This window comes from uncultured Psychrobacter sp. (genome assembly GCF_947488565.1).
Lineage (GTDB): Bacteria > Pseudomonadota > Gammaproteobacteria > Pseudomonadales > Moraxellaceae > Psychrobacter > Psychrobacter saeujeotis.
The window spans coordinates 1-83,900 of the sequence record NZ_CANKZC010000007.1; the positions used below are offsets into that span (position 1 = coordinate 1).

General features: G+C 42.1%; 72 protein-coding genes. 43 read left to right on the forward strand and 29 right to left on the reverse strand.

Annotated features, from left to right (window positions below):
* Positions 1 to 437 precede the first annotated feature (437 nt).
* The 5 genes from Q0890_RS12855 (at position 438) to Q0890_RS12875 (ending at position 5,291) form a co-directional block, all read left to right on the forward strand.
* Entirely contained in the window at positions 438 to 1,496 is a 1,059-nt protein-coding gene (locus Q0890_RS12855) for a TRAP transporter substrate-binding protein (RefSeq protein WP_299221686.1), read from the forward strand.
* A 20-nt stretch (positions 1,497 to 1,516) separates the two neighbouring features.
* Positions 1,517 to 2,044 (forward strand): TRAP transporter small permease, encoded by a 528-nt coding sequence (locus Q0890_RS12860; RefSeq protein ID WP_299221688.1) that lies wholly within the window; start codon positions 1,517 to 1,519, stop codon positions 2,042 to 2,044.
* Entirely contained in the window at positions 2,041 to 3,330 is a 1,290-nt protein-coding gene (locus Q0890_RS12865) for a TRAP transporter large permease (RefSeq protein ID WP_299221691.1), read from the forward strand. The genes Q0890_RS12860 and Q0890_RS12865 overlap by 4 nt, the downstream gene beginning before the upstream one ends.
* A gap of 282 nt (positions 3,331 to 3,612) precedes the next feature.
* Positions 3,613 to 4,659 carry a 5'-nucleotidase gene (locus Q0890_RS12870; protein ID WP_299221694.1) on the forward strand — a complete coding sequence of 349 codons (1,047 nt, stop codon included), beginning with the start codon at positions 3,613 to 3,615 and terminating at the stop codon, positions 4,657 to 4,659.
* Positions 4,660 to 4,685: 26 nt separating this feature from the next.
* Complete coding sequence (locus Q0890_RS12875) at positions 4,686 to 5,291, forward strand: rhomboid family intramembrane serine protease (protein ID WP_299221696.1); 606 nt, start codon at positions 4,686 to 4,688, stop codon at positions 5,289 to 5,291.
* Here Q0890_RS12875 and Q0890_RS12880 read toward each other — a convergent pair.
* From Q0890_RS12880 to Q0890_RS12890, 3 genes are all read right to left on the reverse strand, one after another.
* Positions 5,288 to 5,833 (reverse strand): hypothetical protein, encoded by a 546-nt coding sequence (locus tag Q0890_RS12880; RefSeq protein ID WP_299221699.1) that lies wholly within the window; start codon positions 5,831 to 5,833, stop codon positions 5,288 to 5,290. The genes Q0890_RS12875 and Q0890_RS12880 overlap by 4 nt on opposite strands.
* A gap of 168 nt (positions 5,834 to 6,001) precedes the next feature.
* Positions 6,002 to 7,870, reverse strand: coding sequence for a sodium:solute symporter family protein (locus Q0890_RS12885; protein ID WP_299221701.1), 1,869 nt, complete (start codon positions 7,868 to 7,870; stop codon positions 6,002 to 6,004).
* A 3-nt stretch (positions 7,871 to 7,873) separates the two neighbouring features.
* Positions 7,874 to 8,134 carry a DUF4212 domain-containing protein gene (locus Q0890_RS12890; protein ID WP_299221704.1) on the reverse strand — a complete coding sequence of 87 codons (261 nt, stop codon included), beginning with the start codon at positions 8,132 to 8,134 and terminating at the stop codon, positions 7,874 to 7,876.
* Positions 8,135 to 9,315: 1,181 nt separating this feature from the next.
* Here Q0890_RS12890 and Q0890_RS12895 point away from each other — a divergent pair.
* A complete protein-coding gene (locus Q0890_RS12895) occupies positions 9,316 to 10,812 on the forward strand; it encodes a sodium:alanine symporter family protein (RefSeq protein WP_299221706.1) in 1,497 nt (498 codons plus the stop codon).
* Positions 10,813 to 10,926: 114 nt separating this feature from the next.
* Here the strand turns inward: Q0890_RS12895 and Q0890_RS12900 are convergent, their stop codons facing one another.
* A complete protein-coding gene (locus tag Q0890_RS12900; protein ID WP_299221866.1) occupies positions 10,927 to 12,564 on the reverse strand; it encodes an electron transfer flavoprotein-ubiquinone oxidoreductase in 1,638 nt (545 codons plus the stop codon).
* 659 nt (positions 12,565 to 13,223) lie between these two features.
* Here Q0890_RS12900 and Q0890_RS12905 point away from each other — a divergent pair.
* From Q0890_RS12905 to Q0890_RS12920, 4 genes are all read left to right on the forward strand, one after another.
* Entirely contained in the window at positions 13,224 to 13,928 is a 705-nt protein-coding gene (locus Q0890_RS12905) for a DUF1285 domain-containing protein (RefSeq protein ID WP_299221709.1), read from the forward strand.
* Positions 13,929 to 14,082: 154 nt separating this feature from the next.
* Positions 14,083 to 15,015 (forward strand): glutamate racemase, encoded by a 933-nt coding sequence (murI, locus tag Q0890_RS12910; protein WP_299221712.1) that lies wholly within the window; start codon positions 14,083 to 14,085, stop codon positions 15,013 to 15,015.
* 280 nt (positions 15,016 to 15,295) lie between these two features.
* Positions 15,296 to 16,243 (forward strand): DUF4062 domain-containing protein, encoded by a 948-nt coding sequence (locus Q0890_RS12915; RefSeq protein WP_299221715.1) that lies wholly within the window; start codon positions 15,296 to 15,298, stop codon positions 16,241 to 16,243.
* A 313-nt stretch (positions 16,244 to 16,556) separates the two neighbouring features.
* Positions 16,557 to 16,856: a hypothetical protein gene (locus Q0890_RS12920; protein ID WP_299221718.1), complete on the forward strand. Its 300-nt coding sequence runs from the start codon at positions 16,557 to 16,559 to the stop codon at positions 16,854 to 16,856.
* 120 nt (positions 16,857 to 16,976) lie between these two features.
* Here Q0890_RS12920 and Q0890_RS12925 read toward each other — a convergent pair whose 3' ends face one another.
* Positions 16,977 to 18,446, reverse strand: a complete 1,470-nt coding sequence (locus tag Q0890_RS12925; protein ID WP_299221721.1) for a lytic murein transglycosylase — start codon at positions 18,444 to 18,446, stop codon at positions 16,977 to 16,979.
* Between the two features lie 307 nt (positions 18,447 to 18,753).
* Here Q0890_RS12925 and Q0890_RS12930 point away from each other — a divergent pair, with 307 nt between their 5' ends.
* On the forward strand, positions 18,754 to 20,235 hold the full coding sequence (locus tag Q0890_RS12930) for an AAA family ATPase (protein WP_299221724.1): 1,482 nt from the start codon (positions 18,754 to 18,756) through the stop codon (positions 20,233 to 20,235).
* Complete coding sequence (locus tag Q0890_RS12935; protein ID WP_299221727.1) at positions 20,222 to 20,827, forward strand: retron system putative HNH endonuclease; 606 nt, start codon at positions 20,222 to 20,224, stop codon at positions 20,825 to 20,827. The genes Q0890_RS12930 and Q0890_RS12935 overlap by 14 nt, the downstream gene beginning before the upstream one ends.
* 55 nt (positions 20,828 to 20,882) lie before the next feature.
* On the opposite strand, the gene Q0890_RS12940 is transcribed toward Q0890_RS12935, so the two are convergent.
* The 3 genes from Q0890_RS12940 to msrA all read right to left on the reverse strand — a co-directional run bounded on the left by Q0890_RS12940 (position 20,883) and on the right by msrA (position 22,998).
* Positions 20,883 to 21,596, reverse strand: coding sequence for a DUF1499 domain-containing protein (locus Q0890_RS12940; protein WP_299221730.1), 714 nt, complete (start codon positions 21,594 to 21,596; stop codon positions 20,883 to 20,885).
* A 58-nt stretch (positions 21,597 to 21,654) separates the two neighbouring features.
* Positions 21,655 to 22,332 (reverse strand): thiopurine S-methyltransferase, encoded by a 678-nt coding sequence (gene tmpT / locus Q0890_RS12945; RefSeq protein WP_299221733.1) that lies wholly within the window; start codon positions 22,330 to 22,332, stop codon positions 21,655 to 21,657.
* 144 nt (positions 22,333 to 22,476) lie between these two features.
* A complete protein-coding gene (msrA, locus tag Q0890_RS12950; protein WP_299221735.1) occupies positions 22,477 to 22,998 on the reverse strand; it encodes a peptide-methionine (S)-S-oxide reductase MsrA in 522 nt (173 codons plus the stop codon).
* Between the two features lie 402 nt (positions 22,999 to 23,400).
* Here msrA and cmoA point away from each other — a divergent pair, with 402 nt between their 5' ends.
* Together cmoA and cmoB are read left to right on the forward strand one after the other, a co-directional pair.
* On the forward strand, positions 23,401 to 24,198 hold the full coding sequence (gene cmoA, locus Q0890_RS12955; protein WP_299221737.1) for a carboxy-S-adenosyl-L-methionine synthase CmoA: 798 nt from the start codon (positions 23,401 to 23,403) through the stop codon (positions 24,196 to 24,198).
* A 50-nt stretch (positions 24,199 to 24,248) separates the two neighbouring features.
* Complete coding sequence (gene cmoB, locus Q0890_RS12960) at positions 24,249 to 25,307, forward strand: tRNA 5-methoxyuridine(34)/uridine 5-oxyacetic acid(34) synthase CmoB (protein WP_299221740.1); 1,059 nt, start codon at positions 24,249 to 24,251, stop codon at positions 25,305 to 25,307.
* Between the two features lie 130 nt (positions 25,308 to 25,437).
* Here cmoB and Q0890_RS12965 read toward each other — a convergent pair whose 3' ends face one another.
* A complete protein-coding gene (locus Q0890_RS12965) occupies positions 25,438 to 25,656 on the reverse strand; it encodes a DUF2788 domain-containing protein (protein ID WP_058369544.1) in 219 nt (72 codons plus the stop codon).
* 572 nt (positions 25,657 to 26,228) lie between these two features.
* Here Q0890_RS12965 and argS point away from each other — a divergent pair.
* From argS to Q0890_RS12980, 3 genes are all read left to right on the forward strand, one after another.
* The gene (gene argS, locus Q0890_RS12970) at positions 26,229 to 28,058 is read left to right on the forward strand and encodes an arginine--tRNA ligase (RefSeq protein ID WP_299221742.1); all 1,830 of its coding nucleotides are present in this window, start codon (positions 26,229 to 26,231) and stop codon (positions 28,056 to 28,058) included.
* Positions 28,059 to 28,123: 65 nt separating this feature from the next.
* Positions 28,124 to 28,948: an SPOR domain-containing protein gene (locus Q0890_RS12975; protein ID WP_299221744.1), complete on the forward strand. Its 825-nt coding sequence runs from the start codon at positions 28,124 to 28,126 to the stop codon at positions 28,946 to 28,948.
* 143 nt (positions 28,949 to 29,091) lie between these two features.
* Positions 29,092 to 30,189, forward strand: a complete 1,098-nt coding sequence (locus Q0890_RS12980) for a PTS sugar transporter subunit IIC (protein WP_345832687.1) — start codon at positions 29,092 to 29,094, stop codon at positions 30,187 to 30,189.
* Positions 30,190 to 30,312: 123 nt separating this feature from the next.
* Here Q0890_RS12980 and Q0890_RS12985 read toward each other — a convergent pair whose 3' ends face one another.
* The 5 genes from Q0890_RS12985 to rdgB all read right to left on the reverse strand — a co-directional run bounded on the left by Q0890_RS12985 (position 30,313) and on the right by rdgB (position 36,718).
* Entirely contained in the window at positions 30,313 to 31,263 is a 951-nt protein-coding gene (locus Q0890_RS12985) for a c-type cytochrome (RefSeq protein WP_299221749.1), read from the reverse strand.
* 312 nt (positions 31,264 to 31,575) lie between these two features.
* Positions 31,576 to 32,847, reverse strand: a complete 1,272-nt coding sequence (gene clpX / locus Q0890_RS12990; RefSeq protein ID WP_299221752.1) for an ATP-dependent protease ATP-binding subunit ClpX — start codon at positions 32,845 to 32,847, stop codon at positions 31,576 to 31,578.
* Between the two features lie 195 nt (positions 32,848 to 33,042).
* On the reverse strand, positions 33,043 to 33,681 hold the full coding sequence (gene clpP, locus Q0890_RS12995) for an ATP-dependent Clp endopeptidase proteolytic subunit ClpP (protein WP_299221868.1): 639 nt from the start codon (positions 33,679 to 33,681) through the stop codon (positions 33,043 to 33,045).
* Between the two features lie 564 nt (positions 33,682 to 34,245).
* Entirely contained in the window at positions 34,246 to 35,589 is a 1,344-nt protein-coding gene (tig, locus tag Q0890_RS13000; RefSeq protein WP_299221755.1) for a trigger factor, read from the reverse strand.
* Positions 35,590 to 36,082: 493 nt separating this feature from the next.
* Complete coding sequence (rdgB, locus tag Q0890_RS13005; protein WP_299221758.1) at positions 36,083 to 36,718, reverse strand: RdgB/HAM1 family non-canonical purine NTP pyrophosphatase; 636 nt, start codon at positions 36,716 to 36,718, stop codon at positions 36,083 to 36,085.
* Between the two features lie 467 nt (positions 36,719 to 37,185).
* Between rdgB and Q0890_RS13010 the strand changes: the two genes are divergently transcribed.
* Positions 37,186 to 37,818 (forward strand): superoxide dismutase, encoded by a 633-nt coding sequence (locus Q0890_RS13010; RefSeq protein WP_299221761.1) that lies wholly within the window; start codon positions 37,186 to 37,188, stop codon positions 37,816 to 37,818.
* Positions 37,819 to 37,929: 111 nt separating this feature from the next.
* Here the strand turns inward: Q0890_RS13010 and Q0890_RS13015 are convergent, their stop codons facing one another.
* The 3 genes from Q0890_RS13015 to Q0890_RS13025 form a co-directional block, all read right to left on the reverse strand.
* A complete protein-coding gene (locus Q0890_RS13015) occupies positions 37,930 to 38,745 on the reverse strand; it encodes an HNH endonuclease (RefSeq protein WP_299221764.1) in 816 nt (271 codons plus the stop codon).
* A gap of 82 nt (positions 38,746 to 38,827) precedes the next feature.
* A complete protein-coding gene (locus tag Q0890_RS13020; RefSeq protein WP_299221767.1) occupies positions 38,828 to 39,640 on the reverse strand; it encodes a DUF72 domain-containing protein in 813 nt (270 codons plus the stop codon).
* A gap of 40 nt (positions 39,641 to 39,680) precedes the next feature.
* On the reverse strand, positions 39,681 to 40,727 hold the full coding sequence (locus Q0890_RS13025) for a polyprenyl synthetase family protein (protein WP_299221769.1): 1,047 nt from the start codon (positions 40,725 to 40,727) through the stop codon (positions 39,681 to 39,683).
* Positions 40,728 to 41,316: 589 nt separating this feature from the next.
* Between Q0890_RS13025 and fadB the strand changes: the two genes are divergently transcribed.
* The 4 genes from fadB (at position 41,317) to Q0890_RS13045 (ending at position 46,392) form a co-directional block, all read left to right on the forward strand.
* Positions 41,317 to 43,476, forward strand: a complete 2,160-nt coding sequence (fadB, locus tag Q0890_RS13030) for a fatty acid oxidation complex subunit alpha FadB (RefSeq protein WP_299221772.1) — start codon at positions 41,317 to 41,319, stop codon at positions 43,474 to 43,476.
* 206 nt (positions 43,477 to 43,682) lie between these two features.
* Positions 43,683 to 44,855 carry an acetyl-CoA C-acyltransferase FadA gene (gene fadA / locus Q0890_RS13035; protein ID WP_299221775.1) on the forward strand — a complete coding sequence of 391 codons (1,173 nt, stop codon included), beginning with the start codon at positions 43,683 to 43,685 and terminating at the stop codon, positions 44,853 to 44,855.
* A 251-nt stretch (positions 44,856 to 45,106) separates the two neighbouring features.
* Complete coding sequence (locus tag Q0890_RS13040) at positions 45,107 to 45,682, forward strand: isochorismatase family protein (RefSeq protein ID WP_299221778.1); 576 nt, start codon at positions 45,107 to 45,109, stop codon at positions 45,680 to 45,682.
* Between the two features lie 107 nt (positions 45,683 to 45,789).
* Positions 45,790 to 46,392, forward strand: a complete 603-nt coding sequence (locus tag Q0890_RS13045) for a DUF1287 domain-containing protein (RefSeq protein WP_299221781.1) — start codon at positions 45,790 to 45,792, stop codon at positions 46,390 to 46,392.
* 118 nt (positions 46,393 to 46,510) lie between these two features.
* Here Q0890_RS13045 and asd read toward each other — a convergent pair whose 3' ends face one another.
* Complete coding sequence (gene asd / locus Q0890_RS13050; protein WP_299221784.1) at positions 46,511 to 47,350, reverse strand: archaetidylserine decarboxylase; 840 nt, start codon at positions 47,348 to 47,350, stop codon at positions 46,511 to 46,513.
* A 117-nt stretch (positions 47,351 to 47,467) separates the two neighbouring features.
* Here asd and dtd point away from each other — a divergent pair, with 117 nt between their 5' ends.
* The 3 genes from dtd (at position 47,468) to phoR (ending at position 49,924) form a co-directional block, all read left to right on the forward strand.
* Positions 47,468 to 47,920 (forward strand): D-aminoacyl-tRNA deacylase, encoded by a 453-nt coding sequence (dtd, locus tag Q0890_RS13055; protein ID WP_299221787.1) that lies wholly within the window; start codon positions 47,468 to 47,470, stop codon positions 47,918 to 47,920.
* Between the two features lie 129 nt (positions 47,921 to 48,049).
* Positions 48,050 to 48,754: a phosphate regulon transcriptional regulator PhoB gene (gene phoB / locus Q0890_RS13060; protein WP_299221790.1), complete on the forward strand. Its 705-nt coding sequence runs from the start codon at positions 48,050 to 48,052 to the stop codon at positions 48,752 to 48,754.
* A 69-nt stretch (positions 48,755 to 48,823) separates the two neighbouring features.
* Complete coding sequence (phoR, locus tag Q0890_RS13065; protein WP_299221793.1) at positions 48,824 to 49,924, forward strand: phosphate regulon sensor histidine kinase PhoR; 1,101 nt, start codon at positions 48,824 to 48,826, stop codon at positions 49,922 to 49,924.
* Here the strand turns inward: phoR and Q0890_RS13070 are convergent.
* Positions 49,921 to 50,511, reverse strand: a complete 591-nt coding sequence (locus Q0890_RS13070; protein ID WP_299221795.1) for a M23 family metallopeptidase — start codon at positions 50,509 to 50,511, stop codon at positions 49,921 to 49,923. The genes phoR and Q0890_RS13070 overlap by 4 nt on opposite strands.
* Before the next feature lie 218 nt (positions 50,512 to 50,729).
* Here Q0890_RS13070 and Q0890_RS13075 point away from each other — a divergent pair, with 218 nt between their 5' ends.
* Complete coding sequence (locus Q0890_RS13075) at positions 50,730 to 51,458, forward strand: DUF3820 family protein (protein WP_299221798.1); 729 nt, start codon at positions 50,730 to 50,732, stop codon at positions 51,456 to 51,458.
* A 31-nt stretch (positions 51,459 to 51,489) separates the two neighbouring features.
* Here Q0890_RS13075 and Q0890_RS13080 read toward each other — a convergent pair whose 3' ends face one another.
* Positions 51,490 to 52,422, reverse strand: coding sequence for an alpha/beta fold hydrolase (locus Q0890_RS13080; RefSeq protein ID WP_299221801.1), 933 nt, complete (start codon positions 52,420 to 52,422; stop codon positions 51,490 to 51,492).
* A 478-nt stretch (positions 52,423 to 52,900) separates the two neighbouring features.
* Between Q0890_RS13080 and Q0890_RS13085 the strand changes: the two genes are divergently transcribed.
* On the forward strand, positions 52,901 to 53,593 hold the full coding sequence (locus Q0890_RS13085; protein WP_299221803.1) for a TIGR00730 family Rossman fold protein: 693 nt from the start codon (positions 52,901 to 52,903) through the stop codon (positions 53,591 to 53,593).
* A 140-nt stretch (positions 53,594 to 53,733) separates the two neighbouring features.
* On the opposite strand, the gene Q0890_RS13090 is transcribed toward Q0890_RS13085, so the two are convergent.
* Entirely contained in the window at positions 53,734 to 55,329 is a 1,596-nt protein-coding gene (locus tag Q0890_RS13090; RefSeq protein ID WP_299221806.1) for an FAD-dependent oxidoreductase, read from the reverse strand.
* A 584-nt stretch (positions 55,330 to 55,913) separates the two neighbouring features.
* On the opposite strand from Q0890_RS13090, the gene Q0890_RS13095 reads away from it, so the two are divergent.
* Positions 55,914 to 56,351, forward strand: a complete 438-nt coding sequence (locus Q0890_RS13095; protein ID WP_299221809.1) for a hypothetical protein — start codon at positions 55,914 to 55,916, stop codon at positions 56,349 to 56,351.
* Positions 56,352 to 56,720: 369 nt separating this feature from the next.
* Positions 56,721 to 56,999 (forward strand): type B 50S ribosomal protein L31, encoded by a 279-nt coding sequence (locus Q0890_RS13100; protein WP_058369928.1) that lies wholly within the window; start codon positions 56,721 to 56,723, stop codon positions 56,997 to 56,999.
* A gap of 112 nt (positions 57,000 to 57,111) precedes the next feature.
* Here the strand turns inward: Q0890_RS13100 and Q0890_RS13105 are convergent, their stop codons facing one another.
* From Q0890_RS13105 to Q0890_RS13120, 4 genes are all read right to left on the reverse strand, one after another.
* Positions 57,112 to 57,969, reverse strand: coding sequence for an SGNH/GDSL hydrolase family protein (locus tag Q0890_RS13105; protein ID WP_299221813.1), 858 nt, complete (start codon positions 57,967 to 57,969; stop codon positions 57,112 to 57,114).
* Complete coding sequence (locus tag Q0890_RS13110; protein WP_299221816.1) at positions 57,963 to 59,360, reverse strand: nicotinate phosphoribosyltransferase; 1,398 nt, start codon at positions 59,358 to 59,360, stop codon at positions 57,963 to 57,965. Before Q0890_RS13110 ends, Q0890_RS13105 begins: the two co-directional genes overlap by 7 nt.
* A gap of 199 nt (positions 59,361 to 59,559) precedes the next feature.
* Positions 59,560 to 60,612, reverse strand: a complete 1,053-nt coding sequence (locus tag Q0890_RS13115) for a bifunctional nicotinamide-nucleotide adenylyltransferase/Nudix hydroxylase (RefSeq protein ID WP_299221818.1) — start codon at positions 60,610 to 60,612, stop codon at positions 59,560 to 59,562.
* Positions 60,613 to 60,793: 181 nt separating this feature from the next.
* Positions 60,794 to 61,768, reverse strand: coding sequence for an alpha/beta fold hydrolase (locus tag Q0890_RS13120; RefSeq protein ID WP_299221821.1), 975 nt, complete (start codon positions 61,766 to 61,768; stop codon positions 60,794 to 60,796).
* A 544-nt stretch (positions 61,769 to 62,312) separates the two neighbouring features.
* Between Q0890_RS13120 and nfuA the strand changes: the two genes are divergently transcribed.
* Complete coding sequence (gene nfuA / locus Q0890_RS13125) at positions 62,313 to 62,996, forward strand: Fe-S biogenesis protein NfuA (protein ID WP_299221824.1); 684 nt, start codon at positions 62,313 to 62,315, stop codon at positions 62,994 to 62,996.
* 233 nt (positions 62,997 to 63,229) lie between these two features.
* Entirely contained in the window at positions 63,230 to 64,558 is a 1,329-nt protein-coding gene (locus Q0890_RS13130) for an aminotransferase class I/II-fold pyridoxal phosphate-dependent enzyme (protein ID WP_299221826.1), read from the forward strand.
* Positions 64,559 to 64,667: 109 nt separating this feature from the next.
* Here Q0890_RS13130 and Q0890_RS13135 read toward each other — a convergent pair whose 3' ends face one another.
* Positions 64,668 to 65,690, reverse strand: coding sequence for an adenosine kinase (locus tag Q0890_RS13135; RefSeq protein ID WP_299221829.1), 1,023 nt, complete (start codon positions 65,688 to 65,690; stop codon positions 64,668 to 64,670).
* A 52-nt stretch (positions 65,691 to 65,742) separates the two neighbouring features.
* Entirely contained in the window at positions 65,743 to 66,678 is a 936-nt protein-coding gene (rsmI, locus tag Q0890_RS13140) for a 16S rRNA (cytidine(1402)-2'-O)-methyltransferase (protein ID WP_299221831.1), read from the reverse strand.
* Positions 66,679 to 66,779: 101 nt separating this feature from the next.
* On the opposite strand from rsmI, the gene Q0890_RS13145 reads away from it, so the two are divergent.
* The 8 genes from Q0890_RS13145 to hisC all read left to right on the forward strand — a co-directional run bounded on the left by Q0890_RS13145 (position 66,780) and on the right by hisC (position 75,031).
* Positions 66,780 to 67,280: a YraN family protein gene (locus Q0890_RS13145; RefSeq protein WP_299221833.1), complete on the forward strand. Its 501-nt coding sequence runs from the start codon at positions 66,780 to 66,782 to the stop codon at positions 67,278 to 67,280.
* A 342-nt stretch (positions 67,281 to 67,622) separates the two neighbouring features.
* Positions 67,623 to 68,480: a BON domain-containing protein gene (locus Q0890_RS13150; RefSeq protein WP_299221835.1), complete on the forward strand. Its 858-nt coding sequence runs from the start codon at positions 67,623 to 67,625 to the stop codon at positions 68,478 to 68,480.
* A gap of 120 nt (positions 68,481 to 68,600) precedes the next feature.
* Entirely contained in the window at positions 68,601 to 69,590 is a 990-nt protein-coding gene (locus Q0890_RS13155) for an alpha/beta hydrolase (protein WP_299221838.1), read from the forward strand.
* Between the two features lie 154 nt (positions 69,591 to 69,744).
* On the forward strand, positions 69,745 to 69,996 hold the full coding sequence (locus tag Q0890_RS13160; RefSeq protein ID WP_299188909.1) for a BolA/IbaG family iron-sulfur metabolism protein: 252 nt from the start codon (positions 69,745 to 69,747) through the stop codon (positions 69,994 to 69,996).
* Between the two features lie 82 nt (positions 69,997 to 70,078).
* Positions 70,079 to 71,347, forward strand: coding sequence for a UDP-N-acetylglucosamine 1-carboxyvinyltransferase (murA, locus tag Q0890_RS13165; RefSeq protein ID WP_299221841.1), 1,269 nt, complete (start codon positions 70,079 to 70,081; stop codon positions 71,345 to 71,347).
* 99 nt (positions 71,348 to 71,446) lie between these two features.
* The gene (hisG, locus tag Q0890_RS13170; RefSeq protein ID WP_299221844.1) at positions 71,447 to 72,142 is read left to right on the forward strand and encodes an ATP phosphoribosyltransferase; all 696 of its coding nucleotides are present in this window, start codon (positions 71,447 to 71,449) and stop codon (positions 72,140 to 72,142) included.
* Between the two features lie 270 nt (positions 72,143 to 72,412).
* Positions 72,413 to 73,708, forward strand: coding sequence for a histidinol dehydrogenase (hisD, locus tag Q0890_RS13175; RefSeq protein WP_299221847.1), 1,296 nt, complete (start codon positions 72,413 to 72,415; stop codon positions 73,706 to 73,708).
* A gap of 174 nt (positions 73,709 to 73,882) precedes the next feature.
* The gene (gene hisC, locus Q0890_RS13180) at positions 73,883 to 75,031 is read left to right on the forward strand and encodes a histidinol-phosphate transaminase (protein ID WP_299221850.1); all 1,149 of its coding nucleotides are present in this window, start codon (positions 73,883 to 73,885) and stop codon (positions 75,029 to 75,031) included.
* Positions 75,032 to 75,117: 86 nt separating this feature from the next.
* Here hisC and Q0890_RS13185 read toward each other — a convergent pair whose 3' ends face one another.
* Both Q0890_RS13185 and Q0890_RS13190 read right to left on the reverse strand, forming a co-directional pair.
* Positions 75,118 to 76,827 (reverse strand): anthranilate synthase component I family protein, encoded by a 1,710-nt coding sequence (locus tag Q0890_RS13185; protein ID WP_299221853.1) that lies wholly within the window; start codon positions 76,825 to 76,827, stop codon positions 75,118 to 75,120.
* Positions 76,828 to 76,830: 3 nt separating this feature from the next.
* Entirely contained in the window at positions 76,831 to 78,081 is a 1,251-nt protein-coding gene (locus tag Q0890_RS13190) for a beta-ketoacyl synthase N-terminal-like domain-containing protein (RefSeq protein ID WP_299221856.1), read from the reverse strand.
* A gap of 477 nt (positions 78,082 to 78,558) precedes the next feature.
* On the opposite strand from Q0890_RS13190, the gene Q0890_RS13195 reads away from it, so the two are divergent.
* From Q0890_RS13195 to fusA, 4 genes are all read left to right on the forward strand, one after another.
* Entirely contained in the window at positions 78,559 to 79,689 is a 1,131-nt protein-coding gene (locus Q0890_RS13195) for an EcsC family protein (protein ID WP_299221858.1), read from the forward strand.
* A gap of 373 nt (positions 79,690 to 80,062) precedes the next feature.
* Complete coding sequence (gene rpsL, locus Q0890_RS13200) at positions 80,063 to 80,437, forward strand: 30S ribosomal protein S12 (RefSeq protein WP_025646352.1); 375 nt, start codon at positions 80,063 to 80,065, stop codon at positions 80,435 to 80,437.
* Between the two features lie 203 nt (positions 80,438 to 80,640).
* Positions 80,641 to 81,114: a 30S ribosomal protein S7 gene (gene rpsG, locus Q0890_RS13205; protein ID WP_058369539.1), complete on the forward strand. Its 474-nt coding sequence runs from the start codon at positions 80,641 to 80,643 to the stop codon at positions 81,112 to 81,114.
* Positions 81,115 to 81,479: 365 nt separating this feature from the next.
* Positions 81,480 to 83,606, forward strand: a complete 2,127-nt coding sequence (fusA, locus tag Q0890_RS13210) for an elongation factor G (RefSeq protein WP_299221863.1) — start codon at positions 81,480 to 81,482, stop codon at positions 83,604 to 83,606.
* Positions 83,607 to 83,900 lie beyond the last annotated feature (294 nt).

Here is an 83,900-nt window from a genome sequence, read left to right on the forward strand (position 1 = left end):
AGAAGTGAAACATCGTCGCGCCAATGGTAGTGTGGCTCCGGCCATGTGAGAGTAGGTCATCGTCAGCTCTCTATTCCAAAAGCCCCCTTCATTGATTTGAAGGGGGCTTTTTTTTGTCTGTCTTTTATCCAAAGTTTTTATGTGTAGTATTCAATAATCATTATTCAACCATAACTAAATTTTGTAATTACTAACGTCACTATATTTTATTAGATAATCAGTATATTGACTCAAAATGATTTGACTTATATCGTTATAGCTGATAATTTCAAATATAGTCTTTATCTATAAACCATAACAATTGCTTTACGATGTGATAAAAAGTATTGTTTATGTATAGATTTAAAATATAGCGCTAAATCTATTATATTTTAAGTTTGATATAATTATTTATTCGAAATTCTTTCTTTCCATATAATTATCAAAAGGAATTGATAATGAAGTTAGCTCCTCTTTTTTCAATAGGTGCCTTAGCAGCCATGAGTATCATAGGCTGTTCTAACCAAACATCTGAAAGTACTGATGCTTCATCAGCCTCTTCTAAAGAAACCACTGTTTTGCGCTTCTCGCATTTTTGGCCAGCTACTTCTTCTATTAGCAAGGAAGTATTTGAACCTTGGGCCAAACAGATTGAAACTGATTCTGATGGTCGATTAAAAGTCGAGCTCTACCCCTCAGCAGGTCTTGCTAAAGCTGATGTCACTTATGAGTCTGCTGCCAAGGGTACAATCGATATAGGTTCTCAAGCACATGGTTATACCAATGGTCGTTTTCCTTTAACTCAAATTACTGAGCTTCCTGGTTTGTCTAATTCGGCTACTCAGATGGGTTGTATGCTACAAACTTTATATGATGATGGTACGCTTGCTGGTGAATATGAAGATTCACACCTGTTATTCATGTATGGTGCTGGACCTGGTTCTCTACATACTACCGATAAGTTAATTCGTACACCTGAAGATATGAAAGGCATGCGTATTCGCAGACCTTCAGCAGTCGCTGGTGATATTATTGAAAGCGCAGGTGCTTCACCTGTTGGCTTACCCGCTAACGACATGTATACATCTTTACAGAGAGGTGTTGTGGACGGACTTAGTTTCCCATGGGAAGCAGTCACAGCTTTTAAGATTGATGAAATAACAAAGTATCATACTAACATTCCTTTTTATAGTTCAGCACTTATGGTTACTATGAATAAAGATAAGTATGAAAGTTTACCTGATGATTTAAAACAGGTACTTGACAATAACTCAGGTATGGCGCTTGCTAACAAAGTCGGTGAAGTTTTTGATAAGCATGATGAGATGGCCATACAAGCAGCTAAAGACAAAGGCGATGAAATCGTTGAAATACCCGATCCTCTAAATGACCCTGACTGGAAAGGTCCTCTACTAGACGGTACTAAGAAATATTTGGCCGACGTCAATGCTTTAGGTTTGGATGCCGATGGCGTATATGAGAAAGCCAAAGCTGCCAGCGCTGCCTGTAAAGTCTAACCTATTAAAGGCAATCTCCTATGGCATTTTTAGTCAACCTTAGCACTCTCATCTCAAGGCTGTGTCAGTTTATTGGTGGCATCAGCCTAATAATCATTGTCTTAACCACTATGCTTGATGTCATTGCCCGCTATGTTTTCAAGCTTACGGGCGGCGAGTTTGGTTTTACTGTTAAAGGTAGCGTCGAGATCGTCTCCTACTTCATGTTATTTGCGCTACTGGCCGCCTTTGCCGCTTTCGTCGAGCGCTCACAAATCATCGTCGACGTCTTCACCCAAAAGATGTCACAAGCCGTTAAAGGCTACATGATGGGCGTGTTCATGATAGGTTTTTTTGTCATCGGTCTCGTCTTTACTTGGGGACTGTATGAAAGTGCCATCGATGCCATCGAATTTGGCAAAGTCACCCAAGATTTGCGCATCTCCATGATGCCCATCTACGCCATCAGCGCCTTCTTAAGTCTACTGCTGGCCATACGCTCCCTAATTGAATCCATCAACATCTTTAAAACAGGCGAATTCTTTGATGCCGAGGAGACAGGCGCATGAGTCCAGAAATGATTGGCGCCATCGGCCTATTGGTCATGATTCTACTGGTTGTCATACGTGTCCCAGTTGCCCTTGCCATGCTTGGTGTTGGCCTGGTTGGCTTTGGTGCTGTTACCTCAGCTGGGGGCGCTTTGCAGATGCTCAAAGACATCCCCGTCGACGTCTTAGCAAAGTATGACTTTAGTGCCATACCTTTATTTATTTTAATGGGCGTCTTTGCCACTCACTCAGGGATGGCCGGCAAACTCTTTGAAGCCACCCGTACCATCTTCGGCGGTGTCAGAGGCAGTCTTGGTATCGCTGGTATCGGCTCCTCCGGCATCTTTGCCTCCATTTCAGGTTCTTCTTTAGCCACTGCCTCCACCATGACCAAAGTGGCTCTACCGCAAATGGAGAAGTACGGCTATCAGCCAGGTTTTGCTTGTGGCATCTTGGCTGCGGGCGGTACGCTTGGCATCATGATCCCGCCCAGTATCGCTTTACTGGTCTATGCCATCCTAACCCAGCAGTCCGTTGGCGACATGTTTATCGCAGGTTTCTTGCCTGGCATGCTTGGCATGCTTATGTACTCGATCACTGTTATGATCATGGTGCGCTGGAAACCGCACCTAGCTCGGCGCGGCGAGTCAACCTCATGGAAAGCCAAGCTACTCTCATTGACAGGATTGATACCGTTCACCTTTATCTTTATTGTGATCATCGCCGGTATCTTCTTTGGTCTGTTCACCCCAACAGAGGGGGCTGCGGTTGGGGCGTTTGTTTCTTGGGCATATGCAGCAGCCAAAGGCATGCGTATAGAGGGGCTCAAGCAGTCATTGATTGAAACCTTGGCGCTGTCTGCAGTGGTGTTCTTTATGCTACTTGGGGCAGAGGCGCTCGGCTACTTTGTCTCAGTCTCACGCCTGTCTTATTCGTTAGCGACATGGATTGGGGGTCTTGCGGTCAGTCCGATGATTGTTCTTATCTGTATTTTGTTCATGTACTTTTTACTTGGACTGTTTATGGATGCCCTTGCGATGCTGGTGATTACTATTCCGGTGGTGTTCCCAATTATCTTGGCGCTTGGGTTTGATCCAGTGTGGTTTGGGATTGTTGCCGTATTAACGGTGGAGCTTGGTCTCATTACGCCGCCCATGGGGATGAATATCTTTGTGATCAAGGCGATGGCCCCGCATATCAAGCTGTCCGATATGTTTCGTGGAGTGGCACCGTTTATTGTCTCAGACGTCATTCGCTTGGTTATTTTAGTCGCATTTCCAGCGATCTCTTTGGTGCTGCTTGGTTAAAGCAGATGAATCATAAGCTTTAGAATTAATCTTTTTAGGCCATATCGTTATTATAACGGTGTGGCTTTTTTGTGGATTTTGTATAAGACTGTTTATTCCAATGCTACCTTATTAGATTAAGATAGTAATGCTCAGACAAATGATTAATAGTATTTAACATTTTAATTTTACTAATCAAATGATATTGGCGTATCAGTTCTTAAGATTATAAGAACACTGAAGATGTAGTAAACTGGTTACCTAAAACGTTGAATGTATGAAATATTATAAGTAGAGATAGTCATGGCAGTTGATTTTAGTAATACCTTGATAGTTGCAATTTCTGCAACAGCGCTATTTGATTTATCAGAATCAGAAAACCATTTATTGCAATTGTTGCAACAAAGGCCTGATAATGCCGTCAAAGAATTTCGTGATTATATGGCAGTACGTGAGAATGATGATTTGAACATAGGTGCAGGTTATCCGCTCATTCAGGCTCTTCTTAATTTAAACAACTACAATCAGCCACCAATAGATTCAGATGTTGAAGCCCCTTTAGTAGAAGTTGTTATTGTCTCAAAAAGTAGCCCTGATACTGGTATTCAAGTACTTAATGCCATACGCGCTCATGGACTGAATATATCACGTTCAGCTTTTATTTCTGGCAGTCCGGTTGCACCTTATATTGCAGATTTTAAAGTAGACCTATTTTTGACTACCAATCGTGATGACGCGCAACAAGTTGCAGATGCTAATATCTGTGCTTGTGCGATACTTGATGCCACGCCTGTAGATACCTATGAGCTTGATACTGAGCAATTGCGTATAGCTTTTGATGGCGATGCTGTACTGTTTGACGATTCAGGAGAGTTGTTATATAAGCAACAAGGTTTGCAGGCTTTCCATGAACGTGAAGCATTGATGCGTGATTTGCCGATTGAGAAAGGTCCTTATGCTGAACTGTTAATTAAGCTTTCAAGCTTACAGGAACGTTTACCAGCACGGCTCGATCATTGTCCAATAAAGATTGCGCTAGTGACAGCTCGTAATGCACCCGCTGATTTACGCGCTATCAAGACGCTACGTGAGTGGGGCGTAGATGTTGATATGGCATTTTTCTTAGGAGGGCTTGAAAAAACAGCAGTGCTTAAGACCTTTGCACCGCATATCTTTTTCGATGACTCCATTCAGCATATTAACGCGGCTCGTCACTTTGTTCCTACTGCATTGGTGCCTTATCATTCAACGTCTTTACTATATGCCAATAGTTATTTAACTGCTAACAAAGATACTTCGCTATTACCCTTTACCTCTGCACAACCTGTTATTTCTTCTGTAGACCATTAATATAAAGTTAAAAGAGAGGATCAAAGATGAGTTGGCGACAAGTATTAGCATTGGTGATGGTTCGACTTAAGCAGGTTATTGGCTTATATGCTTTTGTACTTGTACCAATGTGGGGGATGTTTTTTTTAAATGAATTTGTATTATTTGGACTGTGGAATATTTTTGGTATTGTACCACGTGCATTAGACATAGGCAGTATGATCGGCATAGTGGCTTCATGGACAATGCATGGTAATTTTTCTCACTTACTCGGTAACACAGTAACCTTATTACAAATCTTATTTTTGTTCGGGTTTTTTGAAAACAACGCTTATCGCACCGTTTTCAAATTGGTTGTCGCCTCAGGAGTAGTTACCTGGGTTATTGGTTCGCCATTATCCATACATATCGGTGCTTCAGGGCTGTGTTTTGCCATGCTCGGCTATATGATAGGGGGAGCCTTATTCGCTAAGCGTTGGGGTTACTTACTGGCCTGTATTGTCATGGGAACAGGTTATTGGCTTATTATCAAGCAAGGACTGATGCCACAGTCTGGTATCTCTTTTGCCGCGCACTTTGGCGGTTTATGCGCCGGCTTGCTATTAGGAGCAAACTCGAAGCATCATTATACGAGTACGACCGTTCGTAGTTAGGCTTTAGTGGGGCAGATGCTGGTATATAGTAGCTCATCTTTTGTCAAGTCTCGCCACGCAGTTGTTTGTCTTACATGCTCATCAATTGTAAGCGTACTGCCTTTTTCTGGTAGTACGTAATCTGCACGTGCAGGAACACTACAGTCTATAACTTGTGGAATTTTTTGCACACTCCTACGTCTTTCAAATAAATACAAATTGACCAAATATATGTCTGAGTTGTCCAGCTGTACGCTTGCATTATCAACATCTGCTGCTATAAAGCGTAATATTTGTGGTTTAACATAAGACCATGGACGAAACCATTCTGTACTTTCAGCTGTTTTAACAACGGTTACGCCTTCAGGGAGCTTAGCGACTTGCTGATGATACCAATTATATTCTTGATGAATCTGAAAACTAAAGATACCAATAGCGGCAAATAGAGGGATTAGCCATTTTGGTGCGCGTTTACCAGCCAATTTACTGAGATGAGTTATGATAAGTGCTAATCCAGCCATACCAAAGGCAGCAGCTATGGTGGCAATAAACTCAAAAAGCATAAAATATTCCTTAACATAATAGCCATGTTCGATAAGAGGCATCTAACAAAGTAGAACATACCAACTCTTGTAAGATAATTATTAATTATGAGATAAAAAAATCACTCACAAGCAGTTACTGCCTGTGAGTGATATATAATAACAAAGCATATATCATTGTACGTAAGACTAGTGATCTATTGCACCACCAGCACCGCGCGGAGAACGTACGCTCTCAACCAATTCTTGGATATGCATCGGTGGAGGCGCAGTGGCGTAAGACACTATAAAGGCTACGATAAAGTTAAGTAGCGCCCCAATCGCACCAAATGATAATGGCGAGATACCAAACAACCAGTATTCAGCGGTATCAGGGAAGTTGGCAGTACCACTAATAAAGAACCAGCCTTTGAAGACAAATATATAAACCAAGGTCGTAAGTAGGCCGGTAAGCATGCCACAAATAGCGCCTAAGTTATTAATACGCTTAGAGAAAATACCCATCATTAGCGCTGGGAACAGTGATGCACCTGCAATACCAAAAGCCAATGCAACGACCTGTGCGGCAAATCCAGGTGGATTTAGTCCGAGCCAAGTAGCCACAACAATAGCGACTGCCATAGAGATACGAGCGACTTGTAACTCACCTTTATCAGTGATGTTTGGATTTAAGTTACGTTTGATTAGATCGTGACTAATGGCTGATGAAATTGCGAGCAATAGACCTGCTGCTGTAGATAATGCTGCTGCCAAGCCACCTGCAGCAATCAGACCAATAACCCAAGGTGGAAGCTGTGCAATCTCAGGATTCGCCAATACAATGATATCGTTGTTGACATCAAGCTCGTTACCAGCCCAGCCAGCATCAGCAAAGCGACCATCAAGCTCTTGATCATGGGCATCTTGCGCTTTTGCTACCGCTGCAGTAGCTGCAGCAACGTCGCCGCCTTCAGCTTCAGCTGCTGCTAATGCCAACTTAGCATTACCAAGACCACTATCAAAGTATCTTTGAATACGGCCATCGTTATTTAGATCATTATACTTAATGAGACCTGTATCTTCCCAAGTTTTCATCCAATCAGGACGCTGATTGTACTCAAGCGCAGGCTGATCAACCCCTTGCGGGTAAATAGTATCATTTAAGTTTAGACGCGCCATAGCACCAACTGCAGGGGCTGTAAAATATAGCAAAGAGATAAACACTAGCGTCCAACCTGCAGTCCAACGCGCATCAGCCACCTTAGGTACAGTGAAGAAGCGAATGATAACGTGCGGTAGACCTGCTGTACCGATCATAAGCGATAAGGTAAATAACACCATATTAAGCTTATTAGGTACATCAGCAGTATAAGCTTCAAAACCTAAGTCAACCACGATCTGGTCAAGCTTAGTTAGTAATGGAATACCTGATTCTACGTGTGTTGAAAATAAGCCTAATCCTGGAATAGGGTTACCAGTCAGCTCAAGTGAGATAAAGACCGCAGGGATAGTATATGCAATCATCAAGACCACATACTGCGCAACCTGTGTATAAGTAATCCCTTTCATACCACCTAGTACGGCATAGAAGAAAACCACGACAGCAGCAATAATCAGACCCGTATCATTCTCAACTTCTAAAAAGCGTGAGAAGGCAACACCAGCACCTGTCATCTGACCGATAACGTATGTGGTAGACGCCACAATCAAACAAACCACGGCAATCATAGCTGCAGTTTTAGAATAAAAGCGATCGGCAATAAAATCAGGAACGGTAAACTTACCGAACTTACGTAAGTAAGGAGCAAGTAACATGGCTAGTAGAACATAACCACCAGTCCAACCCATTAAATAAGTTGATGCGCCGTAACCGCCCGCTGCAATAAGACCTGCCATAGAGATGAAAGACGCCGCACTCATCCAATCAGCCGCGGTCGCCATACCGTTGACGACAGGGTGAACGCCGCCGCCTGCCACATAGAACTCACTGGTCGTCCCAGCTCGAGCCCAAATAGCAATACCGAAGTAGAGCGCGAAAGATAGCCCTACGAAAATAATATTAATGACATACTGACTCATGGCTTATTCCTCATCTACGCCGTATTGTTTATCCAACTTATTCATACGCCAAGCGTAGAAGAAAATTAAGATAATGAATATACCAATGGATCCTTGCTGCGCAAACCAGAAGCCTAAGTCAGCACCACCGAATTGAATTCCTGCAAGTAGCGGACGTAATAAAATAGCAAAGCCATAAGAACATAGAGCCCAGATAACAAGGCTACCTAAGATGAGACGGACATTGGCACGCCAATAACCGGATGGGTCGTTGTGGTTTTCCATAGGACAACTCCTTTTGCCTGACATAAATACAAGACTAATAATTGAGTCTTAATAGGTCATTATGGTTTAGCATATACTGTCTAAAGCTGTATCGTTTATAGTGAAAGAATAGAGCCGCAGAGTACAAAAAACTAAAACAGAATAACCAATCAATATTATTAATCAAAAATTACCAACAACATGGATAAGCTTGAGGCGATTTCTTGTAACACTAAAATCTTATAAAGATATAATCACTGATGCAATATCACTGACAATGTAACGTAGTAACGTATTTTAGAGAACAGCGTAATTTAAAAATTCAAAGGAAGTTTATATAAATTAACACTCCGTCGTTTTTATCCAACCTTTTGAGTATTCTATTTGTTAAACGCTATTTGACTTGTATCTGAGGTAGATAAAGTTAACAATACAAATTTAATCATAAATAAGTTTATTATTGATTAAACAACCTCACTGTAATCGCTATTTTTACACATATGTTTTACACTTGCCAAAACTAAAAATGTATATAAGAATTATAGACAACTACAAAATCTGTACATCTGTTATAAAAGTCAAATAACAATATTGTTATTATTAAACTGGTTAGTCATAAACTTATTAGGAATATATACAATATTTACTCAATTAACAATAATTAAATGTAAATTACTTATTGTAACTAAATGTTTATTTAGCGGAAACCTAATATTAATTATGGTGCTGATTTGAACAAAAACGATTTTTTAACTATCGTTTTAGACTGAAAAATAGTAAATTTCCCTGTTATCTTAATGGTTATATTCACTTTACGCCATTTATTTTATAAAAAAATTATCATAAATAGTAACGTAGGTTGATAGGGGGCACGCGAATAATGATAATTTGACTAAATTCCTTGTATATTTAAGTGAGTTGTGTTGATTTAATCCTATTTTCTTCTAGTAGGTTAGAGTAAAAGAGCCAAAGCACTCATAGTGAGTTAAAATATAGATACAGGAATGTTCGGTTTGGTTACAGCCAATGTAATCAGATAAGGCATTTTAAGAAAAGATCGAAGATAACCTTCGTAGTAACGGTTACTGATGGCGTGGCGCTTTAGCTTTATAGACAGCGCTAACTATAAAACCATCGTACAAACAATATAAGCTTATGATGCAATTTACAGCATCACTAATATATGAAATGAAGGTGAAAGTATGGGCGAAGGGATAGCAAGTTGGTTTAACAATATCGTAAATTACGGTGTTAGTATCATTTGGGGTAATAACGATTGGTTAATTGTTAATAACCCTTGGTACGGATTATTGATGTTCGTATTAATTGGTGCAGGTCTTTATTTTACAGTGGTCACCCGCTTTATTCAGTTCCGCCATTTTGGACATATGTGGAAACTATTACGTGTGTCTAATCAAGGCCGCAAAGATGGTGGTATCAGCTCATTTGAAGCTTTGATGACCTCTCTTGCTGCACGGGTTGGTACGGGTAATTTGGCAGGGGTCGCGATAGCCATTTATCTTGGCGGGCCTGGAGCTGTGTTTTGGATGTGGATGACTGCAATCGTTGGTATGTCGACCAGTTTTATCGAGTCGACTTTAGCGCAAGCATACAAAGTACCTCATAGCGATAACGTGTACCGAGGCGGACCCGCTTACTATATCGAAAAAGGCTTAGGTAAACGCTGGCTTGCGATATTTTTCTCCATATGCTTGCTCGTTGCGTTTGGTTTGGCTTTTAATGGTGTGCAATCAAATACTATCGCACAGGCAACCAACGAAGCATTTGGTATTCCTACGTGGATGACAGGCGTAGTATTGGTGGTATTGGTCGCACCAGTAGTCTTTGGTGGCTTACGTTCGGTCGCGCGTATTGCAGGTAAAATTGTCCCAGTAATGGCCATTTTATATATATTATTAGCGCTATTTATTATCGTCACTAACTTTAGTCAATTTCCATCTGCTATCGCATTTATTGTCAAGTCCGCATTTGGTTTTGAGCAAGCAGCAGGCGGTGTTATTGGTTATGGTATTGCTCAGGCAATGATTAACGGTATCAAGCGTGGTCTTTTCTCTAACGAAGCTGGTATGGGTTCAGCACCTAATGCTGCGGCAACTGCCAAAAGTTATCCAGATCATCCAGCAGTGCAAGGCTTTATGCAAATGCTAGGTGTCTTTATGGACACATTGATTATTTGTACTGCCACAGCCTCCATCATCATTCTATCAGGTGTGGTTGATCCAAACGTTGAACAAGAAGGTATCCAGCTGACGCAGTTGGCTTTATCACAGTATGTTGGTGATCTGGGGGTTATATTCGTTGCTATTGCTATTTTCTTTTTCTCATTTACCTCTATTATTGCCAATTATAGTTATGGCGAGTCTAATCTTGAGTTTATCTCTGGTGCCAAAAATGCCAAGGTCATGATTATGATCTTCCGCTTTATGGTATTAGGAATGGTGTTCGTCGGTGCTATTGCCAGCCTACCTGCGATATGGAACTTTGCTGATTTGTCTATGGGGCTTATGGCTTTAACCAACTTAGTAGCCATTCTAATCCTATCACCTGTGGCACTTAGAATATTGCGTGACTATGAACGTCAAGTAAAAGAAGGCAAAACTGGAGACCAAATCAAATTTGACCCTGATGACTTTGTTAAATTAAAAGATGAGGCAAATCGTGATGCTTGGACCGACTAAGCTTTATTGTAATAGTTAGATAGAATAAGTATAAAAAACCGCCCTTAACGATAAGGGCGGTTTTTTATTGGAAAGTAGCTAGCTGTTTATAATGAAAATTATCTCAAACATGATTTACATGTTTGGATAGTTAGGACCGCCGCCGCCTTCTGGCGTTACCCATGTGATGTTCTGTGACGGATCTTTAATATCACAAGTTTTACAGTGGACACAGTTTTGCGCGTTGATAACAAACTTTGCTCCTTCAGCGTCTTTTGTCACTTCATAGACACCAGCTGGGCAGTATAAGCGTGCAGGTTCAGCATACAACGGTAAATTAATAGACACAGGTACTGTCGGATCTGTCAGTTTCAAGTGTGTAGGCTGGTTTTCTGCATGATTGGTGTTGGATATAAAGACTGAAGACAATTTATCAAAGACCAGTTTGCCATCAGGCTTAGGATATACAGGCTGATATGCATGAGCTGCACGCTCTAGCTGATCGTAATCCTTTAAATTATCATGAATAGTCAATGGCATTTTGCCACGTAGAATATTTTGTTCGATGAAGTTAAAGGCACCACCCATCCATTGGCCCATACGGTGCATCGCAGGCGCAAAGTTACGTGCTTCATAATTATCTTCATAAAGCCATGATTCTTTGTACATCGTGCTGTATGCCACCACATCATCATGCTGACGTTCGGCTTGTAGTGCTTCAAAGATGGCTTCAGCTGCCAGCATGCCTGACTTCATTGAAGTGTGTGTACCTTTGATTTTTGCTGGATTCAAAAACCCTGCATCATCACCCACAAGTACCCCACCTGGGAAAGTGAATTTTGGTAAAGAGTTTAGACCGCCTTTGGTCAAAGCGCGCGCACCGTAAGAGACGCGTTTGCCACCTTCTAGGATATTGCGAATAAGCGGATGTAACTTTAGGCGTTGCATTTCATCAAACGGTGACATGTATGGATTAGAATACGATAAGTCAATCACCATACCAAAGCTAACTTGATTGTTTTCGTCAAAATACAACCACCAACCGCCTGTCGATCCCGTGTCAGTTAGAGGCCAACCTGAGCCATGCATGACCACACCTTGCTCATGTTTATCTGGTGCAATTTCCCATAGCTCTTTTAGACCGATACCATAATGCTGCGGATCAGAGTCTTTATCTAAGCTAAAACGGCTGATTAAGCGTTTGCCAAGATGACCACGACAACCCTCAGCAAAAATAGTATATTTGGCCAGTAATTCATAACCTGGCTCAAAACTGGCTTTGGCTTCACCATCGGCAGCGACGCCCATATCACCGGTCAAGATACCTTTTACTGACCCATCATCGTTGTATAAAATATCAGAAGCTGGGAAGCCTGGGAACATCATAACTTCCAGCTCTTCTGCCTGCTCAGCAAGCCAGCGTACAACATTGGCCAATGAGACAATATAGTTGCCTTCATTATGCATACTGGCTGGTACGATTGAGTCCATCAGCTTGGTACTTTTAGTCTCAGAACCTAGCATGTAAACACGGTCTTCAATAGCCGGCACGTTTAAAGGCGCGCCTTTAGCTTTCCAATCAGGTATCAATTCGTCCAAAGCACGTGGCTCAATCACCGCACCTGATAACGTATGTGCGCCAAACTCAGAGCCTTTTTCGACAACACATACCATAAATTCGTCATTACCTGCTTCAATGGCAAGCTGACGTAAACGAATAGCCGCAGACAGACCTGCAGGACCGCCGCCGACGATAATAACGTCGAACTCCATCGATTCGCGCTCAATTTCAGGCTCTACTGGTTCAGGCTCAGGTGCTGTTTCAGCAGGTGCTTTATCAACAAGGTTGTCTTCAGCGGCTTCTTCTTTGGTAACTTCTTCAGTGACAGCAGCCTCAGTTGACGTTTTTTCAGCAGAGTTGTCTTCTACATTGACTTGTGTATTTTCTGGCGATTCTGTCGTGGATGTATCTACAGTACTTGGTGCGTCAGTATTGACGATATCAGCATCAATGACTGGCGTTTGTTTATCTTGCTCTTGCATACCTACTCCTAAACTCTATAGTGGCTTATCTCTGGGTATCACGTTCGCACTTAAATAATATGCTTGCGACACAAGTACCTCTCAGACATATGGCTGCCCGATAAAAACTGTCTTTGCGGCTTTAATCGACAATATTTTCATTGAGATCATATTAATGAACAACATAATAAAGGACAATCAAAACGACATAATTATCGTCATTTTAATAAAATTCGTTACTCATTATAAAAGAAAAGTCCTATAAACACGATACGCATTTATAGATATCAGTGTTAAGGTAAGACTAATACGATGAGCATCTAAAGTCTAATCGTTTTATCATACCCGAAACTATAATTAATAATAGTACTGTCGTTATCAAACTTTGATGAATATTAGGAAACAATGCTATGAGCAGTAACACGATTAATGAGACTAGCGATATAGACGTGACAGCTATTGATGATAGTAAAGGTAGTAAGGATAGTGATCAGAGCTCTCAAAGTCTAAACAACTTAGACTCTCTAAGCCACTATCTAAAATCATCCGCTGGTACTCGTCAAGGACGTTCTATACCTCCGCTTGATAAATGGCAACCAGAGCAAACGATAGATATGGATCTAGTCATCAAAGCCAATGGAGAATGGTGGCATGAAGGGGTTATGGTGACCCGGCAGTCATTGATCAGCTTGTTTGCTACTGTCCTATGGAAAGAACAAACCAACGATACTACTGAGTACTTTTTAAAAACCCCAGTTCAAAAGTTACGTATTCAAGTCGAAGATGTCCCATTATTGATCAATGATGTGGGTATCGTGACTGAAGAGGGGGTAAGTTGGTTAGAGTTTACAACGATGACAGGTGATGTGGTGCGTTTGGATAACGAGCATCCGATTGAGCTGCGTTTATACAAACCAGGCACACCGCAAAAAGAGACTGCAAAAGAGCAGGTGCGTCCTTATATGCTTGTTCGTAACGGTTTAACAGCATTGATCGGCCGTAATACATTTTATCATCTCACAGAAATTGGTCAGTTGACAGAGCAAAACGATAAAGTGATACTGACTTTACAGAGTGGGGGACAGTCTTATCAGTTACTCATGCCTGATAATTAATTTTTACTCGTTATAAACATGGATTACCGATCGGGTGCGTCAGACGTTGGTATGCTTTAAAATAAGTCTTTTATTAAACAACATGGCAATACTTTGTGAACCAACATATGAATCTTGCTAAGCTCGCTCTACACCATGATAGTAGTACTAAGCTATGAGTACTGTTGATGCTGTTTTGCCTTCAGTGACAAATAGACTCGTTACCAATACTAAAGACATATCGGTCAATTCAACCAACTATAAATGTGGTATGAAGGGCGAAAACGACTCAGCGCCGATTGGTCTTTTCGACTCAGGTGTGGGCGGGCTCTCAGTTTATCTGCATTTAGCGCAGCAACTGCCAGCCGAACACTATATCTATTATGCCGATACATTACATGTACCCTATGGCAATCGTGAGAGTCAAGATATTGAAAAACTAACGCTAGTAGCAGTAGAATGGCTGTACCAAAGAGGCTGTAAGTTGATCGTTATCGCTTGTAATAGTGCGTCTGCACACGGATTAGAGGCCGCGCGTCGACATTATCCAAACCTACCTATCGTGGGTTTAGTCCCAGCACTCAAACCTGCTGTCATAGCCAGCAACAGTGGTCATGTGGCCGTACTGGCCACCAAAGCCACCTTAGATGGTACGTTACTCAATCAAGTCATTACTGATATAGCGATCCCTAGCGGAACTCAAGTGACCAAATACTTTGATCCGCAATTGGTGCCATGGGTAGAGTCTGGTATGACAGAGACGTCTGAGGTCGCGCAGCGTTTACGTCAGCAGTTACGACACTTTGCACATATTAAGGTGGATTATTTGGTATTAGGATGTACGCATTATCCTTTTTTCAAAGATTTTTTGATTCATGAGATCAAAGCCCAACAATTTGCCATACAGGTAGTAGACTCAGGACAAGCGATTGCCACGCGTGTCCAGTCTTTACTCGCTGAAAAAAAGCTATTGGCTCAAAAATCTTTACTGGCAACTTGTCATAATAAGCCGCCATTGGTTTTTTATGCAACCAAACATGATGAAAGGCTAGATAAGTTAGTGTCACGTCTTTTAGGTGAGCATATACAAATACAGTATATGCTTTAACTGTTAAACCAATTGTTCAAATATGCTTTTCTGACAGTCCAAGATATTTAGCAGTTTGATATACTATTATTACTAGAATAATTGCCACAAAGCAATCACAAATCGTCCATACTTTGCTAAGATTGTGCTAAGTTTATATTTATAAAGCCTGCATGTTTGGGCACTTTTTTATGTCATTATTATCACTGTCGTTGTAGAGGTTATATTGCAAAGTCGTCGCTATCACGTCCATATAATATGCGTAGCTCATGAGCAACCGTTGGTACTAGACGGTTTGGCAGTGTTTTTTCAATCTCGTGCGTTCTTGACCTATGACGTCTCACCTAGACTGCCGCAAGCTTCTTTATATGGCAGGCAATCTGTTGACGCTTGTGATTACGCGATCGTCGTTATCGGTGACAGCTATGGTACAACACAAAATCTAGGGGTTAGCCAAATGCATCTGAGTTATCTAAGTGCAAGGGCCAAGCTAAAACCTATGTTTGTGCTAGTGAAATCTCAAACTCGCTCTGTCGATGTGGGTCGTCAATTACACGACTTTACCCGCTTGGTGGAGCAACAAGTAGAAGACATCTATTATTATGATGACAATACCAATATTGACGAGCTTCTTAAAATCGCTTATGACAATATAACTGCCAAATTAAATGAGGTACCAAGCCGGACAACAATAGATCGTAGTACCAAAGATTCTATCACTCAGAGTCATGTGACGCCGCGTGACTTTGGGTCAACATCGAGCACTTTTACTAAGGTAAGTCGTAAGCCTCGTGATGATGATAATCTCGATAGCCAATCAGATGAAAGTATTGATGCAACGGATAACATCACACAATCCGTTGATTTATCAGAAAAATTTGACATGCAGTACAGTGCTCAAGCCTACGAAGGTGGTAACTTAACTGATATTACAATGTCAACGAGCCTGACTTGGGAGCAAATATTACATGCGCTGGCACGCATGCCTGGAACCTTTTCAAATCATGGCTTGCAAGGTTGTTTAAATCGTCTAATTACCATTAAGGCAGACAAAGACATTAAAAAAATGATGCCTAATGTCCATGCAGTTTCACGCTGCCAAATTGCTCAAAATGATTTGAATAAGTTACAAAGCCTATTGGTGGCTGCTAATTGGATTCAGTTGACAGCGTCCGGTGCAAAGACATCACAAGAGTTATGGAAAATGACTTTTTATGCCAAAAAAATATATAAAGATAGCAATATGTGAGCACACTAAGGTTTATGGGTTAGGGGACAATCATCACGTCATCGTCTAGATTTATTCATGATCATAAATAAGTAGAAGTAACAAACAAACTGTATATTGCCACAACGATAATAGGCTACGTTTTGTAATACAAAGCATACGAGGCAGTAGTTGTTAATCTATCATAGACTAGCGATAATAAGACAGTAGATAAAATATATGCTACTAAATGAATGTAGATAATAGTTATAAATATAAAAACTTATAAAAATATTTTATTAAGCATAATTTTGAATATTGAACCAGATATTTTAAACCATTAAAGGAGAGCGTAATGACTACTGGCAAACATGATGATTTAACTCATGAACTCGACGGCCTTGAAAAAGCCATGCATGATGCTGATCAGTTTCGCACACTAGAAGAGCAAGTGGCAGATATGAAGCGTCGTGGTATCGACCCTACAAAAGCTTATAAAGATTTGGATAGAAAAGCTGAAGATGAAGATTGGGGCGATGCAACTTGGAAAGAAAACGGTAAGTGGGAGCATAAGACACCAGCTGATTTAGATGACAAAGCTCGTGAAGAGTGGGGCGGTGACAATGGCAAACCAAACCCTCCCCCTATTGTTTAAATCCTCCTAAGTATCTACTTTATTGACAGAGGTTTTAAAATAGCCTAATAAATCAGCAAAGAAAAAGCCACGTTAGGTATAGCGTGGCTTTTTTTTGACTTGCTATGGCAACTTTTATAGCTACGACCCTTCATCAACTCTGATTAGACGAGTTACGCCGTCATTACCAACCACACGGCGATAACGAATGTTGCTTGAAGGTTGATTTGGTGACGCATACGAAGGCGTGCTTGGGGTAATCGTTGTTTGCTGTTGGATCAGTTGGCCCATACGATCAGCGGGTGCTGGTGTTAAAGGCCTACTATTTGCAGGCTGACCATAGTGGTTGCTCTCTTGAACCCTATGAGAAGTAGTATTACCCATAATCAAACGATGGAACTTTTGACCTGCACGGCCATCAGCTGGAAAAATACCACGACTGGTTTGATATTGCTGAATAGCAGTACGCGTATTATCACCGATGATGCCATCGACACCGCCAATATCGTAACCTGCGTTTAACAATGCTTGCTGGATATCTTTGGCTTGTTGACGGCTGATACCTGGGTCATCCGTTGGCCAAGCTGTGATGAAGTCAGTTTTGCTACTGTCCTCGCGAGTGATTAAGTCTGATAAATGGGCAATCGCAAGCGCATAGTTTTCTGAAGCATTATATGAGTAAAACGTATCGAAGTTTTTACCCACCAAAAACGCAGGACCATTCTTGCCAGCAGGCAGTAATAAGCCAGCACGATTCAAGTCATAAGGCAGGGGACTGCCATTAGCTAAAGTTAAGCCTTGATTGCGCCAGTGACTCATCGATTTTTTATCTTTGCGATTGGATGCTGCCCAATAGCCATCAGGAAGTTTGACTTCATAACCCCAAGGTTCGCCTGTGCGGTAGCCACGATTGTCCAAGAAGTTGGCAGTAGAGGCCAGCGCATCGGGTACGTTATTGACCAAGTCGCGGCGGCCATCACCATCAAAATCGACGGCCAACTCTAAAAAGGTGCTCGGCATAAACTGTGTCTGCCCAAAAGCGCCTGCCCATGATCCAGTCATATCACTTGGTGCAATGTCACCGTTTTGCACGATTTTGAGGGCATTGGCAAATTCACCTTGAAAGTAGCTTTGGCGACGATCAAAACAAGATAAAGTTGCTAACGACTCGAACAATGGTTTTTTGCCTAAGGTCTGTCCAAAGTTGGACTCTACGCCCCATACGCCTAGTACATGCTCAGCTTTTACGCCATAACGCGACTCAATTTGACGTAATGTATCCGACCACTGACGTTTGGCGCGAATACCGTCTTCTACGCGCTCCTTGTCCACTAACGCTGACAAATAATCCCAAACGTCTTTTTGAAATTCTGGTTGATAGTTAAGCGACTGAATGACGCTCGGATCAGGCGCGCTTGGACGATAGTTATTAAAAGTATAACTGTCCACCCCGCGGAACTTACTCGAATTTTTTAAATTATCCAAACATTGCTGAAACTCGCTATTGGATAAGTCAGGCGCGGGCGGACGAGCGGCTTGCGCGGTGCTGGCAAAGCTTAAGCCAATAGCAGCCGTTAATAATGAGAGTGTAGATAAGGGAGTCATGCGCATGAAAATATCCTATAAATGGTAAGAATAACCGTGTGGACAAAACAATCAAAAGTTCAATATGCCAATCATGTTTTAGAGTAACCAATATTCATGATAAAGAAAAGGTTTTAAAGGTATCGAAATGCTTGGCTGCTATAAAATGATGTAGGTGTGAGGATGGGAGAGGGTTTTAGGTAAGTTAAGGATTTTTTCTCAAAACAATAGCGTTCCTCACCTGTGTCTTAAGTTGTTATACTGATTAGCAGAAACTCTCATAGAAACCTATATAATATTTCAATATCTTCTACCTACAAAAATAAGGTAAAAAATGAAAGTCAAACGCTTACACTTGCAAAACTATGGTCGATTCGAAGACTTAAAAATAGACTTTGCGCCAACGGCTGAGAAGACAGGTAATGTCACTGTGATCGTAGGCAATAATGGCGCTGGAAAGTCGCAGATTTTGCAGGCTCTGGCGACGAGTCTGAGTTGGTTTGTTTTGAAATTGGTGAGAGATACTGATGGCTTTGAGATCGATAAGACTTTAATAAGAAATGGTGAAAATGATGTAAAAGTTAATATTATAGTTGATTTTGGTGAGAATAATCCGACACCTTATGGCCCAGTAGAAGATGCTCACTGGACAATTAGCAATGTTAAAGATGGTCGTATCAATTCTTTTTCACGTTCTATAAAAGAATTAAAGAAAACTGTGAGAAATTTTCGTTCGAATCTCACTAGCAAAGATGGACTTTCACTACCAATTGTATCTTTTTATCCTGTAGATAGAGGTGTTAATTCAACATTCATGGAGATTAGTAAGAATTTCGTCAGTGATCAATTAACAGCTTATGAAAATGCACTAGAGAGTTCAGTAAGTTTTGAAAGTTTTTTCGCATGGTTTCGAGAGCGCGAAGATGTTGAGAATGAGAAAAGTAGAACCATTCAAAATTTAGCTAGCGATGAAATTAAAGAGTCTAACCGTCTAATCCATTCATCTTTAGCCCTTTTAGAAAAAAATAAAGAACGTCTAAATGCAGAAACTGATCAAACAGAGAATGAGAAATTAATAAAGACGTTAAATAGGTTGATTGAACTTAGAAACTATGGAACAGAACAAATTAAGCAGGGTATAAGTATAACTGATAGGTCATTAGAGGGTGTTAGACGTTCAATAAAAAGGTTTATCAATTTTGAGAATGTACATATCCGTCGCCAAGGCTCACCTACCATGATAGTAGAGAAAAATGGCGAAGAACTAGACGTTAACCAACTGTCTCAAGGCGAAAAATCGCTTTTAGCTTTAGTCGGAGATATAGCTCGACGTTTAGCATTACTTAATCCTAGTCTTGATAATCCGTTAGAAGGTGAAGGCGTAGTGATGATAGATGAAGTAGATTTGCACTTGCATCCAAAGTGGCAGCATGACCTCATCGACAAGCTTGTTAAAACCTTTCCCAATGTGCAGTTTATTTTGACCACTCACTCTCCACATGTTATTAGTGACCGTAACGATATCTTATTGTATTCACTGGATGATGGTGAGCTGAATGAGATGCCTAATGTTTATGGAGAGGATGTCAATACCGTACTTACTAAGATATTTGATGTCGATATTCGCGATAGTGAAGTTGAAAAACAGTTTACAATAATACGTCGAGCTATCAGTAACCATGACTACTCAATAGCCGAAAGCAATATAGAGCAGTTGGCAGAAAAGCTACCACCTGATCATTTAGAGTTATTAAAATGTCGCTTGTTATTAGCGCAAGCTAAACTGACAGATGAGCCTAGACATGCAGAAGATTAATAAGTTAGGTTCAATGCCAGCTGATACAGAAAAAGGCTTCAAGAAGTATAAAACTGCAAGCTGGGGTGACATTCCAGAAGATATCAAAGCTCCTTTAAGGCAACAGCTTTATGATGAGCAGCTAGGCATCTGTTGTTACTGCTGTAAAAGTCTTAACAATGAAAAGACCGTCATTGAGCATTTAAAAAGTCGTAGAAATTATCCAACGAAGCGTTTTGATTATGATAATTTACTATTAAGTTGTAGTATATCTAAGCAGTGTGATAACGCTAAAGGCAGTCAGGAACTACTCTTAACGCCATTAATGAATGAGTGTAATAATGAGATAAAACTTAATCTTGCAGGAGAATTAGAATCTGATACCGAGCGAGGTAAAGAAGCTATTGAAGTATTAAACTTAAATAGTCGTAAAGCATGCCAGCATCGTAAAGACTTGTTTACCATGATGGGCGAAGTTTTTGGTTATGATTTACCTTACAAGCCTCCTCTAGAGATGAAAAATGAGGATGTTCTTGAAAGCCTGTTAACTTTTTTAACTGATATAAGTCAAAAAAGCGAGCTTAGATATATTGTCAAAAAACTGACTGAATGAGAAAGGCAAAGGATACGATATAGGGAATATTCTTTGCGCCCAACTTCAAACCCAACTACTTCACCAAAACCTCATTCAACTCTTCAATAAAGCTGCGAATACGCTCAGCATTTGCGCCCAAATCGCTACCGCCAACCCGTGATTTACTGCGAATATCGACCAGACGTTCGCTACCTTTGTCAGTTACCCGTATGACGATATCATCTTTAAAACCAAACCACGTCGTCGAATCGGTCGCCTCAACGATACCAGTGCTAGCATCAACATTTACCAAATCCCAGCCCAAGTTAACAGCGGCTTGTTCGGTAGCTTTTATTAGTTCAGACTTTGATTGCGTATAAGTTAAGGTTTGCAGTTCAGGATAAGCGTTGCGTTGTTGCTCTGCCGTCTCTTCACCAGCATATTCAACTGGGTTTGGTGCATCGGCACGTAGAGGGACAATAGCCACAAACTTAGGTGGGTTTGTTAGGTCAGTTGAAATATCATGAATAGGCGGTACGCTTTTGGCAGTATCCATCATACTAAGCGGCACAATGATAGCAATCGCAGAAAATATCACTGCTACCAATGCGCTACTAAGTCTGACAGTGTTACGTTGAAATAATACTTGTATGCCCAGTAATACGAGTGCAGCGATACCAACAAACACACCAAATTTAAATCCTGTAAAGGCAGTACCTAGGTCAACGACACCATATTTATAAAGCGGACCTGGTAATGCGACCAGTAAAAAGGCGATTAAGCTTACGAGACTAACTATTATTTTCATCAGGTTTCTCCGTTATGATTGAATCATTGCTTAACCATTATTTCGCCGTTAGAGATAGTTAATCTCGTTTATCATCTAATAGCCAAACATGCTCGGTCACTGTCATCTCAGGATTGGCGTTTAAGGTGGCAGGTTCACCTTCAAGCTCAGCTATCTGATAGTAATCACTATAATACTGCAGGATTTGATCAGGACTAATTGAGAACGGCGGGCCTGCCCATTCATTTTGATCATAGTTTAAGGTAAGTAACAGTTGAGATGCGTGATGGCTGAGCTGCTGAATCTGATCGCTATATTTTGGACGCGTATCAGCGGGTAGGGCGATTAAAGCAGCTCTATCATAAACTGCATCGATAGCACCGATATCATCAGCGGCCAGTGCAAAAATATCAGCAACCCATAACGTGATGGTTTGTTTTGATGATTGCCCTGACAGCTGACCTTGATAGTATTTGTTGGCTGGGTTGTCTGTATGCTGATATATGGTAGGAGAGATATTATGCTCAGCAAAGAATTCTTGTACGGCTGATTCTACTAATTCAACCCCGACTACCTCATGGCCTTGCTCTGCTAGCCAAACCATATCAATAGACTTGCCACATAAAGGCACAAAGATTCGGCTACCAACAGGTAAGTCTAAATGGTTAATGTATTTTATGAGTAATGGATTAACTTCAGACTGATGAAAGCCAATACGACCTTCTTGCCAACGCGCTTGCCAGAATTCTGAATTCATATAATTACCTCAAAAAGATTAGTGCCCTAAAAATATCAATGTGCTAAATATTTATCGTTACTAACTATCATACCGCTAAATGCAATAAAAAAGCCAAGCGTATTAACCCTTGGCTTTTAAAGCTTACAAGATGGCTGCCAGCATTTAGCTCACCATGTATTGACTGAATTCTTTACGGAGTTTTGCAAGCTTTGGTGGTATTGCAAAGTTGCAATAGGCCTGTCCTGGATTTCTATTAAAGAAGTCTTGATGCGACTCTTCTGCCTTATAAAATTCCATAGCTGGATGTACTTCTGTAACGACATTAACACCCATATCACGTAGTTTGTTAATGGTACGGTCAACGGTTGGTTTTTGCTCTTCTTCAGTATAGAACACCACGCTACGGTACTGGCTACCGACATCATTGCCTTGACGATCTTTAGTAGTGGGATCATGAGTGGCAAAGAACACATCAAGCACCACTTCTAACGGTACGACAGTCTCATCAAACTCAACTTTGATAACTTCGACGTGTCCTGTGTTGCCACTGCAAACCGCTTCATAATTAGCGGATACAGCATCACCGCCCATATAGCCTGATACAACAGATTGTACGCCTTTCACTGATAAAAATACGGATTCGGTGCACCAAAAACAGCCACCGCCTAAGATAATGGTTTGCATAATTTTTCCTATTGTTATACCTGTTATTATAAAAATGAGCTAAGGTCTTTATTTGGTTACAATATCTGCATTTTTCAACGCTTAATCGTCCTTAGCAATACTCATTCAGCTTAGCAGGCAAGCCTAACGTGATAAGTAACAAACAGTAATGTTATAATGAGCTTTTGCTACGTTAGTCTGCTCTGGAACAATGATATCTGTCTTATATAATCAATGAGATATACCATCTGTTCCCTAACAGCCAAATGCGACTGGGCTAAACTTTCTTTGCATGCTGCTCTGCCTCGAGGCTACGAAAATCCATCTTAATAGTATTTTTTCGGTTTTAAAGAGAATCGACTAGAGCATTAATCAAATTTGCTGAATAATTCCTAAGCAAAGTTCCATTGTTAAAAACCAAGAATGAGCCACTCCATGAGCCAACCCAAGCCTGCTATCAAACATGACACCTTATTTGATAAACCGTTTACCACGCCACTCGATAAAGCGGCGCGTTTTTCTTTTGATGAGCAAGTAGTGGCTTGTTTTCCTGATATGATTCGCCGCAGTGTGCCGGGTTATGGTCAAGTGCTTGCCATGTTACCTATATTTGCCCGTCGTCATTGTAAGTATCGCCAGCAGAGTGAAAGTGGTCAGCGTGTCAGTCGCATTTACGATTTGGGCTGCTCGCTGGGTGCTGCCAGTATGACGCTGGCAGGTGAGTTTGAGCCGCAAGATTTACAGATTAAAGCCATTGATATTTCACCTGCGATGACAAACGAGGCGACCACTTTACTTAAGGATAATTATCCTGAGCATGATATTGAAGTTATCACTGCGGACATTCGTGACGTCCAGCTTGAGCCATGTGATATGGTGATTCTTAATCTAACGCTACAGTTTTTGCCAGCCGCTGATAGAGTAGCGGTATTGGAGAATATCTATAATGCGCTAGAGGAGGGCGGCATACTGGTACTGACTGAAAAGACCCATGCGTTTGATGAACAGTACGATGCGTGGTTGGTTGAGCGTTATTATGACTTTAAACGTGCCAATGGCTATACCGAGATGGAAATTAGTGGCAAGCGCAATGCGCTAGAAAATGTCCTTATCACCGATACTTTAGACGAGCATCATCAGCGTTTAGACCAAGTTGGTTTTCAGCGTCATCTGACCTGGTTTCAGTTTTTGAACTTTGTGTCTATTGTGGCGTTTAAGTAGCTATCTAAATTATTGACTCATCTTTCCATTTTTATCAAACATGGTTTTTTATGCTTAATGACACCATTGCTAACGCCGAACGTGAACTGTATTTAACTTTATTGACACTTGCGCAAGAAAAGCCCAGTGCTTATGAGTGGCTCAAGCAATTACCAACGTGGCTGGGTGATATAAAAGACAAAGCCAACTACGCGCACGCGCCCGCTTATCAAGCGTCAGTGGCTCGTTTGCCAAATTTAACCGTTAATAGTGTCGATCTCAACAGCGATACGTTAACGATTGAGGTGAATCTGAGTGAGTCTCAGCGCAAACAAACAACGGCACTACTCAAGCAGCTCATGCCGTGGCGTAAAGGGCCTTTTCAAATTGGTGGTCAGATTGGCGATGATGAGTCAGGTATTAAGATAGATACCGAATGGCACAGTGATTGGAAATGGCAACGGGTCGCACCGCATTTGGGTACGCTAAAAGGTCGGCGCGTATTGGATGTCGGCGGTGGTTCTGGTTATCATGGTTGGCGTATGGCAGGGGCAGGGGCGGATACGGTCATTATCATAGATCCGTCATGTCTGTTTTACCATCAGTTTATGGCGATTCGTCATTTCGTTGGTACGGCAGACGCTCATGAGACAGGCCGCTACCGTACCCATTATATTCCTGTACCGCTTGAAGCTTTGCCTGCCAGTAGCGACCAAGGCAGTCAGCTATTTGATACGGTATTTAGCATGGGTGTGCTTTATCATCGTCAATCACCGTTTGAACATTTGCAACAGCTCAAAGGCCAACTGGTAAAAGGTGGCGAGCTAGTGCTTGAGACCTTAGTTATTGAGGGCGATACCAATACAGTGCTGGTGCCGCATGACCGTTATGCGCAGATGAATAACGTGTATTTCTTGCCGTCTGTCGCAGCATTAATCGGTTGGCTTGAGAAGGCAGGGTTTACGGATGTGCGCTGCGTGGATGTAGCAGTAACCTCTACTGAGGAGCAGCGCAAAACCGAATGGATGACGTATCATTCGTTAGCAGATTTCTTAGATTCTAATGATGCTACAAAGACTGTAGAAGGTTATCCTGCACCGATGCGCGCAACTATTATCGCTAAGAAATAGCCTGATTAAGAAATAATATAACCTTTGGCATGTAGCTTTTGAGGCTGGATTTGGTATTTTAAGGCGGGCTTACCGGTGTGATTATTCACTATGTATTGAGTCATGTTTCGTACTCATTAATAATCAAAGATTAAAGTAGCCATTTATCAAAGGCAACTTCCAATAATATTTTGAGCACAAAGCCCATAAAACCTGCTCCTAGTGCTAAAAATATCCAAAAAGTACCTGCACGGCCCGCTTCGGACTTTTTAGTGATGTCCCAAACAATAAAGAATAAGAATGCGATAAATATAGGTAATAATACGTACAGTCCCCAACTGGTGACGGTACTAGCGGCAATAGCAAACATAGCATAATCCTATAAAGTGGTGATGTGCCCTCTATTTATATCTAAATTTTATAGCTTTTTTTATAATAATCGACCTAATGAGCGCGTCTTACCACTCATAATATGAGCGGTGACAAATAGAAGGCACGACAAATAAATAGAAGGGTACAATATAAACAGCTATTATAACGCGGAAATACATAGGTATAAACTACCGCTATGGATGAGGCAACAGGAACGCTACAATTGACATGACTGCTCCGTCACTACTACTGGTCAAGGTTACTTAACGCTTCACACTTGAATATAATATAAGCTGAATAGTCAGGCTAACTTAGCCATTACAAGACCGCTAAATAGACAAATGTACCAATTGACGATCTGCTTTAGGATAAGCATAAGATTTTAGCGCTAATTTCGGTGCAAATGGTGCAATAAAGTGCAAAGATTGTTATATTTACAGGTTACTTATTTTTTTATATTATTTTATTCCTTCAAATGTCGGGCGCTATTATAATAAGCAGTTATCGACTGCGCGCACCCTCCTATTTTATACTGTTTTTTGTTGTTTATTTAACTGAGTTAAAATCCCTATGTCACAAGCCCAAATTGATACGCTAGCATCACTATTTGATGATGCTATTCGCACCCTACAAGCAGATGGCACGTTGCCAAATGCTTGGCAGAATAATAGTCAAATTACCCGTACTAAAGACCTTAGTCATGGTGATTTTGCCAGTAATATCGCGCTCACAGCCGCCAAAGCTGCTAAAGCCAATCCACGTCAATTGGCTGAAAAAATCGTCAATGCGCTACCTGACAATCAAAATATTCGACAGGTAGAAATTGCAGGCCCAGGATTCATTAATGTTTTCTTAAACGCCGAAGCTAAGTTTGCGGTATTAGATGATATTTTTAAACAACAAGAGCGCTTTGGTTTAAGTGATCAGTTTGAAGGACAAAAAGTACAAGTTGAGTTTGTGTCGGCAAATCCAACATCAAGCTTGCATGTCGGTCATGGGCGCGGTGCAGCCTTTGGTATGAGCGTGGCAAACTTACTTGAAGCAGTTGGCTATGACGTCACGCGTGAGTATTATGTCAATGATGCTGGTCGTCAAATGGATATTTTAGCGACCAGTACGTACTTGCGTTATTTGGAGGCCAATGGCGAGCAAGTAACGTTCCCAGTCAACGGTTATCAAGGAGAGTATGTTCGTGATATCGCCCAAACACTAAAGACACAACATGGTGATAGCTACGTACATAGCTTTGCCCAAGTCGCTAAAGAAGTAGTAGAAGATGCGCAGTTTGAGACAAACGCTGATGGCGAAAAAACACTGTTATCAGGTGATAAAGAAGCGCATATAGATGGCTTGATTAACAATAGCAAAACCTTGCTTGGCAATAGCTATGAGCTATTTTTGAATGCAGCGCTTAGCAGCATTTTGGCTGATATCAAAGATGATTTAAACGACTTTGGCGTACGCTATGAGTGCTGGTTTAGTGAGAGATCGATTGATAGTGAGATTGAGCCTGCTCTACAAGTATTGGATGAAAAAGGCTACTTGTACGAAAAAGACGGTAATATTTGGTTTAAATCGACTGATTTTGGTGATGAAAAAGACCGTGTGGTACGCCGTGCCAATGGTCAGACGACTTATTTTGCCTCTGATATCGCTTATCATAAGAATAAATTTGATCGTGGTTTTGATAAGGTTATCAATGTCTGGGGCGCAGATCACCATGGATATGTACCGCGAGTAAAAGCAGCATTATTGGCGCTTGGTATCGACGCTGAACGTCTTGATGTAGTCCTCGTACAATTTGTGGCCTTATGGCGTGGTAGTGAAAAAGTGCAAATGTCATCCCGTTCGGGTAAATTTGTCACTCTACGTGAGCTACGTCATGAAGTAGGTAATGATGCAGCGCGTTTTTATTACGTGGCACGTAAGCCTGAAGTACACGTTGATTTTGATTTGGAGCTTGCCAAATCGCAAAGTAAGGACAATCAAGTTTATTACATTCAATATGCACATGCACGTGTTTGCCGAGTATTGGAGAAGCTACAAACCAACGGCCTTGTGGTAAACGATACAATTGGTTTGGAGCATCAAAATCTGCTCACCGCTCCCAACGAAGATGAGCTTATTAAATTGCTGGCAGGATATCCTGCGACATTGTTGAGATCTGCAACGGGTTACGAGCCTCATGTGTTAACCAACTATCTAAAAGAGTTGGCGGCGCTGTTCCATGGCTGGTACGACAGCAATCGTATTTTGCCTGTGAGCTTAACGTCAGGTGAAACACCAAGCCAAAGCGAGATTGATCTGATGCAAGCACGTTTGCGCCTATCTAAAGCGGTACGTCAAGTGTTGGCCAATGGGCTCAGCTTATTAGGGTTGTCTGCACCGTCTAGCATGTAGTATAAGTACAGACGTCAAAGCGCAATAATTTGATTATGATAGATTCAGTAGGGAGATAAAGATCCATGCTAGCCAAAAAACCTAAAGGTGCGACAGAAAAGCGCAAAACAAGTAGTGTATCAGGCTTATTATGGATGTTAGTCGGGGCTATATTGACGCTTATGATAGGAGTGTTTTTATACCTGTCACCATTATTTGATTTTAGTCCTGCTGATGGCACTGCTGATTCTGATCCTGATCGGCAAGTGCAGCCGCGTGTTGAGACGGATACCGATAATAGCGATTATGAATTTTATGATATCTTGCCAAATCAAGAAATGGCTACTATCCCTGATGAAGACCTTAATCAGAATGGTCAACTAGGTGATTCAGGAGCGTTTGAACCTGATGTCGTGGTTACTCAACCTGAAGAAAGCTCTGGCAGCCGTAATGATGACTCGGGCAATTTTGGTATTTCTGAAAGCACCACCATTGAGCCCAGTCGTGGCAACAATGCGGCCGATAATGATAGTGACAACGATATTGTTATTGTTGAAGAAGATGCGACCTATGATGGGACAACGCCTACTAACAATAATGGCAACAGCAACTCTACCAGCCGTGCCAATAATGCAAATTCGGGTACTGCTAGTATACAACCTGCCAAACCTGCGACCACTTATATTCTACAAATCAATAGCTTCGGTGACGCTGATGAAGCCGATCGCCGCCGCGCTCAAGTACTAATGGCTGGCGTTGACGCTAGAGTGGTCAAAAATACCACAGGTAACGGTTTGCCAATTTATCAAGTTATTTCGCGGCCGATGAATACTCGTCAAGCAGTGACCACTGCTCAGCAGCGTTTACAGAATAACGGTATTGATTCTATTATCGTTGAGCAACGTCGTTAGATTGGATTACTTGCGAATATTTTTATAGTTTGTCACTGATTAAAGAGCGTCGCAATGACGCTTTTTTTATCTCTTGTTTTTGTTGAATATATCTCCCCTAGCTGTTTTATTATATCTCTATTACCAAAACGTTCATAAAGAGTATGGCTATGACTGTATCTAACTTGGCACCACCTATCAGCATGACTAAAGCATTTTTTCAAAAATATTTTATTGATGCTTTTACTGGTATGGCTTTAGGGCTATTTGTCACTCTGATTGCTGGTCTTATCATCTCGCAAATCGGTGGCTGGTTAGATATGCCCGCCCTTATCGCTGTCGGTAAGCTGGCTTCGATCTTGATGGGCGCTGGTATCGGCGTTGGTATTGCTTATTATCTTAAAGCACCGACGTTGGTTATGCTTAGCTGCTTAGTGGCAGGTATGCTTGGCGCTCATTCTGAAGCGCTAATGGCAGGGACGCTCTTTACGCCGCAAGTGGGTGGACCGCCGACCTTTGTCGCTCTGCCCGGTAATCCGATAGGCGCATATTTGGCATCAGTATTTGCTTATCGCGCCGGGACATGGGTCGCGGGCAAAACAAAGCTTGATATCTTATTAGTACCGCTACTGGTCTGTGCAGTAGCATTAGCTGTTTGTGCATTACTTAATCCACCTATCGTCGCTGCTGTTGATGCTATTGGACAAGGTATCCAAGCGGCCACTGAGTTACAACCGTTATTAATGGGAATTGTCATTGCAGTCGTAGTTGGTATTTTATTGACGCTACCAACCTCAAGCGCGGCTATCTGTATCGCTATTGGGCTTGGCGGTTTGGCTGGCGGGGCGGCTGTCGTTGGCTGCGCGGCACATATGATTGGCTTTGCCGTGGCGAGCTTCAAAGACAACGGCGTGAGCGGTGTGGTTTCTCAAGGTCTCGGCACGAGTATGCTACAAATTCCTAATGTATTAAGAAAGCCGCTAATACTATTGCCAGCTGTTATCGCTAGCGCTATCGTTGGTCCTATCGCGACAGTCGGCTTTGGACTTGCTTGTACGGCGACAGGTGCTGGGATGGGTACGGCGGGATTGGTCGGCGTATTTGGCGTCATTGAGGCGTCAGAAGGAATCATGAGCACGGGTCAGTTATGGGCAGCGATTATTTTATTGATGTTTGTACTACCAGCAGTGATTGCTGGTATCGTCGCTTATATGATGCGCCGTATGGGCTGGTTGGTTGCTGGTGATATGAAACTGCCTTAAGCTTTATAAGCTTGAACACTTTTAATGCTTTTAATGATTTCTAAAATCAAAAAGCCCAGTTATTTAAATAACTGGGCTTTTTGCATGGGTGTTTTTCGCTATTTACAAATAGTTCACGTGCTATTAACGACGTACGTCTACCGGTGCACCGCCTTTTGGCCAATCTTTATCTTTATTTGCTTTTACAGGGCGTGGCAGCTGGGTAAAGTAGCTGGCCACATCGATAGCTTCTTGGTCGGTAAGGGTATTGCCTTGACCAAATGGCATTTTACCTTTTACAAATGAAGCAGCTTTATATGTACGTGCCATGCCTGCACCATCGTTAAATGAGTTCTCACCAGCGATGGCTGGATATACATAAGTACCATCGTCATTGTACTGGCCTTCACCATTTTCACCATGGCAGGAAACACAGGTTTGAGCGAAGATTTCTTTACCTTTTACTGGATCTGGTGTCAGGGTATTGTCTATTTTTACAAACCCACGGCCTTCAGGTGACACGCCAATTGGCATATCTTGTGATAACCAAGTCATATAGGAGATAAAAGCATTCATCTCGTCTGAGTCCATATCTAAAGGTTTGCCGTCCATTGAGCGTTGAAAACAACCATTAACCCGCTCTTGTAATGAGTTGACACGTGCATCACGTGAGCGATAAATAGGAAAAATCCCTGGTAAGCCATTCCACGGTGCAGCGTAAGCCTCTGAGCCATTACCTAAGTGACAGCTGGTACAGTTAAGCTGATTGCCTACATTGTTAGGTAGCTCGCGATAAGTATGATTGGCAAGCTCCAATCCTCGGCGGACGGCAGCGCCATATTCGTCATCAGGGATAGTCGACTCATCAGGCATGCTGATGTTCAGTTTGGCACTTGGGTTGGCAGCCATATCATTTTTAATCTCAGTAGCACGTGCTTCAAGCGATTTTACTCGCGCTAATGCCTCAGCTTCTTCGACACGATCAACAGCTTTGGTACCTGTTTCGCTACAAGCCGTAATACTTACAGCACCGATAACGAAGATAGCTGCCATAAGAAGAGTAGAAGGTGGCTTGGCTTGTAAATATGTTTTCATTGAAATATCCTTATTATCAAAAATAATATATAAATCGATATTTTTATGATAATTTAATTTGCATAATGACAGTAATAAACTTAATGTTTTGCAAACAGCTGAATAATTAATCAATCTGTAAGTTGCTAGTAACACAATTGTATCAAATATAAATCATTAAAGTATATAAAAACGTAAAGTGTTTTAAGGTTTAAGAAAAATATCAATACTATCTCGAAGAGAACAAAAAAAGCGTCTTAGCACGAAATGCTAGACGCTTTTTTTGTAGTGATAGCGAATTATTTATAACTAACTATCTAACTGAACCATAAATTAAGCAATTTTAGGGGTTTTACCATCGTTGATCACATGCTCATCAACCATTACCGTTTTGGCATTTTTCATTGAGGGTAGCTCATACATGGTCTCAAGTAGGGCGTTTTCTACGATAGAGCGTAGTCCACGTGCACCTGTCTTGCGCTCCATAGCCTTTTTAGCAATGGCATCAAGTGCTTCTTGAGTAAAGCTAATATCAGCGCCTTCCATATCGAACAGATACTTATACTGTTTTACCAGCGCGTTTTTTGGCTCAGTCAGGATCTGTACCAATGCTTCTTCGTCAAGCTCTTCAAGTGCTGCCAACACTGGTAAACGACCAATCAATTCTGGAATAAGACCGAACTTGATTAAATCTTCTGGCTCAACTTGCTGGAGCAAATCTGAGCTGCGACGGCTATCATCTTTTGAGCTGACATCGGCGTTAAAACCAATACCGCCTTTTTCCGTACGTTGCTGAATCACTTGATCAAGACCTGCAAATGCACCGCCAACGATAATCAGGATATTGCTGGTGTCTACTTGAATAAGCTCTTGCTGAGGGTGTTTACGACCACCGTGTGGCGGGATGGCAGCGACTGTACCTTCGATAAGCTTCAGCAAGGCTTGTTGCACGCCTTCGCCTGATACATCGCGTGTGATAGACGGGTTGTCGCCTTTTTTGCTGATTTTATCAATCTCATCGATATAGATGATACCTTGCTCAGCCTTGCTCACATCATAGTCAGAGGCTTGTAATAGCTTTTGTACAATGTTTTCCACATCTTCACCGACATAACCGGCTTCGGTTAAAGTCGTGGCATCTGCCATCGCAAAAGGCACATCTAATAGACGTGCTAAGGTTTGTGCAAGTAAAGTCTTACCAGAACCCGTTGGACCAATCAGCAAGATATTACTTTTGGCCAACTCAACCATCGCATCGTCAGCACCGATCTTGGCTTTTTTACTGTCATTAGCTAAGGTTTGGCTGACTTTTAGACGCTTGTAATGGTTATAAACAGCGACAGACAGTGCTTTTTTGGCAGCGTCTTGACCGATGACGTACTCATCAAGTTTTGCACGCAACTCTTTAGGCGTTGGCAGTTTTTTGTTGACCCAAGAGGTATCAACTTCACCATCAGAGTCATCAGTTGTGCTATCAGCGATTAGGTCTGTGCATAGCTCAATACATTCGTTACAGATATTGGCATCGTCAGCGGCAATAAGCTGCTTGACTTCACTTTTAGCTTTACCACAAAACGAGCAATGCGGGTTGTTATCTTCTGCCATATAAAGGCACTCCTAAAATTTAATGCTTGTACTATTTCCAACAACAAACTAACACTCAATCACTAGTACTGTCTATATTTGCTAAACCTATGTACGCGGTGCTGATGCTTGATTGCTGTGTTTATTTGAGTGTTGGAAATAGTAATATTAGTTTCATACCACATAGCTATCTATCTAGCTGGGTAGGTGCTGTCTTTATAAAGAATCAGGGCGACGTTCTAAGACTTCATCAACCAGACCGTATTCTTTTGCTTCTTTAGCATCTAACCAAAAATCACGCTCAACGTCTTTTTCGATTTTTTCTACTGGTTGACCAGTACGCTCAGCCAAAATCTCGTTTAAGCGTGCGCGAGTTTTTAGAATTTCACGCGCGTTAATTTCGATATCTGTTGCTTGACCCTGAGCACCACCTGAAGGCTGGTGAATCATCACGCGAGAATTGGCTAGTGCATAGCGTTTGCCTTTTTGACCCGCGGCCAATAGGAATGAACCCATGCTGTAAGCACCGCCCATACAAATAGTGGATACTTCAGGCTTGATAAAATTCATAGTATCAAAAATAGCCAAGCCTGCACTGACTGAGCCGCCTGGTGAGTTGATGTATAAATGAATATCTTTATCAGGATTTTCAGCTTCTAAGAATAATAACTGGGCGACGATTAGGTTGGCCATATGGTCTTCGACCTGACCTGTCAAAAAGATCACACGCTCACGCAGCAAGCGCGAGAAGATATCAAAAGAGCGTTCACCGCGTGACGACTGTTCCACAACCATCGGTACCAATGCAGCTTGAGGTGCATTTTGCATGCTTTGCACATCGTTGTGTGCACTCATTAACATATCAAAATGAGGGTTGGCGGTGATGCGATCATAATCTGTCATAAAATGTCCTATAAATAAGTGTATAAAATAGAGTTACAAAATGAGCTAAGGGTTTATCCTGCTATGGTCTAATAATGGTATGCAAAATAGTGTAACAGACAATAATATATGAGCGTTATTAAGTATTAAACCTCATCCGATATAAACACTTTATAATCATGAACGATAATAATTAATAACAACTGACGCCATGATAACTGGTTTAGTTATAAGGCTGTATTAATTTTCGGTTAACTTTAATAATAATTAATAGCGATACCTAACAATCAAAGGTCTAAAGAAATTTCGCCTTTACGCTTCTGTTTGTACTTGTACAAGCTATTACAAATAATGGCTAAACAAACGATGCCAGTTATAACAATAACTTAAATGGTTATACGAAGAATGGTTCCCTATTGATAGGGTGTCTACGTTCAATTATCAAGGGTTAGACTCATAAACCACGAATAAAAATGCCCCAACAAATTGTTAGGGCATTTTTGATATATATTAGATCAATCGCGTGAGACCGCTAACTTACATAGCTTGTTGCTGTTGTTGCTGAGCCGCTAGTAAGTCCTGATAGCTGACTTCTTTGTCAGTGACGTTACCTTGATCAATAAGATAATCTACCACTTGGTCTTCTAGTACGACAGACTCAATGTTTGCACGTTGCTGTTTATCATTGGTGTAGTACTCGATGACTTCACTTGGGTCTTCATAGTTTTCTGCCGCTTCTTTGATGAAGGTTTCAACACGCTCTTGATCTACTTCAAGGTTTTGTGTGTCGATAACACGGGCAACGATGATACCAAGGCGGGCTGCACGTAACGCTTGTTCTTCGAATAGCTCGTTTGGCAGCATGTCTTTATCAAAGCTATCCGCATTCGCACCAAACTGCTGAGAAAAACGCTGCATCATCATGTTGCGCTGACGCTCGATTTCTTGCTCTAGCATCGCATTTGGTACGTCAAACTCGTTCTTTTCTAGCAATGCATCAAAAGTCGCTTGCTTAACTTGGCTACGCGCCGCGTTTTTGATTTCGCGTTCCATGTTTTTGCGTACATCTGCTTTGAGCTTGTCAACGCCGCCTTCAGTCACGCCAAATAGCTCAAGGAACTCGTCATCGATTTCAGGTAGTTTTGATTTTTCAACCAGTTTTACGTTGATTTTGAACTGCGCTTCTTTACCCGCTAAGTTTTCAGCTTGATAGTCTTCTGGGAAGGTCACATCAATCGTTTTTTCTTCGCCAGCTTTCATACCTTTGATGCCAGCTTCAAAACCTGGGATCATCTGGTTGCTACCGATAACCAATTTAAAGTCTTCAGCTGAGCCACCTTCGAACTTCTCACCATCAATCGAACCTTCAAAGTCAAAAGTCACTTGGTTGTCTTTGGCGGCCATGCCTTTTTTCTCGACGAACTCTTGACGCTGCTTTTGCAAGTTTTCGATCATAGTATCGACATCTTCATCTTTAACAGTCGCGGTATGACGCTCAACTTCGATCTCATCGATACCTTGAACGTCGACTTCTGGGAAGATTTCAACAGTCGCTTGGTAAACTAAGAAGTCGTCTTCTAATTTAACATCATCGATGTTTGGCATGCCAACGGCGCGAATGTCTTCAGATTTGATTGCTTCAAACACGGTATCGCGAATCACATCATTGATTACTTCTTGCTGAATACCAGCACCATACTGTGAACGGATATGAGACATTGGAACGTTACCTTTACGGAAACCATCAATCTTGGCAGTCTTCGCCACTTGACGAATACGGCCTTCAACTTTGTTTTGAATTTTTTCAACAGGAACTTTCACTGTCAGCTGGGTTTCTTTTTCCGACAGCTTGTTGGTTGTGACTTGTAAATCTGTAGCCATGTTAATTACACCTTTATGATTAAAATAACAGGCAATCGCCCCTCTAAATATACAAGGGTTATGCCGATTGCCATTGGAATGAATAGGGGTACTAAAGTACTTATGTTCCGATACTTATAAGTCAGTCATTAGATAATGCAAATAACACTATCTAGTATTCTATACAATATCGATAATCCAAGACCAGTTTTCTCTACCAAAAGCGTTACAATGACGATTGCACTGTCATACGTTGTGCATTTATAAACATTGTGCTTTTGTAAATGGTACAGTCGGCCAGAATCTTGCAATAAAATTTTAAAAGTAGAACAGTATAATCTATCTGTTAATTAAAGTAAAAGCTATCTGTCAGGATGGACGGTAAGCAAAAGTACTAGTAAACAAAAGCACTAATAAAAAAGCTTTCATAAACAAGTATAGAAAGTTGAAACTAAAAAATTATTATCATATAAAAAACGAGCGCTATTTATGTCAGTGGCCATTATATAAGTAGCTACAACTGCTCTAATAGCTGCCGGATAGCTTGCCCGCGGTGGCTGATGCTGTTTTTATTAGCGGCACTTAAGCTTGCAGCAGTTGCCTGCAGCTTAGGTAACCAAAACAGTGGATCATAACCAAAGCCGCCGTCACCATGCGGCGTCTCCAAAATTTCTCCATGCCATAGACCTTGGGCGATAATCGGTAGTGGGTCATCAGCATGACGTACCATTGCCAGTACGCAGACGAACATACCTTTAATGGGCGTATCCGGCTGCTCATCACGGATAGGGCGCAAGTCAGCGATGAGCTTAGCGTTGTTCTTAGCATCATTGCCATGTTCACCTGCGTAGCGCGCTGAGTAGATGCCTGGTGCATTTCCTAAAACTGGCACACATAAGCCTGAGTCATCAGCAATAGCTGGCAGTCCGCTGATTCGGCTGGCATGACGCGCTTTAATGATGGCGTTTTCAACGAAGCTCAAACCATCCTCGACGGCATCCTCAATCTCTAATTGTCCTTGCGGTACGATAGTAACGTCTAGGTTGGCTTCAGCGAAGAGTCTTTTAAATTCTGCAAGTTTGCCTTGGTTATTACTGGCAAGCACCCACTGGTTTTGAGTAGTTTTAGATAATGGTAAAGCTGGACTCATAAAATACATCCGTCATTGATAGTCATATATGATTAATAGTTATAAAGATAAAAAACAACATCAGTCCTACGTCATAATTTAATAGTTCTGTTGTATGCTGACTCTATCGTTTAATAAAATGTGCACGAAACAAGATACTATCAATAAAGCTTATAACATTCAGTAACTGATATTGTGCAAATGCTTTGCTATAATAGCTGGCAAGCTACAGTGAATTATAGCTTATAGCTTGTGAATTTAAAGTTAATAATAGCTTTTAAGTCAATTACTTGGCTTTTAAGTGAATAACAATGTTTACGCTAATTTGTTTAAATTAGCCTTTAGATTCATCCTGATGAGCACTAGCACATCAAGCAATAACGTTCATTCATTAACAATAAACTCAGCCAATTTAGCTCGGTATTTTGTGGTGTCTTGTTTGATATACACAAAATATGAGTGGCCAAATAAGCAAGGATAAAATAACTATGTCAAATATTAAACTACCAGATCTTCCTTATGCAAAAGACGCACTAGAGCCGCATATCAGTGCCGAAACACTAGAGTATCATCATGATAAGCATCACGCAGCTTATGTGAATAAATTAAAAGACTTGCTACCAGGTTCTGGCCTAGAAGACAAAACGTTGCCAGAGATCATCGAAGCGACTGCGAAAGACGACAGCAAGCAGACTATGTTTAACCAAGCAGCGCAAGTTTGGAACCATACGTTCTACTGGAACTGCATGACACCAGACAATGGCGGCGGCGAACCTACTGGTGATCTAAAAGGTAAAATCGAAGAAGACTTCGGTAGCTATGATAAGTTCCGTGAAGAGTTCAAAAACGCAGCAACGTCACAGTTTGGTTCAGGTTGGGCGTGGCTAGTGACTGACAAAGTTGGCGGCAAACTCTCTATCATGAAAACCAGCGATGCAGATAACCCACTTGCACACGATAAAGTAGCTGTATTGACTTGTGATGTGTGGGAACATGCATACTACATTGATTATCGCAACCGTCGTCCTGACTATGTCGATACGTTCCTAGACAAGTTAGTGAACTGGGACTACGCAAACGCTAAATACAAAGGTCAAGATGCTGGTGTTGAAGGTAAATAAGCTACCTAGCTTTTGATTTGTAAATAAAAAGAGGACGCTGAGAGGCGTCCTTTTTTTGTGCAATTTTTATTATCTGAAAATACCAGTACGATCCTATTTTGCGAAAAATAATTATGTTTTCTGATTGGAGTTATCAGCTATTAAATTTTTTGTTTCAACAATCGACAAAGTCTTGTCTTTTTTTCTATGGACGACAGAGTGACAATTTGCGCAAAGAGGAATTAGGTCTGTTTCAGGATCTATTTCTTTAGGTACTTCAAATTCTGATACAGGAACTATATGATGAACATGAATAAATCCTTCAGCATATGATTCATAGAAATCCCCAAAGTTAAATCCACAGGCAGAACAAGAGTTGCCGTGAATGGCAATCGCTTGCTCTCTGTATTTAGGGTTTCTTTCGTATGTAGTTACATAGCGTTTTGATTTTTTACCTTCACTGAAAGACTCAAGAGAATCCTGGTAGTTCTCTGTAATTGCATCTGAGATATAAGCAGTTTTCTGCTCGGAGACTTTGATAAGATTGGTTTTGGATACAATAAGATGGTAAGTATTCTCATCGATTGCTCTTACCCCATCACGCCAGTAATTGGATTTCCTCGACTCAGGAATTGTTTCTAGGTACTTGGAGTCGTCTTTTGCTAAAACTGCTTCTCTAAAGGGTATAAAATCAGTAATAGTAGCAAAAAAATCATTTTTACTACTTTCTTTATCTAGATAGGTTTTACCAATTTTAGCAATACCGAAATAATGAGGGTAATCAGATAATCTAGTTTTCGAGAAAGCCTTTTTTTTGAGACTTCCTTTGTAATAAATAATATTAGTGCCTGGCTCTAGATGTTTCAAATATTTTTTGGGAAAGTGATAAAGGAATCCAGTTTTATCAGCCCAAGCAGATTCATCATTTTCAGTTATTATTGTATACACTCTATTTCCTTACGTCTTAAATTTAGCAGTCGTATTACCTTTATGTGAAAAGCTTAATCACTGACTATGCTAATTATATCTATCAAATCACCTCAAACCCAAACTTGCCCAACGCTTCTCTTAACATCGCAATATTATAATAAGCATGCGCATTAACGGTGTTTTGAAAGAAGATATACAGCGTATCAAAATGCTGACGCTGATTGGCAATGGCTTGCGCCCAGTTGTTCATCTCCGCCTCAGAGTAGCGATAATCATGGCGGTCGGCGGCGCTCATCGCATCCCACCAGTTTAAATTATTGCCATGCATGCGCAGATACCCTGTGCGCTCGGTAAATATCAGCCGTGACGGTGGTAGACCGCTGACTTTGGGATAATCGACGCTACACCAAATCAAGCCTTGTTCTTTAAAGCTATCGACCACTTGCGGCGTATGCCAGCCGTTGTGACGAAACTCGACTGCCAGCGGATAATCTTGAAACCAACTAACGAGGTTTGCTAGATAAAGCCGATGCTCACGAGTGCGATCAAATCCATGCGGAAATTGAAGTAATAAAGGCGCAAGAGCTTCCGCTTCGATTAGCGGTGTCAAGGCATTAAGAAAAGCTTGTGCATGCTCCGCTGTGCCTTTTCGTGCATGAGTAAAGTCTTGATGCAGCTTGACGGCAAACTTTAACTGACTGTCTGCTTGCACGTAGGCTTTATTAACCATCCCAGCAAAGGCTTTTTGGCCAATAGGCGCATAAAAGGTGCTATTAATCTCAACCGCACCGTATTGCTTTGCATATTCTCGTAAGAAGTCGGTCTTTTTAGTACCAGTTGGATACAGCGTGCCAAGTAAGTCGGTATCGCTATAGCCGCCAGTGCCGAGGTAAATAGTAGGTTTACTGTCCATGTTAACCACGCTATATCGTTTCTACATTGAGTTGACTGTATTATTTTTTACGCGACCATAACCATTCTATCAATGCTAATAATGCATTATCATCTGCATCACCGCCAAGCTCGCGAGTGATAGCGGTTTGTCCATTATTAAACAATGATTGGGCGTAGTCTTTGGCAGTGCTCACGCCCATCAATTTTACATAGGTAGATTTGTCTAATTTCTCATCACTACCGGCGGGTTTGCCTAAGGCGTCAGTAGAGGTGGTGACGTCCAAGATATCATCTTGCACTTGAAAGGCCAGTCCAATATGCTGCGCGCATTCTTGTAATGCCATACGTTGCAAAGCCGTTGCTCCGGCACAAATACCACCCATTAGCATAGCCGCTTCAATTAACGCCCCAGTTTTGTCGCGATGAATGGCCTCTAATTCTTCTTGAGAAATATTAGTATGCGCTTCAGCATTCAGATCCAGCATTTGACCTGAGACCATGCGGCGAGCGCGCGGTGCAAACACGGCCAATAGCTGGCTTGCAATGTCTGAATCAAAAGGCGCGAAAGTAGGCAGCTCTGCGGTTAAAACCTCAAAGGCCAAAGTTTGCAATACATCACCCGCCAGCAGTGCCGCCGCTTCGTCAAACACAATGTGACAAGTTGGCTGGCCTCGGCGCAGCTCATCGTCATCCATGCATGGCAAGTCATCATGTACCAGTGAGTAGGTATGCAATAGCTCTACAGCCAATGCAGCGCGGCGACACATGTCATAATCTGAGTCGTTTTCTAGCAGTGATTGCAAGTCAGTAATTTTTACGTGATCGGTTAAATTTGAGTTGTCAGATAAATCATCTGTCTCGATATCTGCTTCACCATCTACATTTATACTGGCATCAATACTGACAAAACTACTGGCCACTAATAAAGGTCGTACCAATTTGCCTTGTCCTGTCATCACATAACGACATGCGTCATCAAGCGGACTTGGTAAGTTTGCATAAGCAAATAATACGTCAATATCTTGCGCTAACTGTGCGCGTAATGTGCTATAAAAGTGCTCAAAATTGGTAAAAGGAACAAAACGAGGCGCAGTAGAAACAGACATAACTCAACCAACCACCATATAAATAAAAATAGAGAATACGTGAATAAAAATAGATAACAAGCCAGTGTAACATGATAGCTGATATGGCTTATGCGTATATGCTAAGCGCTGTTTTATTTTGGTTACGTATTGGTGATTTAACTTATAGGTTGAATGTGTTTTGATGAAGTAATCACACGTCTTGGTACTGTTGCTCAATCAAATAGATTGTATTTAAAATTCACAAGCCAATACGCATATAAAAAAATTAGTGACAAGGTATAAAGTGTAAGGTAGAGGTCAGTGATTGGTTGACGAGTTTGGATTTTATCAATTAATGTTAATAGTGACTTGTGAGTCTGGTATTAGCTTGTGACAGTTGGGGGCATAATCCCCTACACTAAATGACGTCAAAACAGTATAACTAGGCGCCATATCGATGAGCGCAGAATAATAAACACATCATCACTGTCTTTTATCAGTCGTTGGGTTATAGACTGATAAATTGACAGTAATTTTATTCGTTTTATTTACAACCATTAGCTAGTTATTTTCATTCTAAAACGTAGCTTTTATAATTTGATCTTTATTACATAGCAAGGAGTTTCAAATGGTATACCAAGGAAATCGCATCACGGTGACAATGCTAGAGGATGGCATCGCCAACATGCAATACAACGCCGAAAATGAGAGCGTGAACAAGTTCGATGCCGAAACCAACAAGCAATTTGATGAAGCGATAAGCGCGCTTGAAAAGTCTGATGACGTTAAAGGTCTTATTGTCACCTCAAGCAAAGGCGTATTTATCGCTGGTGCTGATATTACTGAATTCGTCGGCTCATTCAAGAAGCCAGAGAGTGAGATTAAAGATTGGGTTGTCGGTATTAACGATACTTTTAACCGTTTTGAAGACTTACCGTTCCCAAAAGTAGCTGCCATCAATGGCGCAGCACTAGGCGGTGGTTGTGAGATGACCTTAGTGTGTGAGTATCGTGTCATGAGTGACAAAGCGATTATCGGTTTACCAGAAACTCAGCTAGGTATTTTCCCAGGTTTTGGTGGTACGGTTCGTAGTACTCGCGTCATCGGTATCGATAACGCGCTTGAATTAATCGCCACTGGCAAGCCAAAAAAACCACTAGAGGCTCTCAAGCTAGGCTTGGTTGATGCAACCGTTCCTGCTGATGACTTACAAGATGCTGCCATTGATTTGGTCAAAAAATGCATCTCAGGTGAGCTTGACTGGCAGGCCAAGCGTGAAGAGAAGCTCGAGCCTGTTAAGCTAAACCAGCTTGAGCAAGCAATGGCGTTTAACAGTGCCAAAGGCATGATCTTCTCTAAAGCCAATCCTAAGCAGTACCCAGCACCAGCCATCGCGATTGAAGCGATTGAAAAGCATGTTAACTTGCCACGTGATAAAGCGATTGAAGTTGAAGCTGCTGGTTTTGCCAAAGCTGCCAAAACGCCACAAGCAGAGAGCTTGGTTGGTCTATTCTTAAATGATCAATTGGTTAAAAAATTAGCGAAGCAGCATAGCAAGCAAGCACATGATATCAATGAAGCGGCCGTACTAGGCGCTGGTATCATGGGCGGCGGTATCGCTTATCAGGCAGCCAGCAAGGGCTTGCCAATTATCATGAAAGACATCAAGTCTGAGCAATTAGATTTGGGTATGAAAGAGGCCAGTAAAATATTAAGCAAAATGGTCGATCGTGAGAAGATGACCCCAGCCAAAATGGGTGAAACTTTGAGCCGTATTCGTCCAACGCTGAACTATGGCGACTTTGCTGAGACTGACATCGTCATCGAAGCGGTAGTAGAAAATCCTAAGGTTAAACATGCTGTACTAAAAGAGGTTGAAGGTCTGGTCAAAGATGACTGTATTCTTGCCTCTAATACTTCAACGATTTCTATCACTCATTTGGCGACAGTACTTGAGCGTCCAGAAAACTTCGTCGGTATGCACTTTTTTAACCCAGTACACCGTATGCCACTGGTGGAAGTTATCCGCGGTGAGAAGTCCTCTGAAGAAGCGATTGCAACCACCGTTGCGTTGGCTTCCAAAATGGGTAAAGTACCGGTCGTGGTCAATGACTGCCCAGGTTTCTTGGTCAACCGCGTATTGTTCCCATACTTCGGTGCGTTTGATTTACTACTTAAACAAGGCGCTGATTTTGTCCATGTTGATAAAGTCATGGAAAAATTCGGCTGGCCGATGGGTCCTGCTTACCTAATTGACGTAGTTGGTTTAGATACTGGTGTCCATGGGGCAGAAGTCATGGCAGAAGGTTTTCCTGACCGCATGAAGCCTGATTATAAAGGCGCGATTCAGCATCTGTATGACAATGAGCGTCTAGGTCAAAAGAATGGTGTTGGTTTCTATAAGTACGAAACAGATAAGCGCGGTAAGCCAAAGAAAGTTGCTGACGACGCCACTTATGAGCTATTAAAAACCACGACAGATAGCGACACGCAGGAGTTTGATGATCAAACCATCATTGACCGCACTATGCTGGCTTTCTGTAATGAGACCGTACGCTGTCTAGAAGACAATATCGTCAGTACGCCAAGTGAGGCGGATATGGCGATGATTATGGGTGTTGGTTTCCCGCCATTCCGCGGTGGCCCTTGCCGTTATATTGATCAAATGGGTCTAGATAACTACTTGGCACTGTGTGAAAAGTACGCACACCTTGGCAAAGCTTATGAAGCGCCACAAAAGATTCGCGACATGGCAGCAGCAGGTGAGACTTTTTACGCCACAGCGTAACGAGCATACCGTATAAGGATAAGTGGGGTACGTTTGCAAGTATCACTGATAGCGATGGCTATATCGAGAGAGTGAACAGCAAGCGTACCGTTTTGGTCGGTTCAATTTGTTTCTAGCCCTAAAAAATTAGGTATACAGGTAAATATCGTATCTAGTATCAAAGCGAGCTGATAACACTGACAATAAAAATTGAAAAGGAAGATAGTATGACAACTTTAAGTCCAAAAGATGTGGTCATCGTAGACGGTGTACGCTCAGCAATGGGAAAATCTAAAAACGGTATGTTCCGCCATGTTCGCGCTGATAACATCTCAGCGGAATTGGTTCGTGCTTTGGTAGAGCGTAACGATTTTGATACCAACGATGTCGAAGATATTATTTGGGGTTGTGTCAACCAGACGCTTGAGCAAGGTCTAAATATCGGTCGTAACATTGGTCTGCTGGCTGGTATTCCAAAGACCGCTGGCGGTCAAACGGTCAACCGTCTATGTGGTTCCTCCATGCAAGCGCTACATACGGCAGCGGCGCAAATCATGACCAACCAAGGTGATGTGTTTATCATTGGTGGTGTTGAGCACATGGGTCATGTTGGCATGATGCACGGTGTTGACTTGAACCCTGCTGCTTCTAAGCATTATGCAAAAGCCTCGAACATGATGGGTTTGACAGCTGAAATGCTTGGTCGTATGAACAATATCACGCGCGAAGAGCAAGACGCCTTTGGTCTTGAGTCACATCGCCGTGCATGGGCTGCGACCACTGAAGGTCGTTTTGACAATGAAATTATCGGTATCGAAGGTCATGATGCCGCAGGTCGTCTGCAACTATGTACTGTTGATGAAGTGATTCGTCCAGATGCGACAATGGAGCAAATGCAAAAGCTACGCCCAGCCTTTGATCCTAAAGGCGGTACAGTGACTGCTGCTACTTCATCTGCCCTATCTGACGGTGCGTCAGCAATGCTAGTCATGAGTGCACAAAAAGCCAAAGATTTAGGCCTGAAGCCTCGTGCTCGTATTCGCAGCATGGCTGTTGCTGGTTGTGATGCCGCTATCATGGGTTATGGTCCGGTACCTGCGACCAACAAAGCCCTGAAGCGCGCTGGCATGAGCATCGATGATATGCAAACCATCGAGTTAAACGAAGCCTTTGCAGCGCAAGGCTTGTCAGTACTTAAAGCGTTGAACTTGACGGACAAGCAAGACATCGTCAACATCAATGGTGGCGCGATTGCGCTGGGTCATCCACTCGGTTGTTCTGGTGCACGTATCACTGTGACTTTGTTGAACGCCATGGAGCAATCAGACACTGAAATTGGTCTGGCGACCATGTGTATCGGTCTTGGTCAAGGTATCGCTACCGTGATTGAGCGTGTTTAAGATTTTGAAATAGCAGTCGTTTTGTAAAATTTAGATATGCTAACCCAAGCCTTCGGTTAAATAACTGGAGGCTTGTTTGTGTGTAAACAATCAAAAACCATCTATGACATAACGTTCATAAGTTGTTAATAAAGATTATGTTTATTGACGCACTGGACGAAATATGACTAAATGAGCGTATATCAAATAACAACAAACCAATCATTTAGTCTGTAGCGATGTGCTACAAACGTACAAGGAGTGTACTTAACATGGCCACTATGATTACCGACCGCACGTATCGTATCGCTCGTGAAAATACGCAAGCAATGCTTATCGATGTGCAAGAGCGCCTAACGCCGCACATTTATGATCACGAAAACATCGTCAAAAAAATAACAACGTTGATAAAAGGTCTACAGGCCCTTGATATTCCTATTATGCTTAATGAGCAATATAAAAAAGGTCTCGGTGATACGTTACCTGAAGTTTTTGAGCTATTAGAAGGTAATAACGCTAAAAGTTTTGAAAAAGTCACGTTTAGCGCTTGCGACAACGATGATTCATGGCATTATTTGGCGCAGCAAAACCGTAGCATCGTTTTATTATTCGGCGTTGAGACGCATGTGTGTGTCATGCAAACGGCGTTAGATTTACTGGATAATGGTATGCAACCAGTCATTGTTGGCGATGCGGTAGGATCACGCTTTCCATATGATAAAAAACAAGCCATACGGCGTATTCGCCGCGCAGGTGGGGTAATTACTACGGTTGAAACCATATTGTTTGAGCTATGTCGCACAAGTCGCGACCCTGCATTTAAGACCATTAGTAATCTGATTAAGTAGTCAATTATTGTTAAAGATAATTGTCATTAAAGGTAGTTATTAAACGATCTAGATAATGAATTGCCTAGTCAGGTTTTATTAAAAATAGACAATATAAGGCATAAAAGATGAATAGGGTAAAGCAGTACGGTTTTAAACCGCTCTTAGCAGTTGTATTTTCAATAATGATGATACAGCCGGTTATGGCTGCCAGTCCTAACAGCAGTGGTAGCAAGCTGGCAGCAGATGCCAAAAAACAAATCGGTGTGACAGTCAATTATGACGCCACTTATCGAAAAATGGACTTTCCACGTGGTGATGTACCGATGAAAACGGGGAGAAGTACCGATGTCATTGTGCGTGCTTATCGTTTGCAAAATATAGATTTACAGCAGCTGGTCAATCACGACATGAAATCAAATTGGTCAGAATATCCAAAGAATTGGGGATTAAAGTCACCGGATAACAATATTGACCATCGCCGAGTGGCCAATCTTGAAGTGTTTTTTGAGCGTCATGGAAAATCATTATCTGTCACTGACAAAAACAGTTTTAAGACAGGGGATATTGTGACGTGGCGACTGCCAAAAGACAACGTGCCGCATATCGGTATCGTCTCAAACAAAAAGGCCGCTGATGGGACGCCGCTTATTATTCACAATATTGGAGATGGTACGCAAGAAGAAAATATCCTTTTCACTTATCCTATTGCTAAACATTTTCGTTACTAAAACTCTTGGTATAGATGATATAAAATTATTCATGGTGCAGATGATGGATAATGCGGCGCAAAATAAAACCCAGTCAATATTGCCATGTTATTGACTGGGTTTTTTAATGAGTTTTTATTTATTTCCCTGTATGGGCAGCCCCTAGTAATTGACCCATTTGTACCACGCTGTTCGCCATTATATTATCTTGCCAGTCAGCTTTTGCAGCTTTAGGCAATATAACAATGGCGGTTGACCCCAGATAAAAGCGCCCAAGCTCATCGCCCTTTTCAAGTTTCATGTCATGATCAGCTTCTTGAATATCGTCGGTACGGGTAATCTTACCTGTCGCTACCGTCTCGATACCAGCGACAATCATCGCTCCCACCATGACGACTGCTGCTTTGCCGTACTCGGTGTCAAATAGACAAACCAAACGCTCATTACGAGCAAATAAATCAGGAATATTGGCAGCAGTGGTAGTATTGACTGAAAACAAGGTGCCTGGTACATAGCGAGTTTTAGTCAAAGTGCCCGCAAATGGCATGTGTACGCGATGATAGTTACTAGGCGCTAGATAGACAGTTGCAAAGCTCCCATCAGCGAAGTAGCTCCCATCGTCACTATCAGCAAGTAGCTGCCCGATGTCATAGTAACGCCCTTTGGCTTGAAGCAGTTTATGGTCATGAATGTGACCGAGCTGAGAGACAATTCCATCAGCAGGGCTTACAATGCCATGGGTAGTAGTATCGATCGCACGCGCATCGTCTTTGAGCTCACGGGTAAAAAAGTCGTTAAAGCTCTCGTAAGCATTTAAGCTTTGACGTTCGTATTCATCCAACTTTACATCATATGCTTTTGCAAAGCTGCGAATAAAAGCACGTTTAACCATTGGATGACGGCTAGCCGCCAAACGTCCAGCAACTTTGCTAAGTTTTTGCTGCGGTACAAACTGCTGAATGGTGGTAAATAAAGTCATAAAGGGTTACCAAAGTAGTTGTTAAAATAAAAAATAAAAGTTAGAAATAATAAATGTCTATATTTTATCATGGTCAGCACTCAATCGTATGACCATAATTGTTTAAGGAGGTAATCTATGAAAGTACTTATTCAGCGGGTCAATCGTGCTAGTGTCACAGTTGATGAAAGCTGCGTTGGCTCAATTGAGCAGGGTATACTGGCATATATCGGCTTAGGGCATGATGATGATTTACAACAGGCAAAACGTATGATCGATAAGATTATCACTTATCGTGTTTTTGAAAATACAGCTGATCCAGCTAAGCTTGGCAAACTGGATAAAAATGTACAACAGGTAGGTGGCGGATTATTACTGGTATCACAATTTACCTTGATGGCCAAAACAGACAAAGGACGACGCCCTGACTTTGGCGGTGCGATGCCGCCCGAGGCTGCAAAAGTATTGTTTGAGCAATTAGTCGCTTATGCAAAGACTCAGCATCCCAACGTTGCAACGGGACAGTTCGGAGCTGATATGCAAATCGATAGCGTCAATGATGGGCCACTAAACTTTTTGTTAGAAGTTTAAAGAGCGAATGTCATCAAATTGTCATAATTAACGCGTTTAATAGACGGTTATTAACGAGTGTTTACCGTCTTTTTTAGCTTAAAGTTCCTTCTTATATAATTATTCAGCGCTTAATAATAAGGTTGTCCTATGCATAATGAGCAAATTTTGATTGTCGAAGATGAGCCTGCCATTCGTGAAATGGTGGTGATGACGTTGGAGATGGCTGGATTTGACAGCTTGCAAGCGGCTGATGTGTCAGAGGCGCATCAACAAGTGGTTGATCATCGTCCTGCGCTTATCTTATTAGATTGGATGTTACCTGGAGATAAAAGCGGTATTGATTTTTGTCGTATGCTTAAAAGCGATGAGCTGCTGGCTGAGATACCAGTCATTATGCTGACGGCCAAAAGTGAAGAGGACAGTAAAGTTCATGGGCTTGATGCGGGGGCTGATGATTATATGACCAAGCCTTTTTCGACACGAGAGCTAATTTCAAGGATTAAAGCGGTATTGCGTCGTAGTAGTGCGCTGAGTGCTGATAAGCCCATTGAGATAGGTAAGCTGAGCCTAGATCCCAAAGGCCAACGCGTCACGGCCAATGATAAGGTTGTGGATATCGGACCGACAGAGTATAGGTTATTGGCGTTTTTTATGAGTCATCCAGAGCGTGCCTATACGCGCGCACAACTGCTCGATCAGGTATGGGGCGGTAATGTCTATATCGAAGATCGGACAATTGATGTGCATATCAGGCGTTTGCGTAAATTATTAAAGCCCCACGACTGCGATACGTTGATTCAAACAGTGCGTGGTACTGGTTATCGGTTCTCTAATTTCATTGAGCCAGTATGAGCCAGTTTAAACAGAACGACATATGCATGACAAAGTAACGCAGTAGATAGTCGTAAGGGTATGAAAGATATGATAACGCCTATAGAAAACGAGCAACAAAACGAGCCAGAACAGCACCCGCAAGATCAAGCAACTCAGCAAGAAGTGATGGGCCAGCTCAAAAAAATCAGAAGCTCATTACGTGCTCTACAAGACGCCGTAATATTGCTCAATGATGATGATAGTCTAGAGTGGTGGAATCAAGCTGCTGAGGATTTACTATTGCTACAAGTAGCAGATAAGGGTAAGAGTATTTTTGATTTTATCAATGTGCCTGAGTTTCGCCAGTACTATCAAGCCATGACGACACCCAACGATGGTGTGCATATGGCATCTTGGCGAGATCCTAAGCGTTATTTAAAATGCGAGCTCACCCCTTTTGGGGACGAAAAACTATTAATCATCTATGATGTGACTCGTCTGCATCATTTGGAACAAATGCGCCGCGACTTTGTGGCAAATGTCTCCCATGAGCTTAGAACACCATTGACGGTGTTAATGGGTTATCTCGAAAACTTTTCAGATCAACCAGACATGCCACCGCATTGGCAGCGTGGGTTTGAGCTGATGACCCAGCAGACAGCGCGTATGAATAGAATCGTCAATGATTTATTACTGTTGTCTCGGATTGAGATTGAAGAGACGCATGAGTTTCATTATATTAATATGACCAAACTGCTAACCCATATCTACGATGATGCCCAAGCTTATAATAGCGAATATGGGCATAGCATACGTTTGCAGATAGATACCTATGATGGCTTATACGGGTCAGAGATGTATTTAAATAGCGCCTTGTCTAACTTGGTCATCAATGCCATCAAATACACACCCAAAGGCGGCAATATCACAATCAGCTGGGCCAAGACCTCTGAAGGCTGCCGTTTTGCTGTTGAGGATGATGGTATCGGTATTGCACCTCAGCATATCACGCGGTTGACTGAGCGGTTTTATCGTATCGATAGTGGTCGTAGCCGTGCCACAGGCGGTACTGGGTTAGGTCTCGCAATTGTCAAACACGTCTTATATCAATACGATGTAAACTTACAAATTGAGTCAACAGAGGGCGTAGGGTCGACGTTTAGTGCGTTGTTCCCCGCCAACCATATACGATCTGAGCCTACGCTTTAGTCTTTTTGTAAAAGTGGGTAAGGATTGACAGCACTGCCGCTGATATAAATACCATAATGTACGTGCGGCGGTGTACCTTTGGCATTACCACTATCACCAATATAGCCTATGATATCACCAGCATCTACCCAGTCGTTGGGAGTTATATCAGCATAATCTTCTAGGTGTGCATAATAATGTCCTGCACCGCCAGGACCTACGACCACTACCACACGTCCGCCTAATGTATTTTCGCCAACCTTACTGACAATGCCTTGCGTCGTTGACTGTACTGGTGTGCCGCGCGGTGCAAAGATATCGATGCCTTCATGCGTACGACCTTGGCTACGCGCAGCGCCCCACGTATCAGTTAGATGCTGTTCTGGTAGCGGACTGGGTAGGCTGTTTTCTGTCGGCAACTCTTGTTGTAATAAGCTGAGCTGTTGCCATTTCGCTACTACAAACGACTGGGTTTGTTGGCTGATGCTCGGTAGTAGTTTGTCGAATACAAATAATAGCGCCAATAGCACAGCAGCCTTAATCAATACGCTTAATGTACGGCGCAAAAACGTTGGCTTGGGTGGTTGTTGATTTAGATTCGCTGGCATCGACATCTCTTGGGTTTTATATTAAGTTTTTGCATTAATTTCAATTGATATTATAAGAGTCTCGCTCTATAACGTTTGTATCGCATTGTTATATGACGCTTTTATCCCCATAAAGACTGAGGCTGCATATGACAATACTATAGTTAGTATAGAATAAAATCGATACTTTTATAAGAATTTACTACTGGCATAGATTTTATAGTGAATCGGCCAGATTCTTGACAGACTCTTTTGGGACTAATACTGATGACTGGCTCTTTATGACTGATACTGCGCTTATTATTGATACTGAAACCGACCAAGGTCGAGATCCACGACCTATCCAAGTTGCGACTATTAATGTGGCAAGTGGGTTTGAGTGGATGAAATACTTTAACAGTGGCCGTCCTATATCGCCAATTGTGATCAAAGTTCATGGCATTACCGATGATGATGTCGCTGGACTTGAGCGTTTTGAATTGGATGAATTTGACTTGCCGCAGTATCTGATTGGCCATAATGTACGCTTTGATTGGCGAGTGATCGGTAGGCCGTCTGCTAAGCTGATTTGCACCGTGCGACTGGCGCGCGTCGCTTTTCCAGAATGGCGATATTATGGGCAGTCCAAATGTATTGAGCAGTTATTGGGACAAGAGGAAGCCAGCAAAATGACCATTGCAGCGCATGATGCACTAGGTGATGCACGCATGTGTTATTTGCTTTACCAAGCTTGCTGTGAGCGCCTACAAATCAAGCCCACAGATTTTGAGACAGCGCATCAGATTTCAAACACCGCCAACCCAGTTGCGAAGATGCCATTTGGGAAATATAAAGGCAAGCTTATTAAAGAAGTACCTATTGGCTACGTTAAGTGGATGCTTGGCAATATTCATAACATGACACCGTCATTACATTCTGCTCTGACCAAGCGCCTCAAGGCAGAAGAGGCCAATAGCATTAAGGAATGAATGCGCGGTTTGAATATAAGATACATTGTATTTATTGTGATTGCTCGTTTAGCCAGTCCACTGCCATTTGCCACAGCTCTGGGGCTTTAGCGTTGGTTTTACTACTAAAATAGCGCATGTGTCCAATGCTGTTTAAGCCAAAGTCTTTTGGATCAAGGATGCGTTTTTCGATTGGCATTTTGGTAAATACGCGAATCATGTCATCCATGTTTTTACTATTGGCAATGTCATCATCGCTAAAGCCGAGCCACAATGCTGGCATGCTCAGCTCATCATAGAAATGCGTGTGAACACTTTTGCCAAAGGCGGTCTTGATATAGCCTGCGCCATTGCACCACGCGCGCCATTGACGAGCTACGCTGCGCGGTAGCGGCTCACCCATACCGATTTTATCGGCTGGGGTGTAGCCTAAGGTTAAGTTAGTGAGTGGAATAAAGGCATCCATAAAACCCATTGCCTTAAGCTTGTAAGGCATGTCCATATTTTTAATGCATCCTGAGGAACAAGCGACATTAAAAACTGAAGCAATAGAGGCATAGTTGGGCATAAGGCCAATCAGCTGACCGCCTGCGCTATGGCCAATCAGATGATAAGTGGCATTACCGAACTCATCCTGTAAGGCATCGAGAGCGGCTGGCATATCATGTCGCCCCCAACTGATAAGGGAGGCATCGCATTTGGTCAAATCGGTCGTCAGCGACTCGCCAATACCTTCATTATCAAAGGTTAGTACTCCAAAGCCTTGCTCTGCTAAAAAAGTCGCAAAATTGTGATAGAACTGACGTTTGATACCAGTCGCTGGCGCGATCATCACAGCTGTTTTTACAGAAGTTTTGGGGCGGTAAATGGTCGCTGACAACGCTCGATTGCGATCAGATATGATGGTCAACGCATAAGTATCGATACTCGTAACCTTCGTCTCTAATGGATCGTTGTTTGTAGTATCAAGAGGCGTAGCAGACATGCGCTCTCGTTTATTTGTAGAAAATGGTGTTTGGTTGTGATGCATTGTCATACCTTATAATGTGTATCAATAAGCGATGATTATTAATAAATGATATGCTGTAAAGGTTAGCATACTTGCTTGTAAGTACAGCGTATTATTACCAAGATTGGGCGTTATACGTCAGTGATAAAAAGTTGTTATTAGCCATTAATATGGCTTATGCTAAGAGGAATGCGAGCAAAACAAATGCTTGGTTGTACCTCTTTATCTAACATTATCTTTTATCACTTATATATTCCAAAGTCCGAAAATAGACGTGAAACCAATTTATGTTTATTATGCGTAATTAACAGAGCACCGACAATACTCTATCTACAATGAAAAAAACACACTTGGTATCAGCTGCGAGCAATGTATTTGTTCAAAGCACACAATTATTAAAACAGTTTAAGATAGTCATACACACAAATAATCTATACAAAATTAGGGGCGCTTTATGCAAATGAAAATTAACAATGACACTTATGAGGTATTGACCAGCCAAGATATTGCACATATTGAAAAGGCAGTAGATAAATCAGCGTTGACTATGCCATTGGTCGCAGTCTATTGCGGTTCGCGTTTGGGCAATAGTGATGTTTATGAGCAAGCAGCACGTGAGTTGGGACAAGCCTTGGCAAAAAATGGTATGGGCTTGGTATATGGTGGTGCCAGTATTGGTCTTATGGGCTCAGTGGCTGACGAAGTTATCAAAGGCGGGGCACAAGCTGTCGGTGTGATTCCAACGTTCATGCTCAAACATGAAATTGCGCATGACCAGCTAACACGGCTGCATCTGACTGATACGATGCACACACGTAAAACGGTCATGGCAGAGTACGCAGACGCTTTTATTACGTTGCCAGGCGGGCTTGGGACATTAGAAGAGATAATGGAGATCGCCACATGGCGTCAGCTGTACCAGCACGAAAAACCGATGATTATTCTCAATATTAATGGCTTTTATGATCGTATGATTGAGCATTTAAAATATACCACTGAGCAAGGCTTTATGAAGCAGCAAGATCTCGATCGTTTGGTGGTGTGCAATACTATCAACGAAGCAATCGACTTACTACAGACACTAGTAACGATAGAAGATGCGGTTGATACAGAAAAGATGGCTGGAAATGAAAGCCAAGTATCATAAGGTCAATCAATTGATAAGTAAGATAGCCTGTATTCATTATTAGTAGCTATAGAGCAGGATAGAAAAAGGAGCAGACAGCCAGTATTTGGCCATCTGCTCCTTTTTTGTATTTTCTTACCTGTGTGAGTTGGTGTGATATATTATGTTTTGTTAGACGCCAAATTTGCTAAAGTGGCTTCACGAATACTGCGATTGACACCAGCCATAGCTTGAGGAAACCCACGTTCCTCAGCCAGTACGCGTGCCACATTATCAACAGCTGTACTGTCGTTGTGTACAAGATAATTCCATTCGTGCGCATAACGACGACGATCCTCAGCAGTATCGTTTGCGATCAGTCCAAGCTGTGTTAATTCATGAACGATCTGATCAGCGGCAATCAAGGTTGATGAGGCTTTGACGTTTTCAGCGCGCGCGTAGCGTATATTAGAATATAAGCTTACATCAGCCACTCGTAAGGTGTCATCCTTGCCTGGGATTTGTTGTCCTCCATATAACGCATTACCAATGGTACGCGCACTATTAAACGTCGGTACAAACTCAGCCACATATTCAATCGCTTGCTGGCTACGCGCTTGCAATGGGGCTTTGTCCCAGCCATCTTCGATATAGTGTACATATTGCTTTGGTAATTTAGGCTGGGCGCTACCTTTATTAGAAGCAACTAAACCATCATTAAACAAAGTAATCGCTTTACTCATACCATGAATTTGAAAATAACCATCTGGGTAAGGCGTGAGCTGTGCCATACCTTCTGGTGTGCCTCGATTACCATAGACAATAATCTCTGGTATTTGCCCGCCTGCATCATCCCAACGCGTAATATAAGAGGATTTAAATTCGACCATACGCGTGACTTTAACCCCGACCATATCGTCGATTACCCCAGTACGAAAACCACAGGCATTCACTAGGTAGTCGACTTCAACCGCTTCCGTTTGTGATGCATTGGCCTGCTGGTAGTCAATACGCCACTTGGTAACATGATGATCCGCATTTGTACAATTCTCACAATCGACTGGCATCACTTGCTTAACTTGTGTGTCAGTGAAGACATGAGCATGATTGTATTCTTCCAATGCGAGCTGCGCAGACGCTGCTAAACGAAAAATGTTCCAGCCATATTCTTGTACGACAATCAGTGGAAACTTAACTTTGTTTAAGTCCAAATATTTAGCAACTGGTATCATCCATTCATCAACTGTCTCTGGTACCGCAACTTGCTCTTGTTCAGATAGCTCGAGCATTTTTTCATGACTATATAGTTGATAGTAGTTGTCAGGCTCGCCCAATACTTTGTTATTAGCATCTTGTGCGATAAGCTCACGATAAGCGTCTGTTAAGATATCAAGGCGCGGCAATAAGTCTTCAGGTAGTCCTTCATCACGTGTCGGCACTGCAAATACAGTCGGACGTACATCAATGGTGTAAGGATAAAGGCGTAAAATATCGATACATTGTTTAAGGAGTGCGACGCAATCTTCATCAGGTATTTCGCGGTACAAGTTACCACCTGCATGTAAATGACACATTGGCGGACCATCAATCAGAGATTTTTTCTTTTCAAACAAGTAAGTTTCAAGTCCTAAAGCCGCGAGACGAATGGCAATCGTTGCACCTGCTGTGCCACCGCCTAAGATACCCACACGTTTGGCGGGGATGTTGTGCTTTGCTGTCTGAGACAAAGCATCGTCTAAGGCTAATTTTGATTGATCTTTAATAAAAGTTTGAGTCATTGTCGTTGTCATATCCTTGATAGCCTCATCTTGAGACCGTATTCAGCGTATTCGTTAAAATTTCGTTAGAAGTATCTGGTTGAATGTATGGTATGTACTGATATGCGTATGCCAACTACTAAGTTCAACACATATATGAAGTCGTGATAGTCATGTTTTTAATTGTTTAGCCATACTTATATTCTATGGTGTTATTTTACGAAAATCTGCAATCAACATGACGGTAAATACGTAATTTGATGCATTAATTTTGTCAACAAACAGTGATGGAATGTACGCTTTAAACAGGACGTTTTAAATGTGCAGGCAATATCAAAACTTTATCAAAAAATATTTATAGGGTATTTGAATAATAAAAAATGGTCGTTTTTAGTTGATTTGTAAGCTTAAGACGCTTTTGTAAAATTATATTCTAATGGAAACGACAGGTTTGTAGCGTATGCTATATTAAAACGCTTGCAGTCAGATTTGGGCGTCTATTGTTTGGTTAAAGACATCGCTAAACAAACGCCAAGATAAAAGACCACAAGTAAAAAGAGACATATAAATTTGAACCCCATATTATTTTTAATTACAAGGAAGTTATGATGAAAAATATTCTTATGTTGTCTGCGTTGACAGGTGTTTTGACGCTCACAGGGTGCTCTACGTTAAACAACGTATTTGGCAATGACACATCAGGTATGCATGATGTACAAGCGACGAGCAATAACACCGTACCAGTGGCGAGTAAAAACGGTATGCTGGTTGATGCAACCAATCATATGACTTTATATACTTTTGATAAAGATTCGATGAATAAATCAGAATGTGGTAGTGCTTGCTTGGTAGCTTGGCCTGCATTTATGGCACCTAGTAATGCCAAGGCTTCTGGTCAGTTTGCTGCTTTTCAACGTGAAGACGGCAAGTATCAATGGGCCATGAATGGTAAGCCGTTATATTTTTATGCCAATGATACCAAAGTGGGTGACAAAGACGGCGACAATAAGCTTGGCGTTTGGCATATTATTCCAACCAAATAAAGTGTAATGCAAATAATAAGAAGACAGTCACCATAGTGGCTGTCTTTTTTATAAAACGCTTATCACGTACAGCGCTGGGCCAAAGTAGATAATAAGCTGTGACATCATGGACTATGCGCTCATTGTTGCTAGCAGTATAAGTACTGAGGATTTACATGCTGCTTGCATCAAATACCAAAAACCGTTAAAATCGCGGTTTAATTTTCCCGCTGGGGAAGGCTAAGAGAGCAAAGATATGGTGCTGAGTACTGGAATAAGCCAGTGACGCAGTTGCCAGATTTGTACATGTCCTTAGTGCCTCAGTTACGTATGCAACATCTGACCATTGGTCGATGATGTTAAGCATGCATCGGACATAGAGAGCTTATTATGCGTAAAGATATCCATCCTGATTACCAAGAAGTTTTGTTCCATGATACTAATGCTGACGTGTTCTTTTTGACGCGCTCAACAGCCAAGACTAAAGCGACTCGTGAATATGAAGGTAAAGAATACCCATATTATCCACTTGATATCTCAAGTGCATCGCATCCTTTTTATACTGGTGAGCAGCGTAAAACTTCTACTGAAGGCCGTGTTGCAAGCTTCAACAAACGCTTTGGCGCGTTTGGTGGCCGTAGTAAGAAAGCCGCTGACTCTGCTGAGTAATTTGCGCTTATTGCGTCAAGTTATTTTGCCAAGTAATAAAAAACCGCTGATAATTCAGCGGTTTTTTTACGTTTTTTAAGCGTAGTTTAAGTGGCTTATTGGACAAAGGCTTTTATTTGCTATGCTCATCAAGCTGAGATTCAAGCAGGTGCGTAATCAGCTCTGCCAACTGCTGTGCCCAAAAGCCATACGTTAAGCTACTGGGATGGAAGCCGTCGCTGGCAAACATAGTGGCGCTATCGATAGGGGTACCGTTGGCATGCTTTTCTGCCATTAGCGTAAAGTTTGCTGCCATATAATGTACATCATTATATTTGGCACAAACATCCTGCAATACTTGGTCAAGCTTCGTGGCTTTTGCCCCGATAAAGTTATTAAGCGGTGACGGTAAAGCAGGCATCTGCGCCATCGGTGGTAGGCTTGAAAAGATAAGCTCGCGTACGCCAAACTTACGCTGAGCAATGGCGATAATTTGCTCAAGTTGCTGTTGCCATTTTGCTGTAGAGACGTTGGAGGTCGTATCATTAACGCCGACACTCAAAACCATAATATCAACTGGCTGGCTGGGAGTAGGTAGGATATATAATCGGCGCAAAATATCGAAACTGGTATGTCCCGTTGTCGCTTGCAACTCCCAGTTTAGTGCATCGAAATGAGCGTTAACGACTGGTTGTTGCTGCAAGGCAGGTATCAACTTACCAGCAAGCGCTTCTTGCTGCGTCAGGCTGCCGACCCCAGCCGCTGCCGAGTCACCAACGATCATTAAGCTCAGCGTTCTTGTAATCTCACTTAATGTCATTTTAGCAGAGTCACGTAATTGAGAGTTACCTAGTTGAATACGACCCTGTCTTTCGCCCTCTGGTTCAGGAAGGCGCACGGTGTCGCGTTTGACTTTGTGACCTTGATATAAGTAAATAGGGGCGAGTAATACGTCTTTGGCAATGCCAGACATCTTAATAGGAGCTACCATCCTGTGCGCTCCCGTATGCTAGTGAGATTATCTTCTATGAGCAGTTTGCCATCGATATAGACATCACGTAACAAGTTAGCTGTATCAGTATTTAAATCATCTATTTTTATGGTTTTTATTTGTCCGTTATCGTCTTTTATTAGTGCTAAACGGCCTTTTTTTGAGCGTTTAGAATGGCTGGTGACGGGATCTTTATAGATGTCTTTCCATACCCCATTGATACAGATGGCGCTGGCCTTCATCGCCCAGTTCATCGTATCGCGATTGACTTGTTGCAACAGACCACCGCCCATACCAAAGGTAATATTCTCTGCGCTAAAGCCAGCCTTCATCACGACATCGATGATTTTACCTAAACTTTGCGGGCTAATACCGTCACCTTGGATAATACGTACGTAATCAGGCAAGACTTTATAGCCTTTGCTGTTAAGCCTGGTACCAAACCTTACTGCTAGACGCTCCAATGCCTCGCGTACCACTTTGGCCGGCTCGCCACTGTCTGGTCGAATAACCAAGGTGCCACCCATATTTTTGATATCGTCTTTTAACGCATCGCCCCAGATATTATCAATGGCATTCCATAAGTCATAGCTATCAGAGACCACTGAAAAGGCGTTATTTTTGCCACCGAACTGTTCAATCATATTGGCAAAAGCGGCGGTCTCTCCATCACGGCCCCAGGCGGTCATAGTGCTGTGTTCAGCAGCAGGAATGGAGAACGCTGGCATATCATTGCCCATCTGATACCAACGACTGGCAGCAACCAAAGCGGCCATAGAGTCAGTACCAGCAAAATTAACCAAATGCGCCAAGCTACCGAGCGCCACCGATTCATGACTAGACGCGCCACGTGAGCCAAAATCATGTAAACGAAAAATGAGGGATTCTGAATTATCAGCAGACTTCTCTAACGCATGGCGGATAACCTTTTTGCAGTAATGTGACACGCTAGCGACGGTTGAGGGATACCAAATGGCGCGTAGCAGGGCAGTTTCGATATAACTTGGTAACCAATAAAACTCAGGATCAGTATTGGTGATTTGGCACACTACGTTGGACACAGGCACGATGCTACCTTCAGGCACAGCCTCGATACGTAGAGGTAAATAACCGCCATGCTTATCGACCAGACGCTCCCATCCCGCACGATTGAACGTTAGACCGTGAGCATGAATCACCGTTTCGGCTTCATCGATATCTTGATGAGTAATAGGGGTGCTTAAGTATTCTTTAATAAAAGCTTGTAAGCCGAAAAACACCACCTTATAGTCGCCACCGCGAGCTTCGATATAGCTGGACAGATACTCACTACCAGTTGGGTATTGCACCCAATGTGAGGTTTTGTAGCTGTCACTATTAAGAATTAGATTGTTCAAATTGCTGGTGTACATCACAGAACTCCTCTGCTTTGATATGTCGCAGTTGCGCTAATAAAAAAACAGCTGCGACGGTTAGCCCTTGCCGTCTATCGGCTTGGGCGCTAAAACCTATAGAATGGAAATTTGTAAAAGAATGCTCATAAAATCATATAGAATTTTGTCGGTTAGTAATCACTTAAATAATGAACTAAACGGTCGACTAAATGAGCTATTACAACCCAACCATCTTAGTGATGATCGCATAATGATCTTCAAACATCATGGTGGCATCAAGCTCGGCTAGGGGTAACCAAAAAGCGTGTACAGCATCATCACTACCTTTTACTTTTGGTAGGCCATTTGCGTCATTCTTGAGTTGAAAGTAAAAGGCTTGGGTAAGCGTGCGACCACGTGCAGAGCGATAAGGATCATCGAAAGTATGTTGACTGTGGCAAGAGCCGCGCAGTACAGGCTCAGGGACTTTTAAGCGAGTCTCTTCACGTAGCTCACGGATGCAGGCGTCAAATAAGGTCTCTTTTGGATTAAGGAACCCACCAGGCAGCGCCCAAAGCCCTCGTCCCGGCATGCTGCGCCGCTCTACCAACAATATGTGTCCTGACTGTACGACCAAGGCATCAGCGGTCATAAATGTCGGGGGGTAAGGTGCAGACTCCCATTGTTTTTTATACTTATCAATAAAGCCTGCTTCCTCATGCAGCTGCTGATAATGACTCGTCTCTTTAAATTCATCTAAGACTTTGCGAGTAGACTCAGGTGTACGCTCAGGGGTAGGAGTTGCCCCCATTAGGTAGCTATCGCGAATAGGAGTAGCAGATAAGTTATGATAATTGGGAACAGAAACCGATGCCCAGTTTGGAAATAGCGACAAGTAATAAGAAGAGCTGTCTTTAGAGTGACCGATAAGACCAATATCAGCATTTAAGTCACCGGTGATAGACTTGACGCCTGCTTGTACATATTGTAGCCAGCGCGTGTCATTGTAGAGTGCATCATCCAAGCCGACGCAGTGAATACGAGCTGCTTCATCTGCTGAATAAGCGCCTTGAATCATGTTGGCACGTTCAGCGACACTGAAGGGATTGCGCAAACTACGCGGCAAGTTGGCTGAACCAATCAACATGATAACTTCATCAGCACGTTTTAAGGCTTCATCGATGACGGCTTTATGACCACGGTGGAACGGCTGAAAACGACCAATAAATACCAAATAGCGGTAATGTTTGCTATCTTGCTTATCCAAATGTTGCTCTGACAATTCACTCATAGATGCCAATTTCCTACTACTTATTTTTTTGATGGAAAACAATTTAATGACGCCAATACTGACACAGCATAGGAGTTGCTGACAAGTATAAAGATGTTTAGTGGTGTGTAATTGCTCGTTTTAGAATGTCTTGGTACAGCTTCTCAACATTATCATGAAGCTGGTTTTAGTAAATGTCTTTTCACTTCGCATGCTTCTCAATCCATGCGACAACCGTCGGCCAAATCTCTTTGGCAGCGTTACGGCTAATCATAATGCGGCTATGGGTATAATCGTCCAAATTTCCATTACTGATTGAGTATTCACGAAACACATTGATAGGGTTGTCAAAAGCATCAAAAAATAATTTACAGCCGCCAGTTGGGGAGATGAATGTATCGCCTCTAGCACTAATAGCATAAATCGGTATGGTAATCATTGACATAAGCTGACGATAATCGAAGCTGTCATCATTGGTAACTTTATTAATGATGTTTTCTTCAAACTCCCTGTGTTTAATAAAGCTACTGTTAAAGTTCTTTTGTAGGTTCCAATCAAACCACTGACTCATCGTATAATAACTTTCGTTAATAGGCCCCATTTTGAGTTTTTTTGCAGGGATGTAGCCAAACAGTCGGGTAAGTAATTTGGCTGTGAAAATTTTGACGTAGTTTTTGACATTCATGGCCGCCCCGAACGCTTGGCAGGCAAACATAGTGATACTATTAATTTTATCGATATAGTGTGGATTTTGGACTAAAAACATGGTCAAGCCGACGCCGCCACCGCTATGAGTGACACAATGCAAGTTGTCCAGCTCTAATTCATCAAATAAATAACCAAAAGTCGCTTCAAAGTCATAAGTCGCGACGGTTTCAAAGTTAAATTTATCTTTTGGCACTGAGCTGTGACCATGACCACGCCATTCCATAATGTAGCAGTGATGACCAAGACCGGCTAAGTACTCTGCGATTTTTAAGCAGGTGTGTTTGTCCGAAAACGTACCATGCGTCAGCAATATATTTTGTGCTTTAGCTACCTTTATACTTTCAATAGAGGTATGAGCTGCAACATTATCATCAGATGCTTCACTAACCTTTATGCTTTCAATAACTCGCCAAATAGCAATTTGCTCACCGTCTTTAGTCGTCACTAAATGTGGCGTTTGTGTCATCATAAAAGTGGTCTCGTACAAGTCGTTTGGGAGAGGTACTAATGATATAGGTATTAAATAGGCATTAGGAATTCTTAAAAGATATCATTACCAAGTAAAGCATAAATAAATATCGTTGAGATAATTTAATAAAGTATTAAAAATTGGAACACTGCTCTTATTAGCGTTTTGCGTATTTTCTTTTGTCTATCATAAGAGTCTACCAACGCTTGATAATTAACAACACAGTCTTAATATAGGCTATAACACGTACTCTATTTTTTTGTATTATCACGAGGGCTTTACGACCTCTACTTTTTAAATTTGATTATTCAAAAAACCAATCGCAACCATTTGTGACGGTCATAGTTAAATCATAGTGGCGCAGTCGGAATTATCATCTGAATGCGTTATAATAGTCGTCATAACTTTATTAAAACTGTAGTCAAACCAAGCTCATACAACGATAAACTGCAGTGTTTAATAATCCACCTATTTTATTTATAAAATTCACGACACAGCAACTATGACAGACATAGCATTTGTGTCATAACGCATAGGAAACCTTATGAGTGAGCACAACCAAACTGCTGGTCAATTAGACCAGTCTGCAGACTTTGAGTCAGCATTAGACACTGAACAGACTGAAGCTAAGAGCAATATTACGATTACTGAGTCAGCGCAAGGCTATTTGGCTGATCTGCTGTCAAAGCAAGATACTGATGGTATTGGCGTGCGTATCTTCGTTGAGCATCCTGGCACACCGCGTGCAGAGTGCTGTATGGCATACAATCAGCCAGGTGAAGAAGACAGCGCTGATTTGCGGTTCGATTACGAGAATTTTTCGGCCTTTATTGAGGCGGCGTCAGTCCCTTATTTAGAAGACGCAGTCATTGATTATAATAAAGACCGTTTCGGTGGCCAGCTGACTTTTCGTGCACCGAACTCAAAAGTGCCAAAAGTCGGTGCTGATGCCAGTGTTGAAGAGCGCATTAACTATATTTTGCAATCAGAGATAAACCCAGGACTTGCTGCACATGGAGGTATGGTAGATCTGCTAGAGCTAATCGAGGAAGAGGGTGTTGGCTTAACGGCAGTTTTAAAATTTGGTGGAGGTTGCCAAGGGTGTTCAGCCGTCGATATGACTCTGCGTCAAGGGGTTGAAGTACAACTTAAGCAGCAAATACCAGAGCTGACCCAAGTGGTCGATGAGACGGACCACACTCACACTGAAAACGCCTACTATAAGTAAATGCTTACATGGTAAATCGGCGACCTATAAGTGTAAAAAACGGTATGAATAAGGCTTATTACACTTATTGCTTATGAATATTAGGCATTAGGCGCTGAATAAATGGCTATTCTTTTAATAAAGAGGCTGGGTTATGATGAACTCAGCTTTTTTTATTGCTATGATTTAGGAAATAGCTTTCTTAGAGATTATTTTTATTCAATACGTTTTCGATTAATATTAAGGAGTATGTGATGAGTGATGGACAACCAGAGAATAATACTGACAATAACCTAAAGAATACCGCGCACTTAGAGACGCTTGCCATTCATGCAGGTTACACTGTTGAGCCGACAACCAAATCAGTGGCAGTGCCTATTTATCATACCAGCTCCTATGCTTTTGATAATACACAGCACGGGGCAGATTTATTTGACCTCAAGGTTGCAGGGAATATCTATACGCGCATTATGAATCCGACCAATGCGGTACTAGAGGAGCGCGTAGCAGCGCTTGAAGGCGGTATTGGCGCACTTGCGGTCGCCTCTGGTATGGCTGCTATCACTTATGCCATTCAAACCATCTGCGAGGCGGGTGACAATATTGTCGCAGTATCGACTCTATACGGCGGCACTTACAATCTGTTCGCTCATGCACTACCGCGCCAAGGTATCGAAGTTCGCTTTTTTGATCACAAAGACCCTGAGGCTATTCGTCGTTTGATCGATAACAAAACCAAGATGGTCTTTGCCGAAAGCATCGGTAATCCGCTGGGCAATATTATCGATATTCAAGCGGTCAGTGATATCGCCCACGAGTATGGGGTGCCTGTAGTGATTGATAATACGGTGGCGACGCCAGCACTCTGCCGTCCGTTTGAGTTCGGCGCTGATATCGTCATTCATTCATTGACCAAATATATGAGCGGCACTGGTACTTCAATTGGTGGCGCTATCGTTGATGGTGGGACCTTCGCGTGGGGTGATTATCCTGAGCGCTTTCCACTATTAAACACCCCGGATGACAGTTATCATGGCGTAAACTTTGTAAAAGATGTGGGCGCGGCTGCCTTTATTGCTCGTGCTCGCGTTGCACCGTTACGCAATACTGGCGCAGCATTAAGTCCCCTTAATGCCTTTAGTATTTTGCAAGGTATGGAGACGTTAAGTTTACGTATGGAGCGTCACGTACAAAATGCACAAGCCGTTGCTGAGTATCTGCGTGACCATGATGGGGTTGCTTGGGTAAAATATGCAGGCTTGCCCGATCATTCTGAGCACAAGCTTGCCAAAAAGTATATGAAAGGCACACCATCTGCTATTTTGACTTTTGGAGTAAAAGGGGGTCTTGAAGCAGGGGCACGCTTTATTGATGCGTTGCAACTGATCACGCGCTTGGTCAATATCGGTGATGCAAAGTCTTTGGCCTGTCATCCAGCGACGACGACGCATCGTCAGCTAAACGAGCAAGAATTGGAACAAGCAGGCGTTAGTAATGACATGGTGCGGTTGTCTATCGGTATCGAACACATTGAGGATATAAAAGCAGATCTGGCACAGGCGTTAGCGTCAGCCTCTGTTTAAAAACAGTTTGTCATCCAAAAAGCCCATATCGTAATAATATGGGCTTTTTAATGGATTTGAAGGTATCAATTTAACTACATAGCTTTAACAACGTTAAAAGAGCTTGGTTTTAAGCGACCAGCACCCGGCGAGCTATGTCTTTATAGTCTTGTGAAGTTAAGCGTGGCCCAAACTGTTGAATGACTTGACTGGCCACTTCGCTGGCAAGACGACCACATTCTGGCAGGCTATATTGCTGTGATAGGGCGTATAAGAATGCACCTGCATAGTTATCACCAGCTCCATTTGTATCAATTACATTGGTCACTTTGGGCGTTGGTACTTCATGAATAATAATGTCGCTGTTTTTTTCTTCAGGTTTACAAGCGATGATTGCACCATTAGCCCCATCAGTAACCACGGCTATCTGACAATATTCAAGCAATGCACGTGCTGAAGCCTTATGTTGTTTTTTCTCAGTGAACAGACGCGCTTCTTCACTATTACAGAATATTACGGCAACTTTATTACCCAGCATATTAAGTAAACCTTCTTTCGCAAACTTCACCACCGCTGGATCGGCAAAGCTGACCGCAATTTTGGCATTATGAATCCCTGCTTGTTGACGGAGCTGGGTCATGGCAGGTTGAATGCTCTCAGACATCGCCAAGTAGCCTTCTAAATATAGCCAGTCTGATTGCGTTAGTGCGTCAAAATCAACATTATCAGCAGTGATATCACTGGATGTACCAAGATAGGTTTGCATCGTACGTTCACCGTCATGGGTGACAGCGACCACACAAGAGCCTGTCACGCCACCTTCATGTACTGATTTAGATGAGGTGGCAACGCCTGCTTGGTTTAAATCTTTTAGATAAAATGTGCCTTGGATATCGTCACCTATACGACAAGCGTAAAAAGGTTTACCGCCTAAGCTTGCAAAAGTAAACATAGTATTGGCAGCTGAGCCACCACCCGCTTGCTTTGATAGCTTAATGTTTGCCAGTTTTAAGAATGCCAATACTTGCTGCTGCTCCTCAAAACCTGCCAAAGTCATATTGCCTTTGGTTAATTCGGTCTCTTCCAATGCCTCATCACTTAGCACGAATTCATAGTCAACCAAGGCATTACCTATCGCCATCACATCGTACATGTATTATCTCTCCCTTTTTAATATTAAAATAAAATAGCCATCCAATTGATTGCTAAGCTTGCAGCTCAAGAAGGCGCTGGTACAAAGCATTCTTTTTGACACCTGTAATATCAGCAGCTAAAGACGCCGCTTTTTTGACGGACATATCTTCTAGTAAGCGCTGCAATAGTTTGTCATGGACACTGATATCGTCGTCTTGTACGACGCTGACTCCTGCAATGACCACAACTATTTCACCACGCCGCTGATTATCATCGGCTTTAACAAAGTCAACAAGACTTCTAAGGGTCGTTTTATATACGGTCTCAAAAGTTTTGGTCAGTTCACGACAATAGGTTACTTCGCGCTCAGCACCAAATACTTCTACCATATCTTCTAAGCTTGCCACAATGCGATGCGGTGCCTCATAAAATATGAGTGTCTCAGGACGTGATTTCAACGCAGATAGCTGCTTTTGGCGACCATGCGTTTTTGCAGGCAAAAAGCCAATAAAGCTAAAGCGATCAGAAGGTAGTCCGGCGACTGACAGCGCGGCAATCGCAGCTGAGGCACCGACAATAGGCGATACTTTGACATCAGCTGCATGCGCGGCTTGCACCAACTGATAACCTGGATCGCTGACCAGTGGCGTGCCTGCATCGCTAATTAGAGCGACCGAATGCCCTTGTTGGATCATCTCGATGATTTTGGGCGTTTGGATAGCGCTGTTGTGTTCATGATATGCCCACAGTTTATTATGTCCGCGATTTTTATTGTCTGCTGCGGCATCAATATTGTCAATTTTATTAACAGGCTTATCATTGGTATTGTCGCCTTTGGTATCGATACCAAAATGCGCCAATAGTTTCCCTGAAGTGCGAGTGTCTTCACAGGCAATAATAGCCACGTGTTTTAAAGTTTCAATTGCATGCGGCGTCATATCGCTCAAATTACCAATTGGAGTAGCAACGATATACAGACAAGCTGGCATCGCAGTAGGGGTAGACATGAAGACCTCGTAAATGTGATGTTGAATACCTAAAAGTAGTTAGTTTATCATGTTGTGCTATGATAAATCTGAATTGACTATTTTTACGGTTACTTATCGCTATGGTTAAACCAACTAATGGCCATCGGCCACTGACTTTGACGTCTCCTAAGCAGCGTCAGGGAAGTGTGTTTGAACAGCAGGCTTGTCAGTTTTTACAACAACAGGGTCTGATACTTATCGCTCAAAACTGGCAACAACCTAAAATAGGTGAGCTTGATCTGGTGATGTTAGAAACAGGTCGAACGTGGTCGACGTTGGTATTTATTGAGGTACGTCAGCGGCTACGTTCAAGTTTTGGTGATGCAGCACTTAGTGTGACCAAAGCCAAGCAGCGCAAAATTATCAAAACTGCCAAATACTTTTTGCAACAATATCCAAAATATGCACAATTTGAGTGCCGATTTGACGTGATTGCTTACGATATTGAACGTCCTACGAGCAGTGTTATGAGTCACAATGCAAACGATAAAAACAATGATAAAGACGGTTTTATCGAACGTCCAACACTACGTTATCAGCCAGAGTGGATTTTGGGTGCGTTTGTGGCGACAGCATGGTAGCGTGTTTAGTTGGCCAATAAAGAGAAGATGTTTAGAAAGATACGTAGAGTATTCATCCAACAAGTTGCCGTTACCAAAAACCTAACCGCTGATTATAAAAATTAAGTAAAGTGTTTGGCATAGTGTTTAGAGCAAGGTAGAACCTCCTTATCTTCATTGAGTCTCATTACGATTAAATCTTATTATGATTATGATTTTGTATGCAACAAAGCTGATATAACAAACAATATTACCTATAAAATCATTATAATGTTTACTGTGTTCTAGCGACACAAATTTTGCCAAATGCTATTAAGCCTTATACTAAATTTTAAATACTGACTGTGTTTGATGAGGAATATAATGACAAGGTTGTATACATTCAAATCCGTTTATAAAACACCACGTGTCGCTATTAATCGTGCGATGATAGGTGCTGTTTTAATGGCTAGCATGGTTAGTACAGGCTGTACAACCAATTACTTAACCAATAGTACTGAGGGGACTTATGGAGTGCCAGTAACAGAACGTACTATCCCGCAACGTCTGCTCGATCGTAGTATTGAGCACACAGCAAAGATTAATGTTTATGGCTTACAAGAAGATCTACAAACCAATAGCCGAATAAGTATTGATAGCTTTTATAGTGAGGTCCTGCTTACAGGCGAGGTGCCAACAGAGGCGCTAAAGACGCAAATTGAAAAAGTAGTCGGCTCCATGCCCGATGTTCGCCGTGTTTATAACGAGCTAAATGTCAGTGTCGCTAGAGGTTATAGCTCAACCGTCCATGATGGTTATATCACATCAAAATTGATGGCTAAAACTGCGGCTAATAATGCAGTCAAAGCATCACAATTAAAAGCTGTGACTAATGATGGTGTGGTCTATATCATGGGTAGAGTGACACCCACACAGCAAAGTCATCTAATCGATATTGCCAATAGTACGGCTGGTATTACTGAATTGGTCTTACTAACGACAGTCGTAGACAATAGAGGTTTGCCTATTAATGACGCAGACATTATGTCAGAGAGTGAGCCCAAAAACACTGCTACGCAAGCAACCAGTACAGGACCTATTGTCAGAGAGATCGAACCTGCAACGGCCGCGGGCAACGTAGCACCCACTACGCCAGTAGCGAATAATAGTGCGTCAGAAGCTGGTGACCTAACTGAACAACCATCTTCTAGCCCTTATGTTAATTTATACCAAAATCCATAAGCTAGCTGGTGTTATGAGCGCTTCGTAAAGTAGAGCCCTCCTTAGTCACAACTTTGGATCAATCGCTATGTCAGTCAACCTCATGGTAACTACGAGCTGGCAATAATAAGGATAACAATAATGAAAGGTTCAAACTTTGATTATGCACAACAAGCAATGGACACGACTGCGTCAACCAGTGACATCTCTGCCCGCAAGCCATCTAACCATAAGTTGAAGCTGGTAGGTGCAAGTATAGTAGCCGTAGGTGCTATTACCTTTGCAACCCAGCAGGCTCAAGCATTGTCAGCGCTGGCTGTGGTGAACGGTATCACTGCAAACGGTGGCGTGGGTGTCAGTAAAGATATATTGTATGGCGATGAGCCGTTACAAGATTTGGATATTTACTATCCAAAACTGTTGGCGCAGGGTATGAAAGCCGGAAACACTATCGTGGATACTTATCCAATGGTTGTGTTTGTACATGGGGGCTCGTGGGAGAGTGGTAGTAAAGATGAGTATGCGTTTGTTGGTCAAAGCTTAGCCCAAGCAGGTTACGTGACCGCAGTCATCAACTATCGAAAAGCTCCTGAGCATGTATACCCTGATTACGTTAAAGACGCTGCACAGGCAGTTGCATGGAGTATTAATAACGCCTCAAGTATTCATGTCGACCCTAAGCGCTTAGCTGTCATTGGTCATTCTGCTGGCGCGTTCAATGCGGTAGCTGCCGTTTCTAATGAAGATTTTTTGACACCTTACGGCATTAAACCAAACGATATCGCTGCCGTTATTGGTATTGCCGGTCCTTATAGCTATGACTTTCGTAAATTTGCTAGTGTGACTGCTTTTAGCGCCGATGATACGCCAGATGACGTGATGCCTGATCGCCAAATAAAGGGTACGCAGCCACCGTACTTACTATTGACTGCCGAAAACGACAAAACCGTGCACGATACAAATACTATCAAAATGACTCAAGCATTAAATGACTACGGTGCCAATGTCGAAAATGGCCAAATTAAAGGCGCCAGTCATGCCACGAGTATCGGAGCGATGGCACCACCATTACGCTGGGTTAATGATGTACGTGCGCAAGTATTAACGTATCTAAACAAAACGTTAAAGTAAATAGACTAACAGTCGTAGAGTTGACACTCATGCTTGTGAGTAGACAATACTGTAAGATGGCTAAACTCTTGTTATAATAATGCCTTTATATGAGGCATAGCCTTCTTATATAGATCATACAAACATTACTTTTAATATAATAATAGGATTTTTTATGAGCATGAACGCTGATGATTTGATTGCATTTTTACAGCAGCATTTCCCAGATGCTTTTATTCAAGCTGCCAATCAAGGCAATAAGTTTGATGTACGTGTCGTCGATGCCAGCTTTGAGGGCAAACGTGCGGTACAGCGACAGCAAGCTATTTATGGCTTGGTAAATGATAAGATTGCCAGCGGTGACATTCATGCGCTCAATATTCAAGCATTGACGCCTGCTGAGTGGGAAGCACAGTCTCAAGGTTAAACGGTTCTTATTTTTATAATGCAAGCTTTTGATTTTTATTCATCGCATTCTTCTTCACATATATAGCTAGGTTGTCACTTTTATGGATCAGTTTTTAATCACCGGTAGTAGTCGTATCGCAGGGGAAGTTACTATCTCTGGCGCCAAAAATGCCGCTTTGCCTTTGCTTGCAGCTATGATATTAGCTGAGACGCCCACCACCTTGCATAACGTGCCTTCACTACAAGATGTGCGTACATTGATTAAGCTGATCGCTGGCATGGGTATCGATATTCAAAAGCAAGGCGATACCGTCACTTGTGATACCAAAAGTATCGATAATTTCTATGCACCTTATGATCTTGTCAAGACAATGCGTGCATCGATTTTGGTATTGGGGCCGCTACTGGCGCGTTTTGGTGAAGCAGAAGTCTCACTACCAGGCGGCTGTGCGATAGGCTCACGTCCCGTTGATCAACATCTAAAAGCCTTTGAGGCAATGGGCGCTCATATTACTGTAGAGAACGGCTACGTCAAAGCCCAGGCTCCTAAAGGTGGCAGGCTGATTGGTTGTCACTTCTCTTTTGATATGATCACCGTTGGTGGTACCGAAAACGTCATTATGGCGGCGGCACTAGCCAAAGGCACGACTGTCTTAGGTAACTGCGCACTTGAGCCAGAGGTGGTTGATTTGGCCAATATGCTGGTTGCAATGGGCGCTAAGATTAGCGGTATTGGTACAGCGACCATGACGATTGAAGGGGTAGAGCGCTTACAAGGTTGTGAGTACTCAGTAGTCCCTGATCGCATTGAAACGGGCTCGTATTTAGCAGGCGCCTTGATGACTCGCGGAGATGTACTAACCAAAAAAACCAATGCAGCACTACTATATCCGGTGCTAGAGAAGTTTGAGGCAATGGGTGCGACGATTACAACGGGTGAGGACTGGATACGTGCACAGATGGCAGGACGTCCGCATCCTGTTGATATTCGTACCCAGCCACATCCTGGGTTTCCCACAGACATGCAAGCTCAGTTGATGGCAATTTGTTGTCTGGCAGATGGGACAAGCACCATTATCGAAAATATCTTCGAAAATCGCTATATGCATGTACCTGAGCTCAATCGTTTGGGTGCCTCTATTCAGGTAGATGGTCATACAGCGGTGGTCAAAGGTATCGAGCACTTTACAGCGGCGCCAGTCATGGCAACGGACTTACGCGCATCGATGTCATTGGTAATGGCAGCATCTGCCGCTGAAGGTGAGAGCTTGATTGACCGTATTTATCATATTGATCGCGGTTACGAAGATGTCGAAAACAAACTTCGCGCCTTAGGGGTTAATATTGAGCGTATCAATACTAACGACTAGATTTATAATATCTTGCGTAGGGCGCTTATTTTTATCAGCGGTATAACACACAGTCCCTAACCTTTAGGGACATCAATTTTATATGGACACCTTGTCATTATGACTGAGCAAAATGAACGCTTACAGACTAACGACTTATTAAATGAAGTAGACAATGAGTTTAATGGCCTCACTTTAGCATTATCAAAAGGTCGTATTTTAGAAGAGACAATGCCGCTACTACAGGCGGCTGGCGTTGATTTACTAGAAGACCCTGATGCATCACGTAAACTTATCTTCCCTACCTCAAACCCAAACGTGCGTGTACTTATCCTGCGCGCTAGTGATGTGCCAACCTATGTAGAACATGGCGCCGCTGATTTTGGGGTAGCAGGTAAAGACGTACTTCTTGAACACGGTGCCAATCATGTCTATGAATTGTTAGACTTAAAGATTGCTCAATGTAAGCTTATGACAGCAGGCGTAAAAGATGCAGCATTGCCCAATCGTCGTCTGCGTATTGCGACCAAATATGTCAATGTTGCTCGTGCCTACTTTGCCAGTCAAGGCCAGCAAGTAGACGTGATCAAGCTTTATGGTTCTATGGAGCTTGCACCGTTAGTCGGTTTGGGTGACTTGATCGTTGATGTGGTCGATACGGGCAATACACTACGAGCGAACGGTCTAGAGCCGCGTGAGCATATTTGTGATGTATCATCTCGTTTGATCGTTAACCAAGTCAGCTATAAGCGTAAGTTTGCGCTACTCGAGCCTATTCTTGAGAGCTTTAAAAACAGTATTGCGGCTGCTTCTTGATTATCACATGGTTGATCAATATTGAACGTAGATCATACTTATTATTAATAATATAAAAGGATGTTATGTGAGTTTTAAAACCAGTTTGGCGTTCTATAATGAATATAGCGTGCTAAACTGGTTTTTTAGTAGATAACTACTGAGAAAACTTCATTGTCATTTAGCTAAAATAGCTATAGTTAGTTTATTAGAAGCTATTATTACGGTTTAATTGTTTTCGTAGTTTTTACTTTCTCAGCAGTCTTTTTGGCTTAAACACAGGATTAGATCATGCGCCAGTTAAGTACCCAAGATACCGATTTTGAACAGCAGTTAAAGGATCTGCTGGCCTTTGAGACAGTCAATGATGTTGATCTGTTAAAGACTGTTGATGATATCATTGCTCAGGTACGTCATGATGGTGATAAGGTGGTGCTAGCATTGACCCAAAAGTTTGATCAGCATCCAGCAACGACGATACAAGAGTTAGAATTGTCTAAACAATCACTCGCTGAAGCTTTTGACAGTTTAGACGAAAAAGTGAAGTCGGCACTGACCACAGCAGCGACGCGTGTGCAGACGTTTCATAAACGTCAAGTTCAAGAAACATGGCAATATGAAGATGAGTTGGGAAATCGCTTAGGACAAAAAGTGACGCCGCTTGATCGCGTGGGTATTTATGTACCAGGCGGGCTCGCATCTTATCCATCTTCTGTACTGATGAATGCTATTCCTGCAAAAGTCGCTGGCGTCACAGAAGTTATCATGGTTGTGCCAGCCCCCAATGGCGTACTAAACCCCTTAGTATTGGCAGCCGCGCATTTGGCACAAGTCGATCGCGTGTTTACGATTGGTGGCGCTCAGGCCGTGGCAGCGTTAGCGTATGGTACCAAAACTATTCCAGCGGTAGACAAAATCACTGGTCCTGGCAATAAGTATGTGGCAGCCGCCAAACGAGCCGTATTTGGGCAGGTAGGTATCGATATGATAGCTGGTCCCTCTGAAGTGCTGGTGTATGCAGAAGGTGAAGCGCATGACCGTGCCGATTGGTTAGCCATGGATCTGTTGTCTCAAGCTGAGCATGACCGTATTGCTCAAGCGATTTTTGTGACGACAAGCAGCGAGCAGTTAGCACAAGTCGCTACAGAGATTGAAAACGCACTGGCAGAATTGCCAAAAGCAGATATCGCTCGCGACTCATTACAGAATCGTGGCGCGCTTATCCTAGTCAAAGATAGAAGCGAGGGTATGGCTTTAATCAATCGTATTGCGCCTGAGCATTTAGAGCTGTCTGTTGATGACCCCGATGCGCTACTCGATGATATTCGTCATGCGGGTGCTATCTTTATGGGACGTCATACGCCTGAGGCAATCGGTGACTACTGTGCAGGGCCCAATCATGTGCTACCAACCTCAGGGACTGCGCGTTTTTCTTCGCCGCTCGGTGTATACGATTTTCAAAAGAAATCATCTATCATTTATTGTAGTGAAGGCGGTAGCAAGCCATTGGCTGAGACCGCTGACATTTTAGCGCAGCACGAAGACTTAGAAGCTCATGCGCGCTCAGCTCGTTATCGTTACCAGTAAAATACCTATACATAGACGTTATATAGACAGAATAGCGGATATAAAGAACCCTTTATCAGAAATATATAGTGGTTATAACTGAGGCTGTATAGAATTTAATAAGATATCATCAAAACATTATTATTACTGTCATTTTAGGTCTTGCAACCCTTTTAGCTACTAGTAGGATAACTTATGAGTGAACAAAAAGTTGATACCAGACTTTGGTCGTCTAAAGCACGTAACTTGTCACCTTACGTCCCTGGTGAGCAGCCCCAGCATGCCAATTTGTGTAAACTAAACACCAATGAAAACCCATTTCCACCATCTCCGAAGGTAGGGGAGGCCATTGCTAACGTCTTAGAGCAGCAGGCTTATGATTTACGTCTGTATCCAGCCCCTGAATCTGATGATCTGCGTGCATCATTAGCCGAGTTATATAATCTTGATATAAACGAGGTATTTGTCGGTAATGGCTCGGATGAAGTTCTCGCTTTAGTATTTGCCAGCTTTTTTCTAAAAGAGCGTCCTGTATTAGCACCAGATATCAGCTACAGCTTTTATCCTGTTTATGCGCAGACTTTCGGTGTAGAGCTGGTACAGATTGCATTGGAAGATGATTTTAGTATCGATCCCGATGCTTATCGTCAGCCTTGTAGCGGTATCATTATTGCCAATCCCAATGCGCCAACAGGTCTATTATTATCGCTTGCCGATATTCGTAAACTTGCCAGCGAGCACTCCAATTCAGTGATAGTCATTGATGAAGCTTATATTGACTTTGCTTGTATAGATGAGACCAACTCTAGCACGCAAGTTTCAGCAGTCAGTTTGATCAACGAGTTCGATAATATATTGGTGACTCAAACCTTTTCAAAGTCTCGATCACTTGCTGGACTACGTGTGGGTATGGCTTTTGGTAATGCCTCATTAATCGAGGCGTTGACGCGTATGAAGAATAGCTTTAATAGCTATCCATTAGATAAGTTAGCGCAAGCTGGAGCAACTGCTAGCGTTTTAGATAATGATTATTTTGAGCAAACCCGCCAACAAGTCATTGATCTGCGCAAGTCATTGACGACTCAGCTAACAACACTTGGCTATCAAGTACTGCCATCGCATGCCAACTTTGTATTTGCTCGTCCTAAAGATGGAAATGCAAGCGCAGTGGCCGCTAAGTTACGCGAGCAAGGCATCATTGTGCGTCATTTTGATAAGCCGCGCATTCAAGAATACCTTCGTATTACTGTTGGTACGCAAGCACAGCATGAGCGCTTGATTGATGCACTGACCGCTATGCAAACGTATAGCGAAGATAGTGAGACTATCTCAAATATGGGCTAAGTTTTCGTCAGGACAATATTAAATGATTGGTTGATAGCAGAGTTCACTATATAAGATTTGCATGCCGAAATATTTGGTACAAATTCTTATATGATGTCTGATTGGTTCAATACGTTTAGTAGATTGCCCACTTTGTCGAGACACTCTTGATATTCTTCTTCAAGATCAGAAGCGACAGTGATACCGCCGCCTGCCCATAAGCTGACCTCTGTCTCGGTATTTGCTAAGTTATTAGCTTGCAACGTACGAATGAGTACATTCCACTGTCCACTTCCATCAAAATTCATATAGCCCATGGTGCCACAATAGGCACCACGCGGTGCTGTTTCTAATTCAGAAATAATTTCAACGGCGCGTTTTTTGGGTGTACCAGTGATTGAACCTGCAGGTAGACTGCCAAACAATACGGCTAATGGGTGAGTCTCTACTCTGAGCTCGGCGGTGATGGTACTTACCATATGATGGACATTACTAAAGCTTTCGATAGCGAACAGATGCGGCACTTTCACACTGCCAGTTTTGGCATATTTACCTAAGTCATTACGCAATAAATCAACAATCATAACGTTCTCAGCTCGATCTTTATCACTGTCAATGAGTTGCTGCTTTAACATTAAGTCTTGCTTATCAGTGCTACCTCTAGGACGCGTGCCTTTAATAGGCTTTGTAATAATATGGTGAGAGCCTGTAGCCGTACTGTTTATAAAAGTAAAAAACAGCTCAGGTGAACAGCTTAATATCTCAAAGCTTAAAGGTGAGTTGTTAAGCTCTTTAACGCTTTTAGTATGATTATTAGCTACTAAATGCTCAGGTTTTTCATCATCTAAATGATTGTGAGCTCCTAAGTAGCCTGCAAATGGTGCTTGTGTATTTTGGTATAGGGCAGGTAGGTAATCGATAAGAGACGTCATAGAGCTGTTATTGTCATATGAGCCATCCAACTTATGAAGACAACCTTGCCATGCTTGCGTCAGATTGATTTGGTAACAATCGCCCTGTTGTAGATAGTCTTGGGTTTTTCTAAAAGCATTATAGTAGTCCCTTTTATGCCACTGTGCATTTAATATTAAGGGCGTCAGTTGACAGTGAATAACCTGGGCTATTGTTTTTATATTAGACAACTCAAGGTCTAATGCATCCAAATACGATATAAGCTTAGCTACTGCCAAGTTTGTTAATGGGCTATCAACATCTGATTTTATAGTATTTAACGTCCAGCCAGCTTTGTTTATAACAGACTGAGTCAAGTATATATCGTAATGCCCTAAGACAGCACAAGGCTGCGCTGCCAGCTCGATTTTAGCTGCTGGACTCAGCTCATGCGCGGCAATATCATAACCAATAAAACCTACTAAACCGTGATGATAATTTGGCTTCTCATAGAGTGTGTTTAGAGAGTTTAAAGCAGTATTGTTAGCCTCATGAGCTCGACTATAAACAATTAACTCGTCCTGCCACTTGGTATAACTCATATATGCTGTCGTAACAGCATTCTCATCATTGCGGCAGTGTTTTATTACTTTATAGGTAGGCGGCTGTGTATGAGAGGTTTGATTATGAGCAGGATATACAGACCAGCTTACTTTGGGTAGTAGGCCAATCACAGGATGTCCATCATTATTTAGCCAGACTAATTGCCAGTTTGCATTGCTATCTTTTGCAAGCAAATGCTGCTGTAGTTTTGGTAGCAGTTCTGTGGCCGACAACTCGCCAAAACGCCAGCTATTTTTGATAGCTGGCGTTTGTACAAAGTGAGTCTGTTTGGTCGTATCTTGAAAAGCGTTCGGTGCAAGCATGTTTTAAGCGTCAAACCTTTTAATAATCAAGGTCGCGTTAGTACCACCAAACCCAAAGCTATTACTCATCAGGGTGTCTAGCTGGGTTTCACGTAGCTCAGTGACGATATCAAACGGTGCTGCTGCCTCATCGATATTTTCGATGTTGATACTTGGCGCGATAAAATCTTCTTGTAGCATAAGCAAGCAATAGATTAACTCTTGCGCGCCAACTGCTCCTAGGCTATGACCTGTCATTGATTTGGTTGAGCTAATAGGGGGAACAGAGTTTTGCGTGGTAGGGTCAGCATCAGAGCAAAATACTTTGGCGATGGCTTTTAGCTCAGTAATATCCCCTAACGGTGTACTGGTACCATGAGTATTGATATAGTCAACACGCTCTAATCCTGCTTGATCTAACGCCTGCTGCATACAACGTACCGCACCTTCTCCACTCGGAGCAACCATTTCTGCGCCATCAGAGCTGGCACCGTAGCCGACGATCTCAGCCAAAATATTTGCGCCACGCGCTTTGGCATGCTCGAGACTCTCAACCACTACCATTGCACCGCCACCAGCAATTACAAAGCCATCACGATCTTTATCATAAGCGCGTGAAGATTGTTTGGGTACATCGTTGTACTGAGTACTCATGGCACCCATAGCATCAAACATACAAGACTGGGTCCAATCTTCAGCTTCACTACCACCAGCAAGTACCACATCAGCCTTACCCAATTGAATAAGCTCAGCTGCATGTCCAATACAATGGGTTGATGTTGCACAAGCTGAAGAAATAGAGTAGGAAACCCCTTGGATTTTTAGTCCAGTTGCAAGCGCAGCTGATACCGAACTACTCATAGTCTTAGGTACTGCCATTGCACCGACCCCACGTAAACCTTTTTCACGCATAGAATCAACAGCACTGACAACATCTCCTGTCGATGCGCCACCCGAGCCTGCAACCACGCCAACACGCGGATTATGATTGATGGTCTCAAGGGACAATCCAGACTGTTTGATAGCCGCCAACGCACTCACATACGCATAAAGGCTTGCATCGCTGAAAAAACGCTTTAACTTACGATCAATACCGGAAGTGTCTAACGCAGTCTTATCGATGCTACCACTAACTTGCGACTTAAACCCTTGTTCAGCATAAGTCTCATTGAATCTAATGCCAGACTCTCCTTGCTTAAGAGCAGATGTAACGGCGTCTAAATCATGTCCGATACAAGAGACAATCCCTGCTCCAGTAATCACAACTCGGCGCATATTCCATTCCTTATAATAATAAATTACTATCGATATATCTAAAAATTACTGACCAATATCTATAACTATAATTTAACCATATATAGATTTGCAGGTTATTACGTCAATATTACAACAACGTATTAACGAAGCAAAAACTGTACTTAAGTACAAACGTTATAATATGTTCTATTATAGCATTCCTAGATAAAGTAGATGGGTTAAAAATCTAACTTATATACAGTATGGAGGATAAGTAAGAATAGAAATAAACCACACTCTTGGATACAAATTTTGCGACATTAATAACATTGTTCACACTGACATAGAGTCTAAGAAATAGATAAGATAACGGCTCAAACACTGATATAAGTACGTATCATTGTTCTTTTTGCCCATATTTACTAGTATGTTAATATATCTAATATATGACTACATAAAGTAAAGGCATACCGACTAATTATTAGGTTGTTTAACCACCATTTTAAGGATATAACGATGGCAAAGCGTAGTACTCTCTCTCAAGGTATCAATACTATTGGTCATTTTACTCGTAATAATCTTGAGCGTATGGGCTCGCTCATTGATAGTGCTAATGCTAAAGCAGGTAAACCACGTCAATATAAAGCGGTAAATTTGGGCGATGAAGACTTCCAACAAGATCTGTTCCGGGAGCAAACCTTAAAAACGACCCAGCAGCTATTAGGTTCACGCTTTGCCACCTATGGTAAATATGCTAAAAAAGTTGTTCCTAATAGTTTGTTCAAATCTGTATTAGACAGCTCTTTTGTTCAGGTTGCAAAACTTGCAGCGAGCTGGAGTCAACTAGACTTACCTAATGAGCATCGTTTTGCTGATATTACTGCATTGGATGATGAAGAGCGTTATGCATTAGCGACTGATATTGCTAACCAGAATAGAGCGTTGGCGACTTTGGGCGGTTTGACGGGCTTAGCAGGGTTGCCAGGATTGTTGGCTGATACGCTATGGTTGCTATTGGTGTCTTTACGCTCTGTTTATCAATTAGCGGCTGTTTACGATCAACCTTTAACGGGTAAACAAGGTATAAAAATGGCTTATGAGCTGCTTGCCAGTGCAGATTTGAGCAAAATGCAAGAAAAACAAGCCCTATTGGCAGGTATTGGGGTAGGAAAAGGCCTACTTGATAATGCTCAAAGTCGCGGTTTGCACAGCGAGTTACAGAACCTTGGGCTCAAAAACCAAAATGTTAATTTTTATGCAGAGCAAATAGATAACATTGCTGGACAAGTAGGGTTTGATTTGGATCAAGTCGATTTAACATGGTTACGTCGTTTGTTACCCGTGTCAGCGGTAGCTGTTGGTATGCATTATAATAGTCGTTTGATTGATGAAGTGCTTGGCGTTGCTCAAGCGACTTTTGCGCCAGAGCCAAAACTTGCCAATCGTTTTATTACTGATGATAGTAGCAGTGAAGAACAAGTCAAACAAATGGCAAGCGATGAAGACTCAAATGAAGAAAGTAAGTCAGAAGAGTCCGACAGTGATTCTATACAAGAAGAATCCGATACGTCGACTAAAAATGATAATAATGACAATAAAGCAGATGATAAAACCGTTGACGCCAAGAACAAAGCAGATACTAAGTAGATGAGCATAGCGTTGACTGGTAACATATTATCCAAAACGCAGTAAACATACCTAGAGCTGTCTTGAAAAGTAAGCTGGCAACGCCATATATACGATAACAAGCCTAGTACTCAATAATTTTTCAGAAGTAGGTAGTAAGCTTTTTATGTGTACATTTAATGCTTTGTAATATCACTAACTGGTAGCAAGTATACTTGATACATATATTTTAGGTATTGTAAAGTAGCATTGTCTATAAGTAGTTGAAATAGCAGTAACAACTCTTTATAATACATTGTCCTAAAAATGGGTACCCCAAAATTTTCATGTTTATGGAAAGGATGGCAGGTTTGCCCATTTTTTTGTTTTATACCAAACGGGAGAAGGATGCCTTATGGCAACAACTAACCAATTGATTCGTAAGGGTCGCAAAACCATCAAGGAAAAGTCAAAAGTTCCTGCGTTACAAGCGTGCCCACAACGCCGTGGTGTATGTACTCGTGTATATACTACTACGCCAAAAAAACCCAACTCAGCAATGCGTAAAGTTTGCCGTGTACGTTTGACTTCAGGTTATGAAGTATCAAGCTATATCGGTGGTGAAGGTCACAACTTACAAGAGCATAGTGTTGTACTTATCCGCGGTGGTCGTGTAAAAGATCTACCAGGTGTACGTTATCACACTGTTCGCGGCGCATTAGACTGTGCAGGCGTTAAAGACCGTAAGCAAGGTCGTTCTAAATATGGTGCGAAGAAGCCTAAAGCTTAATATTATATTAGCCCCGCTTAATCGTATCACCCATTAACTGTGCATGGGCTTGGTGTTAACCGCTTTATTGATAAGACCAATAATAGGTCGTTATAACATACCGCCATGCAGTAAGGCTGACTGACAACTTGATATATCACCTACATTATTAAATGGTGCCATGTTGTGAATGTCGGACACTCCTGAAGACAAGGAAATTTATTATGCCAAGACGTCGCGTCGTTGCTACCCGTGAGATCCTTCCAGATCCTAAGTTTGGTAGCCAAACCATCGCTAAATTCATCAACCATGTAATGAGTGATGGTAAAAAGTCTACTGCCGAACGTATCGTTTATGGTGCGCTTGATACAGTTAGTCAAAAGCGTAACATCGAAGATCCAGTATCTTTTTTCGAAGAAGTTTTAGAAAATGTACGTCCTATGGTTGAAGTGAAAGCTCGCCGTGTTGGTGGTGCAACCTATCAAGTACCAATGGAAGTACGCCCCTCCCGTCGTACCGCATTGGCTATGCGTTGGTTGGCTGAAGCTGCTGCTAAACGTTCTGAAAAATCAATGTCTTTACGCCTTGCTGGCGAATTGTCTGATGCTTCAGAAGGTAAAGGCAATGCTATGAAAAAGCGTGATGAAGTTCACCGTATGGCAGATGCAAACAAAGCATTCTCTCATTATCGCTTCTAAGCCGCTTACTAATAGTGCTCTACATTAAGTTATAGATTGATAGATCGCTTTAACTGATTTTATATTTTCTATTCTACTGATTGCCGCCACTCTTTATCCAGTTTATAAAAGGTTTAGCCTATTTTTAACTGGGTGGCGGCTATCTATCAAGATGTTTTCTAGCAATGGTCCTTTTTAAATAAACAAATTACCTATTAGAAAACATCTCAAGTTTTATGCCACTATATTCTTAGTATTTGCTCTTTTTTGTCCGTATTAGGCCCAATAATCAGTAAGTAATATTACGAAGCTGACTGCTTTGTCATAGAGTATTAGGCAGAGACACAACACATTATTATATACACGAATTTCCTTAGGAAAACACTATGGCTCGTAAAACTCCCCTAAAACGCTATCGCAATATCGGTATCTCAGCGCATATTGATGCTGGTAAAACGACTACTACTGAGCGTGTTTTATTCTATACCGGTGTTAGCCACAAAATTGGTGAAACCCATGATGGTGCGGCTACCATGGACTGGATGGAGCAAGAACAAGAGCGCGGTATTACTATTACTTCAGCAGCAACGACTTGCTTCTGGTCAGGTATGGCTAAGCAATTCGACGAACACCGTATCAACATCATTGATACCCCAGGTCACGTTGACTTCACCATTGAAGTTGAACGTTCTATGCGTGTACTTGATGGCGCGTGCATGGTTTACTGTGCAGTAGGCGGCGTTCAGCCACAGTCTGAGACCGTATGGCGTCAGGCAAACAAATACCAAGTGCCACGTTTGGCATTCGTTAATAAAATGGATCGCGTTGGCGCTGATTTTTATCGTGTTATCGAGCAAATCAAAACTCGTCTAGGTGGTAAACCTGTACCGTTGGTTATCCCAATTGGTAAAGAAGACGATTTTGAAGGTGTTGTCGATCTTGTCACTATGAAAGCTATTTACTGGGATGAAGCCTCTCAGGGTATGGAATACGACGAGCGCGATATTCCAGCGGAACTACAAGACAAAGCAGAAGAGTACCGCGAGTATCTAGTAGAAAATGCTGCTGAAGCATCAGAAGAATTAATGAATGAGTATCTTGAAAATGGCGAATTGACTCAAGAACAAATTCACAGCGCGCTTCGTCAATTGACCATCGACAACGAAATCATTCCATTGCTTTGTGGTACTGCCTTTAAGAACAAGGGCGTACAAAAGATGCTAGATGCGGTTATTCAGTATCTACCAGCTCCAATGGATGTACCAGCTATTCGTGGTATTCTTGACGACAAAGATGAGACTGAAGGTACGCGTGAAGCTTCTGATGAAGCGCCTTTCTCAGCACTAGCGTTTAAGATTATGAACGATAAGTTCGTTGGTAACTTAACATTCGTACGTGTTTATTCTGGCGTTATTAAGCAGGGCAGCAGTGTTTATAACCCTGTTAAAATGAAGCGTGAGCGTGTAGGCCGTATTGTCCAAATGATGGCAGATTCACAGCAAGAGCTAGAAGAGATTCGTACTGGCGATATCGCAGCTCTAGTTGGTATGAAAGACGTAGGTACTGGTGATACGTTATGTGATGAGAGCAACGTTATTACTCTTGAGCGTATGGAATTTCCAGATCCAGTTATCAGTCTAGCTGTTGAGCCTAAGACTAAAGCTGACCAAGAAAAGATGTCTATTGCTTTGGGCCGTTTGGCAAAAGAAGATCCATCGTTCCGTGTACACACTGACGAAGAATCTGGTCAGACGATCATTAGCGGTATGGGCGAGCTACATTTAGAGATTCTAGTTGACCGTATGAAGCGTGAATTCAACGTTGAAGCGAACATCGGTGCGCCGCAGGTTGCTTATCGTGAGACGATTCGTAATACTGTTGAACAAGAAGGCAAATTTGTACGTCAGACTGGTGGTCGTGGTAAGTTTGGTCACGTTTGGTTACGTCTTGAGCCACTTGATCCAGCGGGCGAAACTGAGTATGAATTCGCTGAAGAAGTTGTTGGCGGTACTGTACCAAAAGAATTCCATGGTGCTGTTGATAAAGGTATCCAAGAGCGCATGAAAAACGGCGTACTTGCTGGTTACCCAGTTGTTGGCGTAAAAGCAACTTTGTATGATGGTTCTTATCATGATGTCGATTCTGATGAATTATCGTTCAAAATGGCAGGTTCTATGGCCTTTAGAAAAGGTTTCATGGCAGCGGATCCAGCGCTACTTGAGCCAGTGATGAAAGTAGAAGTTGAAACACCTGAAGATTACATGGGTGACATCATGGGCGATCTTAACCGTCGTCGTGGTTTAGTTCAGGGTATGGAAGATCTACCTGGTGGTACTAAACAGATCCGTGCTGAAGTACCATTAGCAGAAATGTTTGGTTATGCCACTCAAATGCGCTCTATGTCACAAGGCCGTGCTACGTATTCAATGGAATTCCAAAAGTATGCGGAAATTCCAAAGTCAGTAGCTGCTGAAATCATCTCTAAATTCAACTCTAAAGATGACGATGAGTAAGTAAGAAATTGCTAAATAAGACAATCTAACGCAAATCTTTGTATTGTCAGTAGAGAATATGCCAATAACTTGTTAAAAGACTTGTTATTGGTTGTAATTTTCTTATAATATCTGCACATCGAATGTGCAACCTTTTAACATTTATCTTAATGTGCTTAGTACTATCTAATTAAAGTATTCATATTATTTGAATACTTTAGTCAAGTAACTAGGCCCAAATAAAGAGGAACTACCCATGGCAAAGGCCAAGTTTGAACGCAACAAGCCCCACGTCAACGTCGGCACCATCGGACA

Bases quoted from the DNA above. Each gene is read 5' to 3' on its own strand.
- Q0890_RS13085 (WP_299221803.1), top strand. From the start codon at position 52,901: ATGCAAATGAAAATTAACAATGACACTTATGAGGTATTGACCAGCCAA.
- Q0890_RS13080 (WP_299221801.1), bottom strand. From the start codon at position 52,422: ATGTCTGCTACGCCTCTTGATACTACAAACAACGATCCATTAGAGACG.
- hisC (WP_299221850.1), top strand. From the start codon at position 73,883: ATGAGTGAACAAAAAGTTGATACCAGACTTTGGTCGTCTAAAGCACGT.
- Q0890_RS12885 (WP_299221701.1), bottom strand. From the start codon at position 7,870: ATGAGTCAGTATGTCATTAATATTATTTTCGTAGGGCTATCTTTCGCG.
- phoR (WP_299221793.1), top strand. From the start codon at position 48,824: ATGATAACGCCTATAGAAAACGAGCAACAAAACGAGCCAGAACAGCAC.
- tmpT (WP_299221733.1), bottom strand. From the start codon at position 22,332: ATGAATTCAGAATTCTGGCAAGCGCGTTGGCAAGAAGGTCGTATTGGC.
- rpsL (WP_025646352.1), top strand. From the start codon at position 80,063: ATGGCAACAACTAACCAATTGATTCGTAAGGGTCGCAAAACCATCAAG.
- phoB (WP_299221790.1), top strand. From the start codon at position 48,050: ATGCATAATGAGCAAATTTTGATTGTCGAAGATGAGCCTGCCATTCGT.
- Q0890_RS13045 (WP_299221781.1), top strand. From the start codon at position 45,790: ATGAATAGGGTAAAGCAGTACGGTTTTAAACCGCTCTTAGCAGTTGTA.
- hisG (WP_299221844.1), top strand. From the start codon at position 71,447: ATGACTGAGCAAAATGAACGCTTACAGACTAACGACTTATTAAATGAA.
- Q0890_RS13185 (WP_299221853.1), bottom strand. From the start codon at position 76,827: ATGCTTGCACCGAACGCTTTTCAAGATACGACCAAACAGACTCACTTT.
- clpP (WP_299221868.1), bottom strand. From the start codon at position 33,681: ATGAGTGCACACAACGATGTGCAAAGCATGCAAAATGCACCTCAAGCT.
- Q0890_RS13130 (WP_299221826.1), top strand. From the start codon at position 63,230: ATGAGTGATGGACAACCAGAGAATAATACTGACAATAACCTAAAGAAT.
- Q0890_RS12895 (WP_299221706.1), top strand. From the start codon at position 9,316: ATGGGCGAAGGGATAGCAAGTTGGTTTAACAATATCGTAAATTACGGT.
- nfuA (WP_299221824.1), top strand. From the start codon at position 62,313: ATGAGTGAGCACAACCAAACTGCTGGTCAATTAGACCAGTCTGCAGAC.
- Q0890_RS13100 (WP_058369928.1), top strand. From the start codon at position 56,721: ATGCGTAAAGATATCCATCCTGATTACCAAGAAGTTTTGTTCCATGAT.
- Q0890_RS12875 (WP_299221696.1), top strand. From the start codon at position 4,686: ATGAGTTGGCGACAAGTATTAGCATTGGTGATGGTTCGACTTAAGCAG.
- Q0890_RS13010 (WP_299221761.1), top strand. From the start codon at position 37,186: ATGTCAAATATTAAACTACCAGATCTTCCTTATGCAAAAGACGCACTA.
- msrA (WP_299221735.1), bottom strand. From the start codon at position 22,998: ATGCAAACCATTATCTTAGGCGGTGGCTGTTTTTGGTGCACCGAATCC.
- Q0890_RS12860 (WP_299221688.1), top strand. From the start codon at position 1,517: ATGGCATTTTTAGTCAACCTTAGCACTCTCATCTCAAGGCTGTGTCAG.
- Q0890_RS13040 (WP_299221778.1), top strand. From the start codon at position 45,107: ATGGCCACTATGATTACCGACCGCACGTATCGTATCGCTCGTGAAAAT.
- cmoB (WP_299221740.1), top strand. From the start codon at position 24,249: ATGCTTAATGACACCATTGCTAACGCCGAACGTGAACTGTATTTAACT.
- Q0890_RS12935 (WP_299221727.1), top strand. From the start codon at position 20,222: ATGCAGAAGATTAATAAGTTAGGTTCAATGCCAGCTGATACAGAAAAA.
- asd (WP_299221784.1), bottom strand. From the start codon at position 47,350: ATGACTTTATTTACCACCATTCAGCAGTTTGTACCGCAGCAAAAACTT.
- Q0890_RS13120 (WP_299221821.1), bottom strand. From the start codon at position 61,768: ATGATGACACAAACGCCACATTTAGTGACGACTAAAGACGGTGAGCAA.
- Q0890_RS13190 (WP_299221856.1), bottom strand. From the start codon at position 78,081: ATGCGCCGAGTTGTGATTACTGGAGCAGGGATTGTCTCTTGTATCGGA.
- fadB (WP_299221772.1), top strand. From the start codon at position 41,317: ATGGTATACCAAGGAAATCGCATCACGGTGACAATGCTAGAGGATGGC.
- Q0890_RS13115 (WP_299221818.1), bottom strand. From the start codon at position 60,612: ATGAGTGAATTGTCAGAGCAACATTTGGATAAGCAAGATAGCAAACAT.
- rdgB (WP_299221758.1), bottom strand. From the start codon at position 36,718: ATGAGTCCAGCTTTACCATTATCTAAAACTACTCAAAACCAGTGGGTG.
- murA (WP_299221841.1), top strand. From the start codon at position 70,079: ATGGATCAGTTTTTAATCACCGGTAGTAGTCGTATCGCAGGGGAAGTT.
- rpsG (WP_058369539.1), top strand. From the start codon at position 80,641: ATGCCAAGACGTCGCGTCGTTGCTACCCGTGAGATCCTTCCAGATCCT.
- Q0890_RS12880 (WP_299221699.1), bottom strand. From the start codon at position 5,833: ATGCTTTTTGAGTTTATTGCCACCATAGCTGCTGCCTTTGGTATGGCT.
- Q0890_RS12985 (WP_299221749.1), bottom strand. From the start codon at position 31,263: ATGAAAACATATTTACAAGCCAAGCCACCTTCTACTCTTCTTATGGCA.
- Q0890_RS12980 (WP_345832687.1), top strand. From the start codon at position 29,092: ATGGCTATGACTGTATCTAACTTGGCACCACCTATCAGCATGACTAAA.
- Q0890_RS12965 (WP_058369544.1), bottom strand. From the start codon at position 25,656: ATGTTTGCTATTGCCGCTAGTACCGTCACCAGTTGGGGACTGTACGTA.
- Q0890_RS13095 (WP_299221809.1), top strand. From the start codon at position 55,914: ATGATGAAAAATATTCTTATGTTGTCTGCGTTGACAGGTGTTTTGACG.
- dtd (WP_299221787.1), top strand. From the start codon at position 47,468: ATGAAAGTACTTATTCAGCGGGTCAATCGTGCTAGTGTCACAGTTGAT.
- Q0890_RS12930 (WP_299221724.1), top strand. From the start codon at position 18,754: ATGAAAGTCAAACGCTTACACTTGCAAAACTATGGTCGATTCGAAGAC.
- Q0890_RS13070 (WP_299221795.1), bottom strand. From the start codon at position 50,511: ATGCCAGCGAATCTAAATCAACAACCACCCAAGCCAACGTTTTTGCGC.
- fusA (WP_299221863.1), top strand. From the start codon at position 81,480: ATGGCTCGTAAAACTCCCCTAAAACGCTATCGCAATATCGGTATCTCA.
- Q0890_RS13155 (WP_299221838.1), top strand. From the start codon at position 68,601: ATGAAAGGTTCAAACTTTGATTATGCACAACAAGCAATGGACACGACT.
- Q0890_RS13105 (WP_299221813.1), bottom strand. From the start codon at position 57,969: ATGGTAGCTCCTATTAAGATGTCTGGCATTGCCAAAGACGTATTACTC.
- Q0890_RS12865 (WP_299221691.1), top strand. From the start codon at position 2,041: ATGAGTCCAGAAATGATTGGCGCCATCGGCCTATTGGTCATGATTCTA.
- Q0890_RS12870 (WP_299221694.1), top strand. From the start codon at position 3,613: ATGGCAGTTGATTTTAGTAATACCTTGATAGTTGCAATTTCTGCAACA.
- Q0890_RS12975 (WP_299221744.1), top strand. From the start codon at position 28,124: ATGCTAGCCAAAAAACCTAAAGGTGCGACAGAAAAGCGCAAAACAAGT.
- Q0890_RS13110 (WP_299221816.1), bottom strand. From the start codon at position 59,360: ATGTACACCAGCAATTTGAACAATCTAATTCTTAATAGTGACAGCTAC.
- Q0890_RS13090 (WP_299221806.1), bottom strand. From the start codon at position 55,329: ATGACTCAAACTTTTATTAAAGATCAATCAAAATTAGCCTTAGACGAT.
- Q0890_RS12940 (WP_299221730.1), bottom strand. From the start codon at position 21,596: ATGAAAATAATAGTTAGTCTCGTAAGCTTAATCGCCTTTTTACTGGTC.
- Q0890_RS13135 (WP_299221829.1), bottom strand. From the start codon at position 65,690: ATGTACGATGTGATGGCGATAGGTAATGCCTTGGTTGACTATGAATTC.
- Q0890_RS12925 (WP_299221721.1), bottom strand. From the start codon at position 18,446: ATGCGCATGACTCCCTTATCTACACTCTCATTATTAACGGCTGCTATT.
- Q0890_RS13145 (WP_299221833.1), top strand. From the start codon at position 66,780: ATGGTTAAACCAACTAATGGCCATCGGCCACTGACTTTGACGTCTCCT.
- Q0890_RS12920 (WP_299221718.1), top strand. From the start codon at position 16,557: ATGACTACTGGCAAACATGATGATTTAACTCATGAACTCGACGGCCTT.
- Q0890_RS12855 (WP_299221686.1), top strand. From the start codon at position 438: ATGAAGTTAGCTCCTCTTTTTTCAATAGGTGCCTTAGCAGCCATGAGT.
- tig (WP_299221755.1), bottom strand. From the start codon at position 35,589: ATGGCTACAGATTTACAAGTCACAACCAACAAGCTGTCGGAAAAAGAA.
- Q0890_RS13025 (WP_299221769.1), bottom strand. From the start codon at position 40,727: ATGTCTGTTTCTACTGCGCCTCGTTTTGTTCCTTTTACCAATTTTGAG.
- Q0890_RS13160 (WP_299188909.1), top strand. From the start codon at position 69,745: ATGAGCATGAACGCTGATGATTTGATTGCATTTTTACAGCAGCATTTC.
- fadA (WP_299221775.1), top strand. From the start codon at position 43,683: ATGACAACTTTAAGTCCAAAAGATGTGGTCATCGTAGACGGTGTACGC.
- Q0890_RS12900 (WP_299221866.1), bottom strand. From the start codon at position 12,564: ATGGAGTTCGACGTTATTATCGTCGGCGGCGGTCCTGCAGGTCTGTCT.
- rsmI (WP_299221831.1), bottom strand. From the start codon at position 66,678: ATGTCTACCCCTACTGCGATGCCAGCTTGTCTGTATATCGTTGCTACT.
- murI (WP_299221712.1), top strand. From the start codon at position 14,083: ATGAGTACTGTTGATGCTGTTTTGCCTTCAGTGACAAATAGACTCGTT.
- argS (WP_299221742.1), top strand. From the start codon at position 26,229: ATGTCACAAGCCCAAATTGATACGCTAGCATCACTATTTGATGATGCT.
- Q0890_RS13020 (WP_299221767.1), bottom strand. From the start codon at position 39,640: ATGGACAGTAAACCTACTATTTACCTCGGCACTGGCGGCTATAGCGAT.
- Q0890_RS12905 (WP_299221709.1), top strand. From the start codon at position 13,224: ATGAGCAGTAACACGATTAATGAGACTAGCGATATAGACGTGACAGCT.
- Q0890_RS13150 (WP_299221835.1), top strand. From the start codon at position 67,623: ATGACAAGGTTGTATACATTCAAATCCGTTTATAAAACACCACGTGTC.
- clpX (WP_299221752.1), bottom strand. From the start codon at position 32,847: ATGGCAGAAGATAACAACCCGCATTGCTCGTTTTGTGGTAAAGCTAAA.
- Q0890_RS12890 (WP_299221704.1), bottom strand. From the start codon at position 8,134: ATGGAAAACCACAACGACCCATCCGGTTATTGGCGTGCCAATGTCCGT.
- hisD (WP_299221847.1), top strand. From the start codon at position 72,413: ATGCGCCAGTTAAGTACCCAAGATACCGATTTTGAACAGCAGTTAAAG.
- cmoA (WP_299221737.1), top strand. From the start codon at position 23,401: ATGAGCCACTCCATGAGCCAACCCAAGCCTGCTATCAAACATGACACC.
- Q0890_RS13195 (WP_299221858.1), top strand. From the start codon at position 78,559: ATGGCAAAGCGTAGTACTCTCTCTCAAGGTATCAATACTATTGGTCAT.